Raw genomic sequence first — 115,343 nt, 5'->3', positions numbered from 1 at the left:
CAAAAGCGCCCGTGAGGATCCCCCGGGAATCCCCCTGGTTTGAGCCTAAGCCCAGCACCACCGGAGTTCCGGCTGTTTCCGCGGGTTTAGAAAAGGCCATCTACCCCCCGGGAGGGGGGCCTTCCCGGACCCCGGCCCGGAACCTTCTCTTTGGCGGGGGAAACTTCCGCAGGGGGCCGGCCGGGCCCTCTTTTTTCCGCCGGGGCCTTTTTCTCCTCTATCCTATCATCCGCTGCCTGGGGGACCGGCTCTTCGGGACGCTTTTCCTCCGGGGCTTTCCGGGGAGGGGCCTTTTCGGGCGGGGAGAATTCCCGGCCGGGGAACATGAGCGGCCTGAGTTTCTGTTCCACCTCCCGGGCAAAGTCGGGGTTGGCTTCCAAATAGGCCTTGGCATTTTCCCGGCCCTGGCCGACCTTTTCTTCCCCATAAGAAAACCAGGCGCCCTTTTTGTCGATAATTTCATATTTAACCGCCGCGTCCAATAGGCTCCCAATGGCGGATACCCCCTTACCGAACATGATCTCCAGCTCCGCCTTCCTAAAGGGGGGGGCGACCTTGTTTTTAACCACCTTGACCTTGACCCGGTTCCCAATGGCGTCGGACTCCCCCTTCTCTCCCTTTTCGATGGTGTCCATCTTGCGGACCTCCAGCCGAACCGAAGCATAGAATTTAAGGGCGTTACCCCCGGTGGTGGTTTCGGGATTACCGAACATGATCCCGATTTTCATCCGGATCTGGTTAATAAAGATCAGGATGGTCCGGGATTTACCGATGGTAGCGGTGAGTTTCCGCAGGGCCTGGCTCATAAGCCGCGCCTGCAGGCCCATGTGGGCATCCCCCATATCCCCCTCAATTTCCGCCTGTGGGGTCAGGGCCGCCACGGAATCCACCACAATCACATCCACCGCCCCGGACCGGACCAGGCTTTCGGCAATCTCCAGGGCCTGTTCCCCGGTATCCGGCTGGGAAATCCACAGTTCGTCAATGTTTACCCCCAGATTTTTGGCATATATGGGATCCAGGGCGTGTTCGGCGTCCACAAAGGCGGCGATCCCCCCCAATTTCTGGGCCTCCGCAATGGCGTGGAGGGCCAGGGTCGTCTTTCCGGAAGACTCAGGTCCATAAATTTCGATGATCCTGCCCCGGGGATACCCCCCTATCCCCAGGGCCTCATCCAACAGAATGGACCCCGAGGGAATAACCTCTATCCCCGCCGCATTGGTATGATCCCCCAATTTTATCAGGGAACCGGAACCAAATTGTTTTTCTATCTGAAGCCGGGCCGTTTCCATGGCCTTTGCTTTTTCTTCCCCCGTCGCCAGGGGATTCCCCCGGGTCTTTTCAGGTCCATCTATTTTTGCCATCCTTTCCTCCTCCCTTATATAAGGCAACCATATCTATCCTGCTTTAGTGGCGGTGTCCGGAAATCCCGGTTTCCGCACAAATTCCGCTAAAAAACCATTCTCCCCCGGCGGATGAACCGCCGGTCCGTCCGCGGGAAATTGCGAGCCTTGAAACAGCCCCTGTCAATATAACCTGGTTTTCCCAAAAGCTACCGTTTGGGAAAGCCGTCATACCATAAAAAATAACACATATTTTTTTTGTTTACTATCGGTATATCCCCCTATGCAATCTTTCCCCGCCTATAGTAAACTATAACCATGAAGGGTGAAACCGTAAGATGAAGGGATTTGTCGTGACCGCCACCCGATCCATGCGGGATTATGCCTCCCGGGTTGTTTATTACCTCTCGAAATTCCCCAGTTTTGCCTCCCAAAACTTTGATCTGAACGGTGTGCAGGCCCTAAAAACGGATCGTTTCGCCGACGGTGAAATGGAAGTGGAGATCAATACCTCCCTACGGGGGAAGGATGTGGTCCTTTTTACCAGCTGCGCCCGCAATCAGGGGGGGATCGCGGTGGATGAGGCAAAAATCGAGTTATATCACACGGTGGATGCCTTAAAACGTTCCCAGGCGGAAAAAATCCTTGTTTTTGAGCCCTTTGTTTCCTGTTCCCGTTCCGACCGGACCATGCGGCGCAGCTCCGTAGGGCTTTGGGTCCATTTAAAGACCCTCGTCAGCCTGGGGACCACCCACATCATAACCTACCAGCTGCATTCGGATAAATCAAAATCCATGGTGGATCCCGCCATTTGCGCCATTGATGATATTCCCGCCCTGACCCTGCTTAAAAAACGGCTCTGTGACGTGTATATCCGGGACATCAAAACCCTGGAACAGGAGGTACGCCCCCATTGGGCCTTCTGTTCCGTGGACGCCGGGGGAGAAAAGCTGGCCCGCCGTTTTGCCAATGCCTTTGGGGCGCCCCTGGTGGTGGCCCACAAGCAGCGGGATTACTCCCGGTCCAATTCCATTGAATCCATCAATATCCTTTCCGCCGAACCCGTCGAAGGCAAGGTGCTATGGATCGTGGACGATATGGTGGATACCGCGGGATCCGTGGAAAGCCTTATCCTTGCCCTGGCTCCCCTGAAACCGGCGGAAATAAACCTCATCGCGGTACACGCTATTTTTTCTTCCCCCGCCGCGGAACGCCTTACCCGGCTCTCCTCCCAGGGCCTTCTGCGGCATATCATGGTTACCGATACGGTATGCTGCCTCGGGTCACTGCCGGAACCCATCCCCAACCTGGAGGTGGTTCCCTCGGCGGAACTATCGGCGGAGGTAATCTGTACCATCATAACCAATAACTCCATGGGGAAACTCCTGGCGGCCTTTAACGCCGAGGACTATCTGAAATCCCCGGATTTGTTTAACCAGCATTGAACCGGTTTCAAAATTTGTTTTGCTTTTCAAGGGGCTTGGAAGCGCCCGGTCAGGAAAATTGTCCCGAAAGAGGGGGAATTCCTAAAACAACTTTTTGGAATCCAGCAGTATGGTCACGGGACCGTCATTGGTATAGGAAACGTCCATGTGGGCCTGAAAGATCCCGCTTTCACAGATCAGCCCCTGTTCCCGAATTTTTTCCATAAAATATTCGTAGAGCCCTTTGGCAGCCGCTCCCTCGGCGGCATTGGAATAGGACGGCCGCCGGCCCTTCCGGGCGTCCGCCAAAAGGGTAAACTGGGAAATCGCCAGGACCGCCCCCCCGCTTTCCAAGACGGAACAATTCATCACCCCCGCGGCATCGGGAAAGATCCGTAAACCGGCGATTTTTTCCGCGAGATAGCCGGCGTCGGCTTCGCAATCCCCCTGGGCAACCCCCAGGTATACCAAAAGCCCCCGGGCGATTTTTCCGGTTTCCTCCCCTGCCACGGAAACCTGGGCATCCCGGACCCGCTGTACCACGGCTCTCATGAACCCATAACCCGCAAAACCATCTTATCCCTCCGGGAAAAGCGGAAATTATCACCGGGCATCGGGGATTCCCGACTGGTACAGGGCGATGCCTTCCAGATGTACCTCGATTCCCTGACCGTCTCCGGTAACCACCGGGATAACCCGGCCCAATACTTCCAGGGGCTTTTCGGGATTCACCGCTACGGAAAAATTAAAAAACACCGGTACTTTCCCTTCCAGGGTTCTATGGGTGTCATAACCCACAAGAAAATCAAAGGCCGTAGCGGACTCCCCGGCATCAATATCGGCCGCCATCCCCCGCCAGATCACATGGCAGTCCCGGTAAAGGCCGGGATCCCCCGCCACGGTTGCGTAGGAGAACCTATCCTTTAGGGTATCAAAGCCGGGAACCTCCAGGTAGGACATAAGCAGCCGGGCCTTGTTTTTAATCGCCTCGGAGGCATTGGATTCGATGATCCGGTTAAGCTCCACCCGGGCGGCCTCATCCCGAAGCTCGGTAAATAAGGAACGGGCCTTGTTATAGGTATCCACCACCTGATCTTTGGTTAAGATGTACCGGTAACTGCCGCTGATTTGGACCGGCGTCTGTAATTCCCCCCGCTCCAGGGCGCTTCCGGCATAACCATCCCGGGGGGAAACGGATTTAAACGGCAGCGGAATGATATTGAATTTGAGCAGCATCCCCCCACCGAGTACGATAAAGGCCAGGACGCCCAGGGACACCAGGGCTATCCGGGGGGGGAGCTTAGGCAGGGGCGGATAAAACCGGGTGAGCTTCCCCGATTCTATCCATAGCGCAAAGTCATCGGTTCCCGAATATTTCCGTATCCCGTTGAGGGCTTTTTGGGCGATCCGGTTATGCCCATCTTTATCCAGCACCTCCAGATAGATATCCAATGCCCGGTCCGTATCCCCCCGACGGAGAAAAAGAACCGCCATACCCAAAAGCACCTGGGGGTCTTGCATTCTTATTTCCCGGGCCCGCTTTAGATAGGTCAGGGCCCCGCCGAAATCACCGGCACGGAGGCACAATACCCCCACAATATAATAATATATAAAGGAGTTATGGTATCGAACGACTTCGCTTTCCAGATGATGGATAGCTTCCCCGAATTTACCGCGCCGGGCAAGCCGGAGCGCCCGGGTCAAGATAGGATCAAATTTCATTATCTTTTAACAAGGAAATCGGCATCCCGCCGGGCGGTCCGGCCAGGGGCAATTTTACCATTACCTTCCGTTACCTCCCCTTTAATTGCGATACCAGGGCCTTTTTGTCCCGGGCGTTAAAAAAGGCCGACCCGGCAACCAGCACATCCACCCCCGCAGCCCGGGCCTGGGCCGCGGTGGTCTCGTTGATCCCTCCATCCACGGAAATAAGGAAGGATAAGCCCTTCTTTTCCCGGAGCAGGACGAGGGTTTTTACCTTTTCAAGACACTCCGGAATAAGGACCTGCCCGCCGAAACCGGGATTGACGGTCATCACCAGGACCAGATCGACCAGGGGTAATAATTCTTCTATTAAAATGACCGGAGTAGCGGGGACGATACTTATCCCCGTCTTTTTTCCCAATTTCCGTATGGATTGAAGGATCCGGTGGGAATGTACCGCCGCTTCCGCATGAAAGGTGATATAATCCGCCCCGGAGCGGGCAAATTCATCGATATAATCCTCGGGCCGCCACACCATAAGGTGGACATCAAACACCGAGGAGGTATGGGGCCGCAGATCCGCGGCCATTTTGGGGCCGAAGGTCAAATTGGGAACGAAGCTGCCGTCCATGACATCTAAATGGGTCCACTCGGCCCCTGAATCATCTATATCGGCCGCCGCGGCGGCTAAATTGGAAAAATCCGCCGCCAGCACCGAGGGGGCGATAATACAACTCATAACAGGATAATACCCTTTCAAAGGGGCCTTGTAAAGAAGGAGAAAAATAGTATAATATAGAAACTATAATTTTTACCAAAATGTGTTAAACTATTCAAGTCATGAATACGGAAATATCAGTGCCGGGGCTCATTCAAAAAGCCTATGATAACCTAAAAGCCTCGGATGTAACGTCAGCCCTGCGGGTTTTAGATGAAGCCCTGGGACTGGATTATGATAATCCTGAGGTGGTTTACGGCTTAAAATGCCTTAACTGGTGGCTTGAACGGATAAAACGTTTGGATGATTTCCATGATCCCTATGACAGGGGGGGGTTTATTCTTTCCCAGTGGAAATCTTTTTATGGTTTTTTGGATCGAATCGGGGAAGGATATGACGCATGCCTTTATGCGGTGCGGCGTTTTGTTTTTTCCACCGCCCTCAAGGCCTTTGAAGATGTGTTGGGGGACGGGGTAAACCAGCATGATCCGGGATTGCTGTTACAGGTGGGATGCTGTTACAAGGGGGTCGGTAACTATGTAGAGGCCCTCAAATATATGGAACAGGCGGCCCGGTTTAGGCGGGAGGACGGAGAAACCCTCTCGGAACTGGCGGATGTCAATGCCCTGTTGGAAGAAACCAGGGTCGCCAAGGTTCTGTTTCGGGAGGCGTTTTTTACGGATCCCCAGGGGGTTAATCTCAGATCCATGGAGTCGGAGTTGATTATCCGCCTCGCGGATAGGGTAAAAGGGAAGGGATATCTGGGGCAGGAACTTTTGGAATGGATACCTATTTACGGACGCCTTTTTGGGGTATTTTCCGTCAAAAGGGAGCTAAAATCCATTGAATTAAGCCGGATAAAACAATCCATTTTTTCCCTGGAAAACGAGATCCGCGGCCGTCCCGATAACCTTTCCCTGTTGATACCCCGGCTTATCAACCGGTATTTTTGGTTAATAGACCATTATGAAAATATTCGGGAGAATCCCGGTCTTATTGAGGAGACCATGCTGAAAATAAAGCTCATCGATCCGGAAATATACGAACAGTATATGCACTAGGGGATCGTGGGGGGGCGCTTCCAAACCTTGAGTTTTGGGATCGACCCCTTAACATGATGTTTATACCGGTAAAGACACCGGGGGTATAAATTTAGTATTATAAATTTATACCCCATTTTAGATGTGCCCATGGGGCAAGGAGTTACGAGATGTCTGAAGCTCTTCTAAAAAATGTACAGGAAATGCTGAATGAGGAAAAGTGGACCAGAGCTACCCTCAGCAATTATTCAACCACCCAGTTTAAAGAGCTGGATCTCGTTCTGAAAGAAGCCGGGGAAAAGCGGGCCTATGATGAACTTAAAAAACTCTGTGATGAACATCTGATTCATACCAAAAACAGCATCATCGCCCTCTATATTTCGGGAATGATAGCCCTATCCCGGCAGATCATTGATGATTCCGCCCTGATTACCCTGGTTACCATTTTTGTGGATAACCATAAGTGGAATATTGTAAAATATCTTTGCGAACGGATCCTGGATTACGGGGAATCAAAATTTGCCCTGCGGACCCTGGGGGACTGTTATAAAAACGAAAATGAGGAAGAGGCCATCTACGGCATTTGGGAGCGGCTGGTTAAAGTTGATTATGAAGAGGCGGATCTGGCCAAATCCCTGGCGGAACATTATGAAAAACTCAGCCATCTGGACGCGGCAGTAGATTATTATAAAAAAGCCCTGCACCGGTATATCAACAAGCAGCTCTTCACCAATGTCCGGGAAATTTGGATAAAACTGCTGGAATACTGTCCCGAGGATATCGATTTCTTTCTTCATGTGCAGAAAAAGGTCTCCAAAAACATCAATGAGGAAAAGGCGGTACTCCTTTTGGAGGATGTCTACGGCTCCTGTAAACAGCGGGGTGACATCAATACCGCCATTAACATCCTCAAGATTATTCTGCAATACGATGAAAAAGATTCCCTGGCCCGGAAGGAAATCATCGAATGTTTCAAGCAGAAATACGCGAATCACAGCCAGCTGGAAGAATATATCCGTATCTCCAATCTTGCCCAAAACTGGCGTAATGTCCACGAGGCTATTTTGGATTTTGAAAAACACATCGCCTTTGATAAGGGCAATTTTGTCTACCACCGAACCTGGGGGGTCGGCCGGATTGCCGACGTACAGGGGGATGAGATCACCATCGACTTCGCGAAAAAACGGGCCCATTCCATGTCCCTTAAGATGGCGGTGAATGCCCTCCAAACCCTCTCGAAAAACCATATCTGGGTTTTAAAAGCCACCCATAAAAAAGAAAAACTCCATGACCGGGTAAAAACCGAGCCTTCCTGGGCATTACGGACGGTGATCAAAAGTTTTAACAACTCCTGTGATATTAAACGGATCAAGGCCGAACTGGTACCTTCGATATTATCCCCCGGTGAATGGACCGCCTGGAGTACCAAAATACGGGAAATCCTGAAATCGGATCCCTCCTTTGGGGTAAGCCCCGAAAATATCGATATCTTTACGGTTCGGGATCGGCCCATCAGCATTGAAGAAAAACTCTACAATGAATTTAAGGCGGAACGAAATTTCTTTGACCGGGTTTTAACCGTCCGGAACTATGCCGCCCAAAAGGATGTGGAGCTGGATTCGGAATATTTTAACGAAATGACGGCCTATTTTTTGGGGTACCTTCGGTCTTACAACCAGGTTAACGAACAGGTGGTGGCTTCGTATCTCCTTATCAAGGACCTTGCCGGTCGCTACCCCCATCTGGGAACAGGACTTTCCTTCAATTTCCTTGATATTCTCGACGGTATCGAAGACATACCGGCTTTGTTTTTTAACCTCAAGGACAATAAACTAAAAGAGGAATTCCTCCGCCATATTCAGCTTTTTGTACCCGCCTGGCCGGATATTTATATAAAACTTTTGCCCTTCGCCCTCTCCAATTCGATTGTCCTGAACCTTATAAAAGAAGGGCACGGGGAAAAACTCGTTTCCCTGGTCCAACAGTGTTTTGAGAATTTCCGGGATTACCGGGAGGCGGTGGTCTGGTTCTTTAAAAACTATAGAACCGAACCGTGGTTTGAAAAGGCCGCCATTCCCCTGGAAAAACAGTTTATTACCCTGATCCATATCCTGGATATAAGCTACCGGGAAATCGAAAATCATCGGGAAACTACAGAAAATCGCAAGATAAATAAGCAGGTATATACTATACTTTTTAAAGACGGTATGTTGGCTTCTTTTATTAATCAGGCGGACCCTGATACTATTATCCGGATTTTTACCTTTATTGAAGACGTAAAGGCGCTGGATCCGGCGGACAAATTAAACCTCCGCGGCCTTATTTTGGAAAAGGATCCGAATTTTAAATTCTTCGGGGATGTGGAAAAGAAGGTGTCCCGGGGACTCATGGTAACCGCGGCCATGTATGAGGAAAAACAGCGGTATCTTCAGCATATCATGGACGTGGAGGTTCCGGCCAATTCCAAGGAAATTGCCTATGCCCTTTCCCTGGGAGATTTACGGGAAAACGCGGAATACAAGGCGGCTAAAGAGAAACAGGAAATCCTCAATTCAACGGTGGCAAAACTGAAAGATGAGATTGAACGGGCTCAACTATTTGATCCCGCTACGGTCAATACGAGCCGGGTGTCCTTTGGAACCAAGGTTGTTCTATCCAATAAGGCCACCGGTAAAAAAGAGGAGTACACCATCCTGGGGCCCTGGGAATCGGACCCCACGAACCGGATCATTTCTTATCTTTCCCCCCTGGGTGGGACCCTTTTAAATAAAAAGGTGGGAGAAAAATTTGATTTTTCCATAAATGATGAAAAAGCATCCTATACGGTGGATCGTATCTCCGCGGTGGCTTTTTAGCCAGGGGCTGTAAAAACATCACCGGTTGAAAGCCAGGCTTTGTTAAGCAGCCCTGGATGTAAGGGGAAGGTCTCCCCGGCTCAATGGGGGGCCTAACCGCTTTCCCCAAAGCCGGCGGATTATGAATTTAGAGAGGAGGATATTTATGGTATCCCGGATTTATACAGAAGGGAAACAAATATCCGCAAAAAGAATATTTTTTTTGGTTCTATTGTTATGTACGCCCCTTTTTTTCGTATTTAGTCAGGAAAATCCCCTGGATCTGGTATTGATTTTGGATACTTCCTCAAGTATGAGCGGTTCATACCAAAAAACAATGGATTATGTAACCGGTAGTTTCCTCAAAGAATTCCTCCGGATCGGCGACACCTTTCATCTTATATCCTTTTCCGATACCCCCCGGCTCGAGATAACCCGCCGTATACAGGGTTGGGGGGATGTGGAAACCATCATAGGCCGTTTGTTCCTCCTCTATCCCCTGGATCCCTATTCGGATATTGCCGGGGCCTTGGCCTATGGCGAAAAATATGTTGCATCCATTCCGGGGACCAGGAAAAAAAAGGTGGTGCTTATTTCCGATGGGGACCATAATCCCCGGCCAGGGGGAACAACGGAGGATTCCGTACAACATCTTATTTCCCAGACCACCGACCGTTTAAACCGGGCCGGAATAGATTTTTATCATGTTCCGGTACCGGTTGTGGGAAACGGCCCCTCCTCGGGCAGAAGCCGGATGTTGCCCATCCCGGCAGCCGCAGCCCGGCCGACGGCCCCTCCGGTACCGCCCCGGCAGCCGGCATCATCGCAGGCAGGACCGCCCGCGGCCCAGACCACCCGGCCAGCCCCCCCCCAAGTCCCGCCGCCGGAGCCACAGCCAGGACCGCCCGCGGCGGCCCAGACCGTCCGGCCCGAGCCCCAAAAAGCCCCGGCACCGGAGCCACGGTCAGAACCGTCCGCCGCCCAGACCGCCCAACCTGATCCCCCCCAAGTCCCGCCGCCGGAGCCACAGCCAGGACCGCCGGCAGCCCCGGCGCCGGAACCCCGGCAGCCCGAAACTGAAGCACCGGCCCCTTCACCCAAGGTCACGGATCAGGAGCCTTCTCCGGGGAAAACCACCCCCAGGTATCAGGGCGGAGATATCTCCCTATTCGGCTTACCCCTTTCCTGGTTTATCGGGGGCATCCTGGGGATAATCCTGATTTTCACGTTTATTATTTTTCTGATGGCAAAACGGCTTCAGACTTCTCCCAACCGGACCTTTGCCCATGCCGTCGATTCCCCCCCGAAAAAAACGGTTCCTGCCAAAAAGCCGGAACCCCCCGAAGACGATGGGGCCCGGCAAAACCAAAATCTTCCAGCCCCTTATCCGGAAAGCCGGCACCGGAGCGAGGAAAAGCAGCCCGGGGCAGGTCTTGAGGCGCTCTTTTTGAAGAGGAACCTGCCGGCCGAAACCATAGTCAAAACCGAAGCTGCCGCACCGATTCCCCCTTCCGGCTCCGAAGGCAGCCCGGACAAGGGGGATATGGCCGGCCCGGTGAAGACGCCCGGGGCAAGCCCCAAGACGCCCTGGCTTACGAGGGAGGCCGGGACCGTACCCAAAACCGAAGCTGCCGGCACGCCGATTCCTCTCTCCGGCCCCAAGGGCAGCCCGGATAAGGGGGGAGCGGCTATGGCTCCCGGTCGCCCCATCAACTATGGCGCTCACCGGAGCATTACCCCGGTAAAATCCTATAAAAATAATACCCAATCCCATACGGGGCCGTTGATGTTGTCCCTCTTTGTGGAAGATCAAAATACCAACATAGGCCGGCGGAATATCCATACCGTTAAATCCGGTTATTCCTTTACCATAGGGGGAGGTAAATCGGATTTTTTGATCTTCCTCGTCCCCATACCCCCCCGGATAGCGGAAGTCCGCAGCGACGGCGTCCAATGCACCTTTATTCCCCGGAGACCGGAGTTTTTTCCCGATCTTGGTTCCCAACAGGTGCCGAATTGTGTCGGAGTACCCATACGGGTTATTTCGGAACGGCAATATGAACTTTTCATACGGATAGATCGTTACGAGGATCCTCTCATAGCCCTGAACCGCCTGCTCCATTCGATAGAGGTACCCGGACCCGGTTATTGGCAGGAGCCGGGTTAATCCAACCCTAATTTTTGGAGTACAGCCCGGGCTTTTCGGGCCAGGCTGCCGTTTTTTTCGTCGGTTAATTCCTTGACCTGGTCGGCAAGTCCCTTCAATTCGTTATTTACGGTCATATCCAGGGCATAGGACTTTTCAATCACCCCGCCGGAACTCAGGAAACGCCGGGCCAGACCTTCGATAGTACGGGTCCGGGCGCTTCCCAGAACCCGGAGAAGTCCGTTGTACAGGGCGGTTTGATTTTTCGTTTTGGCATCGTCCATTTCCCGGATCACCTTTTCCGCGTAATCATCGGCGTTATTTTGAATCAGCATTTCCGCCGCCAGAATCCTGACCCGGTCGGTGTTTTTCCGTTCCCCAAAAAGATCCGCCAAAACCACGGCGGTTTCACGGGTGCCGATGGCCCCCAAAGCCCGTATGGCCTCATCCTTCACCGTGGGGACCTCATCCTTTTCGGCACGGAAACGGAGATAGGGAATGGCTTCGATGAATTTCCGCTCCCCCGCGGCCTTGGCGGCGCCTATCCGGATCCGGTAATAGGAGTCCCGGAAGGCCTCTAAAATAACCCCCTCCACCTCCTGACCGGAAAAAGGTCCCAGGGCGGCGATGGCGGCGGATCGGACATTGGGATCCGAGGAAACCAGGGTGGTAAGAATCGTCTGAAGTCCCTCGGGATCGCCGATCTTGGAAAGGCTATCCAGCGCCGCCATACGCAGGGTCAGACGTTCCTCATCGGACACGGCAATTTCCGATAGCAGGGCTATCCCCCGGCCGGATCTCAATTCACCCAGGGCAGCCACAATTTCCCGGCGGTTCTCATCCCCGGGGTTACGGTTCAGGTAAAAATCAATGAGAAAATCCGCCGTATTATCCGCGGTTTCCGGATGAACCTTCCCCGCCAACCCTAGCGCCCGGATGGCGTTACCCATAAAACGCTGCTCATCCCGCTCTATCAGATCCTTTAAGGGGTCGATGGCATCCTGGACTTTAACTTTCCCCAGGTAATCCAGGGCGGCGATCACCGTTTCGGCGGCTTCATCATTCCGTTCTTTCACCGCCTGTAAGGCCCGTTCCTCCAGGCCCTCCTTACCCCGTTCCCCAAAAAAGCTAAATACCCCGGAGAGGATTATCCGGTTTTTGGTGGATTGTACCAAGGCGATAAGTTCATCATCCAGATAAAAGGCATTTTCATTTTTTAACGTCTGAATCAGGGCGGCTATTTCATTTTCCGTACCGTAACGGATCGTTTCCAGCTGCTGGGTTTCTACGGTTTTATCCGGGGACGGTTCCGAATCCGCCGGCGACTGGGAAAATACCGCAGCCCCTATAAAAAAAAACAAAAAACATGACAGGATATATTTCATCCTTCCTCCCGGGTATATTGTTTTAAGAAGGCCGATTTAAATGATAAAAAACGATCCTCCCCGATAGCGATCCGGGCATCCCGAATGAGTTCATGCAAAAAATATAGGTTGTGATAACTTACCAGCATGGAACAGAGGATCTCCTGGGTTTTAAAAAGATGCCGCAAATAGGCGCGACTGTATTCGCGGCACACCTTACAACCACATGCTTTATCTATCGGCTCAAAATCAAGCCGGTATTCCGCCTTTTTTAAGGCAAAGGCCCCATTCCGGGTAAAAACATACCCGTTCCTGCCGGTCCTGGTGGGGAGTACACAATCAAACATATCTATCCCCTGTTCAATAGCGTCCAGGATATACCGGGGGGTTCCTATACCCATAACATACCGGGGTTTTTCCGGCGGTAACAGGGCGGCGGTATAGCTTAAAAATTCCTCAAAAACCTCGGGGGGCTCCCCCACGGAAAGCCCCCCGATGGCGATACCCTGGGGATCCTGGGCTATGATCTCAAGGGCGCTTTTCTCCCGCAGTTCTTTAAAAAAATTACCCTGCACTATGGCAAAAAGTTTACCCCCGTAACCCTTATCCCGTTCCGTTTCCCAGGCCCTTTGGGCCCGGGAAAACCAGCGGCCGGTAAACTCCAGGGCTTTTACCGCGTCCTTAGGGGCTGCTCCCCAGGGGCTGCATACGTCCAGGGGCATCTGTATATCGCTGCCCAAAAGGGCTTGAAGCGCTACCACCCTTTCGGGGGTCAATACATGGCGGGAACCGTCAATGTGGGAACGGAACACCACCCCCTCGTCGCTTATTTTTCTAAAGGGGGCCAGGGAAAAGATCTGAAACCCGCCGGAATCGGTAAGGATGTTCCGATCCCACCGCATAAAATTATGGAGCCCTTCGGCGGCGCTTATCACCTCGATCCCGGGCCGCAGGTACAGGTGGTAGGTATTGGAAAGGATGATCTCGAAGCCTATCTCCTTTATATCATCCTTGGTAAGGGCCTTCACGGTACCGTTGGTTCCTACGGGCATAAATACCGGAGTAGACACCGGGCCGTGGGGCAGTTTCATGACCCCTGTCCGGGCCTTGCAGGAAGTATCCTGGTGGTGAACCGTAAAAAAAATCCCCATCCTACCGGCTCCCCTATGTTTTCGCACTCTGGAGCAGGCATATACCGATCACAATAAAGGCGGCCACCGGAAACCACGCCCCTACTATGGGGGGGATATACCCAAGCCGGGCCATCATCATCGTGATCATTTCCATAACATAAAAAACAACCGCCACCAGGAGGCTTGCCAAAAGGCTCATAAGGAGTATGTTTTTTTTAAACCGCCCTCCCATAGAAATGGACAGGATAATCACCACCATGGAAACCGCGGAATACGAAAAACGGTGATAATAATCCGCCAGGGCCCCGATAAAGGGAAGCCCCGCCGATTTTAAGTCGGCCACCAAAAGCCCCGCTTCCCGGGCGGACAGGGATTCCACCTCATAGGAACTCCGCCGAAAGGTATCGGGGCTTTCCCGGTAACTATCGCTTTGTCCCAGGGGACGGACCCGCAGGAGGGTATCTTCCCAAGTATAAATAAGGGCATTGGATAGGGACCAGAATTCCCCGGTCCAGGATGCCGAAGGGGCCCGGATCAGGGCCAAAAAATTTCCGTCCTCGTCTTTTTCAATGATACTCACACCGTTTAAGGTAACGGCCTTGTCATCATAATAATCCGCCGAATAGATAAGCCGGCCTTCCCGGGCCTTGATCACAATATCAGAATTATTCTCCCGGGTTTCCTGCCGCAAATAGGTACGGCTCAGATCGTTTTTGATCTTAAGGGTGGGAATTACCACCCTATCCTCAAAATAAAAAGAAAATACCGAAGCGAGGATACCGATGAGTACCAGGGAAAAACTAAAACGCCAAAAGGGAATCCCCGATGAAAATATTGAGGTTAGTTCATTCCTTGAATAGAGATCCCCCAGGGTATAGGCGGTGGCAAAAAGCAGAGAAATAGGCTGGGCAAAGGAGAGGCTTTTGGGCAGATAATAATAATAAACCCGCAGTATTTCCTTAACGGGAACCTCGTAATTAAGAAAACGCCACAAATTGGCAAATAGATCGATGAGGGAGATGAGGAACACAAACATAAAAGCGGCAACAAAAAATATCGGCAAAAACTGCCGAATCAAATAACGATCCAGGGTCATCGCCGTATCCTGATAATGCCCATAAGAAGACCTATGGATATGGCCAAAATATTGGGAAACCACATGGACCAGAAAGGTGAATACCCCAATCTAATACCCATGGTTTGTCCCCCTAAAAGCAGGGCCCAATAAATAACCGCTATGATAAGCCCAAAGATAAATCCCACGGTCTGGCCGCTTTTTTTGGCCAAAAGACCCAGGGAAACCGCAAGGAACACAAAAGAAAGGGCCCCAAAGGGGATGGAAAATTTCTTATAATATTCAAGGCGGTATATGAGCAGGTTCCGGTTATTTTTAATCACCGCCGCGGTGGCTATTCCCTTTACAAAAGATGACATGGTATTGGCCCGCTGGTTCCATTCTTCCCGCTGGGGTCCATACCGCAGGGCCGTCTCCAGGGACAACGCATAACTCAAGGCCCTGTTATACTCCTCGTCAAGGCGTACCCCCAGTTCGTCCTCCTGGGTTTTTATTTCCCTTTTTACATCGGTGGAACTCATTTCCCGGGGGCCGATGCTGGAAACCGCCTGCATCAGATCATCCTGGGGTATTAAATACCGGAGAAAACTGCTGGAAGCGTAATCGTAATCCTGCCGGGCTACTTCCTTGGAAGTTTGCACAAAGGCGTTGGTCAGATCAAGGCTCATCCCTTCCCGCCCGCCGTCCCGCAGTTCCGCATTCCGGGCCATAATAAGGCGCCGTTCTCCGTCGCTGGTTTTGTCCAATATAAGGATATCGTCTATGGAAGTGTTCTCCACATTACCGGTAACAAGCACCGTATCTTTAAACCGTTTAACCGAGTTGGATTCCAATTCCAGCGCCGGAGTTGAAACCAGAATCCGCCGGTAAAGCCGGGTAAATTGTACGGTCCCCGCGGGGAGCAGTATGTCGTTGGCCAAAAAAGACAGGATAGAGATAACCACTCCTATGGTTATGGCGGGAATGAAAATATTCCGGTAGGAAAGGCCCGAAGAGAGCATCACCAGTACCTCGTTATCCGAAGTCATGCGGCCGATGGTCATAAGGGTCCCCACTAAGGAGGCGAAGGGCGCGGACATGGCCACCACCGAAGGAAGGGAAAAAAGGACCAATAGGGCAACCTGTTGAAAAGGAACCTTTTTGGTTAAAATCTCCTGGGCCATAAGCAGCAGCTGGTTTACAAAAAAAACAAAAAAGAAAAAAAGAAAGGCTACCAAAAACGAAATCAGGGTTTCAAAAAAAATACTTCTGAACATGGTCCAGGATGCGGAGCGTTTGTTTTCCATCTGGGTTAAGATGATATTCCCGTTGATCCAAATCCGCCGCTTCCCCGGGCCGTTGAGGATACCGACTCGGTTTCGGTCATCAGGGCCTTCGATACCGGGGCAATCACCAACTGGGCTATCCGGTCTCCGTCTTTTACGGTAAAAGACTCGGCGCCGAGATTGATCAAGATGATCCCCAGTTCCCCCCGATAATCCGAATCAATGGTCCCCGGGGAATTTAAAATCGTAACCCCGTGACGGATGGCCAGCCCCGATCGGGGCCGAATCTGCCCCTCGTATCCCGGAGGGATCTCCAGGGTCAGTCCCGTGGGCACCAAAGCCCGGCCCATGGAGGGTATCAGGAGTTCCTCCGTAAGCCTTGCGGTAATATCCGCTCCGGCGGCCCCCTCACTTTCGTACCGGGGCAGCCGGGCCTTCGGATCTTTTTTATTGATCCGTATTACCGGATTAGTATTTCCCGTCATAATTTCCCCTCCCAAAGTAATTATGAGGACCCCTTAAGGTCCGGTCAACGATTCCGCTGCGGATGTCCCCCTTCTCCGGAATGCTCCTCCCCGGAAGGATCAATCGCATCAATATAAGAAAGGTTGAGCCGTCCCATTCTGTCGATTTCCAGGAGTTTCACCGGTATGACCTGCCCTTCTTTCAGGATATCGGTCACCACGGCAATGCGCTGGCGGGATAGTTTTGAAATATGCACCAGCCCTTCCTTACCCGGCAGGATCTCCACGAAGGCGCCGAATTCCATGATCCGTTTTACCGTTCCCGTATATATCCGTCCGACTTCCGGGTCGGAAACGATGCCCAGAACCGCAGTCCTGGCATCTTCCGCATCCTTGGAATTTTTTCCGTAAATGGTAACCGTTCCGTCATTATCCGTGTTAATGGTAACCCGGTACTGTTCACAGAGGGCTTTGACATTTTTACCCCCCGGGCCAATGAGGGCGCCGATCTTATCGACATCTATGGTGAGGGTTACGATCTTTGGGGCGTATTCACTGATATCCGCCGCGGGTTTGCTGATGGTCCGGTTCATAATGGAGAGGATATGGAGCCGCCCCCGTTTGGCCTGATCCAGGGCTTTCCGCATCACTTCGGGGCTGACCCCGGCGATCTTGATATCCATCTGGAACCCGGTAATACCCGTTTCGGTTCCCGCCACCTTAAAATCCATATCCCCCAGATGATCCTCTTCCCCCAGGATATCCGAAAGCACCGCATACCGGTCCCCGGGCCCGCCCCGGCCTTCGGTGATAAGCCCCATGGCAATACCGGCCACGGGCTTTTTCATGGGCACCCCGGCCTGAAGCATGGAAAGGGTTCCGCCGCACACCGATGCCATGGATGAGGAACCGTTGGACTCCATGATCTCCGAAACCACCCGCACGGTATAGGGAAATTTGTCCTTGGGAGGTACCATAGCCGCCAGGGAACGCCGGGCCAGGTTACCGTGACCGATTTCCCGGCGGCCCGTTCCCATACGGCCGACCTCCCCCACCGAATAGGGGGGAAAATTGTAGTGTAAAATGAAATTCTCCCGCTTATCCCCTTCGATATCATCGTAGATCTGCTCGTCAAATACGGTCCCCAGGGTGGTAACCGCCAAAGCCTGGGTCTCGCCCCGGGTAAAAAGGGCTGAACCGTGGGTCCGGGGGAGGATCCCCACTTCGCAGGTAATATCCCGGATATCTTCAGTCCCCCGGCCATCCACCCGCAGGCCCTTATCTAAAATCGAGGAACGGAGGATTTCATATTCCATATCCTCAAAAAGGGCGTCGAAGAGCTTTTTCTGGATTTCATCCTCTAACTGGGCGGCATATAACGCGGCAATATCGTCCTTTACCTTTCTGATGGCCCCGCCGCGTTCCTGCTTGCCCTTGACAAAACAGGCTTCCTCCAACCGGGGATAGGCGGCGTTCCGGATAAGTTCCTTGTTTTCCAGAACAAAAGCGGGCTCGACCAGGGGAAGCTTTTCCTTACCCGCAAGCTCCCGCAGCTTTTGCTGCAATTCACAAAGCTCACCGATAACCCCCTGGGCTTTTTCCAGGGCGGCAATCATGGTATCTTCATCAACCTCGGCGGCGCCCCCTTCCACCATGGTAATACCCTCTTTGGTACCGGCCACCACTATCTCCAGTTCCGACTTTTCAATTTCGTCGTAGGTGGGGTTAACAATGAGTTCCCCGGCGACGGAACAGATCCGCACCCCCGCGATGGGGCCGTTAAAGGGGATATCCGAAATATGTACCGCCGCGGAGGAAGCGATAATCGCCAGGATATCCGGGGGATTTACCTGATCGGTGGAGATGGTCGTGGGAACCACCTGGATTTCCCGGCCGAAATTCTTATCAAACAGGGGGCGCATCGGCCGATCGATAATCCGGGAGACGAGGATCTCCTTGTCCTTGGGACGGCTCTCCCGTTTGATAAAGCCCCCGGGAATTTTTCCGGCGGCATAATACTTTTCATTATAATCCACCGTCAGGGGGACATAATCCAGCCCTTCCACGGCGCTTGACGACGAACAAACGGTGGCAATCACCGCTGAACCCGCGTATTGCGCAAAAACCGCCCCATTGGCCTGTTTTGCGATTCTGCCGGTTTCAAGAATCAAGTCTTTACCGGAAATTTGCAAGCTTACTCTTTGAATCATATACTCCTATCCACATGAGCCGGTCTCAGAACGCACATTTCTTTTGAAACCGGCTTTGGAAAAAACGGTTAAACCCCCAATGGAGCCATCCCGCTTTTTCCCCTAAATATAAGGCCGCCGCTTCATCTTTATGAAACAGCCTCAGGGGCCTTAAAGAGACCCGGGCCCGGCCGCTTTCATACGGGCCGATTCCAGGCAGCGCCAAAGAACCGTAAAACCCCGAGGGGTTTTACGGGGGTTATTTGCGGAGTCCCAATTCCTTGATAAGGGACCGGTACTTTTCCAGCTCAGTCCGCTGTATATACTTCAACATACGCCGCCGCTTTCCGACCAGGATCAACAAGCCTCGCTGGCTGGACTTGTCCTTCTTATAGAGCTTGCAATGCTCCGTAAGCTGGTTTATCCGTTTGGTCAACAGGGCAATTTGAACTTCCGAGGTACCGGTATCCTTTTCGTTCTTGCCGAATTTCGTAATGATAGAGGTCACATCTTCTTTGTTTAAAGCCATATATATTCTCTCCTTGGAAACCAATTCACCTCGTAAGCTGATTCAAAATCCTCCGGTCCCCCGGGACCATGATTTTGAAAGACAAGCCTTGCTTGTCCGGCAGCCTTGGATTTAAAGAAAAAACGCCCGGCTAGTCCCACCGCTTTTTCTAAAACCGGATTTAAACCTTGCATTTTGAAACCGGCTCCTTTATAAATTCAATACGATCCGCCTGATGTAATGACGGAATAAACACGCCGTCATCTTCAATCAGCACTTCCGTTTCCGTTCCCCCGCTCTGAGGGGATCCATAAAAATTTACGCTATACCACCCTGGGGGGGGCAGGATCCGGTAATGGGAACGGGCCTCGTAAAACAAACCACCCCCCTTAGGGCGGAAAGCGATACCGGCCAAATCTATTTCCACCTTTCTACCCAGGAGCAAAGCCGCCTTATCCAGGTCGCCTGAGAAAACCGCCTCCCGGATCCGGCTGGAACTAACCGGCAGCCCCCCTTCCATTACCGGGGGAACCACTTCGGTTTGGGGGTTGAGTTTTTTTATTTCCGTTACCCCCGTATCAAGTCCACAGCCACACCGGAAATTACTGCCCACCGCGAGAAATTGTAAGCTTCCCCGGCTTTTTAAAAAACCAATAAAATCCCTACCCCTTATTTTACTGAAATCTCCGGAAAAGTCAATCAGGATAACCAGTTCCACCCCCAGGGCTTCAAAGATAATCATCTTCCGGTCCAACCCGACAATATCCCCCCGGTATTCCCCAGGGCGTAATACCTTCTTGGGGTTTTGCCTAAAGGTGATCACCGTGGGGACACAGCCGGGGGCCTGCCGAAGGATCTTTCCGATAAGGGCCTGATGGCCCCGGTGAACCCCGTCAAAAACCCCGACGGTCACGGCGGTTCCTCCCCTGACGGACCCGTCTAAAAGGGCGCCCGCCATAACGCGGGGCCACTCAAGAAGACGCATAGACATATCCGTAGGACCAGACACCGGCGGCCTTTTGTTCGATTATTCCCAAAAAATCCCCGTCCCTGCCGGCCCCGGATCGGAACAGCCCTACCGCGGCAACCTGGGCATCCGGGGGAGGAATAAGCCGTTTCTCCTTTATGAGCCTGTCCGGGGGTATGCCCCGGCATATCTTTTCCGCCGTAGGGGCATCGGCAAAAATAACGGGGATCCCCAGGGCTTCAAAGAAGCGCGGATCCAGGGGCGTAAGGACCTCCGCCGGGGGGGCCTTTTCCGGGGAGAAGGAGGAAAATTCCAGGGCCTGGGAAAGATAAAAACCCGCCGCCTGGGTCCGGGTAAGGGCCTGGAGGTGGCCCCGGGAGCCCGCCGCCAGGGCTATGTCCCGGGCCAGGGAGCGGATATAGGTCCCCTTGGAACAATGGACATGGATGGAAGCCAGGGGCGGCTCGTAGGAGAGGAGGTCCAGGGCATAAACCGTAACGGGGCGTTTCTCCATTTCCACCGACTCTCCCTCCCGGACGCGCTGGGAAGCCCGTTTACCCCCCAGATGGATCGCGGAATAAGCCGGAGGCGCCTGGAGTATATCCCCCCGAAACCGGGGAAGGACCTCCTCCAGGACTTCCCGGGGGGGGATCTCCCCCCGGGCGATGGGGGCGCCTTCGGGATCCAGGGTATCGGTTTCAACGCCGAACCGGATGACCCCCTGGTAGTGTTTATCACAACCCGAAACCCAGGGGGTTAATTTTACCGCCCGGCCCACCAGCACCAGGAGGAGACCCGAGGCAAACTTATCCAGGGTACCGGCGTGACCTACCTTAGAAGTGGAAAAGAACTTTTTTACCAAATCCAGGGATTGAAATGAGGTTAGTCCGGGGGGTTTGTTGAGCAATACTATTCCCGAGGGCTCAGGAGCCGTCATTATGCACTAAACCCTCGATTTTTTTAATCATCTCAAAGCCTTCACGAATCCCCGGATCCTCGTGAAAACGGAGCCGGGGAATTTGGCGGATCCGCATCCCGGCGTTTAACTGGGCCTGGATAAACCCGGCGGCGCTCTGTAAACCGGCGATACCCTGCCGGGGACCCTTGGTGGTCCGATAATCGGAGACATACACATCCGCGAAGGAGAGATCCCGGGATACCTTAACCCGGGTAATAGAGATAAAGGAATCCACCCGGGGATCTTTGATCCGGCCCTCCACGATGAGGGACCCGATCAGTTCCTGAATAAGCCGTCCTATCCGTTCAAGCCTATATTCCGACATAGCTTACGGTCCAAACTTCCGGGCAATTTCTACTAATTCAAAAACCTCTATTTGATCCCCCACCTGGATGGCGTCAAACCCGTCAAACCCTATTCCGCATTCATAACCCGCCGCCACTTCCCGGGCATCATCTTTAAAACGCCGGAGGGAACTGATTTTCCCCGTATGAACCACGATACCCTCCCGGATGATATTCACACTGGCGTTCCGCTTAACCGTCCCGCTAAGGACATAACATCCGGCGATGGTACCGATTTTCGGCACCTTAAAGGTTTCCCGTACCTCCACCGAAGCGATCACTTCCTCTTTGGTATCGGGTTTAAGCATCCCCTCCATGGCCTGGCGGATCTCTTCGACCGCCTTGTATATGACATTGTATTTACGGACATCCACCTTCTCCTGATCCGCCAGGATCTTCGCCTTGGGGACGGGCCGCACGTTAAACCCGATGATAATGGCATTGGAGGCGATGGCCAGATCCACATCCCCTTCGTTGATAGCCCCCGGAAGGGCCTGGATCACATTAAGCCGTACCTCATCGTTGGAGAGTTTCTCCAAACTCGATCGGAGTACCTCGGCGGAACCCTGGACATCACTTTTGATAATAACCTTGAGTTCCTGAATCGCCCCGTCATTGATGGTATCGTAGAGGTTGTCCAGGGTGATCTTTTTGATGTTTTTGGCGTCCTCAAACCGTTTAAGCTCCTGCCGTTTTGCGGAAATCCCCCGGGCTACCCGTTCATCCCCCACCACATGGATGGGGTCCCCCGCATCGGGGATCCCCTCAAAACCCAATACCTCCACGGGCATGGAAGGGGTGGCCTGATCAACCTTTTCCCCCTTGTCGTTAAAGAGGGCCCGTACCTTTCCGGGCCAAATACCGGCCACAAAGGAATCCCCAATCTCCAGGGTCCCCCGCTGTACGATGACGGTGGCAACGATACCACGGCCGTGATCTATCCGAGATTCCAGGATCTTTCCTTCGGCGTTCCGGTTATAATTGGCCTTGAGATCCAGAATTTCCGTTTCCAGCAGGATGGCATCGATGAGCTTATCGATCCCCTCCTTCCTGAGGGCGGAAAGTTCCACAAACATGGTTTGCCCCCCCCAATCTTCGGGCATAAGGCCCAGCTCCGAAAGCTGGCTCTTAACCTTATCGGGGTTGGCCTCGGGTTTGTCCATTTTATTAACCGCCACGATAATGGGAACTTCCGCCTCTTTAGCGTGGTTTATGGCCTCAATGGTCTGGGGCATCACCCCGTCATCGGCGGCAACCACCAGTATCACAATGTCCGTTACCTGGGCGCCCCGGGCCCGCATCCGGGTAAAGGCCTCATGACCGGGGGTATCCAGGAAGGTGATCCGGCCCCCATGAACGGTATCCACCGTATAGGCCCCGATATGCTGGGTGATACCGCCGAATTCGCCGGAAACCACATCGGCGCTCCGGATGGCGTCCAGGAGTTTGGTTTTACCGTGATCCACGTGACCCATGACCGTAACCACCGGGGGCCGGGGGGCCAGGGACGCGTCATCGTCCGCTTCGGTCGCGATCACGGTCTCATCGTAGAGGCTGACAATGTTTACGTCCGCCCCAAATTCCGCCGCCAAAATCGTGGCGGTTTCCGCGTCGATCTGCTGATTTATGGTTACCATCATCCCCATACTCATCAGTTTCTGAATCAGATCCGATGCCTTAAGGTTCATCTTGCGGGCCAGTTCTGAAACCGATATCACTTCCATAATATCAATGGATTTGGGGACCGGATTGGCCATGTGGGTGATCTTTTTTTTGGTCTGGAGGAGTTTTTCCTCCATTTCCTGTTCTTTTCGCTGATAAACCGCCTTTTTCGCCTTAAAGGACTTCTTTACCGGCCCTTTCCCCTCCGCCAGCGAGGGGGGTGGGGGCAAACCAGGACCAGACCGGGGACCCTGCGGCCGGGATCCGGTAAACCCACCGGGACGGCCGGGGCCGCCGGCAGGCCGGGGCCCCCCGGGCCGGGAAGGGGCGCCGCTTCCAAACTGCCGGGGACTGCCCTGAAAACCGCCCCGGTTATCACCGGGACGGGGGCCCATCGGCCTGCCCCCGCTCCGTCCCGGACCGCCGCCCGGGGAACGCTGGTTGGAAAAAGGCGGACGGTTTCCCTCGTCCCGGGGAGGGCGCGGCCCCACCGGACGTCCCCCTACCCGGCCGACGGCGACCGCGGGCCGCTGGGTATTGGGAAAAGCGGTGATCTGCGGATCTCCACTCCGCACCGGAGGGATGTTTTTCGGTACTCCCCCCCCGGGCAGGGAATTTTCTTTGGTTCCGGCGGGTTCGGAAACAGGGGAGACGCCTTCCTTTTCATTCCCCGTTTCCACCTGGGCAGGTACCACCACGACCTTCGGCTGAATTTTTTTCGCAGCCCCCGGCGCAACCGGAAGGGCGCTTTTTTTCTTAACCACCACCACCTTGCGGCGTTCCCCATGATCCCCTCCGGAACCGCTTTTTCCTTCCTGAGGGTCATGATCGTTCCTCACATGTTTAATGAGTTCAACTTTCTTTGGTTTTTGGGTACTATCTAATTCCTCAGCCATGATCCACCTTTATTCATACCGTTAATGATGATAATTATTCATCCTCATATTCAAAACTCAACCCAATGCCGCAATTCGGACAGCTTGTCATATCCACCGTTATCTTGGCTCCACATTCGGGACATTCATATTCCTCCACCTCCGGGAAATTCTCTTCCCCCTCCGCTTCCATGGCGGAACTTTCCTCCCCGCTCTCCGGAACATCATCGGAAAAGACCTCTTCTCCCTGGATTTCTTCCTCTTCCACAATTTCAACATTATCTTCAATAAGTTTACGCAGAACCTCAATCTGTTCCGGGGTAACCCCCGGGATATCACCGAGTTTCTCCGGTGAGAGGGCAAGAAAATCTTCGATAAAATCAATACCGTTGGTCCGGAGGGCTTCGGCCACCGCGGAATCCACCCCGGGCAATTCCAAAATCCGGGATATCTCTTCGTCATAGGATTCGGGATCCCCGAAAAGTTCGGAAACCGCCCGCCGGGATTCGGAGGATATATCCATTTCCGCAAACTGGGCATCGGTTTTAACGTCTATATTCCAATCCACGAGGCGGTTCGCCAAACGCACATTCAGCCCCTGCTTCCCTATGGCCAGGGAAAGCTGGGAATCGCTGACCACCGCCAGGGCCTGGTGTTTGCCTTCATCCAAAACCACCACATCCCGGACCTCCGCCGGGGAAAGGGCATTTTTTATGAACCGCCGGGGGTCCGGATCGTATTTAAGGATATCGATCTTTTCCCCTTCCATTTCTCGGATCACCGCCTGGATCCGGACCCCCTTAAGACCCACACAGGCCCCCACCGGGTCCACATCCTCCCGGTTGGAATAAACCGCTAGTTTGGTTCGGTACCCCGGCTCCCGAACTATTTTGTGAATTTCCACGGTTTTATCGTAAACTTCCGGTACCTCAAGCTCAAAGATGGCCCGGACAAAATCGGTATGGGTCCGGGAAAGTACCACCTGGAGCCCCGCGGGGGTCTTGTTTACCTCGGTGATCAGAGCCTTGATCCGATCGTTTACATGGTAGATTTCCCGGGGAGACTGGTATTTTTTAGGCAGGATCCCCTCCACCTTTCCCAGATCCACATAAATGGTACCGTTCCGTTCCCGCTGATAGTACCCGATGATTATCTCCCCCACCTTATCCTTGTATTCCTCAAAAAGGCTGTCTTTCTGGATTTCCCGAATAGACTGATGGGCGGTCTGTTTGGCGCTCTGTACTGAAATCCGGTCAAAGTCCTTGGGGTCTACTTCTAAAAGCAGCTCATCCCCAATTTCCGCCTCGGGGTTCAACTCCCGGGCTTCTTCCAGATCTATCTCCGAAACCGGATCGTAAACACCATCTACAATTTTTTTCTTTGCGTAAATCGAAACTTCCCGGTTGTCATCACTAAACCGGACAATCGCGTTGTCGGCGTTTCCAAAGCGGCGTTTATATGCCGCAAGAAGGGTGTTTTCGATGGTCCGCAGCACCAACTCCTCAGAGATACCCCTATCCTGAATAAGTTGATGTATTGCCTCCGTCATATCCGTTGCCACGAGTTTTCAACCTCCTGTGAGTAATCTAACTTTGCCTTGGCGATAATTTCATAGTCAAGCTTCATTTCTCCATCCCGATTCTTAATCGTAACCTGGGTGGTATCCGCGGCTACCAAGATACCGCCGGACCAATCGGAAATATCCGTCCTGAAACACCGTACACCCCGGCCTATATAACAGGCAAATTCGGAACCGTCTTTAATAACCCGGTCTATCCCCGGGGAGGACACCTCTACGGATAGATCCTGACCGGGAAAGGCCAACTCCAACCGGGGAAGCAGGGCATGATGGACCCGGGAACAACCCTCCACCCCCATGGGGTTTGGCCCGGAAACCACAGCACGGATTTGAACGCCCCCCTTATGATGGAATACGGATAATTCCACCAGGATCATTCCCAAACCCGTTATTACCGGTTCAAGCGCGTCAAAAAGAGGATTTCCACCCCGGGGAGTAAACCGCAATAAGCCCTCCATGATTCCGAACCGGCTGCCGATTAAGGTAAAACACCAAACCAATCCCCAAACGACCGGTTTGGGGATTGCCGCTGCCTTTCCCGGCAACAAAAAAGGGCCGTCCCTGCGAGCCCTTTTTAAATAAATCTCAATTGTCGTATAAATTCTATCGAGGCAATCACCCTTTGTCAATAGGGTTGTGCACGATTATGGGTATTATGCGGACCCGGTGTTACCGAACCAGAACGATCCCGCTGAGGATCCGGCGGGTTCCCTGATTTTGGCCATTGGCCAGGATCATTTCCCGCAGCTCCAGGCGGCCCCGGACCGTCACGATCCGCTGTTCATACCCCGCAAGGATCCTACGGTCTTCCCGGGCTATATGCCACTCATAGCCCTCCGCATCGGTAAGCACCGGCTCTGGAAAGGGTTCGCTTCCCCGCAGGCTGAGCCTTCCGGTAAGCTCCAAAAGCTGTCCCGGAAGGGCACGGTCATGGAGACCTTCCCCGGACACTACCGGTTCTTCCGTTTTTGGGATGTCCCCATTTCCCCGGGGGAAAAGCAACCCCGGAAGAAACACCCACAGGGCCATAAAAAAAAGGTCTTTTTTCACGATCATCCTTTCCCCAGCCTAGGGAAGGGGGCGGTTTTTTTTCGCCATTTCCCGGAAATCCACGGGATAATTTCCCTGGGGTTCCTCCGGGGGACCGAGCTTATTCCGGTTTACCGCATTTCTCCCCATCCCCGTGGGTCCCAATGAGGCCACATACCCGTATTCAGGCTGTCCTTTCTCAGAGGGATTTCCATTAAAGGTGAGGAGGTCCTTTCCTGAGTAAGGGGCGGCATATAAATCCGCAGGCGGGGTAGATTCCGGGAGGCCAATATAATAAATATTATCCCTTGGGGCATATGCTAAAGAAGTACCCTCGGGGATTGGGGAAAACACCCCCTCGCCGGGAGCTAAAGAGTACTGAGAACCGCCGACGTATATATTCTGTACCGTCAAGGTTACTTTTCTTTGATTTTCGTCTTTAAGCTCGTTCTTATACCCATAAAACCCCCTGCCTTCTTGATAGTAATTAGCCAGCATCCAGGTGGCAAGCAGGGTTTTCCAATCATAAAATGCAGGGGGAAACCCATGGGCGCTGTTCATCACCGCCTCGATTACGGCCCAGTAGTCGGCATGGTTCGAATTGGCGATATCGGTGTATATATCATTCTTCCCCTTAGCCTGGATCCCCAGCCACCGGAAAAAAAGATAGGCGGTGGAGTAATTCTCCAGGACATACCCATGCTGTTCCCACTCTCCATCCCAGACAAAAAAATTATTCCCATAGGGTATGGAGGTACCTTTCATATTAAAATAATTTATCCGCTGGGTAATTTGTTCTCCGCCGTAAATATATTCCGCCGCCAGGGATAAACCCTCATTGATCCAGGTGTTTTTGGGCTTTCCACCGGAAAAATTGATAAGATGCTGCAATTCATGGGCTACAACGGTACAAAAATCTTTTAAGCGGCGGGGATCCCCGGGATATACATCCATAAAAAGCATGGCCGCCCTGTTGGAATTGGGGAAGGCGTACATGTGGGTAGAATCAAAGTAACCCGCCACATAACCGCCGCCACCGGTAAACCCATCTTGGATATCCAGCAGGAGCAGGAAGAGTTTACCGTTATTCACGGGCATATAAGTGATTTCGCCAAAAACACCGGTAATTTTGGGATAGATTTCACTTGCATATTGATCGGCGACATTCTTCGCCACATCAGGGGGTATATTCTCGTTCACATCGCCGTAAACAATACAGAAGTCATTTTCCACAAGTTTTACCCCCTCTACTAAGTACCAGGTATTACCGGTGGTAACCGCGTGAAAAGTTGTAAGCGGTTTTTCCGCCGGCAACAAAACCCATTGGGCATAAAGCTCCATATGGTTATCCAGCGATACCGGGCCTCCCGGTTTGTAGGAAGCCCCCCTGCCGTCAGGCTGGATATTCCACCCGGCAAAATAATATCCGGCTTTAGTCAAATATCCGGAATTTACCGCCGTGTTTATCCTGGCTCCGGGTACCGCCTGGGCCGCCTGGGGAGGAGTTCCATCATCGTGTCCGTTTCCGTTATAGGACAACCGATAAAGCTGAATCGTCGGTTGCACCGAATTAGCACAGGCAGAGAAAGCCAAAAAAACAATAAGTCCCGACAAAATCATCTGGCCGGTATATTTTTTTCTCATGCCTTATATATACCCTTATTTGTCAAACGTAACAAGCTTTTCGGCCTAAAACAAGGATAAAATCCCCTATTAATCATAAAAAAGCGCTATTCCATAGACCTTTTCCGCGCCCCCCTCCTTAAGGGCCGCGGCGCAGGCATCCAGGGTAAAGCCGGTGGTGATCACATCGTCAAGAAGAACCACCTCCGGAGGGGGCTTTTGGGTACAGCGGATCCTGCCTCGGAGGTTTGTTTTCCGTTTTTCCCGGGTAAGTCCTTTTTGGGTTTGGGAGGAAAACCGTTTAAGGCAGCGGTATACCGGCAGGGCCCCCGAAGAAGGCTTTTGTTCCCGGTACTGTTTTTCCAACAGCCCGGCCAGGTATTCCACCTGATCCCAGCCGTAACGCCGTAATTTTCCCGGCCGGGGGGGTACGGGTACCCAGCAGGGATTTTCCATCCCTTCCCGGGGGAAAAAGGAAAGGCTCTCCGTAAGCTTCTCCACGAAAAAATTCCCCAGACTTCGGAATTTACCGAATTTATAGGCCCTGAGGACCTTTTGGTATTTTCCGGTATAGGGGAAAACCGCAAAAACCCGATCAAAAGAGCGCCCCTCCCCCTCCCGGCAGGGAAGGCACCGTTCCTTTTCGGATATCAGGGGACGCCCGCAGAGGGAACAGCGGTTTTCATCCCCCGAGGAAAGGGCCGCTTTACAATCTCCGCAGAGCCCGTACCGGGCGTCCTGGGGGTCCAAAAGAAGTTTTCCGCAGACCGGACATCCCGAGGGGAAAAACCATTCCCGGATAAAGGGGAAAAAAGATTTTTGATGATCCATACCCCTTATAAGGCAACGGCATTCAGGGCGCTTTAGTCAAAGAGGGAGGGAGTGCCTTTTCCCGTACCGGCGGGGCGATTTCCCTTGGAAGTATGGACACCTTTGGGATCAACCAAGGATTTCCAGGTATGGATCCGGTATAAGGCCTCCAGGGGGGTCATACGGTTCGGATCCAGGCTGAGGATATCCTCGATAAAAACATCCAGTTTTTCGCCCCAGCTCCCGGAAGGAGCCGGGGGGAGGGGTTCCTCATCCCCCGGAGACTTGGAACCGTCGGGAAGGGCATCGTGGAGGGCTTTTTCGTTTTCCCTAAGCCGGGTCATGATCCGGCCGGCCCGCTGCAGGACCCGTTCGGGGAGACCCGCCAGGCGGGCCACCGGAAGACCGTAGGATTCCGCGGCAGACCCTTCCTTCAGTTTGCGTAAAAAAATGATTTCCCCGTTCTGGTCCAGGACCTCCATGGACCGGTTGGCCAGGGCGGGGTGGGCAATCAGGGACAATTCGTGGTAATGGGTGGCAAAGAGGGTCCGACATTTTATATAATCCAAAAGCTCCTCGCAAACCGCCCATGCTATGGAGAGTCCGTCGTTGGTTCCGGTTCCCCTCCCCACTTCATCCATGATCACGAGGCTCTTTTCGGTGGCGGTATGGAGGATATAGGCGGTCTCGTTCATCTCCACCAGGAAGGTCGATTCTCCCCGGGCCAGGTTATCCGATGCCCCGACCCGGCAATAGATCCTATCCACCATGCCGATCTCCGCTTCCCGGGCGGGGACAAAACTCCCCATCTGGGCCATGATCACGATCAAGGCGGTTTGGCGGAGGTAGGTGGATTTACCCGCCATGTTCGGCCCGGTAATCAGGGCAAAGAAGACCCCATCCCCTTCCAGGATGATATCATTGGGAATAAATTCCCCCCGCTTTAAATGGACCTCCACCACGGGATGACGGCTTTCCAAAACCCGGATCCGGTTGCCGGTATTCACCTGGGGCCGGATCCACCCCTGGGCGGTGGCGGCCCAGGCCAGGGACTGGGCGACGTCAAGTTCGGCGATCCGCCGGGCCGAGGCGGACAGATCCGGAATAAGCTCCTTGGCCTTGTTCCGGATCTCCAGGAAAAGTTTTTTTTCCAGTTCAATCACCTTATCGGAGGCCCCGTTAATTTCCGATTCCAGGGCGGCGAGTTTATCCGTGGTGTACCGTTCCCCGGAGACTATATTCTGACGGCGGATAAACCGGGGGGGGACTTTGGGCAGGTTGGCCTTGGTTACCTCGAAAAAATACCCGATAAAACGGTTGTGCTGGATCTTAAGGCTGGGAATCCCCGTCGCCTGCCGTTCTTCTTCCAGGTAATCTTCCAGCAGCTTCCGTCCGTTGTCCCGAAAGCGCCGGACAGCATCCAGGTCGGCATTAAAGCCATCCTTAATCAAATTCCCTTCGGTGAGCAATATGGAGGGGTCCTCGGGGATGCTCCGCTCCAAAAGGTCCATAAGGTTCATCAGCCGCTCAAAACCCTTGGAATCCAGGGACGTGGCAGAGAAGGATTCAAAGTCCAGGTTCAACTTTCCGCTCAGCCCTTCCACCGCCTCAAAAGCCTTCAGGGCGTTTTTTATGGCAAGCATATCCTTGCCGTGGGCCCTATCCATGGCCAACCGGGAACTCAGCCGTTCCAGGTCCGGGGTTTTCCCCAAAAGCTCCCTAAAGGAAGCAAGCTGCCCCTGCTCATGGTAGAGGGTTTCCACCATATCAAGCCGTTTATTGATCCGGACAAGATCCTGCAACGGGTGAAGGATCCGCCATTTTAAGAGCCGCCTCCCCATGGAGGTTTTGGTCTCGTCCAGAACTTCCAACAGGGAAAACCGTACATCCCCATCCCGAAGGTTCCTGATAAGTTCCAGGTTCCGCTGGGTGGATTCGTCGATACCCACATATTCGGATTCCCCGTAGAGACTGATGGTCCGCACATGGGGCAGCAGGCTTTTGGCGGTATCGTCCAGATAATCCAGCAGCGCCCCGGCGGAAATAATCTCCGGGCTATCCTCCTCCAAGCCGAAACCTTTAAGGCTTGCCGTTCCAAACTGGCCTTCAAGCCGTTCTTTGCTCCGGACCGGATCAAAAAGCCAATCCGCCCAACGGTTTACCACCAGACCGGATCTTCCTAAAATTGCCTCCGCTAAACCGGGATATTCTTCCAGCAAGGATTCCTGGACCACAATTTCCTTTACCTGGAGCCGTTCCAGCTCCAGCCTGAGCCGTTCATCGGCGCCCGCAAAGGGGAATGAGGTGGCATGGAAATCCCCGGTGGAAAGATCGATATAGGCGAAGGAGAGAAATTTGGCAGTCGAGGAAAGGGCGGAAAGGTAGTTGGAACTGCCCTTTTCCAGATAGTCATCGTCCACCGTGGTTCCCGGGGTGATAACCTCTACCACTTCCCGTTCTATAATACCCCGGCCCTTACCGGGTTCGGTAAGCTGTTCGCAAATAGCTATCTTTTTACCCAATCGTAATAAACGGGCAATATAAGAACGGGCCGCATGATAGGGAAGCCCGCACATGGGCAATCCGTTACGGCTTGTCAGGGTGAGATTAAGTAAGCCGGAAACTTCCAGGGCATCATCCGCGAACATCTCATAAAAATCACCTAGACGAAAAAAAAGTACCTCCCCCTGATGCTCCCGTTTGATCCGCCTATATTGATCCAGCATGGGACTCGAATCGGCAGAACTGATATGACCTCCTAATAATTAATACATCCCCTTATCGTCCGGCTCGGGCCGATAAGCTTTGAATAAGCTTATCCGTTATATCCACTGTAGGGCTATACCAAATTATACCCGTATTATCCTTCAGACTTAAAACCATGGTATACCCCTCGCTTTCCGCGATATAACGAATTTCAGTTAATACCTGATCCAAAAAGGTACTTGACTGGGCAAGGCGATCCTTCTGTTTTTCCAATTCGGCGGTTTTAAGCTGATAGTACTCCTTGAGGTACTCCGAGCGCCGGCTGATATCATTTTCCAGCCTGAGGACCTGTTCCTGGTCTCCCCGGGCTTCGGCCCTGGCATGGGAAAGCCTTAATTCCTGAATTTCCTCGGTCATCCGGTCTATTTCCACCTGGACCTGACGGCTGCGCTCCTCAAATTCCCGAACCGCCCGGGATTCCCGGAAGAACGCGGTATATACCTTGGTCATGTCCACCACCGCAAACCGGGTAAGCTGTTGCGCCCCCAGGGTTCCCAGGACCATAAAAAAAACCACCAGGATCGCCGGCTTCTTTATCATCATCACCACCTCTAATATGTAGATAAGGCAAAGGATATTACAAAATCAATTCCCGAGGCAGGTTTCGAGGGATTACCTCCGATACTCCCCGGAATCCAGGTAAATGCCCCATCGGTATACTTAAACCGTTTGGCAAAGATAAACCTAAAGGGGAATTGGGGTATGGCAAAGCGTAAGCCCCCCCCAAAGCTAAACCGCATGTCATCAAGCTTAAATTCGCTAAAGAAGGTTTTGGGGGTCTCTTTAACCGCCGCAGCGTCAAAAAACAGGTCCAGGGCCAGGATATTGGGAACCACGGGGATACGAATTTCCGCCCAATTTTCCCACAGGGCCAAACCACGGTTAAGCCGCTGATCGGTCCATCCCCGGCCAACGAACATCCCGTCCACCAGCAATTTATTTGCGTCCTCAATCATAGCCTTGTCGTAACCAGGCTCGGGAAATATGAACGAAACCCCCGTATGGATCCCAAATACCGCCTTTAACGCATAATTATCAAAAAGCTGCAGGTTAAAAAGGGTCAAGAAATACTCCGCCTTGGTATCCGACTTAAGGTAATGCTCCACCTCAAAGGGGAAAATGCCATAAAGCCCGAACCGTTGTATGCCATAATACCCCTTGGAGGGATCATAATAAACATCCCGTTGATCCAGCGAAATACTGGTCCAAAGTGATTCCGCCGGAACCCAGCGGTTATTTCCGGAACGAAGGGTGGGATCAAAGGCCCTGAATAAATCGTCGTCATAGCTATTATGCACCAGGGCGGATCGGATCCCTCCGCCCAAACTCAGGTTTCCCAGGGGGGTAAGGAAACGATACCCCGTGGAAAAACCCAAAGAAAAACTCCATTGATTGTACTCCATCAAATATGCGGAGGGGGGCAGTTTATTATTGCGTTCATATTCCGCATAGGAATCAAATCCGTCGGGATAGGCATAGGTTTCGTCGCCGTCAAAGACGGGGTCCAATCTATCCATGGCCGCTACCCGTTTTGCGTGCTGTACGCTAAAATCAAAGCCCCCCGTCAGGGGAAGGCCGAAAAGCCACCGCTGGGTATACTCCAGGGAAAGAGCCTGGGTGTCGGGGGACGCGGTTACCCCGGCGCCGACGATGTTACCCCGGCCGAGGAAGTTCCGGTCATTCCATTTTACCAGCCCCGATATGGGAAAGCTGTCGGGATCCGCGCTGCCGGAAAAGGTGACCCCTAATTGGACATCCATGGTCGGCTGTTCTTCCACGGTAAAGATCAGATCCATCAGGCTTTCGGCGCTTCCCTGGGGGGTATCCGGTACTACCATGGAAAAGTATTGCAGATTAGAGAGATTCCGGATCCCTTCCATTACTTTGGTTTTAGAAAACACATCCCCCGGTTCCAGGGGAATTTCCCGGAGTATCACCTCATCCTTGGTTTTTTCATTACCCCGGATAATAATATGCTCTATGTGGGCCCTGCCCCGTTCCTGAATAGTAACTTTATAGGAGACCAACCCTTCCGCGGGGTTACGGTCTTCGTCCCGGGTAATGGTATTAAATATATACCCATTTTCATAATAAAGGTCCGCCACCCGCTGCAGGTCTGTCTCAACCCGCCGGGCATTAATCGTTTCACCGGGTTTGGACCGGATGAGATCGGCTAGTTGTTCGGTAGAAAAAATAAGATTCCCCTCAAAGCTAACCCCGTTAAATTTATACATCCGCCCCTCATGGATACGGAAAATAAGGGTAAGGTTATTACGATCCTTTTCATCCTTCCGGATGTTCCGGATCACATCGGTTACCTCCGCATCTATATACCCCCGATCATGGTAATATTGGGTAATGGTATTGATATCCTCCAACAGTTTAGCCTCCTGAAAGGCGCCGTCGGTGATAAGATTTTTTCGTTTTAAAGACAACTGTCCCCGGAGGGTACCGGTGGAAAAGATGGTATTACCTTCGAACTCAATGGATTCTATGGTGATCCGTTCCCCTTCGGTTATATAAAAAGTCAATACGGTGGTTTCATCTTTATTGGGCACCAATTCGGATCTGACCTGTATATCGGGAAAACCCTTTTCCAGATAGGTATTGATGATCGCCATTTCATCTACCCGCAATTTAGCCTGATTCGCCACATCATTGATTTTGACGGAGATCACCCCCTGCAGATTTGAACGGGTAATGGAACTATTACCGACAAAAGCTATTCGGGATACGACGGGCCGTTCTTTTACCGTAAATTTAATGATAATTTCACTGCCCGCCAGGTCCGATGGGATGGCACTGGGGGTAATGGTCTCGAAATATTCAAGGGCATAAAGCCTTCCCTGAAGTTCCCAAAACAGGTCGTCATTAAACAGACGGCCAAAGTATGGATTTATGACTTCTTCCAAATCCGCCAACTTGACGTTCTTAAGTCCTTCAAAGACTATATCCTTAATAGGTTTATCCTGATACCATTCGCCGCCTTCCTGGGCAAAACCGGGAAAAATCAACAGCAAAAGCAAAAAAGCCACCAATCCAAACCGCATTAACGCTCCTCATGATGCTGCCATTTCGATGATTCTACCATCAAAAGACAGTTTAATTAATAGGGCCGATTTCAAGGCCGAAATTTTGAAACCGCCGTAGTCGCTATCAAAATGTCCGACGCCAGGTCAAGGTAATCGAATGATCATTTACAAACATATATTCGGGATGCCGGGGAACGAAATCCCATCGAATGTCAAATAATGGACTCCGTAACTCTATGCCAATCTCAGGTTCAAAGGCATACCCCCCCATGGTTTTTTTATTTTCATCGTATCGCAGGGACAACATGGATTGAAAAAACATATCGGATCCAATGTATTTACCTAAAAAAACAGCGGTATTATCAAAATAGTTACTAACCAGACTCATCCGGTCAACCGGGACCTGGAGCCTGGTGGCCCCCAGAACCGCATTTTGCAGCACCTGGGAACGGAACGAAAACATATCCAACCGGGTAAAATCCCGGACATACCGTTCCAAACGTCTTACCACCCGAAATTGGGCCAAAAAATCGGAAGACGCGGCGAGCATATTGGCCAAAACATCACTGCCCCCTGCCACAGTGGTACCGGTTAAATTCTGCCCCAAAATGGAAATAATATCAACCTGGGAAAGGGCCGGACTCGATTCAAACCGCGCCGTAAAGGATTCCAAGGGGGATTGATCGATGATGAGGGAGATCGTTACCGGCCCTTCCGTGGCGTACTCCCGGATCTCGGCCCGGGCGGATATGAGGGGCTCAAACTGAACCTCATTTTCATTAAAGTAGAGGGTACCCTCCCGAAGGTAAAAACTCCGCTGAATATAAAAAATTTCCCCGCTCCTGAGTTTTACATCCCCCACCACGGTATAGCGATCGGTTTGGGTATCGATCTTCACCTTGAGGTTTGCGCCCCGGTCCGCCTGGGCCCGGATGATGGGAAAATCCGCGTTGGGCCAGAGAAATTCAACCTTACTGCCGGTTCTGATATTGAGATCCGTAACCACCGGTATGGAGGATGAAGCCAAAGCAAGTTCTGCACCTTCATCGGTAAACCCCTGCATATCCAGGGTTATTTCCGTGTCACGACCGGTTAAATCACCGGTTACCATCAGGACACTATGATCCATGGATACGTTCAAAACCCCCGAGGTCAGTCCCTGGGCCCTGACCCCCCCCACATCAACTCCAAAGGGAATGGCCTGCTCCTGAATGGCCTGGATGTTTATGGAGAAGATGTTGGGGATCCAACGGTCAAAACGGAACCAGCCGCTTACCCTTCCCTGACCGGAACCGACCTTAACATCAATGGGGCCAAAGGTCATCTCGGTACCGTCCAATAAGAGGGTAATCGGGGTGGGGCCTATATCCTCGGTAAGGAATTGGGGGATCCGGATCCGAACCCCCGTACCCGAAGCGATTCCGTAAAATTCCGGATCCGCCAGGGGACCGGTAATATCCAAAGAAGCGGTAATGATCCCCTCGGGAATTTCGATACTTTTGGTAGAAATAAATGACCAGAGGGAACCCATATCTATATTCAGATCCGAAGAATGAGCATTGATAGTCCCGTCGGCGACGGTACCGGAAATAGAACCCCGAATGGGCGACGGATTGGAGAAGCCCGCATAAAATCCCCCGTCTTCGGCGAGCCACATCTGGATCATTTCATCAGGACCGCCGGAAAGGGAAATAAGGGATTCGGAACGGGAAAAAGAAAAATCAAAGGGCTCCGCGGATTCGGCGGTATTTACCCGGATATGGTTTACCAGCAAACGCCCGTCAAAGGATTGCAGCATCCGGTTTATATCAAACCAGGAATCCAGGGGCTTAAAATCAACCCGTGCCGTCAGGGATACATCCATATCCCGGCCCAGGGCGGTCCCCCAAATATGGGCATCCGTCTCCACCAGGGGTATTTTATTGTTCATCCTGAGATAGGAAAATTCCGCGGTGAGGCCGCCGTAGGAGATCTGTAAATTTTCGGCAAAAAAATTATCCGCCGTCAGGGCACCGGATACGGAGGCATGGACCGGGGTTTCGCTTATAGACGCGGTCAAGGAGGACAGGTTAAAGTCCACGAGAAAAAAATCCATGGAATTCCACGTTATAGCCGTATCCCCCGTAACCAGGATATTGTTGGAATTTCGTATGACCCGGCCAATCTGAAACTGGGAAAGCTGTAGATTAAGGGTAAGGGCGCCGTTGCTCCATCCACCCTTCAGGATGAATTCCTCGGCATCTTCGGGATTGGCCAGAGAAACCGTACCTGAAATATCGGAAAAAGCCTCGTCCCAGGCTAATGAGGCCCCGCCGGATAACAGGCCCCGGCCGTCATTAAACAGGAGTTCGGGAAACCACGCCCCGTCTTGATTCCCCCTGCCCCTGAACGATAGGGTGGTGGTAAGCGATGCGGGGGTGGACAGTTCCCGGACTTCCAAATTGCTGATGTCAAAAGACCATTGGTCCTTTGATTCATACCGCATGGACGACAGGAGGGTAAGCCAGGCGAATTGGCCGTTAATGGGAAGCGGGAAAGCGGCGGTTTCTACAAATCCTGAATATCCGCCAAAATCGGTTTTGGCCATATAAACCGAAAGCCCATAGGCGCCCTGGATACTCAAGGAACGCTGATCCAGCACCAGCCCTTCAAAATAATAGGCCATCTCTTGGTAGGCCAGGCGCAGGGCAAATGAAATGTCCTGGAGATTGGAAAAATCCGCGGAACCGGAAAACATGGTCATCTCTTCGCCCCAAACCACCCGGCCGTCTTCCACCTCAAGGCGCAGATCGCTCCCTGATAGGGAAAACAGGGAAAAAATGTCCTGTTCCCCCCCATAGGCAACCACGGAATGGGGAGCATTATACAACAGATGCTCAAAATCGGTGGTAATGAATATTTCGGTGGTTACCGCTATATCCTCCAGCAGACCCACCGCCGCTTCCGGGACCGCCGGTATATTTCCAAAGGATCTGGCTATGTTGATTATATCCAACAGGGGAAAGGAGGTCAGAAAGAACGTTACCTGAAGTTCCCGGGGATTAAAGGTATAGGAACCATCCAGGGACAGCTTAGTGGGCTGAACATCCTCGTAGGATTCCATGTTCTTAAACTGCAGGGCCGATACAAAAAAGTTTAAGCCCTGATCTTCCCATTGAATTACCGCATCCAGGGCGGAGATTAACACGGAACCCAGGGACAGGTCCTCCCCGGAAATAGTAAACTCCCGGCCTTCGGTACTGATACTGAAATCCCCACTGACCGAAGGGGCGTCCCCGGAAAGGCTCAATTTGGAAACCGAGAGGGTACCGTTCGGCGCAAAGGGGTCCAGGCCTATTTCCCCTGAAAAATCCAGAACCCCCAGGGGGGCAGTGAGGGATATCTTATCAACGGTAATATGCCGTTGATCCCCGGTTCCGCTTATAGTATACGCGGTGTCCCCCATGCCCAAGGACATACCAGCCGGGATAATTCCGGAAAGATCCAGGTCATAACTTATTTTCCCCTCCCGGTCAATCCCCAAGGAAGCGGTGCCGGTGGTCCGCAGGGCAAGCCAGGCATTGTACTTTGCCCAGGGACCCGAAAAGGAAAATAACTCGCCCAGTAAAAAATTTTCGGACTGGAATTCCCCGGAAAGTTCTCTTGATGCAAGGTCATACCCCATATGCAAATCCAAAGGAATCTGATCGTCAATCTTTCTTATTTCGATTTTACCGTCCGCGAGGGTGCAATTTACCGTCAACGGCCGCAACGCAAACAGATCCGTCTCAAAAGCGGGAACATTTAACGTAACAAATCCATTATCCAGCGCATCAGAAAATTCACCCCTGATTTTGCCGGAAAAGTCCGCCTCCAGGGAACGGCCCAGAGTTCGGTCTAAAAAAACATCCGTATCCCATTGGCCTTGAAAACTGATCCGGCCCTGCTCTACCGTAAAGTTCAAGGTTACATTATCGGCGGCAAGGCTGTTTTCCCCATCCTTGAGGATACATTCCCCTCCCCTAATCCGGACCACCAAATTTTCGGGCAGCATATCCTTACTCCAACGGATCCCGGTGGAATAAGAATCCGTAGAAGAAGATAGAAGCCGCCACAAATCCCTATCCCGCGCCGAATCCAGGACTATGGCCGGTTTATCGATAAGGATGGAATTAACCGATGCTACCAGCTCCCCCCGTAAAAGTTTCCAGGGGGAATAGGAGATCCTGAGCCGGGAGATCTCCACCGCGGGTTCGGTATCAATACCGGAGATCCGGATGTTTCGTATGTCCAGGGTCCCGAAAACCGAGGTCCCCATAGAGGCATATTCGATCCGCCGGTTGATTACCTCCTCCAGCCGGGTAATACCGTAATCCCGAAGCTCGGTCATACGGTCGGACATGGCACGCTGCAGGGGCCGTAATATGAGGGTGGTAACGATGACCAGGATCAAAAAGGTGAGAAATTCCATACTGAACCGAATTAAACGGTAACCAGTGTGTTCATGTAATCTACCGGCGTGATTTTCCGCGGAATTGACCACCTGTGATCCCTTGCATCTCATTTAAGCCGGTGCAAAACCAAATCGGCTTTTAAAAGCGGCTCAAAAATTAGTATACTAAAAATACCACGAATATGCAAAAAAAGCCATGCCATGGTATAACAATACCATGAATATACTCCGTAATTTTGTTGTTTTTGAAGGCGGCGACGGGAGCGGTACCTCTACCCAGATTGAACTGCTCCGAAACCGTCTTAATCCGGAGCAAACTCCGGAAATCCACCGGGGGGGGAAAACCGAACCGGGCCTCCGGCTATTTGCCACCTTTGAACCCACGGACAGCCCCATAGGCCGCATCCTCCGTCAGGCCCTGCGGGGAACCCTGCCCTTAAAACCGGAAACCGTCGCCCGGCTTTTCGCGGCGGACCGGAACGAACACCTCTTTGGCCCCGAAGGTATTCGGGAGCACTGTCTTGCGGGAGATCTGGTTGTTTCGGACCGTTATGTCCCCTCTTCCCTGGTGTATCAAGGGATAGACTGCGGGGAAGCATTGCCCGCCCTTTTGAACCGGGATTTTCCCCTCCCGGAACTGCTCATTTTTTTTGACCTTGACCCGAATATTGCCCTTGAACGGCTGGAAGGGCGCTCCGGGCGGGACGTTTACGAACGCCTTGATGTCCAGCTCCTGGTACGGGAACGGTACCGGGCCCTGCTCCCGGCCTATGCCGCCGGGGAGGTCCGGCTGGAACACCTGGATGCCTCCAGGCCGGCGGAAGAAGTGGCCGAAGAGGTCTGGAGGATTCTGCGGCAAATGCCGATATTTGAAGCGTGGGGGGAGGAGAGCTGAGGAGGAACAGTGGGAAAGGCGCATAAATTTTGGGGTATCTTGCTTATGGGGATTCTGTTATGTATCCTGAACCCCCCGTCCTTAAACGCCTATTTAGTCCGGTACAAGGAGCAGTTCTTTAAGCTCTACCATCTCCACTATATCCAGTATCCCGATGATACCATGGAAAATATCTATTGGCTTGAGCGGGCCCTCAAGGCGGATTTTGCCAATCCCCTCTATGCCATGGCCCGGATCGAAAACGAAATCCAATGGGAAAAATACCGGTACCTCTTTATGATGCATGTCAACCTCAAACTGATAGAACAGTACCTTTTTTTAGGGAACAAGTGGAATAAACGGAACGCCTATTTTTACAACGCCCCCTGGAAAGAACAAAATCTGGAAAGCCTGGAAACTGCGGAAACCTGTTTCCGTACCGCCCTGTACTACTGGAAAGACGCGATCGAATGGGGGATGAAGGCCCAGGAGCGGCGGTTCCGGTTTATCAACCTTACCCAGGTTCAATTTTGGGAAGATGAAGCGGCCAGAATCGAGAATAAATCCCTGGATTACGAAAAAATCATCAACCGGGAGTTGGCTTTGCTCCAGGGTGTTCGGGAACGCTTCCAGGCTATGGACGAAAACACCTACTGAGGGGTTCCCCTTTCCGGTAAGTTACCCGGATCCTCGGGCCAGAAGTGTTTTGGGTAGCGGCCCCGCAGTTCCTTACGGACTCCGCCATAGGAACCGGCCCAGAAACCCGGTAGATCCGCCGTGATCTGGATGGGCCGGTCCGCCGGAGAGAGGAGATGGAAGACCACGGGGATCCCCAGGATACGTTTTTCTTCCCCGATGCCAAAGGCGTCCTGAAGGCGAAGGCGGAGTACCGGTTCCCCGGAACCGTAGTCCAGGGGGCGTTTTTTCCTGTTGGGAAGGATAAAGAAATCCGGAACCCGGCGGTCCAGATCCTGTTTTTGTTTCCACCCCAGCCGGGCCTCCAGGGCCCGGGCCAAACCGGTTCCGTCGATGACGGGCCCCTTGCCCCGATCACGGCCTTCCCATAGCTCGGGACCAAGCCAGTCCGAGGCGGTCCGGGAAAGGGCTTCGTCGGTCCATTGGGCAGCGTCCGGCCCTTCTCCGCCCCCGGAAGCGGCAAAAAAGCGGATCCGGTCCAGCAGCCGCCGGGCCCCTTCATCCCAGGGAAGGATCCCCAGCCCCTTATCCCGGAGCAGGACGGGCAGTTCCGGGAGGATCTCTTCCCGCGATCCGGGCCGCCGCTCTTCGGAGATGACGAGCTTCCCCGCCCGGCGGGTAACCGTGGTCCGGGGGATCAGATCCTGCCAGGAGACGGCGGTGTGGGTCCTGATCTCCCCCGCCAGCGCCGCCAGGGCGCCCGCCGGGGAAAGGGGGGCGGCCAAAGCTATCCGGGCGGCCCGTTCTCCGGCGTCCACCTCCACCGCCACCAGCCATTCCGCCTCTCCCAGGGGGCCCTCCAGGGTTCCCTCCCGGCCCGAAACAAACCGGAACCGCCGTCCCCCCTGGAGCCTGGCGATCCGGTCGGGAAAAGCGGCCCTGAGGAGGTCCCCCACCGAGGCCTCTTCCCCGGGATTCCAGGAAAGATCCCCCGCCCCGGAGCCCAGCCGTTTGAGGAGATCCCCGGCGGTTCTCAGAATTCCCGTTACCCAGGGGGTGTTCCCGATCCCTTCCCGGGCCTGCCGAACCAGGGCCAGCCGGCGGCGGAAATCGGCGTCCTCCAGGATCCCCGACCCGTCCCGCTCGGAGAGGATCGCCGCCGACACCGCCGCAAGCCCCCCCTGTCCCGCGGCCTGCCCCGCCAGGCAGAGCGCCCCCAGCCGGGGATGCAGTCCCAGCCGGGCTATCTCCCTGCCCCGGGTGGTAGCCCGGCGATCCCCATCCGCCGCCCCCAAGCGCCGGAGTAGTTCCAGGGCCCGGTCCCAGGCCGATTCCGGAGGCATATCCGGCCAGGGAAGCTCCTCCCGGCCACGAGCCCCCCAGAGGAGGCTTTCCAGCACCGGGCCGGCCAGGTCAATCCGGCCTATCTCCCGGTCGGTCTCCGCCGGCCGGGGCAGGGATTCCTCCCAGAGACGGATACAACGGCCCGGCATCAGCCGTCCCGCCCGCCCCGCCCGCTGGTCCGCGGCCTGGCGGCTTATGGGTTCCCGGATAAGCCGGTTCATGCCCGTGGGCAGGTGGAAGCGTTCTATCCGGGCGTAGCCTGAATCCACCACCAGGGTAATCCCCGGCACGGTGAGTCCGGTCTCGGCCACATTGGTGGCAAGGATTATCCGCCGAAGCTTCTTACCCGGTCCGGTATGGGGGGCGATCACCTCCCGCTGTTTTACCAGGGGAAGCCCTCCGTGGAGGGGAAGCACCTGCCAACCCTCTCCGGGCAGGGCTTCTTCCAGGATCCGGGCGGCGGCCCGGATTTCCCCCTTCCCCGGAAGAAAAACCAGTACGTCCCCGGTTTTTTCCGTTTCAAGGACCCCTAAGAGGGCTTGGGCGCAGGCTATCCCCAAGGGAACCCGGTCGGAAACAGGGCGGTATTCGATTTTTACCGGGAAGACCCTGCCGGGGCAGTCAAAAACCGGGGTTTTGTCCGCCCCGGTCCTGTTTTCCACGGAATCGATAAAGGCCCCAATCCGGGCGGCGTCCATGGTGGCGGACATGATGAGGAGCCGGACCTTGCGGCCCATCCGGCGGAGGTCCAGGATCAGGGCCAAGGCCAGATCCGTATGGACCGACCGTTCGTGGAACTCATCGAAGATAACCGTGGAAATCCCCTCCAGATCAGGGTCCCCCTGGAGCCGCCGGACCAAAAGCCCTTCGGTAAGGACCTCTACCTGGGTACGGGGGGAAAGGCGCCGCTCCAACCGTACCGAATAACCTATCCGTTCCCCGATTTTCTCCCCCAGGAGGTCCGCCATCCGGACGCCGATCCCCACCGCGGCGGCCCGGCGGGGTTCCAGCATGAGGATCCGGCCATTCATCGAGGCGGGATGATCCACCAGGGCCAGGGGGAGGAGGGTGGATTTCCCCGTCCCCGGATCGGAGCGGACCACCGCAAGACCCCGTTCCTCCAGGGCGCCGCAGATCTCCCCCAGACGGGGAACCAGGGGAAGACCAGTTTCCCGGAGGATCCGGCCGATGGGGGATGTTCCCATGGGGGCTTAGAAGAGCTCCCCCTGGGGGGACTTTCCCCCAGAGGCGGCTTCGGCGGGAAGCTGGGAATACGTGGATGCCCGGGCGGGATCCTCCAGGATGGCAAGGAATTCCCCCTCGCCGATAATGGGAATTCCCAGGGCATGGGCCTTTTTGTTTTTCCCGGATCCCGATTCGGGATCATTGGTCACCAGGAAAGAAAGGTCCTTGACCACCGATGTCTTGGCGGTCCCCCCCAGGGCCTTTACCCGTTCCTCCGCCTCGGAACGCTTCATGGAGGCTAATTCTCCGGTAAAACAGAAGGAAAAAGAGCGCAGGGGCTGTTCCTCCGCTCGGGGCGGAGGGGCAATGGTGATGATCCCCGTGGCAAGAACCCCCTCAAGCTCGGCGGCGGCTTCGGTAAGCCCTTCCAAAATAGTCCGGGCGGTGATCTCCCCCAGGCCGTAAACCGCGGCCAGCTCCTCCACCGATGCACTTTTGAGTTTATCCAGGGTATCGTATCCCGCGGATACGACCCGTTCCATGATCAGCTCCCCCACTCCCTCAAAATCAAAACCCGCGATAAAAACCGCCAGGGGAAGCTCCCGAGGGGTACGGATATGCCGGATCACCTTGGCCGCGGAAAGCTCCCCCATCCGCTCATATTCCGCCAGTTCCTCCGCCGTCAAGGTGTAGAGATCCGGAATATAGCGGACCCGGTCCTTGTCGAAGAGCTGCCGGATGAGCTTTTCCCCCAATTCCCGAATATCCAGGACGGAAATCCACTTTTCCAGCCGGTGGAGGAGCCGCTTCGGGCAGTCCGCCTTGGGGCAAAAAAGCCGGGTTCCCCCGTCTTCCAAAGCGCTACCGCAGCTTCCGCACCGGGTGGGAAATTCGATGTCCCGCTCCTCGTCCGACGGAGTATACCCCGGGGCAAGGCCCTCAATTTTCGGGATAATCTCCCCCCGTTTGACAATGGTAACCAGGGAACCTATCTTAAGGCCCAGGGCACGGATCATGTCGGGGTTGTTGAGGTTTGCCCGCTGTACCGTGGTTCCCGCGAGGCGTACCGGGTCTACAATGCCGATAGGGGTATAGGTGGCCCCGGACTCACTCCACTCTACCCCCCGGAGGATGCTGACCGCGGTTTCCAGGTCGAATTTAAAGGCTATCTGCCGTTCCGGCCGGGTCCGCCTGAGGTCGGCCATATCGGTATAAAGGTCCTTGACCACGAGGCCGTCGATATCCACCGAAAGGGATTTCCGGTCTTCCGCTACCGCGGCCCGGTAGGCGATCACCTCCTCCACGGCGGTGAATTCCTGGGTAACCGTAACCGAAAAACCCCGGTCCCGGAGCCAGCCTATTTTTTCACGTTCATCCTTAAAAAAGGAATCGTCCCCACCGGCGGCGGCATCGTAGACGATCAGGGTGAGGTCCTCACAACCCTCCCCGTCCTTACGGCGCATGATACCGTTGGCGGCGTTCCGGCAATTTGCCTTGTCCGGGTATTTTTCCCGCCAAACATCGTGGGTCATCACCACCTCTCCCCGGACCCCCCCGGTAAAGGGGATATCCAGTTCCTCCAGGACCCCCCCCATACGCCGGGCATTCCGGGTGATCTCGTCGCCGATGATCCCGTCCCCCCGGGTTATGGCCCGCCGGAGCTTACCCTGCTCGTACTGGAGCTCCATGCTTGCCCCATCCAGTTTGTACTGCACCACCATCACCGAAGGGGCGGTTTTTTCGGCCCAGGCGCGGAATTCCTGGGGATTGGCGGCTTTTTCCTGGCTCCCCATGGGGATAAGGTGCCGGGCCTTGGGAAAACCGTCCACCGCGTCCATCCCCACCCGCCGGAGGATGGGACTGTCCGGTTTGAGGGCCTTGAGTTCATCCCAGAGGAGGTCGAATTCCCCATCGGATATGTCCCCTTCCCCATTATAGTAAGATTCCTGATAGGAACTGATGAGCCGTTCCAGAACCGCGGCCCGGGATTCACCGGCTTGTTTTGCTTCCGGCCTGTTTTTTGCCATTAGGGCGCCTCCGTTTTAAACAAAAGTTCCCGCACTTCATGGTTTTTTTGCAGCCCCTTGGCCTCAAATTTGGTCCGGGGCCGCCAGTCCTGGGGAGGGGCAAACCCCTCATAGCCATTGACCAGTCCCGGGGTGGCGGAAAGTTCCCCCCGAGCCCATTCCCCATAGTCGGCCCAATCGGTAACCATATAGATATATCCGGAAGGACCCAGCCGCCGGGCCAAAAGATCCGTAAAGGGCCGCTTAACCAGCCTCCGTTTATGGTGCCGTTTTTTTGGCCAGGGATCGGGGAAAAAGAGGTGGATCCCTTCCAGGGAGGCGGGGGGGACCATCTCCGTGAAAACCTCCACCGCGTCATGTTCTATGATACGAATATTAGCAATTCCCCGTTTTTCAATTTCCCACAGGAGCCGTCCGATGCCGGGCCGAAATACCTCGATCCCTAAATAGTTTTTTTCGGGGTTTTTCTGGGCGATTACCGCGGTGGCAAAGCCCATGCCAAAGCCGATCTCCACGGTCACCGGATTTTCATTGGCGAAAAGCGCTCTGAAATCCAGGACCTTTCCCGTAAAGGGAATAGTGTACCGGGAAGAGAGGAGTTCGTAGGCCCGTCGTTGGGCGTTACTCATCCGTCCTCCCCGGAGGACATAACTTTTTATCCTGAATTCTTCGGGAACCGGGGGCTTGGATAGTGTAACCATTTCTTGGTCCATCATTTTATCTGCAAAGTTTTTTATTGTATGGGAACCAGCTCCGTCAAAGCCGAGGTAAGATATTCCGCATCCTCCGCCCACAGCGCGACGGTTCTGGCATTAGAGGGCAGGTTAAGAACCGACACCGCCCCTTCCTTGGCGGGCGCGTCGATGATAGTCAACAATTCGCCCGCCTCGTCATAACAAATAAACCGGTTTACGGGGTATAAAGACTCTATCCGGTATTGACCGTCGACGACGGTCAATACCGGGAAGGCAAACCGGGGCTCCTCCGGAGCGTCAAAACTGAAGATCCGTTCCGATTTTTCACCCCCCTTGTCCATAATAACCGCCCGGTACTGTCCCCGGGGCAGATTTTCACCATCCACCATGGTAATGCTGCGGCTTCCTATCCAGGTTTGTCCTTCCGATTCATAACTAATCCAATCCTCGGCGGACAGCGTCCAGAACAACCCTTCCCGATCAAAATAGAGGTAAAGCTCATTAATATCTTCAATACCGTCATCGTCGGCGGGAAGCACAAAAAACGAAAACCGCTCCTGGGGCCGCCCGGAACTCTGGTAATAAACCAACCGTATAAATCCGTAGGATATGGTCGGTTCCGCCCGGGAACAGGATAAAAAAAGTAGCACCATCAGCCCTAACCAGCATTGAAAAAGGGGCCTTTTATTAATCCCTATCGGTAATTTACTATACGCCATGATCATCCTTTTTATTATATATAAAGATCCTCAATATGTCATTCCTTTTTATCCGGTTTAGCGGGGAATGCCGCCGCTTTTTTTACACCCGGCCCAAAAGACATCCCCATGTTCTTGATCTCCTCCTGATATGGGACTATGTTTAAGCGGTGAAGGCTGTCGGGCTATCCTTGATTTTTATCTTTCTTCTCGTACCCCGGGGAATTTTTTCACAGGAAGAAGGAACAGAAGGCGGTCATTCGTTAGAAATTTCCCGGCGCCTGGCGCTGAGCCGGCTCCTTACCGAAGAAGGGATCCCCTTCGAGGTCCGGTCTCTGTTTACCGAATATGGGGGATTCGGCGCATCCATCGTGGTATACCTCCCGCCGAAGGCCGCCGCCGAACCGGACGGGGCGGTCTTTGTCCTGGCCATACCCCTCCGCTCCGAAGACGAGCCGGGGGAGGGGTTTCCCTACGGTCTTGAAGCGGGGCTGGCTTTTATCAAAAAAGCCCGGGAAAGGGATTTAAACAGAGAAATTTGGGTCGCCTTCCTGGGGGACGAACCATCCCGCTTGCCCCCGGATCTGCGGAAGGGCTCCCATACCGGGCTGGAAGATCTTCTGACCCTTCCTGAGGATCCTGAAAATACGATTATGTTCTACGCGGATTTCTATGATCCTCCTGAAAAAATACTCGTCCACCACAGCGGAGGGAAAACCCCGGCCCCCCTCAGTCTGCTGCAACCTATTCCCGGATTATGCGCCTCCTACGGGGTTCCCTTTACCTTTGCGGTCAAGTCCAATGAACTTTACAAACTGGGGGTGGTGGAGGGACCTTCGGTACTGGCCTCCTCCCTGACCTACGGCACCCCCTCCCTGTACCTTGAGGGAACCCAGGAGGAGGACGGGCCGGCGGGGCAGCCGATTCCGGTGGAACTTTTGGGGGATCTACTCCTGGGATACACGGAGGCCCTCGATTTTTCAGCGGAAAACCTGGATTACCATTATTTGATCTTTCAATTCCGGGACAAAACCGTTTTTGTTCCGGAATTAATCACCATAATTATCCTGTGGTCCTTAAGCGCCCTGGGTTTTTTTATTTTTCTTATTTATTCTATTGTATTGCGGAGGATGCTGATCATCCAGGGACAGATATTTTTACGCCGATCTTGGGTGATTGTTATGCTTTTTATTATTCTTTTTTTATGCCTCGAGGCCGCGGAACTGTTTTTCAGCTTCCTCTTAAGCGGATTCGCCCTCCCCCAGGACCATATATCCTATGGGAGCATAATTTTTACCCTGAGTATAGCCCTGACCCTCTTTTCCCTGATAGATCCTCTTTTTAACCGTCTGAAAATACCCCGGCGGGCTAATTTTTATGGAACCGCCGCGGTCATTCTGATAATTCTGGGAACCCTGATCGCCATATTTTTAGACATTACCTTTATCCCCGCCTTTATGTGGGCTTTTCTTTTTACGATTTTAGCTGCCCTGCTACCCTTCTCACTGCCGGTATATGTTATTGCCCTTATCATTCCCCTGCAAATAGCGGGGATCCTGCTTACCAGTATGGGGCCGGCCGGGACCGGACTCCCAATACTAAACCGTTTCCACCAGGTCTGGCTCATCCTTTTTATCGCCGTCGCAGCCTTACCTTCGGTGCTTATCTTTAAACGGGCCTCAGCCCTGGCGGTGAAACGAAAAAAAACCCCCTCCCTCTGGTTGATATCCCGGTCCATTTTGCTGGCGGGATGTATGGGGGCCTTGACGTTTTACACATATAGGCTGTCTTTAAACCCGCCGCTGCCGCCGGTACGGCGGCTTATTACGGAAAGTCCCGATAACCCGTCAATTTTAGACGTTACCATTACCGGCAGAAGTTTTCTGGCCCGGCGGATCCTGGAAATAAACCTGCAAGCCCGGGAGGAACCGGTCCGTTTTGACCTGTATCTGGATTCAACCAGCGATCCACAGCCCATATACGCCGCCCCCATGCCCTTTATCCATAGGGAAACAGAGAATTCCCCCTTTGAAACTACCCTGGAATTCGTCCTGGGGGAAAACCCGCCCAATCCCTTCACCACCGATATCGTACTACCCCGGACCTTTTCCGGCTTTCTCCGGGTGGAGGCCCTCTATACCCGCTACGATCCCTCCCTGGATCCGGAACCGCCCCCGACCGGGGACGATTATGTATTACGGGTTACCCGGACCATCCCCATAGGATTCGGGGAAAACTGAGGGATTACCAGCGGATCTCCATGCGCACCGGTTCTTTTGACGTCAAAAGGGCCCCCATGGGAGCGGAGAACCGGATGTTCCGTCCGCTCCCATAAATATTTCCCACCGGGGGGGTGTCGAGCTTCCCCCCCTCCTCGTCCACCAAGGTCAGGACGGTATCCCGGGGCAAGGCAATGCCAAATTCCAGGGTATACCCCAGGAAAACCGCCTGGGTCAGTTCCAAAAGTTCCGGGTCCTGGCTTTGAACACCCCCGCCCAGGGTAAGGGAGAGGCGGTACTTGTCTTCCTCCCGGGTCAAACGGGTCCGCTGTCCGAGGGCATCCAAAAAACCGGTCAGGGCATCGGGGTTGGAAAAATCCACCTTAACCGTTACCACCCGGTCTTTTTCATCTTCCCGGGCAGAGAAAGCAGTCAGTTTAAGGCCGTCAATCCGGCTGATGGTCCGTTCAAAATCCGCCCGGCCTACCGGCAGGGTAAGCCACCGCTCGTTACCGTCCAATTTTCCCAGGGATTCCGCTATCCGGGAAATCCGGTATTCAAGGTCCAGGGTTCCCGCGCCGTTCTGACGGATGGTAATATTCGTATTTATCCCGATGCAGGAACTGAAAAAAACCATCACCAAACTCACCGCGCCTAAAATACCCTTTTTCAGCCTCATGGATACTCCCCTGTTATAAAGAGACTTTCCCAAAACTTCGGGTTTGGGAGGGCCTCAAAATTCTTCCGAATAGATAGACACGTCCTGGATCCGAACCGGAAGGTCCTGTTCTACCATCTCAAAGGCCTTATGCAGCACCGATTCCCCAAAACTCCTGGAATTGGAAACCAGGGCGCCGCCAATCTGGGCAAAGGAAAGGGAATCCTGCAGATCCACCTCGGCGGCGCTTATGTGAAAACGGCGCTGCAGTTTTTCTTTAATCGATCTTATCATACGGCGTTTTTCTTTGATATTATCCACGTCGGGAATTTCAAATAGGATCTGTATCATCGAAACTATCATATCCCTTCATCGGTACCTTCGGTACTATCGGTACTGCCCTGCTTAGCGCTTTTTAAGTCCGCGATCATTTTACGGATCGCGTCTTTGGCGGAAGCGGTAACATTTTCATCCTCCAAAAGTTTATTCAGCGCCTCCGTATCGGAAAAGCCTTCGGAAAGGGCCAGCTCAAGTTCGGTGATGCCCTGGGGGTTTTCGGCATCCGCGATAAGGAGCAGCCGGGCGACGGCGAATTGTATGGCGGATTTCCGCAGCCCCCCTTCCGGGGCGCCAGCGTCACTGGGAAGCGTCACCAGCAGTTTCCGATACTCTTCCAGGGACCGGGCATACAGGCCGTTTTCTTCCAGAACCAGGGCAAATTCATACTGCACCTGGGGCTCACTATTGTTGAGAAGCCACCGGCTATAACTGTCCACCGCCTCGGGTTTGCGCTGCGCCCCCTGGGAACGGGCGTAGAGAAGCAGAATATCCTTATTATCCAAAAGGGCATAGGGGTATTTTGACAAAACCTCTTCCGCTTTTTCCGGTTTTTTTACGGCGTTGAGGACCAGGGCATAATTATAGCCGTCATCGGCGCTTTCGGGCTCCAACAAAAGAACCCGCTCATATAAAGCCTCGGCCCGCTCAAAGTCACCGGTTTTTATGCTGGTATAGGCCGCAGACTTGAGGGCCATCACATTATCCGGATCCCTTTCAAGGATACCATCAAAAAATTTTATCGCCTCCTCATACCGGCCGGTTTCAAAGGCGATACGCCCCAGGTTGTATTCCGATGCCAGCTTGGTCTTGTCCAGGAATCTGGCCTGGCTTAGCCATTTTTCCGCCTCCTCATACCGGCCCAGATCCAAATAGGCCATGCCCAGGGCATAATATTCCTCCGCCCTGGCAACCCGGGCCTGGGAGGTACAGGAGAAAAGGAATCCCGAAAAAACAAAACAAACCACTAATAAAAAAGACGGTTTCATATTCATTTTGGTGTATTGAGGACCGTATCCTCTATTTCACGGAGCTGCGCCCGATACAGCCGGGCGATACTGGAACCATAGTCGGCGATGAGCTGCATGATGTTCCGGGGGCGTTCTTCCATATCCCGCCCGTTGATCCGGTCCCCGGCATCACCCAAGCCCGGCATGATATAGGCCGCTTCATTTAAGACCGGGTCCATCCACAGGGTAAAAACCTGACAATTATCCAGGGCCCGGACCGCCCGCAGGGCCCCCTTAAGGGCGGCGATGACATTAAAGAACTGGACCGACTTGGGTTTGATCCCCTGATCCAAAAGGTATTTTATGACCGTTACCAGGCTTCCCCCGGTGGCATTCATGGGGTCCGCGAAAATAAGGTCCTTGCCGTCGAGCAGGGTCGGATTAAAAAAGGAACGATCCAGGTCCAGGATATACTCCATATCGTTTTCATGTTTTGTATCATCCCGCCGAATCCTGAACAGGGCAAAGGGGGTTACATGGGCATGGGAGGAATATTCCTCAATTTCCTTGGACATAATCATGGAGGGTAATAGGGCCCCCCGGAGCATAACACACATCACGGTATTTTCAATTTTATCATCAATATTGGTTATTTTATGAACCGCATAGTTTTGGACCGGCATGGTTACCGGGGTTTTTACAATGAGATAATTTTTATTTGTCCCGGTGGTTCCCCCGTAGGCCAGGTTAAAAAGCAATTCGTAGGCCCGTTGAATATAATAAACAAATTCCTCCCGCTCCGTCCGGATGTCCCGGAGTTTGGCGATAAGCCGGGACGCTTCGGCATGGCTCTCCTGGGGGGTACGGAAGGAATATACGTGGATACCGGCCTCCTGCGTGCAGATTTCCTGCATCAGGCTCCCCATCTCATTGTAAAGTCCAATGAGTTTATCCTCCTCCCGCCGCCGTTCCGCGGCGGATCTGGTGGTGGAAAGCAGGGTAAAACAGGTCATCACGTGACGGTAAAATTCATCCATCCGGGCAATGGAAGTCCTATCGGCATCGGTAAGGAACCCGTCCAGGTCCGCCGCTTTTAAAACAACCGTATTCATATAATGAATGTATCCTACTTTTCATTTATGAACAAGTTTATTCCGGGGCAAAGCCGGTATTTTTACCCGGGATTATCGGGCGTTTTGGGAAAAATTCGAATTTAGGGGTATTCTACCGCCGGATCCATGGAGGGACTGCGGAGCTGCCCCCGGGCCCGCCCTCCCCATTCCCCCGCGGCAAAGCCGCCGCCGCTTTGAAGGGATAAAAAGGTCCAAAATTCCCGGGCAGGCGCCGGTTTTCCGGCGCCGTAAAAGGCGGAACCCAGGTAATACATGGTTTTGTAGTATTCCACTTCTTCGATATAAGCCCGTAATACCGGCCTCTGGATAATTTCATTCCGAAGATTTTCTAAATTGGTAAAGACAAAATCAAATTTATTCCGGAGGATCTCCTCGATAATGATACTGTTCTGAATAAGAAAGGCGTATAAGAGGTGTTCCGTGGCCCGGCTGTGTCGTCCCGAGGCATAATAATAAAGCCCCAAAAGCCGGTGGGCCTTTTCAACGGAACCGTTATTATACCGGTAGAGGGTTAAAAACCGGTTTATCCCGTCGTTTTCTATGATTCTGAACAGGGCGTTTTTCGCGAACATCCCCGAATCTTCGGACCAGAGCAGGTCTTGTTTCAGAATTTCCAGGAGCCACTTTTCCATCTCCGGGTATTCCTGCCGGAGCCGGTGAATATCAACAATTTTATATAAGATTTCCCGTTCAAACCCCGAATTTTCCAGAAATTCCCGTTGGTCATAGGCCTTTTGATATTGTTTGAGGGCTATCCCTAACTCCCCCTCGACCCGGTACGTTTCCCCAATCCAGTATTCCGCCTCGGGGTAGTTTTTTAAACGCCCGAGCTGTTCCAGAGCCGTCCTGGCCGACCCCTCCAGCGATGCCTTGGGGACCCGGTAATAAAGCTCCCGCAGAACCGCCGCGGCGCTTTCCTGCCGCTGATCCCGTATGTAGGTTTCCACCAGGGGCAGGGAATCCCCCAGGCGGCGTACCTCCGGAATTGACAGGAGGGTTATAAAAGAACGTTCCATTTGGGTGTACAGGGTCTTCCGCTGTTCCCGGGCGTCTTCAAAGGCAAGAAGGGCATCCCCGTATTGACCGGTTCTAAACAAAAGTTTCCCCTGCTCCAGGGTAAACCAATAGGGCTTCTCCGACGGTATCTGGGCAAAAGCGAAAACGGTAATAAAAACAAAAAAACCAAGGAAAAAAAATCTGTTTTTTCTCACCCTACCTTCCTCTTTAAACCAAAATACCGCGGGACGCGCTAGGTTACAAGCGGCCTAAAAAAGCGCCGCTAGATCCAAAAACGGACGCCTAAATCAAAGTTGACATCCCAATCGGGGAACCGAAACGGGATTACCCAGAGCCCCAGACTGGGGGCAACATCCATAAACACCTCCAGAAAATCCAGGGGCTGCCAGGAAAGGCCGATGGGAAAGCGGAGGCCCATGGTTAAAGACATATCAAGGTCATCGTCCTTGGCCCAGGCAGGATGGTAATTATCCTGCCAAATCCACAAGCCGGTATACCCGCCGAGCCCCAGATACCAGCCAAGATTAATTTCCGGAACCAGGACTTTATCGATAAAATAATAGTCCCCCGTCACATTAAGACCGAACCAGTTCCTATCAATCCCCAACCCGATACCCCAATACACCGGTACCACCGGTAGTTTAAGGGACAACGCGGGCCCAAAGCCACCGGTCACGCCATAACGGAAATCAAGACCGATCCCCGTACCGCTAGGATGATCCGCAAATGTTCCCGCCGTAAGGGTCAGAAACAAAAGCAATGCACAGATCAAAACTTTTTTCATAATAAAGCTCCTCATTTTTTAAATTTTATGGTTCGGAAAAAAATTTGCAAAGTCCGGGCTCACCGCCTTCGCGGATTTCTACCAGGGACCGGCGAAAACTCCAGTTTTTTACCGGTTTCCTACAGTTCCTCCAGGGCCTCCCCGAAGGCGCTGTCCGCCAAAATTTCCAGGTCCCCGGAAGCGGCACTTATGGTCCGTATCACCTTGCCGTGCCGGAAAAGCAGCACCTGATTTCCCGCGCCGGTAATGCCCAGGTCCGCGTGACGGGCCTCACCGGGGCCGTTTACCGCACAACCCATCACCGCCACGGTGATGTTTTTGTCCAGGGAGTACAGCCGGGGGAGCCACCGTTCGGTAAACCCATGGGTATCAAAACTATTCCTGCCGCACCGGGGGCAGGAAATCAGCACCACCCCCCGGCGCCTTTCCTCGTCCCCGGTACTATCCGCCACCGCCCCCAGGATTTCCCTGCCGGCGATTACCTCATTTTCAATAGAATCGGAAAGGGAAACCCGGATGGTATCCCCTATCCCCTCGGACAGGAGGACCACCAGGGCCGCCGTATTCCGTACCACCCCGGCAACAAGGGGACCCGCTTCGGTAACCCCGATATGGATCGGCAGGCCGGTCCGGGATGCCAAGATCCGGTTCGCCTTTATAGTATCGGCAATTGTGGAGGCTTTTAGAGAAACCAGGACGTTTTTAAAGTTAAATTCCCGAAATATAGCCAATTCCCGTTCCGCCGCCGCCACCAGCGCTTCCGCCCGATCCAGGCGGCCCTCATCAACGGAACGCCGCAGATCCTGGGGAAGACTGCCGGCGTTAACCCCAATCCGGATGGGTATCTTCCGGCCCGCGGCCTTGGTGAGGATCTCTTGTACCTTTTCTTTACTTCCGATATTCCCGGGGTTAATCCTGATTTTCGCGATGGGATAATCCAGGCAGCGGAGGGCAATTTTATAATCAAAATGAATGTCCGCCACCAGGGGCATGGACACTTCCCGGGCCAGGGCACCTAAAACCTCGGCGGCCTCCAAATCGGGAACCGCGAAACGGAGTAAACCGCAGCCCATGGCTTTAAGCCGATCTATCCGCTCGACCAGGGCCCTGCCGGCCTCCCCCGTAAGATCTGAAAAAGAAAGGCGATCCTTCCACATGGTCTGAATAACCACAGGATGATCGCCCCCAATCAGGACGGGTTCGACATGATCAAAACCGCCGATCCGTAGAAGACTTCTTTGCCTCAAAAAAATTACAGGCTTAGGCTTATCATGGAAAGTACCATCGCAAAGATAGCGACGGTCTCGCAGATACCCACGATCATCATGTAATTGACAAAACCCTTGCCGGTTTCACCGGTGGCGTCCGCTCCGGCGGCACCCGCTTTGCCCTGGGCAATGGCGGAAAAGGCTATGGCAAGTCCCGAGGCAATACCGATACCCAGGAAAAGGGAACCCCGCTGGGGATCATTCACCACCGCCAGGGCCGCGGGTTTCATAAAGAGAAAGCCCAAAATATAACCGTAGAAGGTCTGGGTTAAGGGAGCTCCACCGAAGGCAAGCAGGGTCATAGGCGCGGGCTTATTGGCGATATAACATTTTTTCCAAGCACCGATAACTGCCTGACCCGCGATACCGATACCGATTGCCGAACCTACGGCGGAAAGACCCATCACCAGTCCTGCGCCTATCAATCCTAAATTCATATTGTTCTCCTCATTTTTGAAGTCGCCGGGGATTAACCGGCGTATCTCCTATCAATTTTATCTATCCGTGGAAACACGAATAGTACGCTTTGCAAAAGGCTTGTACGCGGTACCCGCCCAAGTAAGCCCCACATGGCCGGAAAATTCCAGGGTGTTGAGCCTGACCCCGTGAACCAGAACCGAAAGCATGTTGAGGACCAGGTTTAACCCGTGGCCGAAGATCAAAAGCCCCCCGGCAAGGATAAACACCATAAAACGAACCACCACAGGACCGGCTATCCCGCCTATCTGAAGCGCCATGGTATCCACCGTATCGGCAATCGCCGCTCCCGCCAGACCCACCGCCCAAAGCCTGATATAGGACATAATATCGGAAAAAACATTGGCAATCCCCAGGATTACCGAAATGATATTTTTGAGGCTTTCCAGAATTGAGCGGCCTATGCTTCCCTCATAACTGGCAAAGACAAAATTCAGCAGAAAACCGCCGGCGAAAACATAGATCGCCAGGGGATACAGGGGTATCTGCCGGGCTTCGTTGCTGGCGATAAGCGAAAGGATGACAAAATACATTCCCCCCAACATAGCAATGTTGCCGATATGGGCCAGTATTTTCAGGGATTTAGTATGGACAATGGCGAGAATATGCCCGATTGAGAGCTGCAACAGGGCCAGGGAAAAACAGAGGATCATCAGATTCTGCCGGACAATGGCCTGGTCCATGGCGGATCTGTCCGCCGTGGCATTTGAAATAAGGGGCAGGGATATATTCTTCAACACATCGGGAAGCAGGGCGGCCTTGACACCAAACCAGGAACAGGTGAGCAGGCCCCAGGTAAAATTGGAAAGCCCCAGCAGCAACAGGAGCTTTAAAATGGGGGGCTTCTTGGCGGATTTGAGGATGCCGATCACCGAGGCAAGGATGATCAAGGCGCCATAGCCCGCGTCACCGAAGATCATGCCGAAAAAAATAACAAAGAAGAAAAGAAAGAACCCTGAGATGTCGATCTCGTTATAGCCCGGTACCACTTCCAGAAAGTCGGTCAACGGCCGGATCAGACTCGCCAGGGGGTTGTTTTTCAGCTTGGTCGGGACGTTATCGTCCTCCCCGGGATCATCCGCCAGCAGGGCCCAGCCGTTTTCCGCGGCGGCCCGTTTCAAAACCCCCAACTCGTCCTGGGGTACAAACCCGGTAAGCCAGGAAACGGTAAATTCCGCCGGCACGTTATCCGCGGTTTCCATCCCCGCCCGGGCGGTTTCAAATTCTATCCGCTCCAGGAGGATTTTCTGCTCCCCTTCAAGGGAAGCCTGCCGGCAGGCCAGGGCCTGTAATCGGTTTTCAATATCCGCCAGCTTATCCCGAATATCCGCCAGCAGGGCATCGATCTCGGCCAGGGAATGTTCCGGCAAAACCCAGGGACTTTCCCCGGGGATCTCCTTCCCCACGGACAAAACCCGCACCGTCGTCTTATCCTGACCCAGCACGATGATCCCCTCGGGAAGGGATTCATAGGCCTTACGGGAAAGTTCATAGGGAATCAGGACAATGCCCTTTTCGGCAAATTCCGCAAAGGAGCGGGGATCAAAATTTCCCCATTTTTCGATACGGCTCCGCTCCTTGGTGTTTACCAGGAGTTGTTCCTGGAGGGCCTTTTTTTCATCCCCCAGTTCCAATATCCGGGCGACTAAATCCGGCGGGGTTTCTCCGTTGAGGGTATCGGAAGAAAAAACGTCCTGCTCCCCCCCGTCCAGGGGGATTTTCCCGGCGGCCCCGTTCTCCAATGGATAGGACCGTAAAACCCCCAGGGCGGTTTCCGTCTTGGCCTTCCGATCCAGAAGCTTGGTTAATTCATCGGAGCGGACATTCCGTTTTTCTAAATGGAGTACCCCCGCTTCCCGGAGTTTTTCCAGGGAAACTTCCCGGTTTTTTTCCATCACCACCAGGGATACTTTCTTCATCGGTACGATCATTGGGCCGCCCTCTCCATGCCACGCTTGGCTATCTTTCCGCGGACCACCGCGGAAGTCTGCTGATCCCCTAAATAAACCTGGATCTTTTTGATATTCCCCCTGGTTTCGGGGATCTTAATTTTCTCAAAGAGGTTAACCCGCTGGGTGGTTACCCGCAGTTCATGATCCAGCCGCTTCCGCTGTTCCTCCAGGGTCATGGCCTCCAAATCCAGGAGCAGTACCTGCTTCATTTTTTCCACCGCCGTATCAAGCCAGAGGGGGGTCCGGGCAAGGTCATAGGGCTCCGTGGAAAACTCTGCCCCCTGAAAGAGGGGAATGGAAACCCCCGCGATGTTGCCGGTGGAAGTTTTCACGCTGGTTATCCGCAAGGTCCGGGGGGTAAAAAATCCCTTTTCACCGAAAACCCCTATCCAGGATTTAAAGGAACCATCGATCCGCTCTTTTTCCTGGAGCAATTCTTTGATCCGAACCTCGGTAATCCTGATCTCCGCCTGGAGTTGTTGTTTTTTGAGCATCAAGGTCGGAAGGTAACGCTGATACATCTTCAAAGCGTCCTTCTGCTTTTTCAGCTCATTTTTGGTCAGCTTGATCTTCGCCATAATCCCTCTAATTAATGAAAAGTAAGGATCTGCACATGAGGAGTGTACGGGAAATTATCTTAAAACTCCTCACGTTCCCCCCTAACTTTCCTTCGGCCAGAACTTATCGATCAGTTCCGTCCGCAGTCCCGTTTCCTCAGGACTGAAACAATCCGAGAGGATCTCCCAGCCTAAATCCAGCGCCCGTTCCAGGGGTATATTGACCGAAAGGTCCATCATTTGCCGTTCAAATTGCTCTCCGTATTTGAGGAGTTTGGTATCCCAGGCGGACATGATAAAACCCATGGCCCGCTTTTCCAGGGTATCCTTATAGGCCGAATAGAGTTTGATCATCCCGTCCATAAGGGCCCGGTGATCCGCCCTGGTTTTCCCGTTGACCTGCTGTTTAAGCCGAGAAAGGGAACCGAAGGGCTCGATCCGGCCGTTTTTAAGGTAATATTGCCCCTCGGTGATGTACCCCGTGTTATCCGGCACCGGGTGGGTCACGTCATCCCCGGGCATGGTGGTAACCCCCAGGATCGTGATGGACCCGGCGGTATCGAAGTCCACGGCCTTTTCGTAGCGGCTGGCAAGCTGGCTGTAAAGGTCCCCGGGGTAGCCCCGGTTGGAGGGAACCTGCTCCTGGATGATCGATATCTCCTTCATGGCATCGGCAAAGTTGGTCATATCCGTGAGGAGAACCAGCACGTCCTTGCCCTGGAGGGCGAACTGCTCCGCCACCGCCAGGGACATATCGGGGATCATGAGACATTCCACGATGGGGTCCGACGCGGTATGGATAAACATCACCGTCCGGGAGAGGGCGCCCCCCTCTTCCAGGGTATCCTTAAAAAAGAGGTAATCGTCATATTTAAGCCCCATGCCCCCCAGGACGATCACGTCTACCTCGGCCTGCATGGCGATCCGGGCCAAAAGATCGTTATAGGGTTCCCCGGAAACGGAGAAAATCGGCAGTTTCTGGGAAACCACCAGGGTATTAAAAAGGTCGATCATGGGGATCCCCGTCCGGATCATCCGGCGGGGAATGATCCGCTGGGAGGGGTTAACCGACGGGCCCCCAATGGGGATGAGGTTTTCCTGGAGGGTAGGCCCCTTGTCCCGGGGACTGCCGGAACCGGAAAAAACCCGGCCCATGAGGTTCTCCGAAAAGGACACCTCCATGGGATGCCCCAGGAACCGGACCGTATCCCCGGTAGAAATACCCCGGCCCCCGGCAAATACCTGGAGGGAAACCAGATCGTTTTCAAGCCGGTTCACCTCCGCCAGGGAAGTTCCGAACACGGTATCTACCTCCGCCAAATCCCCATAACGGATATCTTCGGCCCGGACCGTAATAACGCTCCCCGTGATAGATTCTATCTTGCTATATACCTTTTTCATCTTCTGCCCTACCTGAAGGCTGTTTCAAAATCCTGTTGTCCCCCGGACCATGATTTTGAACCAGCCCCCTTAGATTTAAAAGGGAAAACCAGACTTTACGCCCCTTCTCCCCCGGACGGTTTCCAAAAAATGAATTGTGAAACCGCCTCCCCTGTCTCTCCGTATCAGCGCTTTTACGCCAGAATTTTTTCAACCGCCTTTTCCAAGCCCTGGGAACGTTCATTTACCGCGGCCTCAATTTCTTTTTGCAGGGTAAAGAAGCGCTCGCTTTTCCATTCGGAACCGTTATAATCCAGAAAACGCTGCCGAAGCCGGTTAAACCAGCTGCGGGCTTCGTTTTTATCGCTAAAGGAAAACCTCGACGCCAAAATATTGAGGATAATAGCGAAGATATGCTTTTGCCGCTCGGGACTCACCGCGGAGTCCACCGCGTCAAAGGAGTTTTGCTGGAAATATACCGAATCCAGGAAATCCCCCTTGAGGTAGATCACATAGTCGTCCAGGCTGGTTCCCTCTTCCCCCACGACCTTCATCATCTGTTCCACTTCGCTGCCCCGGGCCATAAAGCCGTGGGCATACCCCACCTTGTCCTCGTGGATAATCCCCTTGTACTTGGACCAGGAATCCAGGGGATGGATGGCGGGGTACTTGCGGGCATCGGAACGCTCCCGGGAAAGCCCGTGAAAGGCACCGACGACTTTGAGGGTCGCCTGGGTTACGGGTTCCTCAAAGTTCCCCCCCGCGGGACTGACCGTACCGCCGATGGTAACCGACCCTATGGAACCGTCCCGGAGGCGGACCAAACCGGCCCGTTCATAAAAACTGGCGATGGTGGATTCCAGATATGCGGGGAAAGCCTCTTCCCCGGGGATCTCCTCCAGGCGGCCCGACATTTCCCGCATGGCCTGGGCCCAACGGCTGGTGGAGTCCGCCAGGAGGAGGACGTTGAGTCCCATCTGCCGGTAATACTCCGCCAGGGTAACCGCGGTATACACCGAGGCTTCCCGGGCCGCCACCGGCATGGAGGAGGTATTGCAGATGATCACGGTCCGTTCCATCAGGGAGCGGCCGGTCCGGGGATCCAATAATTCGGGGAATTCCTTGAGGGTTTCCACCACTTCCCCGGCCCGTTCCCCGCAGGCGGCGAGGATCACAATATCCACATCGGCGTGACGGCTGGTGATCTGCTGGAGCACGGTTTTACCCGCCCCAAAGGGTCCGGGGATACAGTAGGTGCCCCCCCGGGCCACGGGGAAAAAGGTATCGATAAGCCTGACCCGGGTAACCATGGGGTCCTCCGGCTTAAGCCGTTCCTCAAAACAATCCACCGGCCGCTTGACGGGCCAGCGGAAACTCATGGTTACCGGGACCGGGTTGCCTTTTTCGTCCTTTAATTCGGCGATGGTTTCCCGGATCGTGTAGGAACCGGCTGCTTTTATCGAAGCCACCGTATAGGACCCGTAAAGGTTGAAGGGAACCATGATCCGGTGGGTAAAGGCCCCTTCCGGCACCGTTCCCAGGGTATCCGCCCGTTCCACCCGGTCCCCGGCTTTAACCGCCGGGGTAAAATCCCATTGTTTATCCGTGGGGAGGGGATCCAAATATACCCCCCGTTCCAGGAAATATCCCGCCTCTTCCGCCAATTTAGGAAGGGGGTTCTGCAGGCCGTCAAAGACCTGGCCCAAAAGGCCCGGTCCCACTTCTACCGCCAGCATATCCCCGGAATATTCCACCGGATCTCCCACGGAGATACCCTTGGTAATCTCGAAGACCTGCAGTTGAGAGATATCACCCCGGATACGGATGACCTCGCTTTTTAAAGACTTGCCGCCTACGTTAACATAGCCGACTTCGTTCATGGAAACGGCGCCATCAAAACGGACGCTCACCATATTGCCGTTAACGGCCACCACTTTTCCTTTTGTTCCGGTCATTTCGGTTCTCCCGATTCAATACTGGTTACGGACTGGAGTCCGCCGGCAGCTTCCATGATGGAAGCGTATAAGCCCTTGTATTCCGCAAATCCCTCTTCGGCCTTGAAAAAAGACCTCCGTTCCACGAGGAGCAGTTTGAGTAAATATCCAAATATCGTATCCCGCGTAAAATAATCAATTCCCTGGAGGGTTTCTATGATATCCCAGCGGCTTTTATCCAGGAAAAGTTCCGCGTCCAGGGGGGATTCAATGGCTAGGGCCGTCTTGGCCACCAACGCGGCCTGGGCCATACCTTCGGGGGGGGCTGCCGGCGCTATTCCCCCTTCCGGTTTAAGCCGTTGAAAGCGAAGCCGGGCAAGGTGCAGCCTGAGGGCCCGCTCCCAGGAACGCCATCCGTTAATAAAAGCCGAAGGGGTCGGCTCCGGGTCTTCCCCATAGGACGGAACGCCTTCCCTATGGATATCCCCCCCCTCCAGGGTACAATAGTCCATTAAGGCCCGGTCGGCGGGGTCCAGCTGGTAATCACAAAGGGATTTAAAGGCTTCCGACGACATAGGCGCCGGCTGCCCGTAAATAAGATAAGGAAGTTGGGCGATAAGAAAATAATAGGAACCCACCGCTTAGTTGTCCTTTACCGCGCTTTTCAGGATCTCCACCAGCCGGGGATTGAGATAGGCCGACAGTAACTCCGCCACCGATTCCGCGGAAAAATCATAGTAGGCCGATCCGTCCTTTTCGGCAATCCGGAACCCGGCGCTCAGGTTACGGTCTGTCTTTAGTTCCACGCCCTTGTTTAATTCCGACGCCAGTTTACCGTTAAAATAACCCTCCAGGGCGTTACGGTCCTTCTCGGATACTAACACGTTCAGGGAATCGCTTCCCTTGGAAGCCCAGTTTTTGATGAGTTCGGGGAGTACCGCTTTGAGAACCTCATCGTTATAGAGGGCTTCGGTTTTTAAAGCGATAATTTTATCCAAGAGGGTTTCGATTTCCTTCTTAAAGACCAGGACCAAATTACGGGAAGCCTGCTCCAGGGCCGCTGCCCCGGCTTTTTCCGCCCGTTCCGCGTCGGCTTTTCCTCTGGCGATAATCTCAGCCGCCTCCCGCCGGGCGGCCTCAACAATATGTTTTGCCTCCCCCTCGGCCTGGGTTTTAAGCCGTAAGGCCTCTTCCGAGGCGGATTCGATCCCATCCTTTTTTATTTTATCAATAAGTTCCTGTAGTTGGATATCCATAATCTCCTCTTTACGCACGAAAATATTGCCCTTCCCGGGTCTACCCGATTATTAAGGGCTCAAAAAACTCTATTCAGCATATTCCATGATATACTTCAGTACCTTTTTAATCTTCCGCGAAATAATCCCATAAACCGCCTGGGGATCATCCTGTTCCTTTACCCTTGCTTTTAATAATTCATCCACCGCCGCGACCAGTTTCTCTATATCCTTATAATCTTCGGCATGTATCGTGCCGATATAAGCGATGAGTTCTTTAAGCCCCGAAGCCTCATGCTCCAAAAACGCTTTATTGGCATTGTATACATAATTGGTTATCTCGCCGTTTTTGAATCTGCTTTCATTGACCCCGGAAAGGTATAACACATCCCCATAGCTGTCTTCCATTTCTGCCTGAAACATGGTGAGAAAAAGTTTTTTCCGTCCAGGCATACTACGTCCCCCTAATACAAAAGCGGTTACCTCACCTCAAGTATAATTTCTAATTCCCTATTATTCAAGTTGTTTTTTTTACTTTTGAAACCCCGGGGCTTTTTTTTCGCGCCGCCGGGGTTTACCAGCCAAAGGCAAAAAGAGCCCGTTCATGGTATTCCCGGTTCGGCCCGAATATACCGGGGGGGAATCCCCGCTGATTCGGCCCGTCGGGGAAATGTTGGGTTTCCAGGCAAAAACCGGCGTATTTATCATAAACCGAACCGGCCTTCCCCCGGACCCCCTCGAGAAAATTCCCCGTATAAAACTGGACCCCCGGCTGGGTGGTCAAAACCCGCAGGGTCCTGCCGGAAACAGGCTCAAAAACCTCGGCACAGGGCCGCAGCTGCCCCGGTTCCCCATCCACCACAAAACAATGATCATACCCGCCCCCGGCGGCTTCGATATCCCGGCCTATGGGTTTCGGGCTGTTAAAATCAAAGGGCCCCCGGGCCACCGGCGTCAGGGTCCCGGTGGGGATAAGCTGGGGACCCACCTCCACATAGGCGGAGGCATAGAGCCGTACCTCATGGGAGAGGATGTTTCCGTTGCCCTCCCCGGCCAGGTTAAAATAGGCGTGGTTGGTAAGGTTTACCGGACAGGGGGCGTCGACCTGGGCCGTATAGTCGGCGATGAGTTCATTGGATTTGGTCAATCCGTAACTTACCACCGCCTTAAGATTGCCCGGGAACCCTTCGTCCCCGTCGGGACTGGTAAGCTCAAAACGGACAAAAATACCGTCCTTCTCTTCATAGGCGGCGGATTTCCAGAGGTGTTTGTCGAAACCCCGGCGTCCGCCATGGAGGGTATTATCCCCATCGTTCCTGAATAATTCGTAGGTCGAATTATTCAGGGTAAATTTACCGCCGCCGATACGGTTACCGAAGCGTCCGATGGTAGCGCCTATATAGGGTTTATTGTAGACATATCCATCCAGGGTGGAATACCCCAAAAGTATATCCTGGGTTTGATTTTTTCGGGAAGGCACCTGGAGCGAAACCAGGGTTGCCCCAAAACTTGATAAGGATAGGGATAAATCCCCCGCCTTAAGGGTGTAAAGGGCTACTTTTTTTCCTGAAGAAAAAAGACCAAAATTTTTCTTGCTGATCTTCATAAAAATCCCCTGAAAGTAGTATACCATACCCCTGGGATGATTTCCAGATGTACCGGTTGAAACCGGGGCAAACGACAGGAAAAATAACTACGAACCTTACGAACAAGAAGATGTTTTAAACCGGACATTGCGGTTCCGGGCCTACTGCACATTTTTTTAAATTGGGGATATATTTGTTTTATGGGCTTTTTTGATCGGATTGAAACTATTATCAAAAGCTATCTCAACGATGAGGATGACCATGTTTTTGGCCGTCATGCAGAGAGACCCTGGCAATCATCCCGGGACCCGGATCTGGATGCGGCTTTTGAAGAATTAAACGACTTTCTTTCCGGAGGGGGCGGGAACAAAAAGACCGGTTTCGGTCCTGACGAGGGCTATGACCGGGCCGAACGTTTCGGGGCGGCCCGGGCCCCGGGGGTCCCCGAAGTCCTGGCCCAGGATTTCGCGGAACTGGGACTTAGCCCGGGAGCTTCCGCGGAGGAATGTAAGGCGGCGTATAAACAACTCCTCAAAAAGCACCACCCCGACCGTCATGCGGGACATCCGGGAAACCTGAAGAAGGCTACGGAGAAATCCACCCGCCTCAACGCGGCCTATGACCGGATAGAGCGGTGGCGGCGGACGGGAAGGGTGGAGTAGCCGGGAAAATGCCCGGCATAACCCCCGGTCAGGGGGCCGCGCCTAAAATACGTTTGAGTTCCCCCAACGGATCCTGGACCGGGAAGTATTCAAGCCCCATATACCCGGTATAACCGGCCTGGTCTATGGCGGAAAAAATAGCGGGGTAATGCAACTCACCGGAAAAAAGTTCTCCCCGGCCGGGAATCCCCGCGGCGTGGAAGTGGCCGATCTTTTCTATATTGGCCCTCACCGTATTGATAATATTACCTTCCATAATCTGTTGATGGTAGATGTCATAGAGAACCTGTATCCAGGGGCTTGCCACGGCATCCACTATCTCAAAGGCTTCGGCGGATCGCCACAGGTAGTATCCCCGGTGGTCGATTTTGGTATTCAGGGGCTCGATGGCTAAAACAACCCCGTGATCTTCCAGCAGGGGGACGCAGGATCCAAGGCCGTCGATGATGCTCTGCCTTTGCCGGGCCTCCCCCTGGCCGGTGTCGTTGCCGACCTGGCTGATCAATAGTTTACACCCCAGATCATCCGCCGCCTTTAAGGATTCCGCAAGACCGGCCCGGTAAGCCCCACGCTGCGCAGGATCCGTCAGGCTGATAAATTTGGTACACATGGCGGCAAGATTAAGCCCGGTCTCACCGAGCCCCCGCTTGATTTCCGCAAGATCCTTATCCCACCAGGACCAAAACTCAAAGGCCGTCCCGCCCAGGCCCTTGATATCCCGCAGCTTCTTTCCGATATCGGCCCCCGGTAAAACCGCGTCAATACATACTGAAAATTTCATGTTCCCCCCTTTTCTTGTTTTGGGCCCGGATCATTCATCAAACTCCGTACCGGCCGCTTCTTCGCCCCATTCGGCGAGTTTACGGTGCAGGGTTTTACGGCCGATGGCCAGGACCTCGGCGGCTTTACTCTTGTTGCCCTTTTGGGCGGTGAGGGTATCCCGGATAATGATCTTTTCCGATTCCTCCAGGGTGGTGCCCAGGGGGATGCGGATCCAGCCGTCGTCGTTTTTTACCCGCAGGGTCGGCGGCAGGTCATCCTCGGTAATTATCGGTCCCTTGGTCATGACCACGGCGCTTTCTATGCAGTTCCGTAGTTCCCGGACATTCCCCGGCCAGTCATAACCGTAAATGGCGGCCCGGGCTTTTTCGTTAATACCTTCCACGGTTTTACCGTTTTCCTGGGCAAACTCCTTTAAAAAAGCGGTCATGAGGAGGGGCAGGTCATCCCGCCGTTCCCGCAGGGGGGGAACCAGGATATTTACCACATTGAGGCGGAAATACAGATCCTCCCGAAAATTCCCCTTGTCAATTTCGGCCTTGAGGTCTTTATTGGTGGCCGCTACGATTCGGACATCACTTTCAATCGTATCCTCCCCCCCCACCCGCTCAAATTTCTTTTCCTGAAGGACCCGCAAAAGCTTAATCTGGATATTCTGATCGATTTCGCCAATCTCATCCAGAAAGAGGGTCCCTTCATGGGCAAGTTCAAAGCGTCCCCGTTTACGGGCCACCGCCCCGGTAAAACTGCCCTTTTCATGGCCGAAAAGTTCACTTTCCAGGAGGCTTGCCGCCAGGGCCGCGCAATGGACCTTGATGAGGGGTTTGTCCTTGCGGGGGGAAAGCTGATGAATCGCGTCCGCCACCAGTTCCTTTCCCACGCCGGATTCGCCGGTGATCAAAATAGAGGCCTTGGTAGGCGCCACCCGGCGGATCGTGTCGAAAACCTTCCGCATGGGATTGCTGGTACCGATAATGGCTTCAAAGGTTTTTTTCTGCTCCAGCTCTTCTTCCAGCCGCCGGTGTTTGAGGATCATTTCCCTGCTTTGTAGGGCCCGCTTAACCAGGAGGGAAAGGTGGTCCAAATTGACCGGCTTGGTAAGAAAATCATAGGCCCCGTTCCGCATAGCCGTTACGGCATTTTCCACCGTTCCATGGCCGGTCAGGACGATAACCGGAATTCCCGGGGTTTCGGAAACGATCCGCTTGAGGAGTTCCTCGCCGCTTAAGCCGGGCATCCTGAGGTCGGTGATCACCAGGTCTATATCCCCTTTCTGGAAACTCTTTAAGCCCCGGTCCCCGTCCGCGGCGGTTTCCACGTCATACCCATCCATGGCAAGAAAATCCGCAAGTCCTTCCCGGATATTTTTTTCATCATCCACTACCAGGAGTTTGAACCTCATTCGCCGCCTCCATAGGCAATAAGCCGCCGTTCCTTGGGGGGCAGGGGCAGGGTAATGATAAAACAGGTCCCCTCCCCTTCCCGGGATTTAACGGTAATTTCCCCTCGATGCTCCCGAATTATCTTGAAGACCAGGGTTAAGCCCAGCCCGGACCCGTTTTCCTTGGTGGTAAAATAGGGCTCAAATATCTTTAAACGATTGTCTTCCGGAATACCAATACCGGTATCGGAAACGCTGATCTGGATTTCCGCGTCCTGGGTTTCGGTTTTTATGGTTAGGGTTCCCCCCTGGGGCATGGCGGCTATGGCGTTTTTAATTAAATTGAGCAGCGCCTGCTTCATAAACCGCTCGTCCACATCAACCGGGGGAAGGCGCTCTCCCAGTTCCAATATATAGTTAATATGGGCTTCTTCTAACTCATAACCGACAAATTTGATAAGATCCTCGATAATGGTATTGATATTCCCTTCCCTGAATTCCATGTTCATGGGACGGACCGCGAAAAGGAAATCCACCACAATACGGTTGAGCCGGTCAATTTCCTCGTTGACCACGGCGATATATTTATCCAGAAGATTAAAATATTCCATCGGTTTTTGACCAATATGATCCTGCCCCTCGGGATGGGCACTGATAAACATCTCCCGGTTGGCAGACATCGCCTTCTGAATCAGTTGAACGTGGATGGACAGGGAGCCCAGGGGATTTTTTATCTCATGGGCCACTCCGGCGGCCAGGGTGGTCAGGCTGGCAAGATTTTCTGCCCGCCGCAGTTTTGCTTCCTTGGCCCGCTTTTCGGTAATATCGTCTATGTAAATTAGGGAACCGGTTACCTGATGATCCCGTACCAGGGGGAGGACACCGATGCTGAGCAGCCGTTGACTCCCCTTAACGTCGATATCAAATTCCCGTTCTTCAACCCGGTCCCCATTTACCAGGGTTGTCTCCAGAAATTCGGCCACCTCTTCATTCCGTACGGAAATCCATATGGGGGTATTCTCCTGTTCATAACTCACGGGGATAAAACGTTCCGCCAATTTGTTAACCAGGATCAGGTTGTGTTCGGTGTCACAGACCAGGATTCCCTCGGTAAGGGAATCCAGCACCGTCTCAAGCCGGTCTATTTCCGCGGCCGTGGAAAAGAGAAGCGCCTGGATCTGCTCCATGGTCAGTTTGTTTATCTTTTGTAAAGCCCTTCTAATAAAATGTCTCATACCTTCCGTTTACACTCCTCCATCTCAAGCCGGAGTTTCGGGATAGAGTTCGGTCATTTCCCGCTTAAGTTCCGTAAAAAGCCGTTCCAGGGCAAGGGCGGCTTTTTGGTTAAAGATCTTCACCGCCTCCTCGGCGTCCTTGATCCGGCCTTTCCATATATCCCGATAGGCAATTTCCCCCGGCAGGGGAGTTTCCCCCTTAAAACTTTCGGACAGCAGCGAAAGGAGCTGCCCCAAAAACCGGGAAAAAAGATCCGGGATATCAAAATTTCCCGCCCCGTCCAGGACTGTGGCTATAAGGCTTTTGGTATCCGTCACCGGCCTTCCCAGGTTTCCCTGTTCCGCGATGGGTGCGGTAAATCTGCCCAGAGCCACCAGTTCCCCGGGGCTTACGGAAAGTCCCCGTTTCCGTAGGCCCACCACCGTGGCAGCGGCAAGGGAGGCGGTAAAAAAAGCCGCCAGGGGATAGAGTTTTTCCATGGTAACCGGGAGGAAGGAATCAAGGTAGGCGGTGATGAGTCCCCTGCCCCCGGAAGGCGGAGGGCTGTTTTTTCCCCCGGTCCAGGTCTCCCGGAATACCCGGCGGATCACCTCTCCCTCGACAGCCGCATCCCGGGAGAAAAACCGATAGGGCCGCAGCCGGGATACGACGGTGGGGATCAACGACGCAGGACGGGCGCAGGTGAGCAGGATGGTAACCGTCCTCGGGGGCTCTTCCAGGATTTTCAGGATCGAATTACGGGCGCTTTCCTGCATACGGTCGGCGTTTTCGATAATAAGGAGCTTATGGTTCCCCGCCGGAGCCAAACGGCTCCAATAGGCGGCCCGCCTTATATGGGAAACGGGAACCGTCTCGCTGATGCCCTCGGCCTCAAGTTTCAAGGCATTACTCAGGATCCGGGGGTTTATTTTTTTTAAGGCATCCCCCCGGGCCTTCCCCCCATCGGAAACCGTCCCCTGATCGGGATGGACGGTGATGGCCAATTCGTCCAAATTCTCCTCCAGGGCAAGCATATACTCCTTAAGATTCCCCAGGGGATCATCCTCCCAAAGAACCGGGGAAAACCGGGCCAGGAGTTTCCGGACCGCACGGATAAAAAGCAGCCGCGCCGAGACCGCTTCCGGTTCCCGGTCAAGGGCCGCCGCCGCCGCCGCGATCTCCGCGGAAAAAGGACGGGAACCCAAGAGGAGTACATCCGGGTTGGTAAGGGTTCGGTGATGAAAACAGGCGGCGCAGGAACAGTTCCAGGGGGCGCCGGGATTTTCGCAGGAGAGTACCCGGGCAAGTTCCAAAGCCGCGGTTCCCTTTCCCGACGCGGGGGGACCGAAAAAAAGCAGGGAAGGGGCCAGAGCACCGGCGCTTATATCCTGGGTCAACTGAGAAATTCCGGGCTGACCCAAAACATTCTCAAACATGGCTCCCGAAACCTCCCAAAAAACTTACCACCGACCGGTGTACTTCCCCAATAACGGGCAGGAGGAAACGGGCAAAAAAACTCTTTTCCAGGAGCAGGTTTTTATCAAAAAGGGGTTGTATGTCGATCACAAAAAGCACCAGGGCTATCAGGGTAATTCCCTCAACCAAGCCAAAGAGGATCCCCAACAAGCGGTCAAACCCGCCCAGGTTAACCCTGATAATAATATCCTTGATAATACGTTCCAATATTCTTATTCCCACAAAAGGAATCAGAAATAGTATTACAAAGGCAAGAATCTCGGGGATGACCCCCATATCTTCCAGATACCTTTCCCGGATGAAAACTCCCCCTTTTTTATAGAAAAAAACCGCAGAAAGGGCGCCTATAACCACCGATGCCATGGACAAAACTTCTTCGATAAATCCCCGGAGGGCGCACCGGATAACCAGGATCAGGACCAGGGCGATAAAGATAATATCAATAGGTTCCAGGCCTATCATACGGACGACCGAAGTTTCATCCATTGGTTTTTTCCTCCCACAGGGACATCATTTCCCGAACAATCGACGCCGCCCCATCCTGCGCGCCGATCTTTGCCGAGGCCCGGGCCATGGCGGCCCGCTTCTCCTCATTATGAGCGATAGACAAAACCGTTTCCACCAGGGCCTGGGGGGAAACCCCTTCCCCCGAAAGAACCGCCGCGGCCCCGGCTTTTTCAAAAAACCGGGCGTTTTCCACCTGATCCCCCCGGGTTCCGGAACCGCTTAAGGGGATCAGCACCATGGGCCGGCCGAGGGCGGCGCATTCCCAGATAGTTCCGGCCCCGCTCCGGCCCAGGACAAGCTCGGAAGCGGCGAGTACCTGGGGCATCTCTTCTTTAAAATACGGATAGGGCCGATACCTTTCGGAAGGCGCAAGGTCCCAGGAAGTACTTTGGCCGGTTTGGTGTACCACGATATAGGGCTTGGTAAGTTCCGCGAGGCAGGTACGAACCAAATCGTTTATTTCCCGGGCTCCCTGGCTTCCCCCTAAAACAAGGAGGATCCGCTCCCCCCCGTTGATCCCCAAAAAAGTCCGGCCCCGGCCGGCATCGGCTTCGCGGAATTCGGGACGGATGGGGTTCCCGGTAAGGCGGATCCGGTCTTTATACCGCGGGGGCAAAAAAGCCGCCGTGTCTTCGTAGGCGGTAAATATCCTTTGGGCAAAGCGGGTATTGATCCTGGTGGCCAGGCCGGGGCTGAGGTCCGATTCATGGGTACAGAGGGGTATCCCCAGGGACGCGGCGGCAAGACAGGGGGGAACGCTTACAAACCCCCCCTTAGAAAAAAGCAGATCCGGCTTTTTCCGCTTTAAAATTTTCCGGGCGGTAAAAAATCCCGCCAGAACCTTAAAAATATCCAAAAAATTACGGAAAGAAAAATAACGCCTTAATTTACCCGCGGGGATCCCAAAGAATTCTATCCCCGACCCCTCAACGATGGACCTATCCAGCCCCGTACCGGAACCTATCCAAAAAACACGGCAAGGTCCCTGCCGCTGCAGGTAACCGGCCACGGCCAAACCGGGATAAATATGCCCCCCGGTACCGCCTCCGGTAAAAGCGATTTGCATCATAGCTTAAAGGTATATGAATTTAAGAAGTTTCGCAATTGTTATATAATGAGATACGCCGAACCCGCCCAACAGCGGGCAAGGAATTAGAAATGAGCCGCACACGATTCGAACGTGTGACCCACGCCTTAAAAGGGCGTTGCTCTACCTACTGAGCTAGCGGCCCGGGTCAAATAATACAAAAACAAGCTTCAAAATAGTAAATTTTGAAACCCTAACCTGAGATTTAAGGGAAAAACCGAGTTGACCCCCTTCGGGGCTTAACCGTTTTTTCCAAAGCTGGTTTCTAAACCAACCGGGCCGGAAAACCAGCTCAACCGGCTATTTACCATACCTGAATCCGTTCGACTGGTCAAGAGGGCGCATTGCCTAATAATTATTCTAGCCGAAAAGGAGTGGTTGCCTAGAAACAAAAATCCAGCCGAAATCAGGCCGCCGGGACCTGACCTCCTCCTCCCTGACAGGGGGTGTTTCCAGTATAGCCCTTTTCACGGTGTATCTTCAACAGGTGCTCCACCGCCTCGTTCAAGCTCCGGTTCAATGCAACCGGGTTGTTCAAGGCCTGCCTCCGCCGCAACTCAACCTTGCACTCTTCTGATATATCAGGCGATTCCAGCAGCCGCTCATAGGGCGTCCGGGGGTCCTTCTCGTAGATTTTCTTGTACCGCCCGTCGGCCTGTTTCTCTTTCGACACCAGCTTAAAGGACGGATACCAATAGTTGTACAACGGACACAGGAAGCGGTATACCTCCGCGAGAGCGGCGTACTCGGCGGGGGTATCAAAACGGAAGTAGCCGACCGTTTTTCTCACGGCGTCGAAGTTCTTTTGCTCCGCGTAACAATTGTCGTTTTTGTGATACGGCCTGGTCCGCGTCGGCTCGATATGCCGCTTAAGACACCATTCCAGCAGCGGCTCGTTGATGAATTCCATGCCGTTATCGTAATGCGCCCCCTGCAGCGGGAACGGAAGTCCGCCGGCAATGGCCGAAAACGCCTCAAAAACCCAGCGATTGGCCGCATTCACCAGCGCCCGCTCCTCTATCCACCCGGAAAATACGTCCGTCACCGTCAGGGTTTTACAGAATTGGCCGCTCGCGGACCCGCCGCAGTGCGCCACCGTATCACAGGCGAAGAAACCGGGCCGCAGCGTCTCCCGGTTAAAGCCGGTTCGCACCGGGATTTGACTGCGCAGGGGCGTTTGTGCCGCCCGCGTCGTGCTCACCCCCCTGATTTCAAGTTTCTTCCTCGCCCCCGCAAGCAGCAAGTCCGCCTCCGCGGGACTCACCTCCTCCAGCAGGACCCGCATCTCCGCCGTGATGCCATACCCACCATCCGCCTCCAGAAACCCTATCATCCCCCGTATCATCGGTATCAGTAGCTTCCCGCAGGGCCGCCCGTGATCGTACCAGATGTCCGTGAGTATCTTCACGAACTGCTCTCCGTACTTCGGCGGACGCCCGCCCCGCTTTCCCTCCGGCCTCGGTTTCCGCTTCCCCGGGAGGGTGGATGCTCCGACCGACCCTTCTTTGCCGTAGCGCCCCAGCAGGGTCGCCAGGTAATCCCGGTTCATCCCGGTCACGGAAACCAGGCGGTCCAGGATTTCTCCCCGGCCTTTTTTACCGGCTTGCTGATACTCCCGGTAGGTGTTTTTTACGATTGCCTTTCTACTGCTCATATCCAACCTCATATGCCTTATCTCCTTGATAAGGCCATTATATTTTGGACTAGATTTTTAGTTATTAGGCATCCGCCTTTTCGGCTAGATTTTATTTTTAGGCATCACGGAGGGTATATTACCGGCTCAGGGCGTGTAATATCATCAAAATCATTATTTGAGCGGAAGCCGCTCCCCCCAGGCGTCAAACCGGGAAATCCCGGGGAGATCCCCGCCGGTTTCGTCCAGGGCACGGATCCTACAGGGGACTACCTTGCCCGGATGAGGGGGGGGGAGTTCCCCGGAGGGGAGCAGCAGCCTGAGGTAATTATCGGACAAGGCGGCGGTATAAGGGGAGTCTTTTTTATTTTTTCCGTTATCGGGGGCGGTCCCCTCAATGATCGCCTCCACCTTTTTACCAATCCAGCGCCGTACATAGTCCCGGCGGCCTTGATGGGCCAGATCCGTCAGGGCCTTTACCCGGGAGATCGCCTCCCGTTCACTTACCGGCCCCGTAAAGTGATAGGCTTCGGTACCCGGCCGGGGAGAATAGGGGAAGGCATGGATCCAGGAAAAACCAAGCCGCCGGCAGAGTTCATAGGTCTTCTCAAATTCCTCTCCGGTCTCGCCGGGAAAGCCCGTGATAATATCGCAGGCAAAAAAGGGATCCCCCTTAACGGATCGCAGCAGGGCAACCCCCTCCTCTATTGATTCGGGGGAATAGGTACGCCCCATCTTTTTTAAGATATGGGGGCTTCCCGACTGGATCGAGAGGTGAAAATGGGGCCGTATCCGGGGATTACCCAATACGTTAACCAAATCCCGGGTGATATTTTCAGGTTCTACCGAGGAAACCCGCAGGGCGATACCCTGGGTTTGCTTCAAGAGGTATTCCAGGAGCCCCCGTAAATCCAAGGCGCCGTCCCGGTACTGGCAGATATTTATCCCGGTCAATACCGCTTCCCCAAAACCGGCCGTCTCCAGGACCCGAAGCCGGGACAATACCCGTTCCGCCGCCAGACTCACACTGGGCCCCCGGGCAAGGGTAACCCGGCAATAGGAACAGCGGTTATTACAGCCGTCTTGTATTTTTAAAAAAGCCCGGGAATGGCTAAAAAAAGTTTCGGGATTAAAACGGAACCGGTCCTGGGGGGAAGAAATATCCAGGCGCCGCGTCCATTGTTCCAGGGCGGCGGCGGGGTTCTCAAAGTCCACGAGAAATTTCGGTAAATCCAGCAGGGAACTTTTATGATCCCCCGGGACTACAAAAAGCCGTTTTTGATAACCCCAAGCCCCCGTTTCATGGTCCATCAGTCCCGCCACCGCCTCCGCTTCAACCTGGGCATAACAGCCGGTAACGATCACGCAGGCTTCGGGGTTTTCCTTGAGGATCTTGCGGATTGTCCTTCGGGCTTTCTGTTCGGCCTTGGAGGTGACGGTACAGGTATTTACCAGAAAAATGTCCGCCCCGCCCCCTTCCCACGGGACCAGGGTAAAACCCTCCCGGTTAAAGGCGCCGGCGATGGATTCACTCTCAAACTGATTTAATTTACATCCCAGGGTTTGAAGCGCTATGGAGAACACGGGAATTTAACGGCTCCCCAGGGTTTGGCGGATCCGATCCAGGCCCCGGCGGGCATCGGCAAGCTGGGCGTCAAGGGCGAGGGCCCGCTCATAGGCAGCGGCGGCCTCCGGCAGATCCCCGGCGTTTTCCCGGGCATAGGCCAGGCGGGTCCACCAGGCGGCGTTTTCAGGTACCCGGTGAACCGCCGTAGACAGGGCAATATCCGCATGACGGAAGCGGCCCAGCCTGATAAAAATTTCACCCATAAAATAATAAACCATTTCTATCCGCTGCCCCTCGGGGGCAAGGTTGATATATTCCTGAAAATAGGACAGGGCCTCCTGGTTGCTTCCCTGAAAATAATTAATCTCCCCCAGGATCTCGATGATCCGGGGGTCATATCTGTTGAGGTTCCGTCCGATCTGGGCATAGGTATTGGCTTCTTCATACCGGTTTAACCGGATAAGGCTCCAGCATAGTACCACATAGGATTCAATATTGTTACGATTCACCGAAATTTCATTGAGACAGATAGCAATCGCCTGTTCATAGTTACCGTTCCGGTAGGCCTGAACGGCATCGGGCCTGTTTTGGGCAAAAACCGTCAGAGCGGGAATAAGAAGAAGAAACAAACAAATATTACGCTTCCAATTTCTTTTTTTCATACCATTTGTTCAAGGGGTTTTCGATCCGTCATTGTACAACGGCCGTTGAATATACAACCGTTTGCCATAAAAAATTCCGGGGTGGTCACATTTCCCGTTAATTTACCGGTGGTGGTAATTTCTAGTTTTTCTGAGACGGTAATATTCCCCCGTACCGATCCCCGGATGACCACGGCTGCTGCGTTGATATCGGCGTCCACCACCGCGGTCTCATCCACCACGAGAAGACTTTTGGCGGCTATCTTTCCGGAAACCCTGCCCCGGATTAAAAAGGGTTTTTCAAAGTTGATGATCCCGGAAAAGTCAATATCGGAAGATAAAATGGTATCAAAGTCTTCATCTTCCACCACATCGTTATGAATATCGGTCATAATGTCCTAAATTTAACCCTGGAACGGGGGTACGTCAATAGGCCGGCATAAAGCCGGATAATGAAGAACCCCGTTATCCCGGGCTAACGCTTGCGCGATACCCCTGAAAAAGGTAAACTTAAGGGGTATACGGTGGTTAAGTCCCCCATTATATCATATTCCAAAGGAGTGTGTTATGGATTTTGAAAAGGATATGCTCAAGAAGGCCCAGTCCCTGCAAAAAAATTTGGTATTAGCCGAAGGAACGGAACCGCGGACTATTAAAGCCGCCCGGATCATCGCCGATAAACGGCTGGCTTCGTCGGTTACCCTGGTGGGTAAGGAGTCTGAAATCATGGAACGGGCTGAAAAAGAAGGGGTGGCCTTGCAGGGTATCACCCTCATCGATCCCCTGGCCTCTCCTTTGATCGAAAAATACGCCCATGAATATTATGAGCTGCGGAAGCACAAGGGCATGACCGAAGACCAGGCCAAAACCGATATCACCCATTTTTTACGCTGGGGGGCCATGATGGTCCACCTGGGGGATGCCGACGCCATGGTAGCCGGAGCCGAAAGCGCCACCGCCGATGTTCTCCGGGCGGGGCTCACCATCATCGGCACAATTCCGGGTTCCAAGACCGCCTCTTCCTGTTTTGTGATGCAGACCCCCGATAGTTCCTGGGGGGCGGGCGGGGCCCTTATCTTCTCCGACTGCGCGGTGGTGCCGGATCCCAGCGCGGAACAGCTTGCGGAAATTGCCCTGGCCGCAGCCCAGTCCTGCCGGGAATTCCTCGATGCCGACCCCGTGGTGGCCCTCCTCTCGTTTTCAACCAAAGGTTCCGGGGGGGATCACCCCGACGTACTCAAGGTGCGGAGCGCCCTGGAGCTGGTAAAGGCCAAGGCCCCCACTCTCAAAATTGACGGAGAACTCCAGGCAGATGCGGCCCTGGTGCCTTCGGTGACCGATAAAAAAGCCCCGGGCAGTATCGTCCGGGGCCTGGTAAACACCCTGGTTTTCCCTGATCTGGGGGCGGGCAACATCGGGTATAAACTGGTGCAACGCCTGGGAAAAGCCGAAGCCTTCGGCCCCTTCCTCCAGGGTTTCGCCAAACCCATAAGCGATCTATCCCGGGGGGCTTCGGTGGACGACATCGTGGTTACCTCGGCGGTTACCCTGGCCAGGGCAAAATAGGGAAGGTAACGGGCTCCTCCGGAGGGGCATCTATGGGGTCTAATTCCACCGGGAGCTTCGGCGCCGCCAAGGGGCGGGAAAAACTGAACCTCGCCATCCGGGCGGGAGTGGAACGGGATTACCAAAGATCCGTCAAGCTGCTGGAAGAACTTTTATCCGAATACGACGCTCCCCCGGAAGCCTACCTTTATTTAGGCCGTTCTTTTCATGCCCTTAAAGATTATTCCCGGGCCTTAGCCGCTTTTAACGATTATCTCCGGATCAATTCCCATTCGGCGGAAGGGTACTTTTTCGTCGGCCGTACCTACGCGGCCCTGGGGATGCCCCACAAGGCGGTACCGTTCTTGAGGAGAGCCCTGGACGCCCGTCCGGATAACCCCCCGGTTCTGGCCCTTTTGGGGATAAGCTACCTGAAATCCAAACATTCCGCCTCCGCGGTAGCGGTACTGGAGCGGGCGGTGGAAATCGCCCCGGACAATCAACGGATCTACCACGGGTATCTCAACGCCCTTTTTATCCGGGGGGTCCGGCTCTGTCGGATCGAAAATTACGCCCTGGGCATTCAGATGCTTCGGTTTGTGCTGGACAACGGTTTCGATTCCCTCCTGCTCAGGCTGGAATTGGGCCGGGCCGCCCGGGAATTAAACCAAATGGAAGAAGCCCTGATCCATTACACCCAGGCGATCCATTTTGCCCCCCAGGACCCCATGATCCGCTGGTACCGGACCTCGATCTTGATGGTTCTGGAGCGGAACGGAGAAGCCCTGCAAGAAATAGAAAGGATCCGTTCTTCCCTGGAGGGGAAACTCCCGGATTTACCCTGGAACAGTGAACTGGTGGACCTCTTTATGATCCGGTCCCTGCTGGATGCGGGGGAGTGGCGGCAGGTAACGGATGCCTGCCGGAATTGGCTTAAGTACCGGCGGGCGGACCCCCTGATCCATGCCATGGACGCGGAGGCCCTGCGAAACCTGGGGGATCGCTCCTCGGCGAAAAATCACCTGGAGCGGGCCCTGGAATTGGATCCCCGGCAAATCCAGCTGTGGTATACCCTTATCCTCAACGCCTGGGAGGATAGGGATTGGAAGACCCTGCAGGGGGGATTAAAAAACGCGAAAAAATACGGGGGAGACGGGGAACTTATCCAACGGTTTTCCGTTTTATACGAAGCGGCCACCAATGACGACGATCTCCGGGTGATTGAAACCCTGCAGGGGGCGATCCGTTCCCTGGGGCCGGATCCGGAAATCATGTACGCCCTGGGGGAACGGTACCTTAAAACCGGACTTATCGAAGCAGCCGCAAACTGGTTCAAAAAAGTTCTGGTTATCCAAAAGGAGCATGAAAAAGCCCATCTGGGGCTTATCGCGGCGGCGGAGGTTCTTTTCAAAGAAGGGCGCCCCAAAGCCCGGGAGGGGTTAAAAAAGGCCTATGGGGCTTACCTCAAGCGGTGGAAGGATAACCATGTTATCCGCCGGGATCAAGCCCTTTTCCTGGTCAAAACCGGTGAATTTGAGAAAGCCGCCAAGGAATTGGAAGCCCTCCTGGCCTGGGAGCCGACCAATCCTACCCTGCGCCGGGTTTTAGCCTATTCCTACCGAAAATCCGGGCATTACCGGGAGGCCGCGGTGTTTCTTAAGGCCCTGCTCAAGGAAAAACCCGGGGATATTAAGCTGCTCTTAGAGTATACCGGGTGCCTGGAACGGGCCGGGGCGGGTTTTTACGCCGCGGCGGTATTGGAAAAGGCCCGAAATCTGTTTAGAAAATCTCCGGACATTCCCCTGGCATTGGGGCTTCTGTTATACCGGGCACAAAAACCGCAGCAAGCCCTGGAGTTTCTGCGGGAATCGGCGATGAAAAACAAAAAAGATCCCCGGCCCTATGAGTGGATGGCCTTTATTGCCCGGGAACAAGGCAATACCCTGGGGGCTTACCGCTATGAGGAAGAGGCGGCAAAGCGGAAGACCCGGTAAATTTTTTCCCTTTTCCGGTGATCCCGGTTGCTGAAACAAAAAAAAAGTCTATAATACTTAATGTGAGTTAATCTTCCATCCGGGTTTCAGAATCGGATCATACGAAATGAGGCCTTGGCGGAATACCGGATTTTACGGGGTTTAACGCTTCGCTTTTCCCCAAGCCGAAGCATAGCCGATAAAGGAGGGATACGATGGCAGTAAAGGCGATGGATCTGTTTGACGCCTATCGTCAGGATCAGTTACCAAGAGATGAAGGGTATATAGTCTCTTCTTTTTTCAACAGCAATTCCGCTTATTCCATTTATGAGATTGTCTCATATTCCGGGGTAAAGTCCATTTATCTTAACGACGCGGGATTGACTTTTCAGACCAACGGCAAAAAAATACATATCCTGATAGAACCGGCAAGCTATCCCAACAAAGCCATAGAACCCTATGTGCGCAGCAATACCGAACAAATTCCCCTCAGGTTCAATGAATTGGAACAGATCACCGCCAAAAATCTGAGCAAAATCATGATCGCCAAGGAACCTATCATATCCTTTTCTTCGTTTACCATCTTAAAACCCTCGGGGGTCAATTTTGCCCTGGTGTTTTACAACCGCCCGGATCTTTTTGTTACCCTGCAGCAGTTTTTTGAAAAGACCTTTAACCGGGAAGCGGGAATTCCCCAGGCGGACGCAAAAAAAAGCGCTAAACGGGTCGTGGAAATTTTGGAAACCACCATGAATTTTAGGGGAGAATACTCATAAGAAAAGCGCCGGGAGCCGGTCATGCCCGGCCCGGCCCTTCCCCCGGTTCGGCTTTTCTAAGCTCCGCCTGGGCCGCCGCCAGAATGGCGATGGGGACCGAGTAGGGAGAACAGGACACATAGTCAAGCCCCGCTTCCATACAGAAGCGGATATTCCCGGGATGGGCCCCGTGTTCGCCGCAGAGACCACATACCAGGTCGGGCCGGGTAAGCCGCCCCCGCTCTACCGCCAGGGCAATAAGCTCCTTTACCCGGGGGTCCAGCACGCTGAAGGGGTTCCCGGTAATAAGGTCAAAGAGGGTATAATCGGGCATAAAGCCGGTAAAGTCATCCCGGGATATCCCCAGGGTGGTCTGGGTCAGATCATTGGTACCAAAACTGAAAAAACAGCCGTACTTTGCAATATCGGCGGCCCCCAGGGCGGCGGCGGGAAGCTCAATCATGGTACCGATCTTATAGGGTACCGGCTTAACCTTCTTCTCTTCCCGCAGGGCCTCTTCCACCTCCACAATACCTGTATAATCGGCGCCTTCGATCTTTTTCCCATAGGCGATAAGTTTTAACTCCGACGCGTTCATGACAATGGGTACCATAATCTCAGGATATACCGCCACCTTTTCGTCCCGGAGCCGGTAGACGGCATCAAAGATAGCCCGGATCTGCATGGCGTAAATTTCAGGATATGAGACCGCGATACGGCAGCCCCGATGCCCCAGCATGGGGTTAAATTCATCCAGGGCCTCAATCCGGGCGCAGATCTCCGCCTCGGAAACCTTTTTCTTTTTGTTTTTTTCCAGGTAGCCCAGATACGCCCTAAGTTCATCCCGGCTATGGGGCATAAATTCATGGAGGGGGGCATCCAAAAGCCGGATGGTTACTTCCTTCCCCTCCATGGCTTTGAAGATACGGTAAAAATCATCCCGCTGCATGGGCCGCAGCTTATTCAGGGCCTTTTTCCGTTCCTCCCCGGAGCCGGCAAGGATCATATCCCGAAATACGTTGATCCGTTCGGCCTGGAAAAACATATGTTCGGTTCGGCATAGGCCTATCCCGTCGGCCCCGAAGGACCGGGCCAAAACCACATCCCGGGGGTTTTCCGCGTTTACCCGGACATGAAAGTCCTTTAAAAACCCTTTGGCCATGGCGATAAGCTCAAACAGCCCCGATTCGGCAGGCTTGGGCTCGATTAATGATGCGGCGCCCTGATATACCGAAGGCTCCCCGTAGGAGGGCACATGCAGGGTAAGATAATCCCCTTCGGAAAAAACGATATTCCCCAGGGTGGCTTTTTTACCCCGGATAGTCAGCGCCGGCGCCACCAGGGATACCTTTCCGTATTGGCGGGCCACCACCGAGGCATGGGCGGAATATCCCCCTTCGGCGGTCAGGACTCCGGTGGCTACCTCGATGGCCTTGACATCCCCCGCAAAGGAAGCGGGTAAAACCAGGATAAACCGGGTATCTTCCCCCCGCTGCCTGGCGAGCTTTTCCGCTTCCAGGAGCCCCTCGGTACTAAAATAGGCCCTGCCTATGGCCGCTCCGGGGGCGCCGGCAATACCGCCGCTCCATTTTTTAAGGCCCCGCACCCCGGCGGTATCGATCATGGGGCGGAGAATCTCATTGAGCCGGAGGGGTTCCAGGGCCTTAACCACGTAGGCCCTATCCACGATCTTACGTTTAGCCAGATCCAGGAGCAGCTTGATATCCGCCTGGGTCGATTTCTGATCCACCGGCCGTTGTTCGATGAGCCAAAGTCTTTTGTTCTCGATGGTAAAACGGATCTGGCGAATTTCCTTAAATCTATCCTCCAGGGTCCAGGCGATACCTTCCAGTTCCTTTAAATGCCGGGGATCGATTTTTTGAATGTCCTGGCCGTTGCCACCTAATTCATTAAATTTTTCCTGATGAAATTCCCCCTGCAGCTTTTTTTCGCCGCTTACCACGTTCCGGCTGAAAAATCCCCCGGAACAGGAATTTTTTCCGTAATTTCCGTAAACCATGGGCTGGATCAAAAGCGCCGTATCCCGATCGTTCTGCTCATCCACCGCCAACAATTTAGAAATTTCTTCCAGGGCGATCAGGAGCTGCCCCTCGGCGTTTTCAAAAAAACCCTGGGGGAAAAATTCGGCATACTCGTCCATGTAGTTTTCCGCGCTTTTGGCCGGGGGATGCTCCCGGAGGAGCCGGTCCAATTCCTGGAGCCGCCCGCTCATCCGCTCCCCTTCGCCGGTCAGCTTCCTAAGCCGTTCCTCGATCCACAGCATGCCCCGGACGAGGAACAACACCTCATGGGCCGCAAAGGTCTCCCCCACCCATTGGGTGAAGCCGGCAACCACCGGTTTGACCAGACCAAAATTATGCAAAGCCGGATAATCGGAAACCGCCAAGTTGGAGGACACCACGATTTTAAGGAGCATCGGGTTTTCAGGGTCCCCGTAGGTTTTCCCCACGATTTTAGAACAGCTATCGAGCAGGGTTTTTACCTCTTTTTTAATATCCACGGAACCTAATTCGGAGGCGATGGTAGTATCCAGGATAAAACCGGGCAGTATGGGAAAACGTAATTCGGCGAATTCATTGGCCTGTCTCCCCCGGATTCCCAGCAGTTCCGGGGCTATCTTTGGGGAGACCCCTTGGTTTTGACTAAAAAAATGAATCCTTTTATCCATGATGGCTTTCCTTTTTTTTCCAAGGAAGATTCCCACAATTTCGGTTTTGGGGAATGTCCCTTGCATTGAGAGAAGCTCCCGAAACTCCGGCTGGATTTCCGGAATTTCCCTGGAGAAAATCACTGACCCCGGGGCTGTTTCAAAACTGAAGCTCTAAACCAGCCCCGTCATTAAAACAATCTTAAAACCGTACTCACGGATCCGCGAAGAAACGCTTCGAACTGGGGACTGGCCCCCTGAATTAAATAACGCTGCAATTTGGCCACATCCTTGATGTCGTTCCCCGCCACGGAAAATTGAATGGAACTGCCGTGCTTAACCTTTCCCCATTTAAAGAGGGCGTTAATATCCAGAATCCGTTCCCCGTCATAATAGATATATACCTGGAGTTCGGGATATTTGGTATTGTAACTGTCGATGATCCGTTTCCATGCTTCCACGTTTCCGTTGTGAAAAAGCTCATTCCGGACTATCACCGAATACCGGGGAGTCATGCGGAGCGGCCCCGTAACCGCCGGGGCCGCAGTAAAGACCGGCGGCTCGGCCTGAGTCGGGAGGACCGGGGGGGCTTTTTTCCGGGCCCGCTCCGGGGGCAGCTTGCCCCGTTTACGCTCCCCTGTGCCGGAATGTGCGGGGGCGGCCTTCTTCGGCTTTTTCACCTGAAAATTCCCCCGGTACAGTTCCGCAAGGATTTTTGTTTTAATTCCCGCAAAAAGGTCCAACGCGGTCTCCGCCGCCTTCCGGCACAGACCCTCCGCCCCTTTTCCGGCGTCTCCCGCATAAATGACCAAAAGCTCCCATTTTTTCAGGCCCCCCCAGGCGGTCAACTGGGCCGGATCCTTGGGATTGGCGGCCAGTAAGCCCAACTCAGGATGGTGGTAGACGGCCAAAAGGTCCACCGCCGACCACCGGGCAAATTCTTCCGCCAGCGCGGCCGGATCAACGGCTACCGTGGCCAGGTTGGAAGACCGGGCTTGATACCCCAATTTGTCTACCAGGAGCATCCGTAAGAGCAGGGCAATTTCCTCCCCGCTCAATCCCTCGCTTTCCCCGTCAAACAAAAGGTCGCCCACATTATGGTTTTTTATGATATCGGCGATATGGATGGTCGTATTGATATGCCGTACCGCGGCATTAAATCCCGCCCGGGTGGAAAGAACCTCTAAGTTGGGCAAAGTCTGAACCATTTTCACACCTCCAGAAAAAACGCCCCCGTCAAAGGGGGCGTTTTGATTCACCATCAATACCAATAATTACCTGATTAGAGCTGCCTCAGCGCCCTGCCCCCCCGGCGGCCGGGGGTCTTTTTTTCGGCGCCCCGTTTGGCGGGTTTCGCGTCCACCACCCCCGGCTTCCTGCCCCGTTTGGGGGGCGCTTCCAGGGCCGGCGGCCGGCTTGAGGAGATGCTTTCCGGACTGTCGGCATTCAACATATCCAAATAGGCCTGACCGGGCGCGATCCCCCCGGTGGAAGAAACAGCACTTTCGCCGGGAACCGTGTCTGAGAAGGACTGATTGATATCCTCCCGGACCGTGGAACGGCGGCGGCTGAAGGACGCAAAAGCGGCGTCCTGGAATCCCTTGGAAACCCCATGGAGGAATTCGTTCAGTACGTTCGCCATGGCATCCAGGGTCGCCTTTTTCCGCTTAATGGAGGTTATATCCACATCCAAAAGCAAGCCGGGCTGGATATGATAGGGATTGATCATATATTCAAACCGGTAATATTCCCGCTCCAGGAAATCAAGCCGATCTTCTATCACCCGCCGTTCAATGGGGTATTGATAATCGTACATTTTCTTCAGCCGCTGGCGCATCAAAATAATCCGCTGCCGAATCCGGTCTTTTTCATAGATATAGGTACGATTCATCCGTTCCACTTCGGTTTCCGCGGGGCGTACAAAGGAAATTTCATCCCAAATTTTGGCAATGTCCTCGTATAACGGCTCGCCGCTTTTATCCTTTATGGTCTTGCGGATCTGGTTTTTATTTTTCTTTGCCAGATCATCAAAGTCCGCAACTTTGAAAAGGGGTTTTGCCCCCTGATAGATCACTTCCAGCAGCTCCCAGGCATGCAATACCTCGGTCTCAAAACTCTTTACCTGTACATCATAGGCCTTGCGTTCCTCGATGAGCTGGGCATTGTCATAATACCGCATCCTCACCTGGTACCGTTCATCGGGCAGATGGGCGGCATCGGTATCCTCATACTCCCGGATCATCAATTCCCGGGCGTTTTTGAGGTTTTCAATGTACTGATACCCCATCTTGGAGGTGTCCAGGATGGAAGTTATGGAATTGATCGCCGTATTAAAGCCCCGGTTCCGGATATTTTCAATATCCACGATCTTTTTGATGTTTTCCCGTACATTCTGCTGATCGAAATTCTCGGGATCTATTTCCGCCCGAAGGTCCGTGATCCGCTCAAACAGGGCCTTAGCGATGATGGCATACCGTTTTGACTTGGGATCATCCCCCTTGTCGTCGGTGTAATTCTCGACCTTGCCGATCTTATTAAAGATAATTTCGCTGTCCGAAAATTCCTCAAGCCCCTGATCTATCCGTTCATCCTTGAGTTTCTCAATTTCCTTATCGATATTATCAATCAGATGCTTGGAGATCAGGTCCTTGATGAGGTATTCCACCGTCACCTGGTAGTGGAAAATAGGGCTGATAAGCTCGGAATCCAGAATATTAACCGACAATTTGACATCGGTAACGGTCTTGGGCTTGAGCACATTATCTTTAAAGGCGCATTTGACGATAGAATAGGCGTTTTCACCCCGGATAAACGCGCCGGTATCGGTTTTTTGCCGCAACAGGCTGTTGGTCAGGTTTTCCAGGTCATTGACCCCCCGCTGGATATGGCCCTGCAGGTGACCGTACATATTGACCATGGATTTTTCGATTTCACCGGTATTAAACTTATCCGCGCCGCCGACCTGGTCCAAAAGATCCGCCACTTCCTTGGGGGTATACCGGGAAAGAACCTTGGTTTCCTCTTTATCAATATAGTTGCGGATTTTCTTTACCATCTCATCTTCCGTCGTTACCATATAACGGTTGAACATGTTCTGGTAATTTTGGTTAAAATAATTATACAACTTCTCTTTTAACCCGCCCATTACATCCAGACGTTCCAACACATCCTTGGGCAATTTAGCGGTTAAATGATGAACAACCTTATTGGTTTCTTCTTCCAGAAGTTGATTAACCTCATTCTGCTGATCCCGGTACTCCTGGGCTAAAGAATTCCGTGAACCCACGGCACTCGGTTTCTCAGGGTGGAATACATTAGGACTTTTAGGCAGGTCTATAGCACCCATAATTTGGCTCCTTCAAATATATTTCAAATTCAACTCTTATCTTATAATAGTATATTCATATTATCAATCTTTCTATAAAAAAGTAAAGCCTTTTTTACATTTTTATGGAAAAATATGTTAAAAAAAACTCCCGGGCTTCGATTTTTGGGGAAATTACCCGGGCATGGTCTACCCGGGCCGTCGATTTTTGGAATTGTCCCCGGTTGTCTTCTATAATATAAAGTAAGGATATCTTCATCTTTACCCGGGAGGAAAAATGGCTTATGATGGGGTTCTTACTATGAAAAAGACGATCCGGATTATGGTTTTTTTACTGTTGCTTTTTCCCGGTTTTATGGCCGCCGAGGACCGGCGGACCACGCCGATTACCGTATATTTGATTTTCGACGGTTCCGAGGGTATAAAAAACGGGAAAGACAGCGCGGTGGCCTGGCTTAACGAACATATAATTGATAAAATCCTACAGGAAGGGGATAACCTTACCCTGTGGATTGCCGCGGAAAAGCCCAAGGTGGTTTTTTCCGAATCCTTAAGCGGGGCCGCCCAAAAGGAAACCCTCAAGGAACTGCTCCGTTCCGTTACCCCCGAGGGTCCTGCCGCGGATTATGCCGGCGCCCTCCGGGAGGCCCTTGCCCGGGAAAAAAGTAACGCCCGGGGGGGAATTTCCTACACCCTGCTCGTAACCGGAACCTCCGGGGGCGCCTTCCGGGGAAATACCGCGGGGGAGTTCCTGCGTTACGCCAAGGTGCAGGACTTTTCCGGGTGGCGGCTCCAGGTGGTGGGTTTGGATCTGGGTCCGCGGGTACAAAAGGCCGTCTCCGATTATATGTCCGGGGATTAGCCGCCGCTTGCCGGGGTAATTTTTATGCGGGGGATTGATCATGGCCGGTAAAGCCTTAAAAATTATGACTGCCCTGGTTTTTATTTTCACCGCCCTGGGCATCGGGGTGTTGATTATATTGCCCGACGATATCTTTCATACGCAAAACCGCAACCCTTCCGGTCAACCCCGGCTCGTTATTCCCCAAATGAACGCCAAAACCTGGGACCAGGCATGGGGAAGCGCGGAACCGGCGGCATACGAAGACACCCTGTTCCCAAACCTTCCCCTGGAACCGGGCGAAACCCCGGTGGCGGTATTAACCCAAAATTTCGACGACGACCCCCCCGATGAACATATTGTTGCCTGCCGTAATCTTTCGGAAACCGAAGGCCTTATTTATATTATTTATATGGATACGGAGCCCCTGTCCGGGGGGTATCAACGGCGTTGGAGTGTCCCCACGGCGGCAAGCCGGCCCGGGGGGATCTCCTTGTTTGTCCTGGACATCCTGGGAGACGGGGGGCTCTGCATACTCCTTAAGGGGATGAACGGCGCCGGGGAAGAGACCCTGACCGTTTTAAGAAAACCGGATCCCCCCTCCGCCGCGGCTACCGGGGAGGCGGACCGGCTTGAGCCGGTTACGCCCTTCGGCAAGATCGCGGAACTGCGGATCGACGGCGCTATTTCCGTGTTGGAGGCGGAGCGTTCCCCGGGGCAGCCCTGTGCCATTGCGGCCTATGGCCGGGATTTTGAATCTTCCAATGCCCTGGATCGGGTGGAACTTATCCATACCTATAATCCGGTAACCGGACGGTACGAACAGAGCCGGCTTACCAGGATACCGGGCGCCCAGATAGAGCAGCGCCGGATCCAGGAACTGTTAAGCGGTAATTCCGGAAAATTCGCGGATTATATCGAGGGGCTCTGGTATTTTGTCAATGCCCAGGGTCTGCCGGAACAGGAACAATACATCTATTTTGATTATGCCAGGAAAGAAATTATTTTTTTCGGAGACGAGATCGAGCAAATTTTTATCTGGCAGAATTCCATACCCACCCGGTACGGATTGTACCTGGTTACCCAAAACCGTTCCGTTACCACCCTGAAACGGTTTATCGTGGTCGAACTGGAATCCCTGGATAACTTACGGATCCGGGTTACCGAGGATGTACAACTTAAGATCGGGATCAACGCCACCTGGGACGGGGTGTACCGGCGGGCGGGGTCCCTTGAAAAGAAGCCGGAAGCGGTTTATTCGATACCCCCCCACATCGAAGCGGTATATGTCGGTTCCATAGGGAGACTCAGCTTGCAAAAAGATGGAACCTATGAATTATACCAGGGGGATTCTTATAAGCAGGGAACATACGCCTTTTTTATTATTGAGGGGGAGACGTTGTTGGAATTACGGCCCCAGGATGCCGGTATAGAACGGGATATTTACCAGGTTCACTATCCGGAAACGGAATCCAGCGAAAGCGAATGGTTATCCGCCTTTACCCTGACCCGGATTCGTTTGAGTACCCGGGGCATTCAGTCCCTGCATGAACCGGCGATTTTCCTGACCCTGGATATGGAAAAAACCCGCTCCACGGATCTTCCCATAAGCGCCCTCCCTCACTGAAATACCGGGAAGGACTCAAATCCGGCGTCCTTTAAGTGTATGATGGTCCTGCCCATATCATTTCCCGCGGGTACGGTTACCGCCCAATACTCGACACCCTTGACCCCGCGCCGGGTAATACCCGCCTGAAATCCCGCGCGCCGAAGCCGTTCCACCAGGGCCCGGGCATTTTCCTCCCGGCTGAAAAGGCCGGTCTGCAGCACCACCGCTGTTCCGGCGTCTTCTGGCGCCGGGTCAAGCGCCTTGGGCGCCGCCGGGACAACGGGAGCCGCCAGGGTTACCGCATCCCGTCCGGGAAAAAGGAACCACCAGACCATGGGGGCGGCCCTGACCACGCCGCCATCGTTCCCCAGGATCCGGGCTTCGGGACTCCCGGGACATTCGGCAAGGAGCCGGGCCTTGTACCGGTCGTCCCCGGAAACCTTCCACTGGGTGTAATACAGGGCGGCTTTGTAGTCGCGATACTCGGGGTCATCGGTCAAGGCCGTCAGGATGGAAACGTCCCCGGAGCGGAAGCTCCTGATTTGGGCCCCCAAACACCGGGCGTTCCGGAGGATTCCGGCATCCTGAGCGGTAAGCAGCACCTTTTGTACCTGGACGTCCGCCTTATCCAGTTCCCCCAGGGCGGCAAAACACCGGGCCCCTTCCAGGAGGGCCCCGTCGTCCCGGCGGCCCGGATCCGCCACGGCGGCTTCCGTCCAGATCCGGGCGGCGGATTCCAGGTCCCCCAAGAGGCGGAAAAGTCCGGCCAGCCGGATCATGATCCCCTGCCGTTCCGCCGCCGGGATTCCCCGGTCGCTCAGTTTTTTCTCAAGGTTTTGAACCTCCGCCGCCACCGGGTGGGTTCCGGAAGCATCGGACTGTCCATAGAGACCTCCGCCCCCCGGCCCGGAAAGGATCGAAAAAACAAAAACCAACAAAAGGAGGTTTTTAATTGATCCCATAGGAATCGCCGTTGTCAGAACCCGGGGGAATATCCTCCGCCGGGCCTGCCCCCCCCCTTTTATTGCTCCCTTTTTTCCCGAATTTACGGTTTTTCCTTCCCCCGGCGTCAATGGCCGCATCCGGGGATTTTGATTTTCTGAACCTAAGGGAAACCATCAGGGGGATCGTACACAAAAGTCCCAACACAAAGGCTGAAAAAACGGTGAGGTAAATAGGCACCTGCTCGATCGTGGTAAATCCAAAGGAAATATCACAGCTGTTATTCAAATTGAGGCCGATAAAAACCAGCAAGATCCCAAAAAACACCACAAATCCGATTAATTTCCACGGCATAATACAACACTCCTTTGAGCTTCTTCCAAAATCCGGTTATTTTTGGATAAAAGCTCCTGAAAACCGGTAAAAAATCCGGTCTCCCGCTCAATCTAAGGGAGCCGTTCCGCAACCTGAAGTTTTGAAACAGCCGCCCGGTTTAAAAAACCGTTTTTACGCTTTAACCCGCCGGATTGACCGCCGCTCCGCGGAAGGTATTTCCCCGCAGGGAGCAGAGGGTCACTTCGGCAAAACGCCCAATCATGGAGGGAGTCCCGGGGACCACCACCATTTCATCTTTTTCAGTACGGGTTATTAATTCATCGGCATTTTTTCGGGAAATTCCTTCAATTAAAACCTTTTCCCGGCGCCCCAGACGTTCCTTTAACAAGGCTGCGGTATGCCGTTTCTGCAGGGCAATTACCCGGGACAAACGATCCCGTTTCACCCCCTCATCTATCCTGCCGGGAAGATCAAAGGCGGCGGTCCCTTCCCGGGGATTATAATGGTACATATAGGCATAAAGGAATTTTACCCGCTCCATCAGTTCCAGGGTTTGCCCCAGATCCTCATCGGTTTCACCGGGAAAACCGATAAGAATATCCGTTGAAAGGCTTATCCCGGGCAGGGCCTCCCGAATCTCCGCCACCAGATCCAGATATTGCTCCCGGGTATACCGGCGGTTCATGGCGGCGAGGACGGCATTGGAACCATGCTGGACACAAAGGTGGAGATGACGGCAGAACGCCCCGTGTTCCGCCATGACCCGGATAAGACGGGAGGACAGATCCTTGGGGTGGCTTGAGAGAAAGCGGATCCAGCGGATGGGGGTATTTTCCACCCTCCGGGCGGCTAATTCCAGCAGTTCGGGGAAGCCGACTTTCCCTTCCCAAAAATAGGAGTTGACGTTCTGGCCCAGAAAGGTAATCTCCCGGACGCCCCGCTTCGCCAAGAGGTCAATTTCCGCGAGGATCGAGGCGGGGTCCCGGGACACTTCCCGGCCCCGCACCTGGGGAACGATGCAGTAGGAGCAAAAATTATTACACCCGTGCATAATGGGGATAAAGGCACGGAACTGCCCTTCTTCCAGATGAAAGGGAGAAAAAGAAAAAACCGGCTCTTCCTCGATTTTTATCCGGGCCAGCCCTTCCTGGGCCGAAAGGCCCTGTTCCAACCCTTCCAGGATGAGGGGGAAAACCGGACGGGCGGCGGTCCCCATCACGTAATCCACGGCCCGGTTCTTTTCCTTCAGGGCTTCCCCCATACGCTGGGCCATACAGCCCGCCACCAGGAGGGTGAAGGACCGCTTTTTTTTCAGGGCCCCGTACAACGCGAGCCGGCCCAGGACCCGTTTTTCCGCGGTTGCCCGGACCGAACAGGTGTTGAGGATCACCAGGTCCGCCGTTTCCCCCGACTCCGCCGCGGTCCAGCCCCGTTCCCGCAGCACCAGACGCAGCGCCGCCGATTCCGCGGTGTTCATCTGGCATCCATAGGTCTCAAAAAAATAGGTCACGACCTGCTCTTAAGCCCTTTCAAAAATTTAATTCCCTTCCAGATTCCCATGGCCAAAAGGCCGACGGCGCCGATACCGAGCAGGAACCCCGCGAAGCTCTTCAGGGGAGCTATGGGAAGACGGGCGAGAATGGCCAGAAAACCGGCGGCGGTAACTATCATCCCCGGCTTTCTATCTTCCGGGTCCTTGGAAAAAAGGGCGCCCACCCCCACCAGCGCGACAATAACCCCGGCGGCGATCCCTAAAGGAAGGGGCAGGGCCCCCATAATAAAAAGAAGGATCCCCCCCGCTATACCCCCAACAGCAGCCACCCCCTGTTTGGCCAAAACATCGGCGGGGGCAAGCCGCTCAGGTACCATATCGTTCATTAGCTTCCTCCTGCAACGGGATTTCCCTAAAACCGAAGTTTTGGGAAGCCTAGACTGTTTCAAACTATACACTTCCCCGCCGGGATCTTCAACGGGTTACCGTAACCCAACCAAGCCGTGGATTGTTGTATTTTAGAAAGCTTTGGATTTTGAAAAGGCTCATTGAATAGGAATCTTTTATCCGTTATAATAAAAAATTACCGGGGTACGGGTTTTCCCCGAGCCAAGCCGGCTTGGTTGGGATTTTACCGTTTTTTCCCGGGTTTTTTCAAGACGAACCGGGCCGTGAAAAGGCCCACTAATCCGGGGGTTGGGGAGTTCATTATGATCAGCGGGAAGAAGAGGGGCTTTTTCATCCTTATTTTGGCGGGTTTTATTTTCGGCGCCGCCGCACAGGAGGGTGATGTTTATGAGGAAGAAGAACCGGAACCTCCCTTTGATTCCGAATGGGACTTTGTCGCCCCGCCCCTCTATTCACGGGGGGATAAGACCTTTACGATCTCCCTGGGGCCTATTTTTCCCACGGTTTTTTGGGACAGCGAAGGGGTCCTTGAAAACCGGATAAATGTCGCCGGGGGAACCGGGTCCCTGGCGTTAAGTTATTTCCTGAATTCCAACCTGTTTATCGGGGGAGAGCTGGGGCTGATGTTTATCTCCACCCGGGGAAAAAACATGCTTTTCATGGTCCCCATGGGGGCCCGGATCGGCTATCAGTTTATTCTGGGCAGGTTTGAATTTCCCCTATCCCTGCTGATAGGCGGAGTGCCCCAGCAATACCTGGAACTCAATCACTTCGGATTTTTATTGAAGCCCGAGGCTTCGGTTTTCTGGCGTTTCAATCCCAGTTGGTCCTTTGGTCTTAACACGGCCTGGTGGTTCATTCCCCAATGGAGTGAGCATACGGTTTTTGGGAATTTTGTAGAATTAACCCTCTCCGCCCGTTATCATTTTTAAGGTAAGGATAAAATCATGGAAAAATTATTGTTTAATCACCCCCAAGGGATCCCCCCCAATATTCAGGATTCGGCTTCACAATTTGGCCTTCCGAAGCGGTTCCGGTGGTTTCTTCTTTTTATTCCCCTCTGTTTATTTTTCTTTTCCTGCGATCAACATCCCATCTTTTTTGATATATCCCGGGAAGTAAAACCCAAGGAGCCCTACATACCGGGGAGCCCCACCAAGATAGTGTCCAGTGGAAATACCCTGTACGTATCAAACGGAAAAGGTCTCTACCACAATCAGGGTTCCGGATGGTCCCCCATAGATAAACCCTCCGGTACGATTACCGATCTGGCCGTCGCCGGAAGTACCCTCTACTGTATCATCGAGAACAGCAGCTTGTACCAAAATACCGGGGGGTCATGGGCGCAGGTTCCGGTATCGGGATATACCTATCTTCAAAATATCTACGGAAGCAGCACCCTCTATATATGCGCTTCCACCGCCAATGTATATACGATCCTTTCCTATAGCGGCGGTACGCCCCGTTCCCTTATGTCCGGCTCGGGGGAAGGATTTTTTCTGCGGGGAGCGGCAGGGAGTTATATTGCCACCACCGGCGGGATTTTTAACGCCGGTAGTTCGACCCCTATTTCCGGTTCCACCGGGCATACCATCATGGGGATAATCGCGTTACCGGGGGGCGGCATCGCGGCATCCACCAAAGACGGATATATTCTCCACGGGAGCGGCACCCTTATGGCGGCGGCGTTTGGTTTGTCTTTTGATCGGGCTATGGCCACGTATAAGACCAAAAATGGATACCTGCTCCTGGTGGGGGTTCACACCAAGGGGTTTGCGGAGATTGAACTGAGCAGCAACGGTTCCTGGCCCGGTTCCTCCTCTGTCCATTATCCGGGGCAAGGAACCTACGATGTAAATACCACGGCCTATGATTACGCCCAGTACCGTTCAAGTTTGGGGGTACAATCCCTTACCGGCCTCTATCAACAGCAGAATGGGCCCCTTTTCGCGTCAACCCATCAAAAAGGGCTTTGGGCCTACCAGTATGGGGAGGAAGGCTGGCAGTGGAATGCCTATTAATCAATCGGTTTCTCCCGATTTTTAAAGCCCTTTTTTTGATATCCCCCCATGGGAGATCTTTTTAGTTCCTCCGGGGGAGTCTCCCAAAGCCCCCTGGCGGATCGGATGCGGCCCAGGATTCTGGACGATGTTATCGGTCAGGATCATATTGTCGGCCCCGGGCGGCTTTTGCGGCGGGCCATCCAGGCGGACCGGCTCTCATCGGTTATCTTCTACGGTCCCCCCGGTACGGGTAAAACAAGCCTGGCCAGGGTTATCGCCAATACCACCAAAAGTTCCTTTGAAAGCCTCAACGCGGTCCTGGCGGGGATCAAGGATATTCGGGAGGTCATAGACCGCTCCGACGAACGGCGGCGGCTTTACAGTAAACGGACCATCCTCTTTGTGGACGAAGTCCACCGGTGGAACAAAGCCCAGCAGGACGCCCTCCTCCCCTGGGTGGAAAACGGGACGGTGATCCTCATCGGGGCCACCACGGAAAATCCCTTTTTTGAAGTCAACCGGGCCCTGGTAAGCCGGAGCCGGATCTTTCAGCTTAAGCCCCTGACAACGGAAAACCTGCGGGAGGCCGCCCTGCGGACCATGGCGGACAAGGAACGGGGATATGGTAACTGGCAAGTGGTTTTTGAGGAGGGGGCCCTGGAACACCTGGTGGAAGTTGCCGGGGGGGATGCCCGGAGCCTCCTCAACGCCCTGGAACTGGCGGTAGAGACCAGCCCCGGTTCCTGGCCCCCCCCGGAGGGAACGGAGATCCGCATCTCCCTGTCGGCCGCGGAAGAAAGCATCCAGCGCCGGGCGGTACTCTATGACCGGGACGGGGATTACCACTTTGACACCATCAGCGCCTTCATCAAAAGCGTCCGGGGGAGCGACCCCGATGCGGCCTTGTATTGGCTTGCCAAGATGGTCCGGGCCGGGGAAGATCCGGCTTTTATCTTTAGGCGAATGATCATCCTGGCCAGCGAGGACGTGGGCCTGGCGGACCCCCAGGCGATAACCGTGGTCATGGCCTGTGCCGAGGCCTTTGAGCGGATAGGATTTCCCGAGGGGAATTTCCCCCTGGCCCACGCCTGCCTCTACCTGGCCACGGCGCCGAAATCCAACACCGCCCTGGCCTTTTTTGACGCCCTGGGGGAGGTGAACAAGGAGGATGCGGAGGTCCCCAACCACCTGCGGGACGCCAGCAGGGATGCCGAAGGGTTCGGTCACGGGGACGGCTATATCTACCCCCACGCCTACCGGGATCACTGGGCGGCCCAGCAGTACCTTCCCCGGATATTGCGGGGAAAAACCTTTTACCTCCCCTCCCGGATGGGATATGAGGGGAAGATCCGGGAGGAGGTGATTAGGAAGCGGGAACTTCAGGCGGCGGTTATTATGGGGGACAACCCCGGGGAAGGCGGGGAGGAATACCTCTCCTGGTCCGCTTCATCCAAGGGCAAGGAAGGCTGGTTCAAACGCCTGGAATCGGGGAGGAGCGCCCTCCTCTTATCCGACCGGGACCTGATCCTAGGCCAATGTTCCCCGGCCCGGCATGACCGGATCCTCATCCCCGCCGCCAATGACGGCCTCCTCCTCTGGGAAAGCCTGCGGAAGGTCCCGGAGGGCCTGGCCGCGGCCCTGGTGGATACCGAAACCGCCCGGGAGGCCCTGCTCCGCTACGCCTCAATGCTGGATGAAAGCGAAGGGCCCCAAATCGGGGTTTTCCCCCCGGGAAAACTCCCCGCCCCGGAAGAAGCGGAGGCCCTGTTTTCCTCCCCGGTGTTTGACCATATCCTGGCCCGGGAGCCCTGGAAACGGGGGTTCCCCCCACCGGAAACGGCCGGCGCCGATCCCCTGGCTGCCTTTGTCCAAGGGGCCCGGAGGCTTCTTGTCCCCGGGGGGGACATGGTGATCCTCCAGACCCTCCCCCGACTGGGGGAACGGATCTCCCGGATCCTGGCGGATGAATGCGGGGGAACGGAGCCTCCCCCCGAAGCATTGGTAAAAAACCTTAAGGAAGCGGAACAGGACTTTTTTACCAAACAGGGGGGGTATTGGACCTGGGACGGGGAAATCCTGGAAAAGGCCTTTACCGCCGGGGGGTTAAAGACCACCTTCTCGGTACTGGACCAAAAAGAGGAACGGCTCCTTACCGAACGGGACTTGGCCGCCTGGTTTGACCGGGATCGTTCCACCTGGGGCGCCTTTATTGCCCGGGCCCTGGGGGAGCGGGACTTTTTAAGCATCCGGGAACTGCTTTCCCTCCGGATAAAACAGGGACCCCTCACCTGGAAATGGAGAAGTATCCTCCTTACGGGACGGGCAAATTGATCCGGGCCCGGATCCGGTTTATACTATCCCCATCTTATATAAGGAAGCGAATCGATGAAAACCATCCTTTGTTACGGTGATTCCAATACCTGGGGCTATAACCCGCAAACAGGAGAGCGGTACGATCATAAAACCCGCTGGCCCATGGTGCTAAAAAAATTACTTAACCTTAATGCCCCGGAGGATGCCCCCGCCTATTGGGTCGATGAGGAAGGGCTCTGCGGCAGGACCAGCTGCAGGGAAGATCCCGTGGAGGGGGATATGAACGGTCTGCGCCAACTGATACCCATTCTGGAAAGCCACAAACCCCTGGATGTGGTGGTGGTTATGCTGGGGACCAATGATCTCAAGATCCGGTACAACCCCTGCGCCTATGATATTGCCCGGGGAGTAGGCCGGCTGGTAACGGCCATTAGGGATTCCCGTACCAGCCCCGGTAATGCCGGCCCCAAGGTTCTTATGATCTGCCCTCCCCCAACGGTGGATGCCCCGGCTTTTAAAAATATGTTCGGGGATTGTGTGGAATTATCCAAGAAACTTCCCGGGTTTTATCGACAGTTTGCCCAGGAGTGGGGGGCGGAATTTCTGGACGCCGGTAAAATCATACAGAGCAGCAAAGCGGACGGCATCCACCTGGATCCGGAAGAACATTACCAACTGGCCGCGGCGGTGGCGGACATAATTAAAAAAATAGCGCCGATATAGGTGCCCCGGATAAACTGCGGGGAAAAAACGCATGTTCCATGGACTTTACTCTTGCGAGGATGGATAAAACTTTATATTATGAACCATTATGGGAAATTCTTCCGAGGAAACCTGGGATTCCTTCTTACATTACCTCCCCTACAGCGACGAAGATGAAAAAATCGGGATGGTATGTACCACCGCGGGTAATGTGGACGTAAAACCCCAAACGGTCTATCCTCCGAACAAAAATAAACATCCCGCCCTTTTCCGGCAGGTGGCGGAAGGCCGGATCTTGCAGGAATTTCAAATCCTCTATATCACCAAAGGGGAAGGGATCTTTGGGGTGGACCAGCAGACCTATACGGTTACGCCCGGTTCTCTTTTATTGGTCCTTCCGGGGATAAAACATTTTTATAAACCGGTATTTGAAATAGGCTGGCATGAATACTGGGTCGGCTTTAAAGGCGGGTTTTATTCCACCCTGGTGGAGAAGGGGATCCTTGCCAGGGAGCATATCTTTTTTGACGTAGGGCTCCATAATGACATCGTATCGATCTTCGATCAGATCCTGCGGGAAGTGCGGACCCAGCAGCCCCTCTATCAGCTCAAGGCCTGTTCGGGGATCCTGGCCCTGATCGCCGAAATGTTGACCCATGAAAGACGTTCGGAGCAGCCCAATTATTATCAAAAAATCGTGGAGCAGGCCAAATATCTTATGGAAACGAATGTTTTTAAGGCCATTAATGTATCGAGCATTTCCGAACAGATAGGGGTAAGCCCCTCAAAACTCAATGAAATTTTCAAAACCTATACGTCCATGACTCCCTATCAGTATTACATTCATATCAAGATCCATAAGGCCGAAGGCCTCCTTGAAGAGGCTGACGTGACGGTTAAAGAGGTGGCCTTTCAGTTAGGTTTTGAGGATCAGTACTATTTTTCCCGGCTTTTTAAAAACAAAACCGGGGTTGCCCCCTCGGATTGGAAAAAATATATCCGTCAATGAGCGCTGTCCCGGGAATGTACCGGGGGTATGGTAGGCGGCGGTTCCCATGAAAAGTCCATCATCTGCCTATAATTATCCATGTACTATTTAAAGAGGAGTGTTAAAATAATCTATGGATCTCACAGAACTTATTACCCTGTCCCGGTATTATGGGGCTAATTCGGATTATGTGGTGGCCGGCGGGGGGAATACCTCGTTGAAAGACGGTTCGATCCTCTTTATCAAAGGCTCTGGGACGCCCCTCTCGGATATTACCGCCGATGGTTTTGTCCGGATGGACCGGGATAAATTGGCCCGTATATGGGAAAAAATATACCCCGAAAACGCGGATGACCGGGAAGCGGCGGTTCTGGCAGATATGATGGCCGCTAAAATGCCCGGGGAAGAGCAAAAACGCCCCAGTGTGGAAACCCTGCTCCACGACATGCTTCCCGTTACCCTGGTGGTTCATACCCATCCGGCTTTGGTCAACGGCCTGACCTGTTCGGTCAGGGGAGCCGAGGAAGGGCGGAACTTATTCGGCGAAAAAGCCCTGTGGATCCCCGAAGTTAACCCGGGGTATACCCTTTCCCGGGTGGTAAAGGAAGCCATGGATGCCCAGACCCGTTTGTCCGGCAGGCCGGCGGCGATCATCCTGCTGCAAAACCACGGGGTTTTTGTGGGGGCGGATACCGCCGAAGGCATCCGGGACATTTACCGGTATATTATGGATACCCTGGGCGCAAAAATCACCCGGAAGCCGGATTTTTCCGGCAAAACCCTTCAATACGGTCCTTCCGCGGAGGCCGCCGGCATTCTGGCGGAGCTGGGGGGGCAGGCCATTTTTGAGCGAAACCGGGAAATCGCGGCCCTGGTGGAGGATGCCGCCGCATTTTACCCCGTTTCTTCCGCCTTTACCCCGGATCATATCGTGTATTCCGGGAGTTCTCCCCTTTTTATAGATACCGGCGGCAGAGGGGATATGCCCCGCTTCATCAGGGAAGCCTGGAAGAACCATCTGGAAAAAACCGGACGTCCCCCGAAAATCGTTGCCCTCCAGGGGGTGGGGGTTTTCGGCGTGGGCCCTTCGGAAAAGGCGGTCCGGCTTGCCCTGGAACTTTTCGCCGATACCATCAAGGTAGGGGTTTACGCCCAGGCCTTTGGGGGCCCCCGATTTATGGCGGCGGATAAAATAGATTTTATCAATACCTGGGAAGTGGAACGGTATCGTTCCGGCATTTCCGGAGTAACCAACAAGGAGAAATAGTTATGAAGCCCTACCAAAACAAAGAAGCGCTGGAACAAGCCTATGGTTTAGCCAAGGAAGTTTACGCAAACATCGGGGTTAATACGGATAAGGCCATCAAAGCCGCCCTGAACGTACCGGTTTCCGTTAACTGCTGGCAGGGGGACGACGTAACCGGCTTTGAGGGATCCCAGGGGCTTTCCGGGGGGGGGATCCTCGCCACCGGAAACTACCCCGGCCGGGCCCGAAACGGGGAGGAACTGCGGGCGGACGCGGAATTCGCCTTCTCCCTGATACCGGGGAAGAAACGCTTTAACCTCCATATGCTCTACGCCGAGACCGAGGGTAAAAAGATAGGCCGGGATGAACTGGAACCGGAGCACTTCCAAAAATGGATGACCTGGTCCAAGAAAAAGAAGATCCCCCTGGATTTGAACCCCTCCTTTTTTTCCCATCCCCTGGCCGAGAACGGTACCCTTTCCAGCGCCGACCCGAAGATCCGTCAATTCTGGATCCGCCATACCATCGCTTCCCGGCGGATCGCCTCGGCCTTTGGGACAAACCAGGGTTCCCCTTCGGTAAACGACATCTGGCTCCCCGACGGGTCCAAGGACCTCCCCGCGGATCGGCACAGTCCTCGGCTCCGGCTGCGGGAGGCCCTGGACGAGAGCCTCGCCGTTCCCCTGGACCCCAAAACCGTCACCGACGCGGTGGAATGTAAACTCTTCGGCATAGGCAGCGAGGCCTATGTGGTGGGTTCCTACGACTTTTATCTGGGATACGCGGCGAAAAACCAGGTAAAACTATGCCTTGATATGGGGCATTTTCATCCGACCGAACTTATTTCGGATAAAATATCCGCGGTACTCCTCTTTACCCCGGGGCTGCTGATCCATTTCAGCCGGGGGATCCGGTGGGATTCGGACCATGTGTGCCTCTATTCCGACGAATTACGGGAGGTATGCCGGGAAATTTTCCGGCAAAACGCCCCGGATCGTATTGATTTGGCCCTGGACTTTTTTGACGCTTCCATAAACCGTATCGCCGCATGGACCATCGGCGCCCGAAGCCTGCGGAAGGGTATCCTGGATGCCCTGCTGGAACCCACCAAACTCCTGGTGGAGGCGGAAAAGGCCGGTAAAAATCACGAGCGGCTTGCCCTGATGGAGGAATTAAAAACCTTCCCCTTTGCCACGGTTTGGGACAAACTCTGCCTTGAGGCGGGGGTACCGGTGGGAACCGATTGGCTTGCCCCGATCGGGGACTACGAAAAAAACACCCTTTCCAAGCGGACCTAAGCGCTGGGGGGGTAAGGGTTCCCATGGTTTTGCCCTGAAACAGCCCGTTTGTTATTGTTTTTTTTTGGAATTGGGGGTATATTGACAGGGAAGGGTTTGAATTTTTATTAAAAAAACCCTCAAGTTTCGGCAATAATATGCCGAAATAAGAGATGGTTACGTATTTTTAATACCCCCGGGGGAGTTCCGGATCCGCGGTAAGGGGTTCTCCGGGAGGGCCGGTAATTAAAATATCGGCGGTAAAAAAGAATACTTAACCACAACCGAAGGCAAGGATGCCAGACGGTAGACATTATCAAGGAGGATGACATGATCATCAACCACAACCTGAGCGCGATGTTCGCCGACAGGTCCCTCAAGGTTACCAATGGTAGCCTTACCAAGTCCATGGAGAAACTCTCTTCGGGACTTCGTATCAACCGGGCGGGAGACGATGCTTCCGGCCTCGCGGTTTCCGAAAAAATGCGGAGCCAGGTCCGGGGCTTGAATCAGGCCTCGGTCAATGCCGCCAACGGCATTTCCTTTATCCAGACCAGTGAAGGTTATTTACAGGAAACCCAGGATATCCTCCAACGGATCCGGGAATTGGCGGTACAATCCGCCAACGGCATCTATACCGATGAGGATCGGATGCAGATCCAGGTGGAAGTATCCCAACTGGTGGATGAAGTAGACCGGATAGCCAGCCATGCCCAATTTAACGGCATGAACATGCTTACCGGCCGCTTTGCCCGTCAGACCGGGGACAATACCGTTACCGCTTCCATGTGGTTCCACATCGGCGCCAATATGGACCAGCGGGAACAGGTCTTTATCGGTACCATGACCTCCTCGGGTCTGGGGCTCCGCAATACCGGGAATCAGGAATTCATCAGCCTCGAAAGCCCGGAAACTTCCAACCAGGCCATCGGTACCCTGGATACGGCCCTGAAGTTAATCAGCAAGCAGCGGGCGGACCTGGGAGCCTATCAGAACCGGTTGGAACATGCGGTGGTGGGTCTGGACATAGGGGCTGAGAATCTGCAGGCGTCGGAATCCCGAATCCGGGATACCAATATGGCGAACCAGATGGTCGCCTATATGCGGGATCAGATCCTGACCCAGTCGGGGACGGCCATGCTGGCCCAGGCGAATCAAAGGACCACCTCCGTCTTGCAACTTCTCCAATAGAACGTTACAGTATAAAATAGTGTTGGTTGGGTTTTCAAAGTTGAAAACCCGGCCTTGGTTAGGGGGAACCCGAGGGCAAGCCCGGAGGTACCCCCAAAACCCCTTTTAAGTTGCGGGGGGTTATTTTTCCGGAAAGGAATTTTCGGAAAGGGGTTCTTTGACAAATACCCTTTGTTGATGCACAGGGCAGAAGGGATCGTTTTTTAGGGGCAAAACAGCGCTGACAAACGATTCGTTCCGTAATCCAAAGCCGCGGAGAATCGGCGCGAGGTTCTCCGCGGTAATGGTCCCTGCGGTTCGGCCTTGGCTATGGATAGCCGGGGTTATCAACGCATGGAGGGTAATGAATGATAATTAACCATAATATGAGCGCCTTATACGCCAACCGTAATCTCGGGGTGACCCAGGCCGATGTAGCGAAAAGCATTGAACGCTTAAGCTCCGGCCAGCGGATCAACCGGGCCGGAGATGACGCATCGGGACTCGCGGTTTCCGAAAAAATGCGGAGCCAGATCCGGGGGTTAAACCAGGCGGAGCGTAATATCCAGAACGGGGTATCCTTTATTCAGACTTCTGAGGGGTATCTTCAGGAAACCCAGGATATTCTGCACCGTCTACGGGAACTGTCGGTACAGTCCGCCAACGGTATCTATACCGATGAGGATCGTATGCAAATCCAGGTGGAAGTTTCCCAGTTGGTCGATGAGGTTAACCGTATTGCGAGCCATGCTCAATTTAACGGCATGAACATCATGACCGGGGCGTTTGCCCGGGATTCGGCAACCAATAGGGTTATGCAGTTCCAGGTTGGGGCCAATATGGACCAAAATGAACAGGTCTTTATCGGTACCATGACCGCCCAGGCTTTGGGCTTACAGAGCGCCCAAGGGGATACGGGAATCATCACGATTGCCACCCCCGAGGATGCAAATAAGGCTATTGGTACACTGGATTCCGCGTTACGGCAAATTTCAAAGCAGCGGGCCGATCTCGGCGCGTATCAGAATCGGTTTGAAATGGCCTCTGAGGGCGTCGCCATCGCGGCGGAAAACCTTCAGGCCTCCGAGTCCCGGATTCGGGATGCGGATATGGCGTCGGAAATGGTGACCTATGCCAAGGATCAGATCCTGTCCCAGGCGGGGAACGCAATGTTGGCCCAGGCCAATGTGCAGACCCAGTCGGTGTTGCAGCTTCTTGGCTGATAACGGCATTATTTTATTTTGAAGCGTGGTAAGAGACCTCTGGACGTCGTCTTTTAAACGCAAGACGGGAAGGTTCGCGCCCTTCTCCGTCTTTTTTTTAAAGGCCATGATTTCCGTTACTGATACGGAAATGAGGAAAAGCGGGCAAAAGCCTGTTTTTCCCGCAAATAATTGAAGCTGTTTCAAAACTTCAGTTTTGAAACAGCAACCTTAGATTTAAATGCAAAAGCGAGCCTTTAGGCCGCTTTTGCAGAGCCAGTTTTAAGGCTAACCGAATTTTGAAACTGGCTCAATTACGGGGACATTCCCAAAACGCTTGTTTTGGGGTGGATTCTATACAAGGGGGGGATTATTTTTGTTATCGAAGGGGGAGTCAACCCGTACCGGGGTTGAAACCGTCTTATCCAACAAAAACCCCCAGGACGCCCTGGTTTTAAACGCGTCCATTACAGGGAGGTACCGATGGGTATTCAAATTGCCATGGTGGGAAACGGAATAAATCCGGTGGTACCACAGGAACTCCCGCAGGATCGTGGGGCCGCGCGGCAGCAGCAGCTATCGGCCCAAAATCGAATGGCGGAGCAAAAGGCCGCCATTGAAAAATTTGAATCATCCCTGCCGGGAAATCGGGATATGGTAGATATCAAAACTACCGCGGCGGAGCTTGAACGAATCAGTTTCGTATTTAATAAAAAGCTTAAATATATGGTGGATCACGACTCCCATGAAATTACGGTCAAGGTCATTGACCCTGAAACCGATAAGGTAATCAAGGTGCTTCCCCCGGAAGAACTTCAGCGCCTGCATGGGAAGATCAAGGAAACCTTGGGTTTCCTTTTTGACGAACGGATATAAGGGGATAGGGAAAGCAAAGACAGGGTATGTCCGATATATATGTGCCGGGAGTAACGAGCCGATTTGATAGCGATAAACTCATCGAAAACCTTATGCGGGTCGAGCGTATTCCCAAGGAACGGATAGATAAAAACGTAGAAAATCTGGAAACCCAGAAAACCTACTGGCAGGATGTAGGCCGGCGTATAACTACCCTGCGGGAAAGCGCCCGGATCCTCTATTCGTTCCAAAATCCGTTTAATGATCGGATTGTGCGATCCTCCGATGAGTTGGTGATTACCGGAACCGCCACCAGGGAGGCTACCCAGCAGGAACGGAATTTTATCGTCAAACAAATCGCCCAGGCGGATCGTTTTCTGTCCGCTCCCCTGGAGGATTCCTTCCGGGTTGAAGGCGGATCCTATGCCTTTTCCCTGGGGGGGGAGGAGATCTCCTTTGATTTCCGGGGAGGGAGTCTGCGGGAATTCACCGAAGCGGTGAACCGGCAGGGACGGGATAAGCTTCGGGCCAGCCTGGTCACGGTAGAACCGGGAACCAAGTCCCTGTTTTTAGAGTCCCTGCTCACCGGGGAGACAAACCGGCTGGGTTTTTCCGGCGATATGGAAACATTGGCGGTCAAAACCGGCTTAGCCGAGCGAATCAGCGATTCCCGCCGGGATATTCCCCTGGTCCAAGCCGCCCTGGGAGAAATTTCCGGTCCCCAGGAGGCGGTCTCTGTCGGGGAGGATATCCTCCGGGTAGCGGCGGGAGGGGGGGTCTCCATTCCCGTTGACCCCGGCCTGAGGGCCGGTCCCGGTTTGGTCCTGGCCTTTGAAACCGCCACAAAGGTAATAGCCCCGGAAGATATACCTGTCCCCAAACCACCGCCGGGACCCGCCATTCCCGATCCGCCTTCCGTGAGTTACGGGGGGATTACCATAGAAAATGACCCTTCCTCCGTACCTATCCCCCAATGGAAGCCTCCTCCTCCCCCGGTCCGCCGGGACAATATGGCGGTGTTATCCCTGACCTTTTCCGACGGAACTAAAGCCATCCTCCCCCCCATTCGGGATTCGGAGGATTTTAGCGCCTATCAGTACCGGCTTTCGGATATCGCGGGGGATAAAACCATAAATTCCATGGCCCTGGTAAACGATAATACCCATCGGGATATTTCCATCCGTTCCATCCGGGTCTTTGACCCCGATGTCCAGGGGGGAATAAAACCCAAAAACCCCATATCCCTTGCCCAGGACGCGGTGGTTGCTATGGACGGGATCACGGTAAAGCGGCCCATCAACAGTATCGACGACCTTATCCCCGGGGTAAACCTCACCGTCCGGGGACCGTCGGATCGGCCGGTGAAACTTGGGGTGGAACAAGACCGGGAATCGGTTAAAAACGCCATTTTCTCTCTGGTGGGAAATTACAACCGGCTCATGGCGGAGGTAAATGTTTTAACCCGAAATGACGACCGGATCATCCAGGAACTTTCCTACTTGAGCACGGAAGAACAGGATGAGCTGAGAAAGCGGCTCGGAAGTTTCGCCGGGGATTCTACCTTAAACCAGTTTAAACAAAACCTGCAGCGCCTCGCCGGAAGCCCCTACCCTACCATGGCGGAACGGGATCTTTCCATGTTCAGCCAAATAGGGATTGGGACCGATGTACGGGGGGCCGGGGCCGGGTCGGGATACGATCCTTCAAGACTGCGGGGGTACCTTGAAATTGACGAACGGGTATTGGATAATGCTCTGGAAACCAAGCTCCAGGCTATACAGCAGCTTTTTGGTAACGATACCGATGGGGATCTCATTGTTGATTCCGGCATTGCCTATTCCCTGGAAAACATCTCCAAACCCTATGTGGAAAGCGGCGGTATCATCTCCCTTAAGACCGGAACCATCGATTCCCGGATTTCCCAGGATCAACGGCGAATAGAAACCCTGGACCGGCAGCTTGCGGCTAAAGAAGCGGCCCTGAAACTGCAATACGGTCAAATGGAAGGCGCCTATAACCGGATGGAACAGATGTCTACCTCCCTGGAACAATTCAGCCAGCGGGCCAATAACAATAATAACCGGTAGGGAGTAAGTTTTATGAATATAACCATCAACGGAAACCCTGCGGATATTACCCTGGAAAAGGAACAGACCCTGGGGGAACTCCTCTCGGGAATAGAAGACTGGCTGTTGGGTCTGGGACATACCTTAAGCGGCTTACAGGTGGACGGGGCGGTCATAGGCGTTGACTCCGTTGCCGATGCGTTCCAGTGGGATCTGGAAAAAATAAAGACCGTCGCCATAAAAACCAGTACCCATTCCGAGCTGTTGGCGGAAGCCCTTTTTACCGCCAGGGAGGCCCTGGGAACCTATGGGGACGCCCTATTTGATCAACAGAACCGGCTCCGGGAACAATGGAAACAAAGTCCCGCCGGGGTATTTTTATCCGAAAAAGCGCCGGAACTGTACGACAGCATGGTAAAAACCCTGCAGGGAGAAGGGCTATCCCCCCAAAAAATGGAATACCTTATCGATGAACGCCTGCGGGAAGTAGAAAACCCCCAAAAAGAGATCCTGTCTATGGGAGGGGCGGTCACCGGTATAGTCCAACGGCTTGAGGATCTGCCCCTGGACATTCAAACCGGCAAGGACCAACAAGCCGCCGAAACGGTTGCTTTGTTTTCCGGTATAATAGAAAAATTATACCGTCTTATCTCTCTTTTAAACCAACAGGGTTTATTGACGGATGAGGTTACCGTGGAGGACCTTTCGATTCAGGCGTTTATTGAGGAATTTACGGCAGCCTTAAAGGAATTGCTTGCCGCCTATGAGGTAAAGGACGCGGTACTGGTGGGTGACCTCGCGGAATATGAATTAGCGCCCCGGCTGCTTAAACTCTATTCCGCCCTGAGGAGCTCCGTGGAAAGAGCGGTTTCATAAGAGGAAAATCATGATGATGTCGTTTTCAGGAATACAATTATCGTTACTCCAGGAGAATGTTCAGTATTTTAAGGAAGATGATCCCATGGCGGGGATCATCCTTTTGATTGGTATCGGTGTCGTTCTGGTGGGGGGCCTCCTGGGGTCCATTATCAAACACGGGCTCGGCGCCTCCAGTCCGGGGGGTTCTAGTACAAAAGCCGCCGGCCGCCAATTCAGCGTGTTTGCCCTGAACCGGCTGGCAAATTCCTACGGGCTGGACCGGGATCAAAAAAAGCTTTTGGAACAGATCTTTAGGGCCGCGGGGGTTAGTGATCTCCAACGGGTCATGGAGAACCCCACGCTCCTGGACAAATATTTTAGGCAGGCCTATAGAACCATTGAAAGGACCTCCAGTACCGAAGAGGAGGAACAAAGAAAACTTTCCCTGCTGTTTTCCCTCAGAAACATCATAGACAACGCCCAAGCTACGGGAAACATCACGACCACCACCCAGGTGGCGGCGAATTCCACCGTGGTCCTTATCGTTGGAAAAGAAAGCTACCCGGTAAAGGTGCTTTCGTCCGGAAGGGATAGTCTCTCGGTGGAATGTCCCGTGAATGCCCTGGGAAACCCGGTAAAGATCACTACGGGAGCCAAAGTTACCCTCTCCTTCTTTACCAAATCCAGTAAGGGCTTTTCCTTTGATACCAGGGTGGTGGAGAAGACCGATACTTCCCGGGGAACCGTTCTCCAGGTGGCCCACTCCCATAAGGTAAAAAACATGGCCCAGCGTAAATCCCGGCGGAAACAGGCCAGTATGTCCTGCAATTTTTATTTAGTATTTATTGAAGAATCCGGCAGGGGGCGGAAGAAAAAACAAAAATTGATCCTGGATAAACGTAAATTTTCAGGGGCTATTTTGGATATTTCCATAGGCGGATGCGCGATAAAAACATCCACCTTTATCGCGGTAGGTTCACGATTAAAAATTGAAATCGCTTATTCCTCCGAACAGCGCCTGGCGGTACTGGGTCAGGTGCTGAGGATCAACAGAAGCGGGGCCATGGGATCTATCATTATGCACATTAAATTCCTTAAAGTACCCCGGCGGGCTTGGAATACGATAAATGCGATGGTTTTTGAATATGAGTCGGCATAAAGTTCAATTGAAGCAGGTATAGGGTACATGAAAATACTTCAAATCAAAGATATCATCAGAAAGGATGTTCCTATCTATTATCGCCGGCATTTTTCCGGTATTGCCGTTATGGAAGTATTAAGTAAATCCATAGAACGGCGTGTTGATTTTATGATTGAGACCAAACCCACCGGCGCTAAAGAAATATCCTTATCCGTTTCGGATCCGGTAGATTATCCCCTGGCGCCCCTTCTTAAGGAATTAAAGAACTTTGTCATCAATCTGGATGATGCAGGAGGCCTGCCTGGTTGAACTTATCTCGGCCTCCCCGGAAGAGACGATCCATGCCGGGGAACGGATTGCCGGATTTTTACATCCCGGAAGCGTGGTTGCCCTGAGGGGAGGGCTGGGGGTGGGAAAAACCTATTTAACCAAGGGCATAGCCAGGGGATTGGGGGTAAAAGAGGAAATTACCAGCCCGACCTATACCATTATCTGCGAATACCAGGGGAAACTGCCCCTCTATCATATAGATGTTTACCGGCTGGGGGGGGATGATGATTTTAGCGCCCTGGGAGGGGAGGATTTTTTATACGGCCCGGGGGTATCGGTCATTGAATGGAGCGAATTGCTCCGCCACTCACTCCCCCCGGATGTGATAACCGTCGAAATAACCCTGCTTGAGGAAAATCGCCGCCTTATCCGTATTCCGGCCTTTACCATGGAGGAGTTCAATCCATGAATATGCTTGCCCTGGATACGGCTACCTCAGTTTTATCAATAGCCCTTTCCGCAAATAACCGATTATGGTATTTCGAAATTGACGCCGGGCTTAAACATTCCGAACTCCTCATGGAAGGGGTGGATATGCTCTTAAAAAAAGCCGGTTTAGAACCGGAAGCCCTGGAACGGATCGCCTGTATGAAAGGTCCCGGTTCATTTACGGGCCTGCGGATCGGATTTTCCGCCGCTAAAGGGCTGGCCCTTGCCCTGGGGATCCCCATGGTTTCGGTCCCTACCCTGGATTGTATGGCCCATGCCTATTCGGTTTGGCCCGGTCCGGTGCTGCCGGTAATTAACGCCAGGAAACAGCATTATTTTACCGCCCTTTACCGGGGAACCGAGCGGATTTCCCCCTATATGGATGCGGCTCCCGGGGAAATCCTGGAGCTTATCCGATCGGCTTTCCCCAAGGGTTCGGTATTGCTTACCGGGCCCGATGCGGATATGATAAAGCCGGAATTGGGCGAACCGGTTTCCCCGGAAGGTTTTTTGGTCGATCCCTGCCATAAAAACGGAAAAGGCCGGGAATTACTGGACATTGCGAAAAATATTGTTATATTAAATAATAACGAGGTATTATTGGGGCCGTTGTACTTACGGAAAAGCGATGCGGAGTTACATCTCAATGAAACGATTTCAAATGAGTAAATTTTGAAATAACCTCTTGGTTTAATTTTTTAAAGTATAGCTGGAGTATATGATCGAGCAAACAGAATCTTATGACGAATTAGAACCCCTGGAAGAACTGGAGGAACTCGAAGAGGTATCCAAGGAAGCTCCCGAACCGGAACCGGACGATGGGGAGACTTCAAAATTTTTCTCTTCTACCTTGAACCCATTTCTTAACAGTGTTTTTCCGATATTACTCATCGATAATAAAATGAGGATCGTGTATACCAATCCTGCCTGCGAACGCCTTTTTACGGGGTTTTTTAATCTGGCGGGCAGGTATTTTATCGATGTTTTTGGTAAATTTTTTGAAACGGCGGCGATTCGGGAGATCCGGGAGACCATCCTTAACGGAAATAACGGCTACTCCTGGAGGGGGGAAGCCCGGATTAAGTCCCGGGAAATGGTGACGGTTCAAACCAGGGTATATCTTTTCTCCGCGGATTTAAATATCAAACGGCCCCGGGAATTTGTGGTCATGTTTGATGACGTAACGGAAGAAAACAAACAGCTGCTCCGTAGCGTCTTCATGAGCCTCCTGGAAGCCTCGAAACTCAAGGATAATGATACGGGCAAACACATAGTCCGGGTAAATTATTATTCCCGGTGTTTGGCGGAAGAATTGTACCACAAGCCCGGTTACGACCGGATCGACGCGGATTTTATCGATAACATCGGCTTTCTCGCATCCATGCACGATGTGGGAAAGATCGGCACCCCCGACGATATTCTTAACAAAGAGGGGCCCTTGAGCGACTGGGAATGGACGGTCATGCGGGAGCATACCAAAAACGGCGCCTTTATTCTGTCTACCTACCCCAACCCCATGGCAAAGGAAATTGCCCTGAGCCACCATGAACGATGGAACGGTTCGGGGTACCCCTTCCAGTTGGAAGGGGAAATGATCCCCCTGGCCGCCCGGATAGTCAGTATCGCCGACGTATATGACGCCCTGCGGATGGAACGGGCCTATAAGACGGCCCTTTCCCACGAGATAACCGTCCAAAAGATGGTAGAAAGCAGGGGAACCCAATTTGATCCTTCCCTGATCGATGTATTCCTTACCATCAATGAGAAATTTAATACCGTCTATGAGCAGAACAAGGATTAACCGGGCTTTTTTCCCTCCCGGCAGGCCTCCTGTTTTCGGCTGCTACAGGGGGTCCCGCTGGGCTTCAAAATTGAATTCTGGAAATACCGGGGTTGAGGCGGCGGCGGCCTTGTTCTCGGCCTTGATCGCATCAAATACTTCCTGCCGGTAAACTTTCACGCTCTTAGGGGCATCCACCCCCAGGCGGACCTGATCCCCCCGGATCTCTATGATGGAGATGGAAATATCATCGCCGATCATCACTTTTTCGTTGATTTTTCTTGATAATATCAGCATGGGGCCTTCTTCGCCGCATCCGTCCCTTTTACGGACGCCAGCTCTTCCATGATATCATGCTTGGTTTTCCACCGGGTATCGGTCAGGATCGCCTGTTTACCCAGCCGGGACTCCCGGTTGATAATCAGGGGCCCCTGGAGGTTGGCGGTCATGGGACCCTCCGGCGGGATGGTAACAATCGAAAAGGTAAGGGCCATTTTAGGATCCGAAAGGCCGATCTCCCGGAATTCCCCGTCATCCACCTCCACTTCATAGTCGGGCCTGAACAGGAAGGGATTGATCAGAATAAAGGCAAGTTCCTCAACTTCCAGGGCCTGGAGCCAATAAAAGGGCTGCCGTTCCGCATCCAAAAGTATATAGTCCCTTATCCCCTCAAACCCAAAAAGTCCCGCGGGAAACGTAATCTTCTGCCGTTCATCCACCTCGATAATTCCATAGGCTTTGGTCGCAACCTTCACTTCTTTCTCCTCAAATAAATTAACGGAACCGCTAAAACTTCAGTTCCCGGCGGCTTGCTTAACGCAGGAAATCCAGCAGGGTGGGCTGAATGACCTTGGCGGCGGTTTGGAGGGCCGCCTTGTGGGCAAAATCCATCATCCCCAGGTCTGTGGCGGCGGTGGTAAAGTCCAGGCCCGATTCCCTGCCCAAAGCGGCGGTAACATTGGGGATCTCCTGGTTGAGCCGGTTCCAGGTCATTTCCGCCCGCTCAAAGCGGCTCCCCAGGTCGGTGAGGCGGCTGGCAAAATTGCTCATGGCCAGGTCTATACCCCCTATGCCCTGGCTCCCCACAAATTCCTGATCCCCCCGGAACAGGGCGTCCCGGAGGCGGATCACCATGTCGAAGGCGGAACCCCCGGAAACCCGGGCCGCGGGATGCCAGTTGGGCGCCCCGGGGTCACTATTGGCGGTGATGATCCCCAGGTCCTGTAAAACCCGGGAATCGGAACGGTCCTCCAGGCGGATAAGGTGGGCGTTGGTCCCTTCCAGGGCGAGTCCCCGGGTTTCGGGGTCCACATAGGCCTTGACCGGGGCGGAGGAGTCGTTTATTTTGGCCACAATGGCATGGAGGGTATCCCCGGGATTGACGCTTATCTCCTGGCCATCCACATAAAAGGCTCCGGAATCAATGACCCGGTAATCGGAGGCGTCGGCGGTGGAAAAGATCTGCATCTTTTCCGCCCAAAAGGCCTCCCCTCCCCCGATGTCCAGGGACGCATAGGACCCTTCGCTTATCTCGGTCCGGCGGGAGGGGCCGGCGCCCCGGTATTCCACCCGGACCACCATGGATTCCCCTCCCCCCTGGACAGTCCCTTCCACCGCCCGGAAGGGCTCGGTAAAGACCTTGTCCCCGGCAAAAAGCTGCTTGCCGTCGGGACCGATGGTGTTGGATATGGACACCAGTTCTTTGAGGAGTTCGTTAACCTCCACCGCCATATACCGCAGATCCTCCTGGGTATAGGTACCGTGGGCCCCCTGGACGGAAAGTTCCCGGATCCGCTGCATAATGTCATTGGCGTGCCGGAGGTTCCCTTCCACCATTTGGTAGTGTTCCCGGGCATGAAAGGTGTTGGTTTCAAACCGTTCCAGCCGGGTCAGGTATGATTCGTACCGTACCGCATGGGACGCCGCCAGGGGATCATCCCGGAGTTCCCGCAGCCGGGTCTGTCCGGCGATCTTGGCCTGTATACCGGCAAGCCCCTCTTCCTGACGCCTCAGATAGTACTGGGCATCGTTATTCGGCATATCCGTGGAAATTCTTCTCATAATACCTTACTCCTCTGTCTTTCCGCACCCGGAAAATTCAAGGTTTTTATACTCCCATCCGGTTAATAATAGTATCCAGCAGGGAATTGACCGTGGTGATGAACCGGGCGGCCGCGGCATAGCCGTGCTGATACTTGATCATGGCCGCCAATTCTTCATCCATGTTGACCCCCGAAATAGATTCCCGCATGTCCCGAAGCTGCTTCATGGTAAGATTCTGGGTTTCCAGGGACCGGCCGCTTTGTTCCCCCAGGATCCCGATCCGGCCTACCGCATCGGCAAAGTAGTCGTCGAAGGTCCGCAGTTGTCCCACCATGACCGCCGTGTTTCTCAGGGCGGCAATGGCCAGGGCGGCCTCCCCGTTACCGGGGTTGGCCGACCGGCCGTTTTCCCCAAAGCCCGCAGCCACCGACGAGGAATCCCGGAGCAGGGCGGGGTTTACCTCAATCCACCCCGCGGGATGGGCCACCGGGGCCACCGCGTAGTCCAGGGCTCCGCCGGTGAGGCCTTCCACCGCATCCGGTCCGCCCCAGTCATAGGCCCCTTCGGCCCCCGGTTCGTTCAGGAGCCCCGCATACCCGGTAAGGAAGTAGCCCGAATCTTCGATATGGCGGATCACAAAGTCAGGATTGTCCCGGTTCGCCGAGGGGGTTCCCTTGAGGGAAAGATGGCCTTCCCGGTTGATCCGGGCGGTAACCTCCGCGCCGGAATTGTTGATCCGGTTCACCACATCCACCACCATATCCGTGGGATAATAGGGAACTTCCACATTCCCCGCGGCGCCCGATAGGGTTATCACCCCCTCAAGGCCGATCTGGGCCCGGCTTTCCAGGGCATTGGTCCCGTTTATTCTGAAAACATAGCTGGAGTCGTATGCCCCGTCTCCGTCCCGGTCATAGTTCCCCGCCACATTGGTCACAAAGGGGTATTCGGAAAAAAAGTCGTTTCCCGTGGTCCCGTTAAGGCCGTAAGCGGAACGGTGGATCTCGTTCACCATGTCGATAAAATTCATGGTCACCGAATCCAGGGCCTGGATTTCTTCCCGGATGGTCCCGTCCCGCAGCTCCAATAGGGCCCCGAGGCTCCCGCTGTGATGGTCCCGCTGACGGTGGATCTGCAATTCATCCCCGGTATCTTCCCAGACTACCCGGGAAAAACCATCGGTATCTATCCCCCGTTCCAAGTCAAACTGACGGCCGATGCGGCCCTGAACCAGCACCCTTCCCCCGGTATAAACCATAAATTCATCGGGGTCCCGCTGATCCACGGTGACGCTGACTATGGACGAAAGTTTATCCACCAGGAGGTCCCGGCGGTCCAGAAGGTCGTTGGGGTTATCCCCTTGGGCGCGGATCTTCTGAATATCGTTGTTCAGGCCGGCGATCTGCCGGGAAAGATCATTGACCCGTTCCACCGTAAGCCGCACATCCTCTTCCACCATATCCTGAAGCCCCCTGAGGGCGTTAAAACGATCCCGGATCCCGTCGATCATGGTTTTTCCCCGTTCAACCACCGCTATCCGCTGGGGGGTGTCCCCGGGGTATAACGAAAGTTCCTGCCAGGAATCCCAGAAAGCGTCCATCTTACTGCGGATGGAGTTTTCCCCGACTTCCAGATAGGCCTGTTCGATCATACGGAGGTAGGGGTCCCGGGCCCCCCAATACCCTTCCCCGGATGCCTCGGCAATGATCCGCTGATCCAGAAGCTGGTCCCGGATCCGCTCTATCCGTTCCACCACTGTGCCCTGACCTATCTGACCGGGGGTCTCCTCCCGGTTCAACCCGGGAAGGTAGAGGGGTTCAAAGGGAGAGAATTCCACCCGCTGCCGGGAATATCCCTCGGTAGAGACGTTGGAGAGGTTGTGACCGGTGGTATTGATCCCCTGTTGGTGGGCCGCTACCGCCCGTTTTCCTATTTCGATTCCTGAAAAGGTCGAGGTCATTTTTTGCTCCTTAAAAACTATGGTTCAAGACCATACTCCGCATATCCGCAGGCCGCTGGATCCCGCGCCGGGAATAGAGCCGTCCCTTGCGGTCGGGGAAGACGGCTTCGAGGAAGGCCGCCACGGCGGTTCTGGCTTCGTTGAGGTATTCCGTGAGGGAATTATTGATCAGCCGCATCCTGAGGGTTTCCATCTTGAGGGTCCGGTAAGCGGCGGTTAAGGCGGTCCGTTCCGCTTCGGGGAGCCGGGTGGTCAAGGCGTAAAAACCCACATTTTCATCATTACCGGGGCTTGTTTCCCCCGGGACGGAAAAAAACCGGACCCGTTCCGACTCCAGGCTTTCAAATTGATCGCCGTATTCCTGCAAAGCATTGAGAAGTAATTCAAAATCCGCCCAATCCCGGTTCATCACCGCGGTTCTGACCGAATCCTGGAGGGCGGCAATTTTTCTTAAAACCGCGGTTTCCCGCTCAAGGATATCGATCCCGGTCTTATAATCCGAAATGCCTTCATTCATAATGTATACCTCTGATCCAATATCGGCGAAAATCCGGGCCCGGTTTAGGGATACGGGGTAAAGAAGTACCGATAAAAGGATCCCGGCCCGGCCTATTACCTTGACAAAACCCGCTAATTATCCCATAGTAGAAATACTTATTGGATGGTGGATGTAGCTCAATGGTAGAGTCCCAGATTGTGGATCTGGATGTCGCGGGTTCGACCCCCGTCATCCACCCTATGGTAGGTATTAACGGATGGCGCCGTCAGGGCTAAACCACGGCCCGGAGGCCCGAGACAGGACGTCGAGGGCCGGAGGGCGACCCCCGTCATCCACCCTATGGTAGGTATTAACGGATGGCGCCGTCAGGGCTAAACCACGGCCCGGAGGCCCGAGACAGGATGTCGAGGGCTGAAGGGGACCCCCGTCATCCACCTGTATGTTTTTGTTTGTGTGCACGGCGGGGGTCGAAAGGTTTAGCCCGCCGACCAGCGGGAGGAAGAGGCGCCATGGATGGCGCCGGCGGCAGGGCTAAACCACGGCCCGGAAGCCCGAGACAGGATGTCGAGGGCTGAAGGGGACCCCCGTCATCCACCTGTATATTGTGATATGCGTTCGTAGCTCATCTGGATAGAGCGACGGACTTCGAATCCGTAGGTGGCAGGTTCGAGTCCTGTCGAACGCAATGTTAATTCTTTGTATGATAAGGAGTCAGGTATCCCCGACAAAGCCGGGGGCTTGTTTTGTGAACCGCTCAAAGCGGTTTGTTTATGGGCCGCCTAAAGGCGGCTGTACTGGTTAGTTATCATTGAACATTTCCAGTTGGCCTTGTCGTTGGTCCTCTACTTCTTACTCCTGGATCACTGCTGTCCGGTTTAAGTAGATAAAAAAGGAAAAAGCTTGTATTTCGATCTTTTAAATGGTATAAAGGAATTGACATAACTCTATATACCAGAAGGAAATACAAGCTATGACCAAGTTTACCACCGTATTAGCCAGTTTGTTAAGACACCTCAGCAGATCTGATTTTGAAAAGGCCGTAAAGAAACACCAGGCGGACAAGGGAGTGAGAACCCTCTCGACCTTTGATTTATTCAAGCTGATGGGTTACGGACAATTGTCAGGATGTTTCAGCGTCCGGGAGATAGAAAACTCACTGCGGGCCACTAGTTCAAAATTATATCATGCTGGCTTGCCGCAGTTAAGACGCTCCACCTTCTGCGACGCCATGGAAAAACGGGATTGGCATGTTTTTGAAGAGGTGTTTCATGCGGTGGTGGACAAGGCGCAGGGCCTTGCGGGAAAGATGAAGAAACTATTCAAGCATCCCCTGCGGATCATTGACGCGTCGATTATTTCATTATGCCTTGCCCGATACGACTGGGCGAAATACCGTAAGGCGAAAGGGG

At 53.7% G+C, this 115,343-nt stretch carries 98 protein-coding genes and 3 tRNA genes (1 of these 101 running past the window's edge); 33 read left to right on the top strand and 68 right to left on the bottom strand.

Annotation, left to right across the window (positions count from 1 at the left end; all coding sequences use genetic code 11):
• Together folK and recA are read right to left on the bottom strand one after the other, a co-directional pair.
• Positions 1 to 100, bottom strand: partial view of a 2-amino-4-hydroxy-6-hydroxymethyldihydropteridine diphosphokinase gene (gene folK / locus LQZ21_RS03050; protein ID WP_411042693.1) — the beginning only. 479 nt of this gene lie to the left of the window's left edge; only the first 100 of its 579 coding nucleotides appear in the window; its start codon is at positions 98 to 100; the stop codon falls past the left edge of the window.
• Entirely contained in the window at positions 87 to 1,364 is a 1,278-nt protein-coding gene (gene recA / locus LQZ21_RS03045; protein WP_411042692.1) for a recombinase RecA, read from the bottom strand. The genes folK and recA overlap by 14 nt, the downstream gene beginning before the upstream one ends.
• A 317-nt stretch (positions 1,365 to 1,681) precedes the next feature.
• Between recA and prs the strand changes: the two genes are divergently transcribed.
• A complete protein-coding gene (gene prs, locus LQZ21_RS03040) occupies positions 1,682 to 2,788 on the top strand; it encodes a ribose-phosphate diphosphokinase (protein WP_411042691.1) in 1,107 nt (368 codons plus the stop codon).
• 81 nt (positions 2,789 to 2,869) lie between these two features.
• On the opposite strand, the gene dtd is transcribed toward prs, so the two are convergent.
• The 3 genes from dtd to rpe all read right to left on the bottom strand — a co-directional run bounded on the left by dtd (position 2,870) and on the right by rpe (position 5,210).
• Positions 2,870 to 3,319, bottom strand: a complete 450-nt coding sequence (gene dtd, locus LQZ21_RS03035; RefSeq protein WP_411042690.1) for a D-aminoacyl-tRNA deacylase — start codon at positions 3,317 to 3,319, stop codon at positions 2,870 to 2,872.
• A gap of 51 nt (positions 3,320 to 3,370) precedes the next feature.
• Positions 3,371 to 4,489 carry a tetratricopeptide repeat protein gene (locus LQZ21_RS03030; RefSeq protein WP_411042689.1) on the bottom strand — a complete coding sequence of 373 codons (1,119 nt, stop codon included), beginning with the start codon at positions 4,487 to 4,489 and terminating at the stop codon, positions 3,371 to 3,373.
• Between the two features lie 70 nt (positions 4,490 to 4,559).
• Positions 4,560 to 5,210, bottom strand: coding sequence for a ribulose-phosphate 3-epimerase (gene rpe, locus LQZ21_RS03025; RefSeq protein WP_411042688.1), 651 nt, complete (start codon positions 5,208 to 5,210; stop codon positions 4,560 to 4,562).
• A gap of 101 nt (positions 5,211 to 5,311) precedes the next feature.
• Here rpe and LQZ21_RS03020 point away from each other — a divergent pair, with 101 nt between their 5' ends.
• The 3 genes from LQZ21_RS03020 (at position 5,312) to LQZ21_RS03010 (ending at position 11,230) form a co-directional block, all read left to right on the top strand.
• Complete coding sequence (locus tag LQZ21_RS03020) at positions 5,312 to 6,250, top strand: tetratricopeptide repeat protein (RefSeq protein WP_411042687.1); 939 nt, start codon at positions 5,312 to 5,314, stop codon at positions 6,248 to 6,250.
• Positions 6,251 to 6,399: 149 nt separating this feature from the next.
• Positions 6,400 to 9,084, top strand: coding sequence for a transcription elongation factor GreA (gene greA / locus LQZ21_RS03015; RefSeq protein ID WP_411042686.1), 2,685 nt, complete (start codon positions 6,400 to 6,402; stop codon positions 9,082 to 9,084).
• 121 nt (positions 9,085 to 9,205) lie between these two features.
• Positions 9,206 to 11,230: a vWA domain-containing protein gene (locus tag LQZ21_RS03010; RefSeq protein ID WP_411042685.1), complete on the top strand. Its 2,025-nt coding sequence runs from the start codon at positions 9,206 to 9,208 to the stop codon at positions 11,228 to 11,230.
• Here LQZ21_RS03010 and LQZ21_RS03005 read toward each other — a convergent pair.
• The 20 genes from LQZ21_RS03005 to LQZ21_RS02910 all read right to left on the bottom strand — a co-directional run bounded on the left by LQZ21_RS03005 (position 11,227) and on the right by LQZ21_RS02910 (position 39,302).
• Positions 11,227 to 12,594 (bottom strand): HEAT repeat domain-containing protein, encoded by a 1,368-nt coding sequence (locus tag LQZ21_RS03005; RefSeq protein ID WP_411042684.1) that lies wholly within the window; start codon positions 12,592 to 12,594, stop codon positions 11,227 to 11,229. The two genes, LQZ21_RS03010 and LQZ21_RS03005, sit on opposite strands and share 4 nt — an antisense overlap.
• Entirely contained in the window at positions 12,591 to 13,724 is a 1,134-nt protein-coding gene (tgt, locus tag LQZ21_RS03000) for a tRNA guanosine(34) transglycosylase Tgt (protein ID WP_411042683.1), read from the bottom strand. Before tgt ends, LQZ21_RS03005 begins: the two co-directional genes overlap by 4 nt.
• Before the next feature lie 13 nt (positions 13,725 to 13,737).
• A complete protein-coding gene (locus LQZ21_RS02995) occupies positions 13,738 to 14,802 on the bottom strand; it encodes an LptF/LptG family permease (protein ID WP_411042681.1) in 1,065 nt (354 codons plus the stop codon).
• Entirely contained in the window at positions 14,799 to 16,067 is a 1,269-nt protein-coding gene (locus tag LQZ21_RS02990) for an LptF/LptG family permease (RefSeq protein ID WP_411042679.1), read from the bottom strand. The genes LQZ21_RS02995 and LQZ21_RS02990 overlap by 4 nt, the downstream gene beginning before the upstream one ends.
• A 5-nt stretch (positions 16,068 to 16,072) precedes the next feature.
• Positions 16,073 to 16,531, bottom strand: coding sequence for a dUTP diphosphatase (gene dut, locus LQZ21_RS02985; RefSeq protein WP_411042677.1), 459 nt, complete (start codon positions 16,529 to 16,531; stop codon positions 16,073 to 16,075).
• Between the two features lie 44 nt (positions 16,532 to 16,575).
• Complete coding sequence (gene pnp / locus LQZ21_RS02980) at positions 16,576 to 18,720, bottom strand: polyribonucleotide nucleotidyltransferase (protein WP_411042676.1); 2,145 nt, start codon at positions 18,718 to 18,720, stop codon at positions 16,576 to 16,578.
• A 238-nt stretch (positions 18,721 to 18,958) separates the two neighbouring features.
• Entirely contained in the window at positions 18,959 to 19,228 is a 270-nt protein-coding gene (rpsO, locus tag LQZ21_RS02975) for a 30S ribosomal protein S15 (protein WP_411042674.1), read from the bottom strand.
• A 160-nt stretch (positions 19,229 to 19,388) separates the two neighbouring features.
• Positions 19,389 to 20,192 carry an FAD synthetase family protein gene (locus tag LQZ21_RS02970; RefSeq protein ID WP_411042672.1) on the bottom strand — a complete coding sequence of 268 codons (804 nt, stop codon included), beginning with the start codon at positions 20,190 to 20,192 and terminating at the stop codon, positions 19,389 to 19,391.
• Positions 20,179 to 21,111: a tRNA pseudouridine(55) synthase TruB gene (gene truB, locus LQZ21_RS02965; RefSeq protein WP_411042671.1), complete on the bottom strand. Its 933-nt coding sequence runs from the start codon at positions 21,109 to 21,111 to the stop codon at positions 20,179 to 20,181. Before truB ends, LQZ21_RS02970 begins: the two co-directional genes overlap by 14 nt.
• A complete protein-coding gene (gene rbfA, locus LQZ21_RS02960; protein WP_411042669.1) occupies positions 21,098 to 21,457 on the bottom strand; it encodes a 30S ribosome-binding factor RbfA in 360 nt (119 codons plus the stop codon). Before rbfA ends, truB begins: the two co-directional genes overlap by 14 nt.
• A gap of 3 nt (positions 21,458 to 21,460) precedes the next feature.
• Positions 21,461 to 24,034, bottom strand: a complete 2,574-nt coding sequence (gene infB / locus LQZ21_RS02955) for a translation initiation factor IF-2 (RefSeq protein ID WP_411042668.1) — start codon at positions 24,032 to 24,034, stop codon at positions 21,461 to 21,463.
• A 34-nt stretch (positions 24,035 to 24,068) separates the two neighbouring features.
• Positions 24,069 to 25,574 carry a transcription termination factor NusA gene (nusA, locus tag LQZ21_RS02950; RefSeq protein ID WP_411042666.1) on the bottom strand — a complete coding sequence of 502 codons (1,506 nt, stop codon included), beginning with the start codon at positions 25,572 to 25,574 and terminating at the stop codon, positions 24,069 to 24,071.
• Complete coding sequence (locus LQZ21_RS02945) at positions 25,559 to 26,050, bottom strand: LSm family protein (RefSeq protein ID WP_411042664.1); 492 nt, start codon at positions 26,048 to 26,050, stop codon at positions 25,559 to 25,561. Before LQZ21_RS02945 ends, nusA begins: the two co-directional genes overlap by 16 nt.
• Positions 26,051 to 26,261: 211 nt before the next feature.
• Positions 26,262 to 26,648 (bottom strand): hypothetical protein, encoded by a 387-nt coding sequence (locus LQZ21_RS02940; protein ID WP_411042663.1) that lies wholly within the window; start codon positions 26,646 to 26,648, stop codon positions 26,262 to 26,264.
• Positions 26,649 to 26,660: 12 nt separating this feature from the next.
• Positions 26,661 to 28,265, bottom strand: coding sequence for an InlB B-repeat-containing protein (locus LQZ21_RS02935; RefSeq protein ID WP_411042661.1), 1,605 nt, complete (start codon positions 28,263 to 28,265; stop codon positions 26,661 to 26,663).
• Positions 28,266 to 28,334: 69 nt separating this feature from the next.
• Positions 28,335 to 29,075: a ComF family protein gene (locus LQZ21_RS02930; RefSeq protein WP_411042660.1), complete on the bottom strand. Its 741-nt coding sequence runs from the start codon at positions 29,073 to 29,075 to the stop codon at positions 28,335 to 28,337.
• 32 nt (positions 29,076 to 29,107) lie between these two features.
• Entirely contained in the window at positions 29,108 to 31,780 is a 2,673-nt protein-coding gene (gene mutS, locus LQZ21_RS02925; RefSeq protein WP_411042658.1) for a DNA mismatch repair protein MutS, read from the bottom strand.
• A 52-nt stretch (positions 31,781 to 31,832) separates the two neighbouring features.
• Positions 31,833 to 32,363 carry an OmpH/Skp family outer membrane protein gene (locus LQZ21_RS02920; RefSeq protein WP_411042657.1) on the bottom strand — a complete coding sequence of 177 codons (531 nt, stop codon included), beginning with the start codon at positions 32,361 to 32,363 and terminating at the stop codon, positions 31,833 to 31,835.
• Positions 32,364 to 32,371: 8 nt separating this feature from the next.
• On the bottom strand, positions 32,372 to 34,870 hold the full coding sequence (bamA, locus tag LQZ21_RS02915; RefSeq protein ID WP_411042655.1) for an outer membrane protein assembly factor BamA: 2,499 nt from the start codon (positions 34,868 to 34,870) through the stop codon (positions 32,372 to 32,374).
• Between the two features lie 106 nt (positions 34,871 to 34,976).
• Positions 34,977 to 39,302, bottom strand: coding sequence for a translocation/assembly module TamB domain-containing protein (locus tag LQZ21_RS02910; RefSeq protein ID WP_411042653.1), 4,326 nt, complete (start codon positions 39,300 to 39,302; stop codon positions 34,977 to 34,979).
• Between the two features lie 199 nt (positions 39,303 to 39,501).
• Between LQZ21_RS02910 and tmk the strand changes: the two genes are divergently transcribed.
• Together tmk and LQZ21_RS02900 are read left to right on the top strand one after the other, a co-directional pair.
• A complete protein-coding gene (gene tmk, locus LQZ21_RS02905) occupies positions 39,502 to 40,179 on the top strand; it encodes a dTMP kinase (RefSeq protein WP_411042651.1) in 678 nt (225 codons plus the stop codon).
• Positions 40,180 to 40,224: 45 nt separating this feature from the next.
• Complete coding sequence (locus LQZ21_RS02900; protein ID WP_411042726.1) at positions 40,225 to 40,815, top strand: hypothetical protein; 591 nt, start codon at positions 40,225 to 40,227, stop codon at positions 40,813 to 40,815.
• Here the strand turns inward: LQZ21_RS02900 and hrpB are convergent.
• The 4 genes from hrpB to LQZ21_RS02880 are packed head-to-tail and all read right to left on the bottom strand — an operon-like array spanning position 40,809 to position 46,770.
• Positions 40,809 to 43,343 (bottom strand): ATP-dependent helicase HrpB, encoded by a 2,535-nt coding sequence (gene hrpB, locus LQZ21_RS02895; protein WP_411042649.1) that lies wholly within the window; start codon positions 43,341 to 43,343, stop codon positions 40,809 to 40,811. The genes LQZ21_RS02900 and hrpB overlap by 7 nt on opposite strands.
• Before the next feature lie 6 nt (positions 43,344 to 43,349).
• The gene (gene ligA / locus LQZ21_RS02890) at positions 43,350 to 45,350 is read right to left on the bottom strand and encodes an NAD-dependent DNA ligase LigA (protein ID WP_411042648.1); all 2,001 of its coding nucleotides are present in this window, start codon (positions 45,348 to 45,350) and stop codon (positions 43,350 to 43,352) included.
• Positions 45,350 to 46,066, bottom strand: a complete 717-nt coding sequence (gene trmB, locus LQZ21_RS02885) for a tRNA (guanosine(46)-N7)-methyltransferase TrmB (RefSeq protein ID WP_411042646.1) — start codon at positions 46,064 to 46,066, stop codon at positions 45,350 to 45,352. Before trmB ends, ligA begins: the two co-directional genes overlap by 1 nt.
• Positions 46,067 to 46,083: 17 nt before the next feature.
• Positions 46,084 to 46,770: a hypothetical protein gene (locus LQZ21_RS02880; RefSeq protein WP_411042645.1), complete on the bottom strand. Its 687-nt coding sequence runs from the start codon at positions 46,768 to 46,770 to the stop codon at positions 46,084 to 46,086.
• 143 nt (positions 46,771 to 46,913) lie between these two features.
• Between LQZ21_RS02880 and LQZ21_RS02875 the strand changes: the two genes are divergently transcribed.
• On the top strand, positions 46,914 to 48,983 hold the full coding sequence (locus tag LQZ21_RS02875) for a hypothetical protein (protein ID WP_411042643.1): 2,070 nt from the start codon (positions 46,914 to 46,916) through the stop codon (positions 48,981 to 48,983).
• 4 nt (positions 48,984 to 48,987) lie between these two features.
• On the opposite strand, the gene LQZ21_RS02870 is transcribed toward LQZ21_RS02875, so the two are convergent.
• The 16 genes from LQZ21_RS02870 to LQZ21_RS02795 all read right to left on the bottom strand — a co-directional run bounded on the left by LQZ21_RS02870 (position 48,988) and on the right by LQZ21_RS02795 (position 64,249).
• Positions 48,988 to 49,641: a hypothetical protein gene (locus LQZ21_RS02870; RefSeq protein WP_411042641.1), complete on the bottom strand. Its 654-nt coding sequence runs from the start codon at positions 49,639 to 49,641 to the stop codon at positions 48,988 to 48,990.
• Between the two features lie 54 nt (positions 49,642 to 49,695).
• Positions 49,696 to 49,971, bottom strand: coding sequence for a DUF503 domain-containing protein (locus LQZ21_RS02865; RefSeq protein WP_411042640.1), 276 nt, complete (start codon positions 49,969 to 49,971; stop codon positions 49,696 to 49,698).
• A gap of 8 nt (positions 49,972 to 49,979) precedes the next feature.
• On the bottom strand, positions 49,980 to 50,951 hold the full coding sequence (locus LQZ21_RS02860) for a tetratricopeptide repeat protein (protein ID WP_411042638.1): 972 nt from the start codon (positions 50,949 to 50,951) through the stop codon (positions 49,980 to 49,982).
• Positions 50,948 to 52,018 (bottom strand): uracil phosphoribosyltransferase, encoded by a 1,071-nt coding sequence (locus tag LQZ21_RS02855; protein ID WP_411042637.1) that lies wholly within the window; start codon positions 52,016 to 52,018, stop codon positions 50,948 to 50,950. The genes LQZ21_RS02860 and LQZ21_RS02855 overlap by 4 nt, the downstream gene beginning before the upstream one ends.
• A gap of 101 nt (positions 52,019 to 52,119) precedes the next feature.
• Positions 52,120 to 53,250: a tetratricopeptide repeat protein gene (locus tag LQZ21_RS02850; RefSeq protein WP_411042635.1), complete on the bottom strand. Its 1,131-nt coding sequence runs from the start codon at positions 53,248 to 53,250 to the stop codon at positions 52,120 to 52,122.
• Positions 53,251 to 53,318: 68 nt separating this feature from the next.
• On the bottom strand, positions 53,319 to 53,840 hold the full coding sequence (locus LQZ21_RS02845; RefSeq protein WP_411042633.1) for a hypothetical protein: 522 nt from the start codon (positions 53,838 to 53,840) through the stop codon (positions 53,319 to 53,321).
• Positions 53,841 to 53,959: 119 nt separating this feature from the next.
• Positions 53,960 to 55,087, bottom strand: a complete 1,128-nt coding sequence (gene ispG, locus LQZ21_RS02840; RefSeq protein WP_411042632.1) for a flavodoxin-dependent (E)-4-hydroxy-3-methylbut-2-enyl-diphosphate synthase — start codon at positions 55,085 to 55,087, stop codon at positions 53,960 to 53,962.
• A gap of 5 nt (positions 55,088 to 55,092) precedes the next feature.
• On the bottom strand, positions 55,093 to 55,545 hold the full coding sequence (locus tag LQZ21_RS02835) for a V-type ATP synthase subunit K (RefSeq protein WP_411042630.1): 453 nt from the start codon (positions 55,543 to 55,545) through the stop codon (positions 55,093 to 55,095).
• A 57-nt stretch (positions 55,546 to 55,602) separates the two neighbouring features.
• The gene (locus tag LQZ21_RS02830) at positions 55,603 to 57,504 is read right to left on the bottom strand and encodes a V-type ATP synthase subunit I (RefSeq protein ID WP_411042628.1); all 1,902 of its coding nucleotides are present in this window, start codon (positions 57,502 to 57,504) and stop codon (positions 55,603 to 55,605) included.
• Between the two features lie 8 nt (positions 57,505 to 57,512).
• Complete coding sequence (locus tag LQZ21_RS02825) at positions 57,513 to 58,115, bottom strand: V-type ATP synthase subunit D (RefSeq protein ID WP_411042627.1); 603 nt, start codon at positions 58,113 to 58,115, stop codon at positions 57,513 to 57,515.
• An 81-nt stretch (positions 58,116 to 58,196) separates the two neighbouring features.
• A complete protein-coding gene (locus LQZ21_RS02820) occupies positions 58,197 to 59,495 on the bottom strand; it encodes a V-type ATP synthase subunit B (RefSeq protein WP_411042626.1) in 1,299 nt (432 codons plus the stop codon).
• Between the two features lie 173 nt (positions 59,496 to 59,668).
• Positions 59,669 to 61,429, bottom strand: coding sequence for a V-type ATP synthase subunit A (locus LQZ21_RS02815; RefSeq protein WP_411042625.1), 1,761 nt, complete (start codon positions 61,427 to 61,429; stop codon positions 59,669 to 59,671).
• Positions 61,426 to 61,983, bottom strand: a complete 558-nt coding sequence (locus tag LQZ21_RS02810; RefSeq protein ID WP_411042624.1) for a hypothetical protein — start codon at positions 61,981 to 61,983, stop codon at positions 61,426 to 61,428. The genes LQZ21_RS02815 and LQZ21_RS02810 overlap by 4 nt, the downstream gene beginning before the upstream one ends.
• A 66-nt stretch (positions 61,984 to 62,049) precedes the next feature.
• Positions 62,050 to 62,664, bottom strand: a complete 615-nt coding sequence (locus LQZ21_RS02805; protein ID WP_411042623.1) for a V-type ATP synthase subunit E — start codon at positions 62,662 to 62,664, stop codon at positions 62,050 to 62,052.
• 69 nt (positions 62,665 to 62,733) lie between these two features.
• Complete coding sequence (locus LQZ21_RS02800; RefSeq protein WP_411042622.1) at positions 62,734 to 63,096, bottom strand: hypothetical protein; 363 nt, start codon at positions 63,094 to 63,096, stop codon at positions 62,734 to 62,736.
• Between the two features lie 121 nt (positions 63,097 to 63,217).
• Positions 63,218 to 64,249, bottom strand: coding sequence for an aldose epimerase family protein (locus tag LQZ21_RS02795; protein WP_411042621.1), 1,032 nt, complete (start codon positions 64,247 to 64,249; stop codon positions 63,218 to 63,220).
• Between the two features lie 180 nt (positions 64,250 to 64,429).
• On the opposite strand from LQZ21_RS02795, the gene LQZ21_RS02790 reads away from it, so the two are divergent.
• Positions 64,430 to 64,891 (top strand): J domain-containing protein, encoded by a 462-nt coding sequence (locus tag LQZ21_RS02790; protein WP_411042620.1) that lies wholly within the window; start codon positions 64,430 to 64,432, stop codon positions 64,889 to 64,891.
• A 28-nt stretch (positions 64,892 to 64,919) separates the two neighbouring features.
• Here the strand turns inward: LQZ21_RS02790 and LQZ21_RS02785 are convergent, their stop codons facing one another.
• The 11 genes from LQZ21_RS02785 to LQZ21_RS02735 form a co-directional block, all read right to left on the bottom strand.
• A complete protein-coding gene (locus LQZ21_RS02785; protein WP_411042619.1) occupies positions 64,920 to 65,672 on the bottom strand; it encodes a TIM barrel protein in 753 nt (250 codons plus the stop codon).
• A gap of 30 nt (positions 65,673 to 65,702) precedes the next feature.
• On the bottom strand, positions 65,703 to 67,073 hold the full coding sequence (locus tag LQZ21_RS02780; RefSeq protein WP_411042618.1) for a sigma-54-dependent transcriptional regulator: 1,371 nt from the start codon (positions 67,071 to 67,073) through the stop codon (positions 65,703 to 65,705).
• Positions 67,070 to 68,287, bottom strand: a complete 1,218-nt coding sequence (locus LQZ21_RS02775) for a two-component system sensor histidine kinase NtrB (RefSeq protein ID WP_411042617.1) — start codon at positions 68,285 to 68,287, stop codon at positions 67,070 to 67,072. The genes LQZ21_RS02780 and LQZ21_RS02775 overlap by 4 nt, the downstream gene beginning before the upstream one ends.
• A 24-nt stretch (positions 68,288 to 68,311) precedes the next feature.
• Positions 68,312 to 69,703: a DNA polymerase III gene (locus tag LQZ21_RS02770; RefSeq protein WP_411042616.1), complete on the bottom strand. Its 1,392-nt coding sequence runs from the start codon at positions 69,701 to 69,703 to the stop codon at positions 68,312 to 68,314.
• Positions 69,696 to 70,229 carry a CvpA family protein gene (locus tag LQZ21_RS02765; RefSeq protein ID WP_411042615.1) on the bottom strand — a complete coding sequence of 178 codons (534 nt, stop codon included), beginning with the start codon at positions 70,227 to 70,229 and terminating at the stop codon, positions 69,696 to 69,698. The genes LQZ21_RS02770 and LQZ21_RS02765 overlap by 8 nt, the downstream gene beginning before the upstream one ends.
• A complete protein-coding gene (gene murG / locus LQZ21_RS02760) occupies positions 70,222 to 71,319 on the bottom strand; it encodes an undecaprenyldiphospho-muramoylpentapeptide beta-N-acetylglucosaminyltransferase (protein ID WP_411042614.1) in 1,098 nt (365 codons plus the stop codon). Before murG ends, LQZ21_RS02765 begins: the two co-directional genes overlap by 8 nt.
• A gap of 90 nt (positions 71,320 to 71,409) precedes the next feature.
• Positions 71,410 to 71,482: transfer RNA gene (locus LQZ21_RS02755), tRNA-Lys, on the bottom strand.
• 261 nt (positions 71,483 to 71,743) lie between these two features.
• Positions 71,744 to 72,991 (bottom strand): integrase catalytic domain-containing protein, encoded by a 1,248-nt coding sequence (locus tag LQZ21_RS02750; RefSeq protein ID WP_411042613.1) that lies wholly within the window; start codon positions 72,989 to 72,991, stop codon positions 71,744 to 71,746.
• 153 nt (positions 72,992 to 73,144) lie between these two features.
• Positions 73,145 to 74,554: a tRNA (N(6)-L-threonylcarbamoyladenosine(37)-C(2))-methylthiotransferase MtaB gene (gene mtaB, locus LQZ21_RS02745; RefSeq protein ID WP_411042612.1), complete on the bottom strand. Its 1,410-nt coding sequence runs from the start codon at positions 74,552 to 74,554 to the stop codon at positions 73,145 to 73,147.
• 6 nt (positions 74,555 to 74,560) lie between these two features.
• On the bottom strand, positions 74,561 to 75,166 hold the full coding sequence (locus LQZ21_RS02740) for a tetratricopeptide repeat protein (RefSeq protein WP_411042611.1): 606 nt from the start codon (positions 75,164 to 75,166) through the stop codon (positions 74,561 to 74,563).
• 29 nt (positions 75,167 to 75,195) lie between these two features.
• Complete coding sequence (locus LQZ21_RS02735; RefSeq protein ID WP_411042610.1) at positions 75,196 to 75,570, bottom strand: bactofilin family protein; 375 nt, start codon at positions 75,568 to 75,570, stop codon at positions 75,196 to 75,198.
• A gap of 175 nt (positions 75,571 to 75,745) precedes the next feature.
• Here LQZ21_RS02735 and pta point away from each other — a divergent pair, with 175 nt between their 5' ends.
• From pta to LQZ21_RS02720, 3 genes are all read left to right on the top strand, one after another.
• Complete coding sequence (gene pta / locus LQZ21_RS02730) at positions 75,746 to 76,744, top strand: phosphate acetyltransferase (protein WP_411042609.1); 999 nt, start codon at positions 75,746 to 75,748, stop codon at positions 76,742 to 76,744.
• A gap of 32 nt (positions 76,745 to 76,776) precedes the next feature.
• Positions 76,777 to 78,717 (top strand): tetratricopeptide repeat protein, encoded by a 1,941-nt coding sequence (locus LQZ21_RS02725; RefSeq protein WP_411042608.1) that lies wholly within the window; start codon positions 76,777 to 76,779, stop codon positions 78,715 to 78,717.
• A gap of 194 nt (positions 78,718 to 78,911) precedes the next feature.
• Positions 78,912 to 79,472, top strand: a complete 561-nt coding sequence (locus LQZ21_RS02720) for a hypothetical protein (protein WP_411042607.1) — start codon at positions 78,912 to 78,914, stop codon at positions 79,470 to 79,472.
• A 19-nt stretch (positions 79,473 to 79,491) separates the two neighbouring features.
• Here the strand turns inward: LQZ21_RS02720 and LQZ21_RS02715 are convergent, their stop codons facing one another.
• From LQZ21_RS02715 to cfpA, 3 genes are all read right to left on the bottom strand, one after another.
• Positions 79,492 to 82,140: a putative PEP-binding protein gene (locus tag LQZ21_RS02715; RefSeq protein WP_411042606.1), complete on the bottom strand. Its 2,649-nt coding sequence runs from the start codon at positions 82,138 to 82,140 to the stop codon at positions 79,492 to 79,494.
• Between the two features lie 170 nt (positions 82,141 to 82,310).
• On the bottom strand, positions 82,311 to 83,327 hold the full coding sequence (locus tag LQZ21_RS02710) for a hypothetical protein (protein ID WP_411042605.1): 1,017 nt from the start codon (positions 83,325 to 83,327) through the stop codon (positions 82,311 to 82,313).
• A 74-nt stretch (positions 83,328 to 83,401) separates the two neighbouring features.
• Positions 83,402 to 85,465, bottom strand: coding sequence for a cytoplasmic filament protein CfpA (cfpA, locus tag LQZ21_RS02705; RefSeq protein ID WP_411042604.1), 2,064 nt, complete (start codon positions 85,463 to 85,465; stop codon positions 83,402 to 83,404).
• 280 nt (positions 85,466 to 85,745) lie between these two features.
• Here cfpA and LQZ21_RS02700 point away from each other — a divergent pair, with 280 nt between their 5' ends.
• Both LQZ21_RS02700 and LQZ21_RS02695 read left to right on the top strand, forming a co-directional pair.
• A complete protein-coding gene (locus LQZ21_RS02700; protein WP_411042603.1) occupies positions 85,746 to 86,306 on the top strand; it encodes a hypothetical protein in 561 nt (186 codons plus the stop codon).
• 40 nt (positions 86,307 to 86,346) lie between these two features.
• Positions 86,347 to 87,912, top strand: coding sequence for a pallilysin-related adhesin (locus tag LQZ21_RS02695; RefSeq protein ID WP_411042602.1), 1,566 nt, complete (start codon positions 86,347 to 86,349; stop codon positions 87,910 to 87,912).
• Here LQZ21_RS02695 and LQZ21_RS02690 read toward each other — a convergent pair.
• The 4 genes from LQZ21_RS02690 to LQZ21_RS02675 form a co-directional block, all read right to left on the bottom strand.
• A complete protein-coding gene (locus LQZ21_RS02690; protein WP_411042601.1) occupies positions 87,906 to 88,856 on the bottom strand; it encodes an SPOR domain-containing protein in 951 nt (316 codons plus the stop codon). The genes LQZ21_RS02695 and LQZ21_RS02690 overlap by 7 nt on opposite strands.
• Positions 88,843 to 89,190 (bottom strand): LapA family protein, encoded by a 348-nt coding sequence (locus LQZ21_RS02685; protein ID WP_411042600.1) that lies wholly within the window; start codon positions 89,188 to 89,190, stop codon positions 88,843 to 88,845. The genes LQZ21_RS02690 and LQZ21_RS02685 overlap by 14 nt, the downstream gene beginning before the upstream one ends.
• Before the next feature lie 160 nt (positions 89,191 to 89,350).
• Positions 89,351 to 90,682 (bottom strand): tRNA (N6-isopentenyl adenosine(37)-C2)-methylthiotransferase MiaB, encoded by a 1,332-nt coding sequence (gene miaB / locus LQZ21_RS02680; protein WP_411042599.1) that lies wholly within the window; start codon positions 90,680 to 90,682, stop codon positions 89,351 to 89,353.
• Entirely contained in the window at positions 90,679 to 91,050 is a 372-nt protein-coding gene (locus LQZ21_RS02675; protein ID WP_411042598.1) for a hypothetical protein, read from the bottom strand. The genes miaB and LQZ21_RS02675 overlap by 4 nt, the downstream gene beginning before the upstream one ends.
• 324 nt (positions 91,051 to 91,374) lie before the next feature.
• Here LQZ21_RS02675 and LQZ21_RS02670 point away from each other — a divergent pair, with 324 nt between their 5' ends.
• The 17 genes from LQZ21_RS02670 to LQZ21_RS02590 all read left to right on the top strand — a co-directional run bounded on the left by LQZ21_RS02670 (position 91,375) and on the right by LQZ21_RS02590 (position 109,453).
• The gene (locus LQZ21_RS02670; protein WP_411042597.1) at positions 91,375 to 92,004 is read left to right on the top strand and encodes a TP0733 family outer membrane beta-barrel protein; all 630 of its coding nucleotides are present in this window, start codon (positions 91,375 to 91,377) and stop codon (positions 92,002 to 92,004) included.
• A 15-nt stretch (positions 92,005 to 92,019) separates the two neighbouring features.
• Entirely contained in the window at positions 92,020 to 93,093 is a 1,074-nt protein-coding gene (locus tag LQZ21_RS02665; protein WP_411042596.1) for a hypothetical protein, read from the top strand.
• Positions 93,094 to 93,141: 48 nt separating this feature from the next.
• Positions 93,142 to 95,406 carry an AAA family ATPase gene (locus LQZ21_RS02660; RefSeq protein ID WP_411042595.1) on the top strand — a complete coding sequence of 755 codons (2,265 nt, stop codon included), beginning with the start codon at positions 93,142 to 93,144 and terminating at the stop codon, positions 95,404 to 95,406.
• A 54-nt stretch (positions 95,407 to 95,460) separates the two neighbouring features.
• Positions 95,461 to 96,111: an SGNH/GDSL hydrolase family protein gene (locus LQZ21_RS02655; RefSeq protein WP_411042594.1), complete on the top strand. Its 651-nt coding sequence runs from the start codon at positions 95,461 to 95,463 to the stop codon at positions 96,109 to 96,111.
• Positions 96,112 to 96,199: 88 nt separating this feature from the next.
• Positions 96,200 to 97,099 carry a helix-turn-helix domain-containing protein gene (locus LQZ21_RS02650; RefSeq protein ID WP_411042593.1) on the top strand — a complete coding sequence of 300 codons (900 nt, stop codon included), beginning with the start codon at positions 96,200 to 96,202 and terminating at the stop codon, positions 97,097 to 97,099.
• A gap of 112 nt (positions 97,100 to 97,211) precedes the next feature.
• Positions 97,212 to 98,345 carry a class II aldolase/adducin family protein gene (locus LQZ21_RS02645; RefSeq protein ID WP_411042592.1) on the top strand — a complete coding sequence of 378 codons (1,134 nt, stop codon included), beginning with the start codon at positions 97,212 to 97,214 and terminating at the stop codon, positions 98,343 to 98,345.
• A 2-nt stretch (positions 98,346 to 98,347) separates the two neighbouring features.
• Positions 98,348 to 99,622: an L-rhamnose isomerase gene (locus LQZ21_RS02640; RefSeq protein WP_411042591.1), complete on the top strand. Its 1,275-nt coding sequence runs from the start codon at positions 98,348 to 98,350 to the stop codon at positions 99,620 to 99,622.
• Between the two features lie 309 nt (positions 99,623 to 99,931).
• Positions 99,932 to 100,792 carry a flagellin N-terminal helical domain-containing protein gene (locus LQZ21_RS02635; RefSeq protein ID WP_411042590.1) on the top strand — a complete coding sequence of 287 codons (861 nt, stop codon included), beginning with the start codon at positions 99,932 to 99,934 and terminating at the stop codon, positions 100,790 to 100,792.
• A gap of 347 nt (positions 100,793 to 101,139) precedes the next feature.
• The gene (locus LQZ21_RS02630; RefSeq protein WP_411042589.1) at positions 101,140 to 101,994 is read left to right on the top strand and encodes a flagellin N-terminal helical domain-containing protein; all 855 of its coding nucleotides are present in this window, start codon (positions 101,140 to 101,142) and stop codon (positions 101,992 to 101,994) included.
• Positions 101,995 to 102,456: 462 nt separating this feature from the next.
• Positions 102,457 to 102,849, top strand: a complete 393-nt coding sequence (locus LQZ21_RS02625; protein ID WP_411042588.1) for a flagellar protein FlaG — start codon at positions 102,457 to 102,459, stop codon at positions 102,847 to 102,849.
• Positions 102,850 to 102,875: 26 nt separating this feature from the next.
• The gene (fliD, locus tag LQZ21_RS02620; protein ID WP_411042587.1) at positions 102,876 to 104,915 is read left to right on the top strand and encodes a flagellar filament capping protein FliD; all 2,040 of its coding nucleotides are present in this window, start codon (positions 102,876 to 102,878) and stop codon (positions 104,913 to 104,915) included.
• 12 nt (positions 104,916 to 104,927) lie between these two features.
• Positions 104,928 to 105,770 carry a hypothetical protein gene (locus LQZ21_RS02615; protein ID WP_411042586.1) on the top strand — a complete coding sequence of 281 codons (843 nt, stop codon included), beginning with the start codon at positions 104,928 to 104,930 and terminating at the stop codon, positions 105,768 to 105,770.
• Positions 105,771 to 105,780: 10 nt separating this feature from the next.
• Complete coding sequence (locus LQZ21_RS02610; protein ID WP_411042585.1) at positions 105,781 to 106,911, top strand: PilZ domain-containing protein; 1,131 nt, start codon at positions 105,781 to 105,783, stop codon at positions 106,909 to 106,911.
• Positions 106,912 to 106,938: 27 nt separating this feature from the next.
• Entirely contained in the window at positions 106,939 to 107,202 is a 264-nt protein-coding gene (locus LQZ21_RS02605) for a hypothetical protein (RefSeq protein WP_411042584.1), read from the top strand.
• Positions 107,180 to 107,632 (top strand): tRNA (adenosine(37)-N6)-threonylcarbamoyltransferase complex ATPase subunit type 1 TsaE, encoded by a 453-nt coding sequence (gene tsaE, locus LQZ21_RS02600; protein WP_411042725.1) that lies wholly within the window; start codon positions 107,180 to 107,182, stop codon positions 107,630 to 107,632. Before LQZ21_RS02605 ends, tsaE begins: the two co-directional genes overlap by 23 nt.
• A complete protein-coding gene (tsaB, locus tag LQZ21_RS02595) occupies positions 107,629 to 108,321 on the top strand; it encodes a tRNA (adenosine(37)-N6)-threonylcarbamoyltransferase complex dimerization subunit type 1 TsaB (protein WP_411042583.1) in 693 nt (230 codons plus the stop codon). Before tsaE ends, tsaB begins: the two co-directional genes overlap by 4 nt.
• Positions 108,322 to 108,370: 49 nt before the next feature.
• Positions 108,371 to 109,453: an HD-GYP domain-containing protein gene (locus LQZ21_RS02590; RefSeq protein WP_411042582.1), complete on the top strand. Its 1,083-nt coding sequence runs from the start codon at positions 108,371 to 108,373 to the stop codon at positions 109,451 to 109,453.
• 42 nt (positions 109,454 to 109,495) lie between these two features.
• Here LQZ21_RS02590 and csrA read toward each other — a convergent pair whose 3' ends face one another.
• From csrA to LQZ21_RS02565, 5 genes are read right to left on the bottom strand one after another with little or no spacing between them, the layout of a single operon-like run.
• Positions 109,496 to 109,729: a carbon storage regulator CsrA gene (gene csrA / locus LQZ21_RS02585; protein ID WP_411042581.1), complete on the bottom strand. Its 234-nt coding sequence runs from the start codon at positions 109,727 to 109,729 to the stop codon at positions 109,496 to 109,498.
• Positions 109,723 to 110,187, bottom strand: coding sequence for a flagellar assembly protein FliW (gene fliW / locus LQZ21_RS02580; RefSeq protein ID WP_411042580.1), 465 nt, complete (start codon positions 110,185 to 110,187; stop codon positions 109,723 to 109,725). Before fliW ends, csrA begins: the two co-directional genes overlap by 7 nt.
• Positions 110,188 to 110,245: 58 nt before the next feature.
• On the bottom strand, positions 110,246 to 111,493 hold the full coding sequence (locus LQZ21_RS02575) for a flagellar hook-associated protein 3 (protein ID WP_411042579.1): 1,248 nt from the start codon (positions 111,491 to 111,493) through the stop codon (positions 110,246 to 110,248).
• Between the two features lie 46 nt (positions 111,494 to 111,539).
• Positions 111,540 to 113,435, bottom strand: coding sequence for a flagellar hook-associated protein FlgK (gene flgK, locus LQZ21_RS02570; RefSeq protein WP_411042578.1), 1,896 nt, complete (start codon positions 113,433 to 113,435; stop codon positions 111,540 to 111,542).
• 10 nt (positions 113,436 to 113,445) lie between these two features.
• A complete protein-coding gene (locus LQZ21_RS02565) occupies positions 113,446 to 113,952 on the bottom strand; it encodes a hypothetical protein (RefSeq protein ID WP_411042577.1) in 507 nt (168 codons plus the stop codon).
• Positions 113,953 to 114,099: 147 nt separating this feature from the next.
• On the opposite strand from LQZ21_RS02565, the gene LQZ21_RS02560 reads away from it, so the two are divergent.
• From LQZ21_RS02560 to LQZ21_RS02550, 3 genes are all read left to right on the top strand, one after another.
• Positions 114,100 to 114,171: transfer RNA gene (locus LQZ21_RS02560), tRNA-His, on the top strand.
• 374 nt (positions 114,172 to 114,545) lie between these two features.
• Positions 114,546 to 114,619 (top strand) — tRNA-Arg (locus LQZ21_RS02555).
• A gap of 285 nt (positions 114,620 to 114,904) precedes the next feature.
• Positions 114,905 to 115,343: DUF4372 domain-containing protein (locus tag LQZ21_RS02550; RefSeq protein ID WP_411042576.1), on the top strand; the 439-nt coding region annotated here is incomplete at its 3' end.

Source organism: Treponema sp. TIM-1 (assembly GCF_046533115.1).
GTDB lineage: Bacteria > Spirochaetota > Spirochaetia > Treponematales > Breznakiellaceae > JAIRMO01.
The sequence above is the reverse complement of the archived record's forward strand: the minus strand, read 5'-3'. Positions and strand labels throughout refer to the sequence as shown.

Excerpts from the sequence above, each read along its gene's own strand:
- LQZ21_RS02940 (WP_411042663.1), bottom strand. The coding sequence starts at position 26,648 with ATGATCGTGAAAAAAGACCTTTTTTTTATGGCCCTGTGGGTGTTTCTT.
- LQZ21_RS02845 (WP_411042633.1), bottom strand. The coding sequence starts at position 53,840 with ATGAAAAAAGTTTTGATCTGTGCATTGCTTTTGTTTCTGACCCTTACG.
- LQZ21_RS02860 (WP_411042638.1), bottom strand. The coding sequence starts at position 50,951 with ATGAATATGAAACCGTCTTTTTTATTAGTGGTTTGTTTTGTTTTTTCG.
- prs (WP_411042691.1), top strand. The coding sequence starts at position 1,682 with ATGAAGGGATTTGTCGTGACCGCCACCCGATCCATGCGGGATTATGCC.
- LQZ21_RS02900 (WP_411042726.1), top strand. The coding sequence starts at position 40,225 with ATGGGGATTCTGTTATGTATCCTGAACCCCCCGTCCTTAAACGCCTAT.
- LQZ21_RS02920 (WP_411042657.1), bottom strand. The coding sequence starts at position 32,363 with ATGATGATAAAGAAGCCGGCGATCCTGGTGGTTTTTTTTATGGTCCTG.
- rpe (WP_411042688.1), bottom strand. The coding sequence starts at position 5,210 with ATGAGTTGTATTATCGCCCCCTCGGTGCTGGCGGCGGATTTTTCCAAT.
- LQZ21_RS02575 (WP_411042579.1), bottom strand. The coding sequence starts at position 111,493 with ATGAGAAGAATTTCCACGGATATGCCGAATAACGATGCCCAGTACTAT.
- rpsO (WP_411042674.1), bottom strand. The coding sequence starts at position 19,228 with ATGGCTTTAAACAAAGAAGATGTGACCTCTATCATTACGAAATTCGGC.
- csrA (WP_411042581.1), bottom strand. The coding sequence starts at position 109,729 with ATGCTGATATTATCAAGAAAAATCAACGAAAAAGTGATGATCGGCGAT.
- LQZ21_RS02970 (WP_411042672.1), bottom strand. The coding sequence starts at position 20,192 with ATGCGTCTTCTTGAGTGGCCCCGCGTTATGGCGGGCGCCCTTTTAGAC.
- murG (WP_411042614.1), bottom strand. The coding sequence starts at position 71,319 with ATGATGCAAATCGCTTTTACCGGAGGCGGTACCGGGGGGCATATTTAT.
- hrpB (WP_411042649.1), bottom strand. The coding sequence starts at position 43,343 with ATGGGAACATCCCCCATCGGCCGGATCCTCCGGGAAACTGGTCTTCCC.
- LQZ21_RS03005 (WP_411042684.1), bottom strand. The coding sequence starts at position 12,594 with ATGAAATATATCCTGTCATGTTTTTTGTTTTTTTTTATAGGGGCTGCG.
- LQZ21_RS02835 (WP_411042630.1), bottom strand. The coding sequence starts at position 55,545 with ATGAATTTAGGATTGATAGGCGCAGGACTGGTGATGGGTCTTTCCGCC.
- LQZ21_RS02735 (WP_411042610.1), bottom strand. The coding sequence starts at position 75,570 with ATGACCGATATTCATAACGATGTGGTGGAAGATGAAGACTTTGATACC.
- LQZ21_RS02945 (WP_411042664.1), bottom strand. The coding sequence starts at position 26,050 with ATGGAGGGCTTATTGCGGTTTACTCCCCGGGGTGGAAATCCTCTTTTT.
- LQZ21_RS02715 (WP_411042606.1), bottom strand. The coding sequence starts at position 82,140 with ATGGATAAAAGGATTCATTTTTTTAGTCAAAACCAAGGGGTCTCCCCA.
- LQZ21_RS03010 (WP_411042685.1), top strand. The coding sequence starts at position 9,206 with ATGAATTTAGAGAGGAGGATATTTATGGTATCCCGGATTTATACAGAA.
- pnp (WP_411042676.1), bottom strand. The coding sequence starts at position 18,720 with ATGATTCAAAGAGTAAGCTTGCAAATTTCCGGTAAAGACTTGATTCTT.
- LQZ21_RS02605 (WP_411042584.1), top strand. The coding sequence starts at position 106,939 with ATGAAAATACTTCAAATCAAAGATATCATCAGAAAGGATGTTCCTATC.
- LQZ21_RS02775 (WP_411042617.1), bottom strand. The coding sequence starts at position 68,287 with ATGAGACATTTTATTAGAAGGGCTTTACAAAAGATAAACAAACTGACC.
- LQZ21_RS02710 (WP_411042605.1), bottom strand. The coding sequence starts at position 83,327 with ATGGTTCAGACTTTGCCCAACTTAGAGGTTCTTTCCACCCGGGCGGGA.
- mutS (WP_411042658.1), bottom strand. The coding sequence starts at position 31,780 with ATGCTGGATCAATATAGGCGGATCAAACGGGAGCATCAGGGGGAGGTA.
- LQZ21_RS02640 (WP_411042591.1), top strand. The coding sequence starts at position 98,348 with ATGAAGCCCTACCAAAACAAAGAAGCGCTGGAACAAGCCTATGGTTTA.
- LQZ21_RS02785 (WP_411042619.1), bottom strand. The coding sequence starts at position 65,672 with ATGAAATTTTCAGTATGTATTGACGCGGTTTTACCGGGGGCCGATATC.
- LQZ21_RS02665 (WP_411042596.1), top strand. The coding sequence starts at position 92,020 with ATGGAAAAATTATTGTTTAATCACCCCCAAGGGATCCCCCCCAATATT.
- cfpA (WP_411042604.1), bottom strand. The coding sequence starts at position 85,465 with ATGGGTGCTATAGACCTGCCTAAAAGTCCTAATGTATTCCACCCTGAG.
- tsaB (WP_411042583.1), top strand. The coding sequence starts at position 107,629 with ATGAATATGCTTGCCCTGGATACGGCTACCTCAGTTTTATCAATAGCC.
- dtd (WP_411042690.1), bottom strand. The coding sequence starts at position 3,319 with ATGAGAGCCGTGGTACAGCGGGTCCGGGATGCCCAGGTTTCCGTGGCA.
- LQZ21_RS02610 (WP_411042585.1), top strand. The coding sequence starts at position 105,781 with ATGATGATGTCGTTTTCAGGAATACAATTATCGTTACTCCAGGAGAAT.
- LQZ21_RS02780 (WP_411042618.1), bottom strand. The coding sequence starts at position 67,073 with ATGAGGTTCAAACTCCTGGTAGTGGATGATGAAAAAAATATCCGGGAA.
- LQZ21_RS02695 (WP_411042602.1), top strand. The coding sequence starts at position 86,347 with ATGGCCGGTAAAGCCTTAAAAATTATGACTGCCCTGGTTTTTATTTTC.
- LQZ21_RS02690 (WP_411042601.1), bottom strand. The coding sequence starts at position 88,856 with ATGGGATCAATTAAAAACCTCCTTTTGTTGGTTTTTGTTTTTTCGATC.
- LQZ21_RS02630 (WP_411042589.1), top strand. The coding sequence starts at position 101,140 with ATGATAATTAACCATAATATGAGCGCCTTATACGCCAACCGTAATCTC.
- LQZ21_RS02650 (WP_411042593.1), top strand. The coding sequence starts at position 96,200 with ATGGGAAATTCTTCCGAGGAAACCTGGGATTCCTTCTTACATTACCTC.
- tmk (WP_411042651.1), top strand. The coding sequence starts at position 39,502 with ATGAATATACTCCGTAATTTTGTTGTTTTTGAAGGCGGCGACGGGAGC.
- LQZ21_RS02720 (WP_411042607.1), top strand. The coding sequence starts at position 78,912 with ATGGCAGTAAAGGCGATGGATCTGTTTGACGCCTATCGTCAGGATCAG.
- recA (WP_411042692.1), bottom strand. The coding sequence starts at position 1,364 with ATGGCAAAAATAGATGGACCTGAAAAGACCCGGGGGAATCCCCTGGCG.
- LQZ21_RS03020 (WP_411042687.1), top strand. The coding sequence starts at position 5,312 with ATGAATACGGAAATATCAGTGCCGGGGCTCATTCAAAAAGCCTATGAT.
- LQZ21_RS02700 (WP_411042603.1), top strand. The coding sequence starts at position 85,746 with ATGAAAAAGACGATCCGGATTATGGTTTTTTTACTGTTGCTTTTTCCC.
- greA (WP_411042686.1), top strand. The coding sequence starts at position 6,400 with ATGTCTGAAGCTCTTCTAAAAAATGTACAGGAAATGCTGAATGAGGAA.
- LQZ21_RS02880 (WP_411042645.1), bottom strand. The coding sequence starts at position 46,770 with ATGATCATGGCGTATAGTAAATTACCGATAGGGATTAATAAAAGGCCC.
- ligA (WP_411042648.1), bottom strand. The coding sequence starts at position 45,350 with ATGGCAAAAAACAGGCCGGAAGCAAAACAAGCCGGTGAATCCCGGGCC.
- tsaE (WP_411042725.1), top strand. The coding sequence starts at position 107,180 with ATGCAGGAGGCCTGCCTGGTTGAACTTATCTCGGCCTCCCCGGAAGAG.
- LQZ21_RS02565 (WP_411042577.1), bottom strand. The coding sequence starts at position 113,952 with ATGAATGAAGGCATTTCGGATTATAAGACCGGGATCGATATCCTTGAG.
- LQZ21_RS02685 (WP_411042600.1), bottom strand. The coding sequence starts at position 89,190 with ATGCCGTGGAAATTAATCGGATTTGTGGTGTTTTTTGGGATCTTGCTG.
- LQZ21_RS02670 (WP_411042597.1), top strand. The coding sequence starts at position 91,375 with ATGATCAGCGGGAAGAAGAGGGGCTTTTTCATCCTTATTTTGGCGGGT.
- LQZ21_RS02725 (WP_411042608.1), top strand. The coding sequence starts at position 76,777 with ATGGGGTCTAATTCCACCGGGAGCTTCGGCGCCGCCAAGGGGCGGGAA.
- infB (WP_411042668.1), bottom strand. The coding sequence starts at position 24,034 with ATGGCTGAGGAATTAGATAGTACCCAAAAACCAAAGAAAGTTGAACTC.
- LQZ21_RS02750 (WP_411042613.1), bottom strand. The coding sequence starts at position 72,991 with ATGAGCAGTAGAAAGGCAATCGTAAAAAACACCTACCGGGAGTATCAG.
- trmB (WP_411042646.1), bottom strand. The coding sequence starts at position 46,066 with ATGATGGACCAAGAAATGGTTACACTATCCAAGCCCCCGGTTCCCGAA.
- LQZ21_RS02930 (WP_411042660.1), bottom strand. The coding sequence starts at position 29,075 with ATGGATCATCAAAAATCTTTTTTCCCCTTTATCCGGGAATGGTTTTTC.
- truB (WP_411042671.1), bottom strand. The coding sequence starts at position 21,111 with ATGACGGCTCCTGAGCCCTCGGGAATAGTATTGCTCAACAAACCCCCC.
- LQZ21_RS02675 (WP_411042598.1), bottom strand. The coding sequence starts at position 91,050 with ATGAACGATATGGTACCTGAGCGGCTTGCCCCCGCCGATGTTTTGGCC.
- LQZ21_RS02625 (WP_411042588.1), top strand. The coding sequence starts at position 102,457 with ATGGGTATTCAAATTGCCATGGTGGGAAACGGAATAAATCCGGTGGTA.
- tgt (WP_411042683.1), bottom strand. The coding sequence starts at position 13,724 with ATGGGGATTTTTTTTACGGTTCACCACCAGGATACTTCCTGCAAGGCC.
- pta (WP_411042609.1), top strand. The coding sequence starts at position 75,746 with ATGGATTTTGAAAAGGATATGCTCAAGAAGGCCCAGTCCCTGCAAAAA.
- LQZ21_RS02805 (WP_411042623.1), bottom strand. The coding sequence starts at position 62,664 with ATGGATATCCAACTACAGGAACTTATTGATAAAATAAAAAAGGATGGG.
- LQZ21_RS02995 (WP_411042681.1), bottom strand. The coding sequence starts at position 14,802 with ATGACCCTGGATCGTTATTTGATTCGGCAGTTTTTGCCGATATTTTTT.
- rbfA (WP_411042669.1), bottom strand. The coding sequence starts at position 21,457 with ATGTCGGAATATAGGCTTGAACGGATAGGACGGCTTATTCAGGAACTG.
- LQZ21_RS02815 (WP_411042625.1), bottom strand. The coding sequence starts at position 61,429 with ATGACCGGAACAAAAGGAAAAGTGGTGGCCGTTAACGGCAATATGGTG.
- LQZ21_RS02795 (WP_411042621.1), bottom strand. The coding sequence starts at position 64,249 with ATGAAGATCAGCAAGAAAAATTTTGGTCTTTTTTCTTCAGGAAAAAAA.
- LQZ21_RS02770 (WP_411042616.1), bottom strand. The coding sequence starts at position 69,703 with ATGTTTGAGAATGTTTTGGGTCAGCCCGGAATTTCTCAGTTGACCCAG.
- bamA (WP_411042655.1), bottom strand. The coding sequence starts at position 34,870 with ATGCGGTTTGGATTGGTGGCTTTTTTGCTTTTGCTGTTGATTTTTCCC.
- LQZ21_RS02655 (WP_411042594.1), top strand. The coding sequence starts at position 95,461 with ATGAAAACCATCCTTTGTTACGGTGATTCCAATACCTGGGGCTATAAC.
- LQZ21_RS02870 (WP_411042641.1), bottom strand. The coding sequence starts at position 49,641 with ATGAGGCTGAAAAAGGGTATTTTAGGCGCGGTGAGTTTGGTGATGGTT.
- LQZ21_RS02800 (WP_411042622.1), bottom strand. The coding sequence starts at position 63,096 with ATGCCTGGACGGAAAAAACTTTTTCTCACCATGTTTCAGGCAGAAATG.
- LQZ21_RS02615 (WP_411042586.1), top strand. The coding sequence starts at position 104,928 with ATGAATATAACCATCAACGGAAACCCTGCGGATATTACCCTGGAAAAG.
- LQZ21_RS02910 (WP_411042653.1), bottom strand. The coding sequence starts at position 39,302 with ATGGAATTTCTCACCTTTTTGATCCTGGTCATCGTTACCACCCTCATA.
- LQZ21_RS02660 (WP_411042595.1), top strand. The coding sequence starts at position 93,142 with ATGGGAGATCTTTTTAGTTCCTCCGGGGGAGTCTCCCAAAGCCCCCTG.
- LQZ21_RS03030 (WP_411042689.1), bottom strand. The coding sequence starts at position 4,489 with ATGAAATTTGATCCTATCTTGACCCGGGCGCTCCGGCTTGCCCGGCGC.
- LQZ21_RS02635 (WP_411042590.1), top strand. The coding sequence starts at position 99,932 with ATGATCATCAACCACAACCTGAGCGCGATGTTCGCCGACAGGTCCCTC.
- LQZ21_RS02990 (WP_411042679.1), bottom strand. The coding sequence starts at position 16,067 with ATGGAAAACAAACGCTCCGCATCCTGGACCATGTTCAGAAGTATTTTT.
- LQZ21_RS02865 (WP_411042640.1), bottom strand. The coding sequence starts at position 49,971 with ATGATACAGATCCTATTTGAAATTCCCGACGTGGATAATATCAAAGAA.
- LQZ21_RS02820 (WP_411042626.1), bottom strand. The coding sequence starts at position 59,495 with ATGAAAAAGGTATATAGCAAGATAGAATCTATCACGGGGAGCGTTATT.
- LQZ21_RS02830 (WP_411042628.1), bottom strand. The coding sequence starts at position 57,504 with ATGAAGAAAGTATCCCTGGTGGTGATGGAAAAAAACCGGGAAGTTTCC.
- LQZ21_RS02645 (WP_411042592.1), top strand. The coding sequence starts at position 97,212 with ATGGATCTCACAGAACTTATTACCCTGTCCCGGTATTATGGGGCTAAT.
- LQZ21_RS02825 (WP_411042627.1), bottom strand. The coding sequence starts at position 58,115 with ATGGCGAAGATCAAGCTGACCAAAAATGAGCTGAAAAAGCAGAAGGAC.
- LQZ21_RS02935 (WP_411042661.1), bottom strand. The coding sequence starts at position 28,265 with ATGAGAAAAAAATATACCGGCCAGATGATTTTGTCGGGACTTATTGTT.
- flgK (WP_411042578.1), bottom strand. The coding sequence starts at position 113,435 with ATGACCTCGACCTTTTCAGGAATCGAAATAGGAAAACGGGCGGTAGCG.
- LQZ21_RS02790 (WP_411042620.1), top strand. The coding sequence starts at position 64,430 with ATGGGCTTTTTTGATCGGATTGAAACTATTATCAAAAGCTATCTCAAC.
- LQZ21_RS02590 (WP_411042582.1), top strand. The coding sequence starts at position 108,371 with ATGATCGAGCAAACAGAATCTTATGACGAATTAGAACCCCTGGAAGAA.
- LQZ21_RS02765 (WP_411042615.1), bottom strand. The coding sequence starts at position 70,229 with ATGGATGAAACTTCGGTCGTCCGTATGATAGGCCTGGAACCTATTGAT.
- LQZ21_RS02855 (WP_411042637.1), bottom strand. The coding sequence starts at position 52,018 with ATGAATACGGTTGTTTTAAAAGCGGCGGACCTGGACGGGTTCCTTACC.
- LQZ21_RS02810 (WP_411042624.1), bottom strand. The coding sequence starts at position 61,983 with ATGTCGTCGGAAGCCTTTAAATCCCTTTGTGATTACCAGCTGGACCCC.
- dut (WP_411042677.1), bottom strand. The coding sequence starts at position 16,531 with ATGACGGGAAATACTAATCCGGTAATACGGATCAATAAAAAAGATCCG.
- fliD (WP_411042587.1), top strand. The coding sequence starts at position 102,876 with ATGTCCGATATATATGTGCCGGGAGTAACGAGCCGATTTGATAGCGAT.